Origin of the sequence: Saccharopolyspora sp. ASAGF58, assembly GCF_012277335.1 — a bacterium.
Taxonomy (GTDB): Bacteria; Actinomycetota; Actinomycetes; order Mycobacteriales; family Pseudonocardiaceae; genus Saccharopolyspora; species Saccharopolyspora hattusasensis.
This window is the reverse complement of sequence record NZ_CP040605.1, coordinates 3,492,268-3,606,631: the sequence shown is the minus strand read 5'-3', so window position 1 is coordinate 3,606,631 and position 114,364 is coordinate 3,492,268. Positions and strand designations below refer to the sequence as shown.

The window sequence follows — 114,364 nt, the reverse complement described above, 5'->3', positions numbered from 1 at the left end:
TTCTGGCGAGGACGGCCCCTCCGCCGCGTATTGGACATACATCAGGAGGGGCGCCCGCAGTCCAGGGAACCGCTCAGGTTCCGCTAAGCGACCACCCACCCAGACCATTCACCAACAGGCGCTAAATCTAAGGTCGGGTGCCGAGGTGGACCGTGTTGGCCGTGAGGTAGTACACGTCGTCGCGGTTCCCGGCGTAGTCCTCGCCCGACTCGTCGAGCAGCTGGTCGAGCGCAGCCAGATCCGCCGCTCCGACGCGGTTCTCGGCGTCCCGGCGGAGGAACTGCAACCGGCGCAGCACAGCCTGGCGGGCGGCTCCGGAGACCGGAGCCGGACGGTCCACGAGGTAGCTCCACGACCGCACCTCGGCCAGGCCGACCTCGGACAGGGCCTTCCCCCACCCGATCGGCAGCCGGACCGAGCCGGTCATCTCCGCCCGCATCTGCCGGAACCAGTCCTCGCGACCGGCGATCAACCGGGCCTCCAGACCGGGCTCGCCGAGGCCGACGTCCGGCGGCAGCACCCTCGTTTCGAGCCCGAACTCGACGACCGCCAGCCGCCCGCCCGGGCGCACCAGCTTCGCCAGGCGGCGCAGCCCGGTTAGCTGGTCGGGCAGGTGGTGCACCACGAACGCCGCGAAGACCAGGTCGGCTTGGACCGGAGCACCGGCCCGTTCGAGGGCTTCGACCAGCGAGTCCTCGGCGGCGTCCGCCTGGACGGCATGGACCGCCACCCGGTCGGAAACCCGCCTGACGCGGTCACCGGCCGCCGCGAGCAGGTGCGGTGCCGTGTCCACGACGGTCAGCTCGCCGCCCGAGTCCGCCAGCGCCGCCGCGAACGCCGCCGCCGTCCCGCCCGCCCCGGCACCGACCTCGATCACGGTGCGATCGGCCGGGCGCAGCAACTGGGCGACGAGTCCGGCGATCTCCGGCGCGTTCAGCTCGTCGCCGTCGCGGAGTCGCTGCAGGTGCTCGTCCCAGTCGATGTTGTCATGCGAATGTCCGGCCACGGGGCATCACGATACGGTCAATACCCCGGCAGGTGCTTGGAGTTTTCAAGGTGCGCGAACCGTCGAGCACGCAGCGAGGTTCGTTCGGCGGAGCTGATTCCCAGCCGCCGCCACGACCGTGGGGTTCCCGACCGGTGTGCCCGGCCGGGAACCGTCCGAATGAGACGGCGACTGGAAATCCGTTTGGTGCGGGATGGTTCAGCGTCGCGCGACTACCTTCGCCCGCCGAGCCGATCCCGGCTTCGGCGGGCTCAAGAACATCGGGCTGCGCGTTCCGCGCGCCGACCGGCGTAATCGGCGAGCCAACGCCACCAGCGGCCGGCGGATATCTGCCGCGCCAGCCGTTGTCGGTGCGCTTCGTCCATCAGCTCGTTACTTCGTATCCGTGACAAGTCCTCGGGCATCAACATTCGTACCTCGTCCTTCATCCGGGTGTCGGTGATGGGTTCGGGAATTCGGTTGTAGGTCATGCCGCCTGCTCCTGACGCCGTCGCTCGGCCGCGGCGGCGGCCGGTGCCTCGGTCGGCAGCGGGTGCTTGCGTGGGCGGCCGCGGGGGCGCTTGCGGGCGACCACCGCGCCCCGCTCGAAGATCTCGCCGCCCCAGACCCCCCACGGCTCGCCGCGCGACAGCGCACCGGCCAGGCATTTGGTCTTGATCGGGCAGTCGGCGCACAGCGACTTGGCCTGGTCCAGCTCCCTCGGGTTCTCGGCGAACCACAGGTCCGGGTCCTGACGGCAGGGCAGGTGGCTGTCCAGCGCCGTCGCGGGGCTGTCGAAGAGGCCGGCCACGGTGTCCCCGTCCGGCAGCAAGCCCTCGCCCGCGCTTGCTATCGGCACACTCGCGGTCAACATGAAACTTCCTCCTGTAGTCGGTCGGCAGCAGTTTGTGGTTGTGGATGGCGGAAAACCAGGAACAACAAGAAGGCCGCGGACCCGATGCGGGGTCCGCGGCCTTCGAGAAGCCTGGGGAGATTCCTAGATCAGTGGATCAAGGAATCGCCAAAAAGCGGACCGCCGTGGGTCGACCACGGTCAGCGGCAGCGCGCGGAACCAACGCGGGTTGAGCTTTCGGCCATAGCCGGCATCGTGTTCGGCAACAGCTGGGAACGGCGCGAAAGTAACGCGGAACAGCGCGATTGCCCCGGCCATGAGGCGGCTCGGGGTGCTCGACATCAGAATCGTGGACACCAAGGCCACCTCCCTTCGGGCTTCAGGCCGGGGTTTCTTCCAACCACGGCTCGCGCTCTTGCAGGTTATTGGCACACCCGTGCCGGTCGCAACGTATTTTTCGAAGAAACCGCTCGATCGTCTGAAAAACCTGCGTCACCAGGCATTTCAGGGCGTGTCGCGGCGCTCACCCTGGATCAGCGCGAGCACGTCGGAGCCGAACTTCTGCAACTTCGACGCCCCGATCCCGGAGATACCCACCAGTGCGGTCTCGTCCAACGGCCGCTGCTCCGCGATCGCGGTCAGCGTCGCGTCGGTGAACACCACGTAAGCGGGGACCTTCAGCTGCCGGGCGCGTTCGCTGCGCCACGCCTTCAGCTGCGACAGCAGGTCTTCGTCCACATCGGACGGACAGTCGGCGCAGCGGCCGAGCTTGATGTCCATCGTGCCCGCCAGCGTGGCGTTGCAAATGCGGCAACGCGGCTTCGCGGACTTCGCCGGTCGCGACAGCAGCTCGCGCTGCTTGACCTTGTTGGGCAGCGCCGCCGGGTGCTCGTCCGGCACCAGGCTGTACAGGAAGCGGCTGCGTCGCCGGTAACGGCGCCCACCCGCGCGCGCCAGCGCCCACGACAGGTAGAGGTGCTCGCGGGCGCGGGTGACCCCGACGTAGAGCAGGCGGCGTTCCTCCTCGACGCCGGCGTCGGTGTCGGCGTGCTGGATGGGCAACGTGCCTTCGACCAGCCCCACCAGGAAAACCGCGTCCCACTCGAGGCCCTTGGCGGCGTGCAGCGAGGCGAGGGTGACGCCTTCGACGGTCGGCGGGTGCTGGGACTCGGCTCGCGCGTCCAGCTCCGCGACATAGCGGGACAGGCCCGCGTCGGGCACCGTCGTGGCGAGCTCCTCCGCGAGCTCCACCAGCGCGATCAACAACTCCCACCGCTCGCGCGCGGCACCACCGGCAGGCGGCTCGTCGGTCAGCCCGACCTCGCGCAGCACCGAGCGGACCGTCGCGGGCAGGTCCTCCGCTTCGGCGCCGTGCGCGACTGCGGCGCGCAGCGTGACCATGGCCTGCCGCACCTCCGGGCGCGCGAAGAACCGCTCACCACCACGCACCTGGTAGGGGATCTCGGCGTCGGAGAGCGCCTTCTCGTAGACCTCCGACTGCGCGTTGACCCGGAACAGCACCGCGATCTCCGACAACGCAACACCGCGCTTGGCCAGCTGCGCGATCTTGCGGGCGATCGCCTCGGCCTCGTCGGTCTCGTCGTCGTACTCGGCGAAATCCGGGCGCGGCCCGTCCGGGCGCTGCCCGACCAGCTTCAGCCGCGTGCCGGCCGGCCGCTCCCGCGCGGCACCGATGACCTGGTTGGCCAGGCCCACCACCTGCGGTGTGGACCGGTAGTCCCGTTCCAGGCGCACCACGGTCGCTTCCGGGTACTTGCGCGGGAAGCCGATCAACCACTTCGGCGAGGCACCCGCGAACGAGTAGATCGTCTGGTTCGCGTCGCCCACCACCGTGAGGTCGTCGCGGTTGCCCACCCAGGATTCGAGCACCCGCTGCTGCAGCGGGTTGACGTCCTGGTACTCGTCCACGACGAACGACCGGTACCGGCTGCGGAACTCCTCGGTGATCTCCGGCTGGTCCTCCAGGATCGCCACGATGTGCAGCAGCAAGTCGTCGAAGTCCAGCACCTGCGCCCGGTTCTTCAGCTGCTCGTAGGCCGCGAACGCCTTGCTGAGCTGCTCCGGCAGCACCGGCACGTCCCGCCCGGCGGCGGCCGCGGCGGCCGGGTACTGCTCGGGGCCGACCAGCGACGACTTGGCCCATTCGATCTCGCCGGCCAGGTCACGGACGTCCTCCCGCTCGGTGGACAGGCCGAGCTTGTTCGCGGCCTGCATGACCAGCCGGAACTTGTTGTCGGTCAGCTGCCACATCTGGGTCTCGTGCACCCGCGGCCAGAAGTAGCGCAGCTGCCGGAAGGCCGCCGCGTGGAAGGTTTGCGCCTGCACCCCCGCCGCGCCGAGCGCGCCCAACCGGGTGCGCATCTCCCCCGCCGCCCGGGCCGTGAAGGTCACCGCCAGCACCTGGTTCGGGGCGACGAGCCCGCGCTGCACGAGGAAGGCGATGCGATGGGTGATCGTGCGGGTCTTGCCGGTGCCCGCACCCGCCAGCACGCACACGGGGCCGCGTGGTGCGATGACCGCCTGCCGCTGCTCCGGATCCAACCCTTCCAGAAGTCGCGGCTGCTCGGTCATGCCCGGCATCTTCGCAGACCGCCTCCCCCGACCGGGGGCACACCCCAGCACCCTGCGCCGCGTGTCGGAGGCCTCCAACGAGTGATTCGCACTCGTTCACCCGGGTGGCGGTCAATTTCTCGCGAAATTGACACCCCCGGGTGATCACAACATTCGAGCGATGATCGGGCTGCGGGTGCCCGAAACCGCGGCATAGAAATCCTCACCGCCGTGCCCGGATACCGTCGGAGGGCTGGCCGGGGAGGCGCCCCGACCAGCCCTTCCGCGTCAGTCGTTCCAGGTGGCCCAGCCCTTGATCATGCGGTAGGCGATGGACACCCCGGGCGGGAGCCGCAGCCCGTCGACCGCCGCGCCCGCCGACTCCAGGGCCGCCCGGACCGTGTCGCGGTGCACCCAGCGGGCGTCCTCGATCTCGCCGTCGGCCGGCGTAAGCGGCGCGGACCGGTCCGCGATCGCGGCGAAGCCCAGCATCAGCGACCGCGGGAACGGCCACGGCTGGCTGCCGAGGTAGCGGACGTCCGAGACCGCGACACCCACCTCCTCCGCGATTTCGCGCGAGACGCAGGCTTCCAGCGACTCGCCGGCCTCGACGAACCCGGCCAGCACCGAGTACCGCTCCGGCGGCCAGATCGGCTGGCGGGCCAGCAGCACATGGTCCGCACCGTCGTGCACCAGGCAGATCACGGCCGGATCGGTGCGCGGGTACTCCTCGCGGTCGCAACCCGTGCAACGCCGCGCCCAACCGGCGCGGACCCGCGTGGTCGCCGCCCCGCACACCGCGCAGTAGCGGGCGCTGTCGTGCCAGCCGAGGAGGCCGACCGCGGTGGTGAACAACCCGGCGTCGGTGTCGTTGAGCAGACCACCGCCGGCGCGCAGGTCCCGCCAGTCGTCCTGGGAACCGTCGTGCTCGCTGCGCAGCGCCCAGTAGCTGATCTCGCCCTCAGCGCCGAGCAGCACCGCATTCGGGGCCGGACGTTCGCCGAAGTCGCTCGCGGGGTGCACCACCAGCCGCGAATCCGGGCCGATCCGGGTTCGTCCCTTGGCGTCCACCAGCACGACCCGACCGGTCGACCACAGCTCCGCCCCGCCGTCTGGGGTCTCCCGCAGCGTCTCCCGGCGATCCACGGTGGACCTGGACAGCAGGGGCGCGGAGTCCAGCTGGAAACCCGCCCCGGCGACCACGTCGGAAATCATTTGCCCGCCTCACCGTCCAACCACGTCATGGCAACACCACACCCCCGAGCAGTCGAAGCTGGTCGGCGAGCTTGTCCGCGTTGCCGACGACAACGCCGGTGAACGCGGTCGGGCTGAAGCGCCGCGCCGCCTCGCCCACCTGCTCGACCGTGATCGCCCGCAACCGCTCGGGGTGCGCGAGCAGCCAGTCCTGCCCCAGGCCCGCCGCGGCCAGCGCGACGAGCGTGGACGCCATCCCGGACTGCGAAGCGGTCGAGGTGAGCAGGCTCCCGATGGCGTACTGCCGGGCCGACTCGACCTCCGATTCGGTCGGTGGCACTAGCGCCAACCTGGCCAGCTCGTACCGGGTCTCCAGCAACGCGGCCGCGGTTACCTCACTGGCGGTGTCGGCGTCGACGAGGACCGTGCCGTTGCCCCGGGTGAACTCGAACGACGAGTGCGCGCCGTAGGTGTAGCCCTTGTCCTCGCGGATGTTCTCCACCAGCCGTGAGGAGAAGTAGCCGCCGAAGACCAGGTTCGCGATCTGCAGAGCCGGGTACTGCGGGTCGGTGCGCGGCAACGCCTGGGCTGAGAACCGCAGCTGCGACTGCACCGCGCCGGCCCGGTGCACCAGCCGGACGTCGCCGCCGCGAACCGCCGGCAGCGACGGGAGTTCGCGCGCGGTGTCCTCGGACTGCCAGCCTGCCAGGTTGCGCTCGACGGCAGCCACCGCCTGGTCCGGGTCGATGTCGCCGACCAGCGCCAGCACCGAGCCCCGCGGCAGCACTGCTTCGCGGTGCAGCGTGCGGACCTCCTCGACGCTGACCTCGGCGACGTCCTCGGCCTGCGGCACCTCGCGGACGAACGGGTGGTCGCCGTAGCGGTGCCGCTGCAGCTCCTCCCGCGCGATCACCCGCGGCTGCGAGCGCGCGACGGTGATCCGCTCGACCAGCCGGGCGCGCTCCCCCTCGACCTCCGCATCGCGGTACACCGCGCCGGTCAGCGCATCCGCGAGCACGTCGAGCAGGGTGTCCAAGCCGGTGGCCAGCGCGTCGCCGGTGATGCTGAGCCGCTCCGGATCGACGGTCGCGTGCAGGTCGCCGCCCACCGCTGCCAGGTCCGTGTCCACCTGCACGCGGCTGCGGCGCTCGGTGCCGGTCAACAGCGCCTCGGCCAGCAGCTCGGCGCGGGCCGGGTGCTTCTGTTCCGCACCGGCGAACGGGATCCGCAGCCGCAGCTCGACCATCGGGACCACGCCGTGCCGGACGGCGATCACCCGCAGCCCGTTGTCCAGCACGGTGTCCACGGCGGCCGGTGCGCGGCCGATGCGGGGCTCGCCGAGCGGCGGCAGCGGCCGCGGGCCGAGCTCGGTGCGGCCGATCTCCTCGGCACTCCGGTGCGTTGCGCGGGTCATGCCGCACCTCCTGTCGCGTTCTCGTCGCCTGCGGGTTCGATCTCCAGCACCGCGCGCGCATCGGGCCGCAGCGCCTTCGCCGCCGACGCGACACCCTCCGCGCTGACCTTGCCGATCAGCTTCGGCAGCTCGGAGATCAGCTCGGCGCGACCGTGCAGCAGCTCGGCGCTGCCCAGGTCGAGGGTCCGCGTGACCACCCGGTCGTGCTCCCGGTACAGGCTGGCGGCCCAGCGTGCCGTGACGCGGGACAACTCGTCCGCGCTCGGGCCATCGGTGGCCAGCTTCTCCAGCTCCTCGTCGATCGCGCCGACCACCCGGTCGAGCTCGACCTCCGGGGTGTGGATGGCGGTGACGGTGAACGTATCCGGGTCGCGGGCGTCCAGCGGGGCTCCCATCAGGCCGCAGCCGGCGTGCACGTCCACCACGAGAGTGTCCTGGTAGACCAGGCGCTGCTGCAGGCGAGAGGCATCGCCGTCGGACAAGATCGCCGCGAGAACCACGTTCGCCAGGTAGGCATCGAGTTCGGAGACCGGGTCGGGCAGGCGGTGACCCAGCGCGACGGCGGGCAGTGGCGCGTGCGGGTCGGCGTGCTTGCCGCGCAGCTCGCCGGCGGGGAACGGCTCGCCGAAGGACGGCCGCGGCGGGAGGTCGCGCGCCGGCACGTCGCCGAAGTGCTTGTTGACCAGGTCGATGGTCTGCTCGACGTCGATGTCACCGACGATGGTCAGCACCGCGTTGCCCGGCGCGTAGAAGGTGTCGAAGAACGCGGCGCAGTCGTCGACGGTCGCCTGTTCCAGGTCGGTGAAGTCGCCGTAGCCGTTGTGCGCGTTGGCGAAGGTCGAGTAGAGCACCGGCGGCAGCAGGATCCACGGGAACCCGCCGTAGGGGCGGTTGAGGACGTTGAGGCGAATCTCCTCCTTCACCACGTCCACCTGGTTGCGCAGGTTCTCCTCGGTGATCTTCGGCGCCCGCATCCGGTCCGCTTCGAGGAACAACGCCCGCTCCAGCGCCGCCGACGGCAGCACCTGGTAGTAGTCGGTGTAGTCCTGGTGCGTCGAACCGTTGAACGTGCCACCGGAACCCTGCACGTGCCGGAAGTGCGCGAGTTTTTCCAGGCTCTCGCTGCCTTGGAACATCAAATGCTCGAAGAGGTGCGCGAAACCGGTGCGCCCCTCCGGTTCCGAGCGAAAGCCCACGTCGTAGTGCACGCTGACACCGACCACAGGGGCCTGCCCTGACGATGCTCGGCCCGCTGCCGAGTCCGGTGCCAACACCACGCGCAGCCCATTGGGCAAGGTAACGCGATGCAGCTGGGGTTCGACCATGCCATGCAGCCTACGTGCGGACTGTCAAGCCGTGCGTTCCCCCTTCGCCACTCTTCGTCGTTTCGTGATGACCCGGCGTAGGTGGCGAATTTCCTCCGCGCAGCATCCAGCGGCGGTAGAGCGTTCGGGCGCGGTCAGCGGACCTGGGCGATGAGGGATTCGATCTCGGCGCCGATCGTGCGCGCTTCGGCCGGCAGGATCGCGAAGACCTGCTCGCCGGAGCTGCCGCGCTCGACCCGGTTCAGGTAGCGGCCGTCCGGCTCGTTGTCGAACCAGGACACCACCTGGGAACGCTTCCGGCGGCCGTATTGGTCGCGGGTGCTCGCCGACATCTGGCCGATGCGCGCGTGCGGCGCCTTCCCGATCGCCTCGTAGAGCGCGACCTGCTGGTCGCCGCTGCTGCCGCGGCTCGGGGTGGCCGACTGCATCACGCTCATCTGGTCGTAGTCGTCCGGCTGCGGCTGCCGCACCAGCGAACTCTGCGGGACGCGCACCGGCCCCTGGCCGCCCGGCTTGGTGGGTGGCAACGTGGCCAGCAGGACCTGCGGCAGCGGGGCGTTCTCGTGGACCTCGACGGTCAGCATGCCGCCGCGCTGCGGATCCTCGCTCGGTGTCTGCACGCCGAGCACGACCCGGTTGCCTTCGGTGAACACCGCGAGCGCCCGCCAGCAGTGATCGGAGCCGACCTGCGGGAACCACAGCGAGTCGACCCACAGGTACGGGTTGGCCAGCGTCTTGAGCGCGGTGACCAACGGCGGCGCGACCTCGTCGTTGATCACGACTCCGGCGGCGTCCATCCGGTCCAGCTCACCGATCGCGATCTGGCTGAACTGATCGGCGGTGTACCCAAAAGAACGGCTGCTCAACGGCAAGGTCAAACCGTCGATCTTCAGGTACTTGAGCACGATGTCCAAGTGCACCGGCTGAAGCTGCCACCGCCCCAACACGCCCACTGTTGTTTCTCCCCTTGTGAGTTCGCCCGCTGCAAGCGTGACCGACCGGTGGTGCCGAAGCCGGCGCCACCGGTCAGCACCGGATCATTCGCCGAGCACCGGCGGGGCGGTCTTCGGCATGTCGTTCATCCAGATGTCGTCCTGCTCCTCGAGCCAGGACGGGCGCTCGTGCTCCTCGTCCTCGCCGCCCTTGCCGCGCTGACCAGCACCACCCATGCCGCCCATCGCGCCTCGTCCGGCACCGGCACCTCGAGCACCTGCACCGCCGACCGCACCCGCGCCGGCGCCGAGTCCACCGACACCGGCCCGGCCACCGGCGCCCAGGCCACCGGCTCCGGCGCCCAGCCCGCCGGCCATGCCACCGACCATCCCGGCACCACCGGCGCCGCCGCCGGGGAGACCACCACCGGCGCCACCGCCGGGGAGCCCGGTTCCGCCACCGCCGGGGAGCCCGGGCTGATCGGCCCACTGGCTACCGGTTCCGGAAGGCGTGGTGTAGCCGCCACCGGGGATACGGCTACCGAGATTGTTGGGGTCGTATGCACCGACGGGGAGCCCGCGGTCGGGAATGCCACTGCCGGGAATACCACCGACGGGAACACCGGTACCGATGCCACCGCCGGGAAGCTTCCCGGTCCCGCCGCCCGGCGTCCCGCCGCCGGTTCCACCACCGGGATCGCCGGGACCACCACCGCCCCATTCCGTGGGGGGCGGGGGCGGCACCGGCGGCGGCTCCTTGATGTTGCCGTCCGGCCCCTTGTACTGCGGCATCTTCGCGTCGACCTGGGTAAGCGTGGGGCTGTAGACGCGCGCCATCGTCTCCTGCGCGGCCTTCTCCGCCTGCTCCTGCTCCTCCATCTGGCTGAGCGCGTTGATGCCACCGCCGGCGATACCGAACGGAATCGAAGCGGAAGCGGCCTCACCCCAACTGAAGCCCTGGGGCTTCTCGACCATCTTGCTGGCCTGACCGGCGGCCTCACCCGCGGCGTGCAGGTTGTTCCCGGTCATCTCGAAGGCATCGGCGCTGGCCTTCATCCAGTCGGAAGCGGGCTTGCCGACCTCACGAGCGTTGCTCGCGGCCTCGCCTTCCCAGCCCCCATCGACGATCTTGGCGAGGTCCGTGGCGTAGTTGTTCCCGCGCTCGCGCAGTCCCGTGGCCAGCTTCTTCCACGCCTCGGCGACCTCACCGACCTTGCCCTGGTCGATCGACTCCTGGTTGGTCTGGTAAATCTGCGCGTGGCTGAAGCCAGACCAGTTGAGGCACTGCGTGATAGCCGGCGAGTCGTAACTCGTGACGTTGAGGCCGGAGTTCTGCTGCGCCAGCTGGTTCTGCTGCTGCTGGGCGACGCGGCTGGCCTCTTCGCCGTGCTTCTTGCGTTCCTCCTCGGCAGCGCTCTCCCAGCCGAAGACCCGGGAACCCGCGTTGTCGAGGGTTCTGAGAAGTCCCATCACTCCCCCTGTCTCGTCACTTCGGCAGCCGAGAAGCCGTTTGGTCGACGATCTTCTCCGCTTCGGCGCACGCATTCACGGAATCGGCCATGCGTCCAGAAACTCCGTAAATCACAACTCCACCGCCAGCGTCCACTAGCACGTTGCAACCACCTGTGCTTCCACCACCAGGAACAGTCGCGATCGCGGCAGAACGCCCGCCTATGGTCTTCTTGTCGAACCGCTCCCAGTTACCGCTCTGCTCATAGGACGCCACAGTCTCGTCCACGTTCTTCTGGAAGGTGAGCGACATCTTCTCACCCTGCCAGCGACACCCCGGCTCGAAGCTCACAGGTGAGAAATCCTTGCCCTGCTCCGGTAGCCCCCACGAAGTCAAGTCAGCAGACTGAAAGAAGGTGCACGGGTCGAACTTCTCCAGTGCAGCGCCGCCCGTCTTCGTGGTCGGCGCCTGCGTGGTATCGCCGTTGCCATTGCCACCAGTTCCACACGCGGACAGCCCGACGAGAGCAACGCCGGCAGTTGCAACGACAAGGGACCGGACAAGCTTGTTCACTGAATACCTCGCCTCAGATCATCAGCGTTCTGTTCGTCTGTGGCACGGTAGTCCTTGGCGGCGTCACGGAAGGCTTGCGCCTGCTTCGCCAGTTCCTTCTGCAGCTCACGAATCAACGGCAGAGCGCCCGCACTCCCGTCCGTAGCCTTGTCCTGGAACCGCTGCGCCAACTGCTTGCCGTCAGGCCAGTTACCGAGTCCGGTGACGCGCTGCAACGCAGCAGCATTGTCGTACAGCTCGTTCAGCGCATCGATCTCTTCGTCGCATCGCTTCGCAGCCTTCTCCGCGACCTCGGGATCGAGCATCAGCTTGCCCGCACCGACCTGCTGATTGATCCACTGCGTCTGGCCACCGATCGCCTTCAGCCCTTCCTTGGCTGCGGCGAAGCCACCTGTGTCTGCGCTTGTCATCCCAGACCCCTCTGGACTCTGCGATCTCCCCCGGAAACGATGAACACTTTAACCTGACGCAGAGGCGTCCGTAGCGGTTCCCAACAAACCTAAAGCAGCTCTGGCATCACCCGTTCAGCCGCAGGTCACGACCTTGTCACGATCTGGCTCGATACGGTTGCAGACAGCGATCGCGCGAGATGTGAGAGTCGAGCACATCTGGGACTAGTCAACTTCTCGGCCCTGAAGGGCCGAGCTTGCGGCTAGCTGAGGCTGCCGCATCTTGATCGGCTATGCGCCGACCGGGACGCGTGACTCACGCCCCGCGTTCCACACAGCATTGCCCCGCTGGGCGATGTTGCGGGAAGCGTTGCGGTCGGCGTGCTGAGCGTGGCCGCACGACCGGCAAGTGAAAGACCCCCGCGACACACGGTTCTTCTTGTCCGTGTACCCGCAATCCGCACACATCTGTGATGTGTACGCGGGATCGACGTAGACCACCGGCACCCCAGCCATGTTGGCCTTGTAGACGATGAACTGCCCAAGCTGGTCGAACGACCAGGAGTGCAGCGTGACCCGCTCAGGCTTACGGAGCCGTACCCGCTCGCGGATCCCCTGGAGTTCTTCCAGGGAAATACCGCGTCCGGTGCGCTTGGCCTCGGTCACGATCGTCTTCGAGATGCAGTGGTTGATGTTCTTGACGTGCCGCGCTTCCTTGCGGGCACGGGCCTTGAGCCGCCGCTTGGCGGCCTTGGTCTGCTTGGCTTGAAGCTTGGCGCGCAGGGCGATCTGGCGTTTGCGGTACCGGTTGAGGCCACGCCCCGCCGCTTGGTAACCGCTGCTGGCGGTGGCAATGTTGACGATGCCGAGATCCACACCGATGAACCCGGTCGGCTCGTACCGTTCGGCCTCGGGGATGTCCACAGTGACGGCAAGCAACCACATGCCGTCACGGCGCATCAGGTCACACTCGCCCCGCTTGAACCGGGCGAGCCTCGCAAGATCCTTTTCGGAGCCGGTGAAGGGGATGTTTTTCATCCGCCCTTCAACGGTCCACAGGGAGATGGTTTTTTTCTCCAGCGCGAAGGACAGATTCCGCGCGTCGTAGGGGTGCGCGCTGTCCAGGCGGAAGGAGATGGGCTTCGACTCCGCTTTGACGCGGCGCTCGGACCCTTGTTTGCCGAGGTTCCCGGCCTTGATGTTCGCCTTCAAGGTTACGTAGGCGTCGCACACCTTCTTGATGATGTGCTGCGCAGCCTGGGATCCGATCCCGGCTTCGCGGAGGTCGTTGTAGGTCAGTTTGCGCAGGTCGTAGTTGCGCTTCACGTCGCGGTCGAAAGCGACCTCGGAGACCTTGTTCGCTTGCTTGTTGAGTGCGCACAGGGTCGACTCCAGCACGGATACCTGCCTGGCATCCGGCTCAAGCTTCACCTGCACGACAATGTTCATACGACACACGCTACCACGTAGATCGTTTGAAAAATGCCGGTCGTGTTCCGCGATTCCTCCCCGCCCTGAAGGACCAGGGTTCCTCGCTTGAAGATGCTGAAAGGATCGACATGTGGTGGCTCGGGTGGGCAGCGCGCTGCGGCGAAGGTGGAATGCCATTCCGGAGCGGCGTTTTTCGTCGTCGGGCTGGTGCGCGACTGCTCCGGGCAGCATGCCGGGAGCGGTCGGGGCAGTCTCACCGTCGCGCAGGTCATGGTCGCCGTCGAGCGGGCGCGGTGTGCCGAGTACGTCGGTCGGCACCGGTTGCGCGAGTGGGTCAGCGCTTGACGGTCTCGTTCAGCTTTCCGACCAGCACCGGGAAACTCCGCCGGAAGTTCTGCAGGTTCGGGGTTTCGGCCGGGCTTCCGTACCAGTACAGGCCCGGCGTTCCGTCCGCTCCCGGGTCAAGTTCCGCGAACTCCTCCAGCCAGCGGTCCGTTTCGCCCAGCACCACCGCGTACGGCAATGAACGGGAGAACACCGTCTCGCGGTCCTGCGTCGGCAGGGAGCTCGCCGAGACGTCGTGCAGGTAGCCGCGCAAGCCGCGCACCTGCACCACGAGCGCGCTGCCGCGGCGCGTTCGGGCGGGCATCAGGCGTGCGCTGAACATCATCGCGATGCCGCCGATCACCACCCCGATCCCGAGCAGCGCGAGGGAGCTCGTCAGCGCCAGTACCGCCGTCAGCGCCGCGCCGCCGATGATCACGCCGAGCCCCGTCCACCAGAACCGGTTCCGGTCGGCGTCCGGCCGCCGCGCGAACCACTGCTTGTCAACGACCTCCACGTACAGCGCCGTTCGGACCGGGTTGGCGTCCAGGTCGCGGAGTTGGGACAGCTGCACCTCCGCGGCTTCGCCGACGAGCAGGTCGTAGACCGCTCGCTCGAACGGCCGCAGCGACTCGTCCGCCGGGTTGAGCCGCACGATTCGCCAGTCCTGCTCGGGAAGTTCCTCGATCCACAGGTAGTTGCGGACCGCCAGGTCGATGATCGTCGCGGTGATGTCGACCGGATCGACCCGCTCGTCGATGACCGTGCCGATCTGGCCGGGCAGCACGCCGTCCGGGGAAGCGAACGTGATCGCGCCCCGTGAGTCGGTCATCAGCAACTCGACCTGGCCCGCGTCCTCGGCGAACGCTTGCACGTCGCGGCCGCGGGCGTACCAGACGAGGCCGAGGCCGCCGATCAGCAGCAGGCCGATCCCGGCCAGGCCCGCGGCCGTCGCCGGCGTCAGCGAGAACGCCCGCGCCAGGCTGAAGTACTCCTCGGTCACCGCGTTCGCCGGCACGGTGCCGGCCGGGACCTTGAAGGCGATGTCCATCCGGTCGCCGGGCTTCAGCCCGTACGTCAGCGCGTGCATCGACTGGGTGTGGGTGATCTCGAACTGGGCGCAGCGGTCCGCGCTGCCCAGCGGGCCGGCCAGGCACATGATCTCCTGCGGCACCTTCGGCGACAGCAGCGACACCTCGACGCGGTCCACCGGCACGTTCCAGCCGCCGGACACCTGCCAGCGGACGGCTTGCAGATCACCGGCGTCGGCCACGGCGCCGCGGACCGAGTACTTCAGCGTCGAGACCCCCGGCTGCAGCGTCAGGTGCGCGTTGTCGGAGTCCACCTGAACCGCGCCGCCGCCGTCCACCACCGCATCGGAGACGGTGAACACGCGGTCCGCGCCGGGCCCTGCGGACTGCCGCAGCGGCATCGTGCGTTCCACGTGCTGACCTGGGGGAACGTTGATCTGCTCGGTGACCGATACCTGGCCGTCGCGCTCCAGCTTCAGGTGCACGCTGCTGGAAACCGCGCCGGGCAGCGCATCGACCGGCTGCTCCTGCGCCGCGGCTGTGCCGGGCGCGCCCAACAGCATTCCGGCCAGTGCGACGGCCAGTCCCCATTTGGTCAACACGGCACGAACGATAGCGGCCCATCGCTAAGCTCTGGTCCGCAACGGTGGGATTGATATGAGGAAGCCGGGGGGAAATGACTGCTCCGTGGCGGCCCGCTGAACCTGGACCGATCGTCCACACTCGACACTCCGCGAGGAAGACCGCATGACGCAGCCCAGGCCACCGCGCGGCCCGCAGCAGCCGCCCCGCCAGCCCTGGCCGCCGCAGCAACCTCGCGGCCCGCAACAACCGCCGAACCCACAGCAACCTCGTGGCCCGCAGCCGCCCCCGACCTCTCGGCCGCAGCCGCCGAGCCCCCAGCCGCCACGTGGCCCCCAGCCGCCGAACCCACAGCCGCAACGCGGCCCGCAGCCGCCCCCGCCCCTCCGACCGCACGCGCAGCAGCCGCCTCGGCCGCCGCAACGCGGTCCGTTACCGCCGCCCCACCCGCAACCGCCGCGACAGCAGCAGATGCCGCCGCTCGGTCCGGTTTCCCGGCCGCCGACGCGCCAGGTCGCGCCGCCCCCGGTCGCGCGCCCGCTACCGCCGTCGATGGTCGGGCGGACCATGCCGCTGCCCAGACCGCAACGGCCGATGCCGCCACCGATGCCGCACCTGGGCCCACCGAAGCGCAAAAGCAACACCGGTGTCGTCGTCGCGCTGGTGCTGGTCGGCGTGGGGTTGTTCGGCATCGGCACCATCGGCGCGATGGCCGCCTCGATCACCTCGAACCGCGCTTCGGACTACAGCTCCACGAGCAGCCGGACCACCACGACTGGTTCCAGCGAGACCTCCAGCAGCAATAGCACCAGCAGCGAGGACGCGACGACCACGGAGACCAGCAGCTACGACGACGGTGCCAAACCGGTGGCAGAGCTGGGCGACAACCCGGTCAACATCCCGGGCAACGGCGCGATGAACACCCCGTGCAACCTGCCCCGCTTCAACACCGATGTCGCTTCGCAGGACCGCTTCTACCAGGCCGCGCTGCCCTGCCTGATGGAGGCGTGGACCCCAGCCCTGGAGAACGCGAACCTGCCTGCCCGCACGCCAACCGTGATCACCACCGGAGAGAACATCGAAACCCCCTGCGGAACGCGGCGCTGGAACCAGACCGCGATGTACTGCCCGGGCAACCACACGATCTACATGACCGCGCGCTACTACGCCCAGATGGAGAAGCGCACCAAAGCCGGGGCGTACCTCGGCCAGTTCGCGCACGAGTTCGGCCACGCGCTGCAGGGCATGACCGGGATCAACAGCGCCTACGGCGATGCCTCTTACGACGCGGGCGGCAGCTCCACCGCGGCGGGGTTGGAGCTGACCCGCCGTTCGGAGCTGCAGGCGACCTGTTTCGAAGGGATGACGCTGGCCGCGCTGCAGAACGGCGGCGTCAGCAACGACTACATCTTCCCCGCGCTGGAGGACTCGTCCGGCCGCGGCGACGAGCACAGCGACGTGCCCGATCACGGCAGCATGGCGACCAACGCGGCCTGGGTCGAGCAGGGGTTCCGCAAGAACCGGATCACGGAGTGCAACACCTGGCTGGCGGCATCATCCGATGTCGACTGACGTTTCCGCTCAGCGACGGCGGAGCATCAGGCCGTAGCCCCCGCCGGCGACGGCGGCGAGGGTCAGCAGGACCCAATTGGCGCGCTGCGTCTGGGCTTTCAGGTCGGAGTCGGATCCCGCGGGGCGGACCACGAAGTCCTGGACCGGGTCGGCAGGCACCAGCACCGGCAGCTGTTGGCCGCGGGCGTGGCCGCAGCCGTCGAACGGTGCTTGCCGCGTCACGCCGTCGACCCGGACCTCGACGAGATCCCGCGCCGAGTCCGCGCCGCACGGCCGGGACTCGACGACGGTCGCCGTGGCCGCGCGCATCGCAGTCCGGTCCTCGCCGGCCGCAGTCACCAGTGGCCACAACGTCACGGCAGCCACCGCGATGCCCAGCAATCCCAGGACAAGCAGGATCGGCGCCACCGACGCCGAACCTCGTTGCCTTCCCACGACACCGATATTGGCAGAAGCCGGCCAGCGGCAGCAGGTCACTCCCCGCAGCATCCGAAACACCGTCGGTGATACGGCTTCCGTGCGTTCACAGGCGGTTTGCCGGCCTCAGGCGTCCGCGGGCGTGACCTTCTTGACGTAGAGCAGGCGGTCGCCTTCCTCGATCGCGTCGGCCTCCGGCGCGTCCACCCGGTACAGCTGACCGTCGCGCACCACGCCGAGCACGATGTCCGAGAGGTGCCGCGGCGAGCCGCCGATCTCCTGGGGCTCGACCTCCCGCTCGGCGATCGCCAGACCGGCGTCCGGGGTCAGCAGGTCCTCGAACATCTCCACCACGGACGGCGTCGAGGTCGCCATGCCCAGCAGGCGGCCCGCCGTCTCGCTGGACACCACCACCGAATCCGCGCCGGACTGGCGCAGCAGGTGGACGTTCTCGGCTTCCCGCACCGCCGCGACGATCTGCGCCTTCGGGGCGAGCTCCCGTGCGGTCAGGGTGACCAGCACGGCCGTGTCGTCGCGGGCAGGTGCCACCACGATCGCCCGCGCGCGCGGCACGCCCGCCACCCGCAGCACGTCCGAGCGGGTGCCGGAACCGTTGACGGTGACCAGGCCTTGCGCGGAGGCTGTTTCGAGCGCGCGCTGGTCGGTGTCGACGACCACGATGCGACCGGACTCGGCACCGTCGCCGAGCAGCGCGGTGACGGCCGAACGGCCCTTGGTTCCGTATCCGATGACGACCACGTGGTCGCGCACCTTGGACCTCCAGAGTTGGATCTTGAAAGCCTGCCGGGAGCGCTCGGTGAGCACTTCCAGTGTGGTACCAACCAGCACGATCAGGAACAGCACCCGCAGCGGGGTGATGACCAGCACGTTCACCAGTCGTGCCTGCGGGGTGACCGGGGTGATGTCGCCGTAGCCCGTGGTGGACAGCGAAACCGTGGCGTAGTAGACCGCGTCCAGCAGGTCCAGCTCGCCGCCCGCGGAGTCCCGGTAGCCGTGCCTGCCGATGAACACGATGAACACCGTGGCGGCCAGCGCGAGCATCGCGCCGATGATCCGGCGGATGATGGACCGTACCGGGCTGATCGTGCTGCCCGGCATCCGGATCACGCCCACGAGCGCGTGGTCGGGCCGCTTGGTCAGCTCCTCCTCGTCGGAGCGCCCGCGGATGAAGGGGTGCGCCAACTGCTTCGGACTGCGCCGCATCATGCCCCCGCCGGCCACGCCGCCGCGCAGGACGACACGCGCAAGTTCTTTCCACTCACGGCGGAGAACAGTAACCGTTGCCCGGGCGTCTGATGCGATGCGGCACCTGTGGTTTCGACGACGACATCTCCTGCAGGCCGGAAGACCTTGTCTGGACATCGCGGCGCGGCGGCATACCATGCAGCGGTGCAGCAACTTCAGCACGCGGCTCGTGCCCTGGGGTGGGACGGCCAGTTGATCCCGGACGTCGAGGTCCTCGGTGCGCGCTTCGCCGCCGTGGCCCGGATCCGGCGCGACGTCCACGAGTGGCGCAGCCACCACGGCTGGGGGCCGGAGCTCAACCCGACCTGGTTCCGCTCCTGGTCCGAGCCCTGCATGCACGATCACGTGCCAGTGGCCGCGGTCGACCTGCTCGGGATCCTGGTGCCGGTGTCGCGCGCCCGCCACGCCTTGCACGCGTGCGGGACGCTGCTGACGCTGGCCCCCTGCGCCGTCGTGCTGCCCCCGGACACCGCGTACAAGCCGTTGCGGATGCTGGAGCTGGACTACTACGGCGTCGGTGTGGTCAACGCCGGCTTCGAGGGGCCGGCCGAGCTGGTGGTCGCGCCGGAGGACCGGACCGCGGAGTTCGGGTCGTCCATGTTCGGCCGCTGGTTGCTCGAAGTCCTGTACTCGCGGATCCTCGAACTCCGCCAACTCACGGAGAACGCCTGACGCCCCGCAGCTCGGGACGTCAGGCAAGCGGCGTCAGCCACTTTCTCTTTCTCCATACACCGAAACAGCCACCGCGACACGCAACCTCGTACGTCGCGAGTCGCCGCAAGCGGCGCAGCCGCTTGGACCACCCTCTCAACCTGCACCGCTGCGGGTTCTCGGATGCCGTGCCCGCCCGAAGGGCTCTCGGCGAGGCCAGTCCCCGGCGTGGCGTATTGGACATACCTTGAGTCGGGGATCCCGGAGTCGAGGCGGCCTCTGAGGTTCCGCTACCCGCACCGCCACGCAAGACGGGCCTGGAAACAGTCCCTCAGGCGAGGACGTACTCGTGCCAGTTGAGGTTCTCCGGGTTCCAGCGCATGCCGCGGCTCTCCTTGAGCGCGCGCAGGGCCTGCATCGTGTGCGGCCAGCGGCGTATCACGTTCGCCAGCGCGACCGGGGTCATTAGGTCGGCGGTGCGCCGGTGACCACCGGGGCCGAGCAGCGCGATGCCGCCGGGCGTGGAGATGATGTCGGTCAGCGGGGCCTGGCCGGACAGCGCGGCCTGCTCGACGCTGAGGATGCTTTGCGGCTGCAGTTCGGTCGGCCAGCTGTTGCGGTCGATGTCGGCGGCGACCGGCTGTTCGCAGCTGCCGCACCGGCACTGAACCTCGCTTGCCCAGCCGTGCTGCTTCCACGACCACACCGCGGCACCGCCGGTGTCCAGATCGGACAGCGCGGCGACGTGCGGCCAGGCCCCGACGACGGCGCTGAGCGCCGTCCTCTTCGACGGTCTCGGGTTCCGGCCGGGCCCGTCGAAGGACCAGGTGCCTTCGTCGTCGCGGTGCACCCGCACCAGCGGGGCGCGCATCGCCAGGACGTCGGTGTCGACGTTCACTTCGGATTCCGGTGGCGTCTTTAGCTTCCAGTCCATGTTCATCGCGGGCATAGTCGGCCGCCGCGAACCGCGATCTCAAGCCCCGCCACCCGAACGTGTAGTCATGCCGGTGCGGCAGGTGATCCCGACGACGCTGCCAATTCCGCTGGTCAAGGTCCGTGAGTGTTTTTGGGTGCCAGAGCACCGAAAAGTACTCACGGGCCCTGACCAGGCCAAACCGTTACCGCGCGGCGGGGACCGAGGTGATGAGCTTCCGGAGGCCGTCGGCGTCGAGGAGGTCGGCCGGGCGGAGCGTGTAGTCGTGGCGGACGTAGTGGAACGCCGCGCGGACCTTCGACAGCGGCGTTCCGGACAGTTCCGCCCAGGCCAGCCGGTACGCGGCGAGCTGCACCGACAGCGCCGGGACCTGGTCGCCTCCCGGCACCGCGCCGGTCTTCCAGTCGAGGACCGTCCAGCCTCCGTCGGCGTCGGCGAACACCGCGTCCATCCGGCCGCGCAGCACCACGCCCTCGACCTGTGTCTCGAACGGCACCTCGACGCGGTGGGGCGTGCGGTCGGCCCAGGATCCGGCGAGGAACGCCCGCTGCAGCTCGGCCAGGTCCTCGTGCACCGGCGCGGATTCGTCGGCTGCGCCGGGCAGTTCGTCGAAGTCCAGCAGCGCGGTCGAGGTGAACCGGTGCTCCAGCCAGGCGTGGAACGCGGTGCCACGGCGGGTCATCGGGTTCGGCGGGAACGGCAGCGGTCGGCGCAGCCGCCGGGCGAGGCTGTCGGAATCACCGGCGAGTTCGACGAGTTGGCTCACCGACAGGTGGTCCGGCAGCCGCACCTGCTCCCGCCGCTGCGCCGCCGCCGCGCGCTCGGCCAGCAGCACGTCGACGTCCCGCGACCACCCGTCCTCGTCGTCCTCCGGCTCCGCATCATCCACAGTGGACATCGCGGCCCGCACGAGCCCCGCGCCTTCGGCCACCGCCGCGCGGCGCGGACCCAGCGGGTCCACCGGCCACTCCGCGCACCGCATGGCGTCGGCGAGCGGGTTCGTCGCGTCTTCGTCGGGTTCCGGCGTCCACAGGTCGATGTCCCCGGTCCCGGACCCGCGGAGCACCTCGGCCAGCTGCCGCAGGAAGCCCGACGGCCCCTTGGGCCGGTCGCCGTTCTCGCCCCACCAGTGCCCGGACAGCAGCAACGTCCGCTCCGAGCGCGTCACCGCGACGTAGAGCAGCCGCCGCTCCTCGGCGAGCCGGCGCTCCTCGAACTCCTCGTCGTGGATCCCGAGCGCCTCGGTGAGTTCCTTGCGGTCAAGCCCGGACAGCCGGTCGACGTCGAGCCGGGGCAGGTCTTCGGCGTCGCCGCGCAGTTCGGCGGGCAGTTCGGTGACCGAGCGCAGCCACGACGAGGACTTCCGCTTGCCGGGGAAGACGTCGTTGACGAGGTGCGGCACGGCGACGACCTGCCACTCCAGGCCCTTGGCCGCGTGCACGGTGAGCACTTGGACACGGTCATCGGCGACCTCGACCTCGCCTGGTTCCAGGCCGTCTTCGGCGCGTTCGGCCGCTTCCAGGTAGTCCAGCAGCGCGGGCAGCGTGGCCGACGGGCTGGCGGTGGCGAAGGCGGTGACCGCGTCGGCGAACGCGTCGAGGTGTATCCGCCCCGCGCCGACCGGCCGCGCCATGCTCTCGATGTCCAGCAGCAACGTCCGCTCGACGTCCGCGACGAGCTCCGGCAGCGGCTGGTCGAGACGGCGCCGCAAGGTGGCGAGCTCGCGTCCCAGGCGTCGGATGCGCCGGTAGCCGTCGCCGGAATAGCGCTGCGCATCGCCGGGATCGTCAAGCGCGTCCACCAGCCCGGCCTGCTCCGCGTTCTCGCCCGGCAGCGCCGCGGTGACCACAGCAGCGGGATCGGCGGTCTCCGGTGTCCCGAAGGCCTGCGCGCCGAGCTCCCGCGCGCGATCCCACAGCGCCGCGATGTCGGCCGCCCCGAGGCGCCAGCGCGAGCCGGTGAGCAGCCGCATCGCTGCCGTCCCGGCGAGCGGGTCCACCAGCATCCGCAGTGCGCTGACCAGGTCGCGCACCTCGGGCTCGTCGAGCAGCCCGCCGAGCCCGACGACCTCGACCGGCAGACCGCGTTCCCGCAGCGCCGCCGCGATGTCGGTCATGTCGGCGCGGCGGCGCACCAGCACCGCCGCGGTCGGCGGCCGTCCCGTCTCGTCCAGCGTCGCCTGCCACTGCGCGGTGACCTGGTCGGCGACCCAGTCGCGTTCGGCCCGCACGTGTTCGCTCAGCGCCAGCCGGATATCGCCGGCCTCGGCGCCGTCCCTGGCGCGCAGCTCGTCGACTTCCAGGCCGGTTTCGCGCAGCGGCCCCGAAACCGCGTTGGCGGCGTGCAGGACTTCCGCCGGGTTGCGGAAGCTCGTCAACAGCCCGTACCGGTGCGCCGGAGCCTTTCGGCCTTCCTCGATGCGCGGGAAGTCGGTGGTGAAGCGCGGGAGGTTCGCCGCGCTCGCGCCGCGCCAGCCGTAGATGGCCTGCGCCGGGTCGCCGACCGCGGTGACCGGCAGCGGACGCTCGCGCCCGAACAGCGAGCGCAGCAGAACCCGTTGCGCGTGGCCGGTGTCCTGGTACTCGTCCAGCAGCACCGCGCCGTACCGGGCGCGTTCGCCGTCGACGACTTCGGGGTGTTCGGCGGCCAGCAGCGCGGCCCGCGACATCTGGTCGGCGAAGTCCATCGCGCCTTCGCGCCGCTTGCGCTGCGCGTACTCCTCGACCAGCGGCATCAGCGCGACCCGCAAGCGTTGCGCGGCAACGACTTTCACCAGGTCCTGCGGAAGGTTCGCGCGCTGCCCCTTGGCCCGCGGCGCGTTCTCGACCGCGTGGCAGAGCTTTTCGGCGTGCGTACGCAGGTCGTCTGGGCTCACCAGGTGTTCGGCGAGCTCGCCGGCCAGCGACAGCAGGTAACCGGTCACAGTGGACGGAACCTTGTCGGTGTCGATGTCCTGGGTCCAGGTCGCGACCACGTTGTGCGCGAGCTGCCAGGACGCCGTCTCGCTCAGCAGTCGCGCGCCCGGCTCGACCGGTACCCGCAGCCCGTGCTCGCCGACGAGCCGCCCCGCGTAGGCATGGTAGGTCAGCACCGTGGGCTCCTCGGTGAGCACCGCGGAACGCAGCTGCCCGCTGGGATCGACCTCGTCGAGCAGCCCGGACCCGGCGAGCCGGCGCAGCCGGGCGCGTACCCGGTCGGCGAGCTGCCGCGCGGCCTTGCGGGTGAACGTCAGGCCGAGGATGCGCTCCGGCGTCACCAGCTGGTTGGCGACCAGCCAGACCACGCGGGCGGCCATCGTCTCCGTCTTCCCAGCGCCCGCACCCGCCACGACCAGCGCCGGTTCGGCGGGCGCGGCGATCACGGCTGCCTGCTCGGGGGTCGGCGGGTGCAGCCCGAGCGCCTGCGCGATCCGATGTGGACTGATTTCCGTTCCAGTCACTGCGCGACCTGTCTTCCGGCCGGGTGGACCGGGCAGCAGGTGCGGGCCGGACAACGAGCGCAGTCCGAGTTCTCGCTGGCCACATAGGCAGGTCCGAGGCTCGAAGCGGCGGCGGTGTGCACCACGCCAAGCCACACCTCGATCCGCTCGGCGTCCAGCGCCTGCTGGACGCGTTCGGTGGCCGCGCCCTTGCGGTCCGACTTCGCGACGTACAGCAGCCGCGCCCCGCCGGGTTCCTCGCCCGCGCCGAACGCGCCCAGCGCGGCAGCCAGCTGGTACACCGCCAGCTGCGGGTGCTCCTCCGCATCGCCCTTGCTGACCGGTGTCTTCCCGGTCTTGACGTCGACCACCACAGGGCGGCCGTCGGCATCGGTCTCCAGCCGGTCCACGCGTCCGCGCAGTCGCAGCCACGGACCGCCCGCCCGGCCCGGAACCGTGACGTCCAGGTCCTTCTCCACGCCGACCTGCGTGAGTTCGGCCCGGGACTGGACCAGCCAGGTCAGGAACGCGTCGAGCATGCCCTCCACGCGCTTGCGCTCCTTGCGGGAGAACCACGGCGCACCGGCGTCAACGGAATCCCAGGCCTCGTCCAGGGCCTTGTGCAGCTGGTCGGTGTCCGCGCCGTCGGCGGCGGCCTGCACGAGCGCGTGCACGAGGGTGCCGGTGACGGAGGCTAGTTCGGCCGTGTCCTGGCCGCCGTGCCGCTCGACCATCCAGCGCAGCGGGCACTTCGCCAAGATGTCCACAGTAGACGGCGACACCTTGACCGGATCATCACCGGTCACCAGCGGCGTCGAACTGGAGCTCTCCGGCAACCCGTACCAGGCCTCCGGGCTGGCTCCCGGAACCCCGGCGTTGGCCAGCCGCGCGAGCTGCGCCGCCGCCCGCTGCCGCCGCTGCGGCTCCGCCTCCGCATCGCACACCACCCGCCGCAGCTCGCCGACCAGATCCCCGAGCGCCAGGCCGCGTTCCGGGCGCGCGATCGGCCGCTCCACAGCATCGGGGTCGCTGACCACGCCCTCCAGCTCGTCCAAGAACCGCGAGGGCTGCTCGTCCTCCCCGCGCACCGCGCTGACCAGCAGGTTCCGCCGCGCCCGGCTCGCCGCGACGAGCAGCAGCCGCCGCTCCTCGGCCAGCAGCGGCGCGGTGGCCGACACCCGCTCGGCGTCCACCCCGGACAGCACGTCGACCAGCCGCTCCACGCCGAGCAGCGATCCGCGCAGCCGCAGGTCGGGCCAAATGCCTTCCTGCACACCGGGAATCGCCACGACTTCCCACTCCCGGCCGCTCGCGGCATGCGCCGTCAGCACCGACACGGAGTTGTCCCGGGGGGCGGTGGGCGCCAGCGAGCTACCCGCGATCTGCTGGCTGGTCAGGTAATCCGCGAAACTGGCGACGTCCGCACCCGGCAACCTGTCGACGTACTGGGCGGCCGCGTCGAACAGCGACACCACGGCGTCGAGATCGCGGTCGGCCTGCACCCCGACCGCGCCGTGCCGCTCCGACTGCGCCACCCACCGCTTCTCCAGACCGCTGGCCTTCCACGCCCGCCACAGCGTTTCTTCCACGGTGTGCCCGGCGGCGACGGAGTCGGCCGCGTTGCGCAGCAGCGCCGCGACGCGGCGAGCAGGCTCGGCGGCGGAATCTTCCAGAGCACCAAGGCGGTCGCCGTCCTGCAGCACCTCCACCAGCAGCTCGCCGCTGGCCCGGCTCCCGCCTGCGGCGAGCTCCAGGCGGCGCAGTCCCCGGCGAAGCCGCCGCAGCGCGAGCGGATCGGCGCCGCCGAGCGACGAGGCGAGCAGCTCAGCGGCAGCGTCCGCGTCGAGCGCCTGCGGGCGCGCAGCGCAGCGCAGCAGCGTCAGCAGCGGCCGGACGGCATTGCGCTGCGCTAGCGGAAGGTCGTCGACCGGCAGCGCGATGGGCACACCGGCGGCCAGCAATGCGCGGCGAAGCACCGGAAGCGACAGGCCGGTCGACCGGACCACGACGGCCATGTCCGACCAGGCGATCTCGTCGAGCAGGTGGGCTCGGCGGAGCTGATCCGCCACCCACGCGGCCTCCTGCGCCTGGGTGGCCAGCAGGCGCACCTGGATCGAACCACCTCGCTCGTTCTCGGGCTCGACCAGCTCGCGCTGGGGGCCCGCCCCCGGCAACCGCGAGGCCAGCCGCTGCACCGCCTCCCGGACCGCCTTGGACATGCGGTGGTCGACGGTAAGGACCTCGGTGTTCGTGCCGTCCGGGTCGGCGTCCAGCAGGCAGCGCGGGTCGGCGCCGCGGAAGGAGTACACGGCCTGGTCGGGGTCGCCGGCCAGCACGAACTCGGTGGCCGTATCCCCGAGCCGCCGGATCAGCCAGTACTGCTGGGGGTCCAGGTGCTGCGCGTCGTCAACGAGCACGTAGCGCACCCGGTCCTGCTCGGCCGCCAGCAGCCTGGGATCGGTGTCGAACGCCAGCAGCGCCGAGCCGACCAGCTCTGCGGCGTCCAGCGCGGGGGCTTGCGCGCCGCCCGCCCCGCGCAGCAGCGTGACCTGCTCGTACTGCCGCGCGAACCGACCGGCGGCGATCCATTCCGGACGGTTGTGCCGGCGGCCGAGGTTGACCAGCTGCTCGGGCCCGACGCCGCGCTCCGCAGCGCGCAGCAGCAGATCCCGCAGTTCCTCGGCGAAGCCGGGCACGGTCAACGCCGGTCGCAGCGTCTCCGGCCAGTCCTTCGCACCGGTCTCGACATCTCCGGCCAGCAGGTCTCGCACGAGCGCGTCCTGGTCCGGGCCGTTGAGCAGCTGCGGGGGCGGTAGCTGGTCACGCACCGCCTGCAACCGCAACACCGCAAAGGCGTACGAGTGGACGGTCCGGACCAGCGGTTCGGGCGCGGTGCGCAATTCTTCCGAAGAACCGGTGAGCAACCTGGTGATCTCGGTGCGCATCCAGGCAGCAGCGCGCCGGCTCCCGGTCAGGACCAGGACGTTCTCCGGCGACACCTCGTGGTTGCGGATGCGGTCGGCGGCCAGCTGCGCGATCAGCGTGCTCTTGCCGGTGCCTGGTCCACCGAGGAGCCGGAGGAGGCCGTAGCGATGCGCCAACGCCCGCTGCCCGGCTGCGTCCCAGTTCGTCCGCCGACGAGTGGTTTCAGCTCGGCGAACGAGGACGGGCGTGGTCGGGGATGGCACGCATCGATGGAATCACGCGCCGACGACAAGGTCGCGCAGGGCTCGCGGATAGCTGCCGCTCAACGGGAAATTAACTGAACCTTTTGGTGGTACAAACCAATTTCCGCCTCTGGCAATGTGATGATCGTCACATCGTTTTTCCGGCTGTGACCAGCGGAATCGTGCCCCGGGCGCGATCGAACCCCCGAATGGAGGAACCGTGAGCAAGGTCCGCAAAAGCCTGCTCGGCTGCGCCGCGGTCGCCGGTGCGTTGACCATCGGCGCGGTGCCCGCACTCAGCACGGAGACCCCGGCCCAGTCGACGTGTGGACGCAGATGCCGTTCAACTTCGGCGGTTCGGACATGGCGGCCGACACGATCAACGCCACTGAAGGCCTGAAGGCGGTGCTCAAGAGCACCTTCGGCTACCGCGACGCGGAGGCCTACTCGCACGCGGGGATCTCGTCGATGAACGGCAAGACCGACGCCGGCGAGACCGTCGACCAGGCCGCGTTCCAGAAGATGGCCGACTACGCCAAGGAGAAGGGCCTCGGCCGCTTCACCTTCTGGTCACTCAACCGGGACCGCCCGTGCGACGGGGGCGGCGCGGACTCCTGCAGCGGCGTCGACCAGCAGCCGTGGGAGTTCACCAAGATCGTGGCGGGGCTGGGGTGATGTCACCCTGCTTCCAGGGCTGATCGCCTCCGAGGACCGACGTTCCCACTGGTCAGGGCCGGGTCAGGGCCCGTGAGTGTTTCTGGGTGCTATAGCACCGCAAAGTGCTCACGGGCACCCACCTGCACAAACGCCGTCTTCGCAGGGCCAGTGCGGCTTGTCCCGCACCCCCGCCGCTGGAGTACCTTCGGGCTCGTGGACGAGGAGACGGTGGAGCAGGTGCGGGCCGTGGTGGCGTCGATTCCGCCCGGATCGGTGCTGTCCTACGGCGACGTGGCCGAGCTCTCGGGCCTGCGGTCGGCGCGACTGGTGGGCCGCATCCTCGCCGAGGACGGCGGCGATCTGCCATGGCACCGCGTCCTGCGCTCCAACGGCACGGTCGCCGACCACCTGCGCCGCCGCCAGCTGGAACTCCTGCGAGCCGAAGGCGTTCTCGCCGACGGAGCCCGCATCGACATGCGCCACTACCGCTGGGGCGCCTGACCCCGAACGACAAGCACAGAACTGTCCTGATTGGACGAACTACTTCCCCGTGTGCTTCGGCAATTCGTCGGCCACTAGCCGCACCAGGGACGCAGTGCGGGCGCGGTCCGGCATCGTGTACGGCAGGCCCGCGGCGTCGATCGGCGCCGCCGTGACCGGTCCGACGCAGGCGATGAACACCTTGTTGCGCAACGCTTCTCGGAACGGCTCGCCCCGCCCGGTGCGATCCGCACGTGCCAGCAGGTTCGTCGCGGCCGGAGCGCTGGTGAACGGCAGCGCGTCCACCTCGCCCCGCACCACCGCGTCGATCAACCGGTCCAGCGCGGGCAGATCCACCGGATCCGTCCACCGGTAGACGGTCACCGGCACCACCTCGGCACCGGCCGCCCGCAAGGCATCGCGGAACCGCAACATCGGATCGCCGTGCACCTGGAGCACAACCCGCTTCCCGCTGAGATCGCGTGCCAGCAAGTGCTCCAAGACCTCGGCCGACTCCTCCGACGGCGAGGTCCACGACTCCACCAAACCTGCGCCGCGAACCGCGCCCCGCGCCTTCGCACCACGCGCCAGGATCTCCGCCGAGCGCAGCTGAGCCAACAACCTGTCACCGACGCCGTTGGCCTGCGCCGCCTCGATCCAGCCCCGGAACCCGACCCCGGTGACCGCGACGACGTGATCGACCGGCGCGGCCATGACTTCCTCGGTCGCCGCGGCCAACTCGCCGTCCTCGGGCAACGGCACCGTGTGCATCGCCGCCCCGAAGAGCACGCGGGCACCGCGCCGGGTGAACAACGCCCCGATCTCAGCGGCCTTGCGCTCCGCCGTCACGCCGACGGTGAAGCCGCTCAACACTCCCTGCACGCCCTAATACTCACACGGCGCGAGAAGAGCCGGGGGTCAGAGAACTTCGAGAACCATCTGGGAAGCACGCTCGAGCCCGGTGAGGGTCTGCGAGGACGAGCGCGGGTGCAGGGCGTGCACCGCGAGCCGGAACAGCAGGGCGCGCAGCAACGCCTGCGGCCAATCGGAGAGGTGCGACCAGCGCTCCACTATGGCCGGGTCGGCACCACCCCACGCCAAGGCGTCGATCACCACCACCGCCGCGGCCCACTCGGCGGACCGCCAGTACGGGTTGAAGTCGATGATGCCGGGCGGCGCGTCCTCCGTGAACAGCACGTTGCCGAACAGGTCCCCGTGCACCACCTGCGGCCGTAGCTGGACCTCCCGCCGAGACCCGGCGAGCACGTCGTAGAGCCGGCCGCCCTTCTCCTGCGGCAGCGCGTATTCCTCTTCGCCCCAGGCCATCCGGTCGGCCAAGGAGTAGATGTCCTGCCGCGCCTGCAGGAACCGCGGCCGGGCCAGGAACCGGCTTGCCGAGTGCAGCCGCAGCGACATGGCCACCACGTCGTCGTGCCGGGGCTCCGCCTGCCCTGCGAGGTTCCGGCTGGCCGACCAGCCGGACACCACCCAGCGCCCGTCGGTGGACCGCACCGGGCGGGACACCCGCACCTCGTCGGGCTCCAGCAGGTCCAGCGTTTGCGCCACCCATGCGGCCTCGGCCGTGTTGGCGGCGGACTTGAGCACGATCTCGCCGCACCGCCAGGCGACCGCACCATCCAGCGGCTCGGGTTCTTCGACGCGCGCGCCGAATGCCGCGCGCACGTGCGGCGGTGGCGGCTCCGGCGTATGACTCACGAGCGAAACGCTACCTCGGTGATCGCGATTTCCGCAGCAGGCCACTCCGTGCGCCACGAACACGACATGCCGACATACCACGGGCCGGCGGGCGGAAACACCGCCCACCGGCCCGCGAAAACCCGATCAACGACCGGAGATCAGTACGTCGGCAGACTCGGGTCGACCTGGTTGGCCCAGCCCAGGACGCCGCCGCCGACGTGCACCGCGTCGGCGAAGCCCGCCCGGTGCAGCGCCGCCAGCGCCTCCGCGGAACGGCCACCGGACTTGCAGTGCAGGACGATCTTGCGGTCCTGCGGCAACTCGGCCAGCGCCTCGCCGGAGAGGATGCGGTCCTTCGGGATCAGCTTGGAGCCCTCGATCTTGACGATCTCGTACTCGTGCGGTTCCCGGACGTCGATGAGCTCGAACTTCTCGCCCCGGTCGAACATCTCCTTCAGCTCGCGCGGGGTGATCGTGCTGTTCACCGCCGCCTGCTGGGCTTCGTCGGAGACCACGCCGCAGAACGCCTCGTAGTCGATCAGCTCGGTGATCGGCGTCGGGTTCGGGTCCTTGCGGATCTTGACCGTGCGGTAGGTCATCTCCAGCGCGTCGTAGATCATCAGGCGGCCCAGCAGGGTCTCCCCGATGCCGGTGATCAGCTTGATGGCCTCGTTGACCATGATCGAACCGATCGACGCGCACAGCACGCCCAGGACGCCGCCCTCGGCGCAGGACGGCACCATGCCGGGCGGCGGCGGCTCCGGGTACAGGTCGCGGTAGTTCGGTCCGTGCTGGTCCCAGAAGACGCTGGCCTGGCCCTCGAAGCGGAAGATCGAGCCCCACACGTACGGCTTGCCGAGCAGCACCGCGGCGTCGTTCACCAGGTACCGGGTGGCGAAGTTGTCCGTGCCGTCCAGGATCAGGTCGTAGTCGCGGAAGATGTCGAGCGCGTTCTCCGAGGTCAGGTGCGTCTGGTGCAGGTTGACCTTGACGAACGGGTTGACCTCAGCGATGGAGTCGCGGGCCGATTCCGCCTTGGGCCGCCCAAGGTCGGACTGGCCGTGGATGACCTGGCGGTGCAGGTTGGACTCGTCGACCTCATCGAACTCCACGATGCCGAGCGTGCCCACCCCGGCCGCGGCCAGGTACAGCAGCGCCGGGCTGCCGAGCCCGCCCGCGCCGACCACCAGCACCTTGGCGTTCTTCAGCCGCTTCTGCCCCTCCATCCCGACATCCGGGATGATCAGGTGGCGGCTGTAGCGCGCGACCTCTTCCTTGGTCAGCTCCGACGCCGGTTCGACCAGCGGCGGCAGCGACGATGCGCCGGACATGCCCAGCTCCTCCTCAATGGTCGGTGCCGGCTGCGCTCGGAGCGTGGCAGCGGCACCTCAAGCGTCCCCGGAGGACACCCGAACGGGACCTCACGGAATCTGCAACGCAAGACTCCCCGATGGGCTTCCGCAACCCAAACTACTCCCACGATCCGGGACGGAGAGGCGCCTCGAAATCACGAGCCGCCAGCCCCGGCCGTGGGGAACGGCCAGGCGTTGTACTTGCAGACGAAGCCATCGGCCGGGATCTCGGTCCCCTGGTCGGCGATCTTGTTCAGCTCGTGCAGCTCGTTGTTCGACACGCTGAAGGACTGCTGCATCATCACCGGCGCCAGCCCGCCCTGCGAGGGGCAGCCGACGTGCTTGTTGCCGAAGACGTGCCCGACCTCGTGGTTGATCGCGTAGCGCTGGTAGTTGCCGATGTCACCTTGGAACGACACCGCGCCGCGAACCCAGCGGGCCCCGTTCAGGTAGACCATGTCGCCCTTGCGGCACGAGCTGTCGTAGGGCACGCCGTTGCGGTAGTCGCAGGCTTCGCGGGCGGTCTGCTGGCTGACCAGGATGACCCGGAAGTCCGGGCGCGGGCCGCTGGCGTCCACCCGCTGCAGCGAGATCCCGCCGGCCTGCGGGTTCGTCCAGCTGCGCGGATCGGACAGCGTGGCCTGCACGAGGTTGCCGAACTCGGTGTTCGGGTTTCCGATCTGGGCCTCGATCCCGACCTCGACCTCGACGGTGTACCGGTACAGCTGGCCGGAGCCGATCACCGGGGAGGTGCCGGGCAGCACTTGATAGGTGCGCGCGCCGGTCTCCGGGATCTGCCCACCGGGCGGCAGGTCGGCGGAGAAGAGCGCGGGCCCGAAGGTCTGCCCGGGCGGCGCCTCAGTGACGATCGGCTCCACCGGGGCATCCGAGGCGATCGGGTCGAGGAGTCCGCTGGCCGAGCTGCGTTCGGAGGGGCGAAAGGTCTGGAAGACGGCGAGAGCGCTGACCACGATCAGCAGCGGCACCGCGTAGATCCGCCAGCCGTAGCGGTAGTGCGCCCCCCGGCGCCGGCGCGGCCAGGGCTCGACCTCCTCGCCGGATTCCGCGGCATCGCCGACGTGCTCGGGCTCCGGCGACTCGGAAACCGGGTGCCACGACGCGGCCAGCGGCTCGCCTCGGCGGCGATCTCCGGAGCCTGCGCGGGCACTCGTCCGCCCCGCCGGTCGGCGGTCGGACGCAGACGCAGACGCAGACGCAGACGCAGACGCAGACGCAGACGCAGACGCAGACGCACGAGATCGCAACGGCGGGCGGTTCACGCCCTAAGCGTGCCATAGGGCCCACGGCACCCTAGGCCACCACTGGCCACTCCGGGTGACCGAAGCACCGAGGACCACACGAAGTGACGCAAACCAGCCACTACCAGGTGTCGGCCTGGACCAGTCCGAGCAGCGCCCGGGCGACCACCCGTGGCCTTTCCATCTGGGCAACATGCCCCGTTCGGGGCAGCACGAGCAGTCGGCCACGCGGCAGCAGCATCGCGGTGCGCGGCGCCTTGCGGACCGTCACCACCCGGTCTTCGCTGCCCCACACGACCAGGGACGGCGCGGCGATCTCGGGAAGCCGGCGCCAGAGCGAGCGCGCGGGCGGGACGAGCCAGGAACGCACCAACTCCGTCGTGGTCCGCCCCAGCGCCGGACCGGACCATGGCAGCCGGCTGCGTTCCTCGAACTCCGCGACCGCCGCGGCGAGCCGGTGCGACGGCACCGCGTCCGGCTCGGCGAAACACAACCGGAGCAGCTGCTCGGCCCGGGCGGCCGGCGGCACCGCCGCCAGCCCCCGCCGCGTGCGGGCCCCGAGGACCGGCACCATGGCCACCGCGATCCGCGGATCGGAAAGCCGCCGCGGGTTCAGCCGTAGGTCCGGCATGGCAGGCGAGATCAGCGTCAGCGACGCGATCAGGTCCGGGCGCAGCGCCGCCACCTCGATGGCCACCGCGGCGCCGAAGGAGTTCCCGGACAGGTGCACCGGCGCGGCGTCGAGCTGTTCCAGGACGGAGATCACCACGTCGGCGTTGGCCTGCCGGGTAAAGCCGAACCCGGGCGGCGGCTCGGAACGCCCGAAGCCCGGCAGGTCCAGGGCGATGCTGCGCAGGTGCCCGGCGAGCAGCCCGGCCAGATCGGTCCAGTTCGTCGACGACCCGGCCAGCCCGTGCAGGTGCACGGCGGTCGCGGCCGTCGGCGACGGCCCCGGCGTCTCGCGCAGGTGCACGCGCATCGGCCCCCAGCGAGTGCACAGTTCAACGTGCCGACCGGGTGGCGGCATCGCCGTTAGGTCGATCGGCGGGATGCCGTCCGCCACCAGCGGCACCCTCGTCAGGTCGTACCGGTCCGAAAGGGCTCGCCGGTGCGGCCAGGCGGCCGGTGTTGTCGTGGTCACACCTACAGCATGGCGGTCCGCCCGAGCCCGGATTGCGCTACCTACCTCTACCGGCGAGTAGAGTCAGGCCCCACTGGGTGGCCGGAAGGCCGCCTAGCGAGTGGAAGGAATCGGGTGGAGGCGAGGATGACCGAGACCGCGCAGCCGAGCCGAGGCGTCCGGTTGCCCCGTGACGCACGCCGGGCACAGCTGCTCGAAGCGGCTCAGTACGTTTTCGTGCACAACGGCTACCACGCGGCGGCGATGGACGACATCGCGGAGCGCGCGGGGGTCAGCAAGCCGGTCCTCTACCAGCACTTCCCGGGCAAGCTGGAGCTCTATCTCGCGCTATTGGAGACGCACGGCAACGAGCTGGTGCGCCGGGTCCGCGAGGCCATCGAGTCCACCCCGGACAACAAGCTGCGGGTGCGGGCCGCGATCGGTGCGCTGTACGAGTTCGTGGCCGGCGAGGGGCAGGCGTTCCGGCTGGTCTTCGAATCGGACCTGCGCGGCGAACCGGCCGTGGAGAAGGCCGTGGAGGGCGCCCTGTCCGGGTGCATTAACGCGATCACCGAGGCGGTCACGGCGGACGCGGGGCTGGACGCGGAGCGCGCGCGGCTGCTGGCGGTGGGCCTGGTCGGCCTCAGCCAGGTGACCGCGCGCTACTGGCTGGACGCGAGGGAGACGATCTCCCGCGACGAAGCGGTGAACCTGATGTCCACCCTCGCCTGGAAGGGCCTGGCGGGCTTCCCCCTGCAGAACCCCTGACCCCGGCGGACCGCAATTTCAATGGAAATCAGAGGTTCGATTTCCATTGAAATCGAAGAAGTTGTCCACAGCCACCGGCGTGTCGTGGCCCGACACGCGGGTCAGCGGAGGGCGCGGGTTGACGAGTTCTGCGAGGCCGTCTGGTAACCGTCGCGCGGCCGGATCCCGACCGAACTGGACTGAACGGCGAAGGGCATCTTCGAGCGACTACGCCGCCCGAAGATGCCCTCCACCGCCGGTCAGGTGAAGCGTGCGGGCACCCTCGGCCGAGGAACCCGCACGCGGAAAGAACCAGGTCAGCTGACGCCGAAGCCGACGCGCGGCAGCGCCGCCGGGCCGATCTCGACGTAGGCGACCTTGGTAGACGGGACGATGATGCGACGCCCCTTCTCATCGGTCAGCGCCAGCACGCCGTCAGCGTTCTTCAGCGCGTCGGCGACCAGCGACTCGATCTCTTCCTGGGACTGTCCGCTGGCGACCGTCAGCTCGCGCGGGCTGTCCACGACGCCGATCTTGACCTCCACGCCGAACCTCCGTTGAGCACTCGTATCCAATGGGATGCGGCAAGGCTATCCCAGGTCCCATCGCGATCGGGCAACGAAGCCCGGCGAGCAGATATTCCGCTGGCGGCGTCTGGCGAGGACAGCCCCGAAGCCGCGTACTGGTCCCGGGGATCCCGGAGAACAGACGGCGTCCGCAGTTCCGTCACCCGCACGCCACGCAAGGCGAGCCTGGAAGTGGGGTTCGTCAGCCCAGGCCGAGCCGAGCCATCCGCTTGGTGTGGTTGTTCTGCAACCGCCGGAACATCGCCGCTATGCCCGTGAGGTCCCCGGATCCCTTGATGATCAGCTCAGCCAGCGCGTCGCGCTCCGCGACCACCCGCTGCGCCTGCGTCATGGCCTCGCCCAGCAGCCGCCGCCCCCACAGGGTCAGCTTGTCCCGCAGCTTGCGGTCCTCCTCGCAGGCCGCCTGAACCTCGCGCTCGGCGAACGCCGAGTGACCGGTGTCGGCGAGCACCGTCAGCACCAGCCCCCGCGAGGTCGGGTCCAGCCACTCCGCGACCTCCCGGTAGAAATCGGCCGCCAAGCCGTCCCCGACGTAGGCCTTGACCAGTGATTCCAACCACGAATGCGGTGCGGTCGACTCGTTGAACGCCTCGAACGGCGCCGCGAACGGCTGCATCACCTCGTCGATCGCGACGCCGCGCCCGGCCAGGTGCTCTTCGAGCAGCCGGTAGTGGCCGATCTCCGCGGCGGCCATGCTGGCCAGCGCCGCGCGGCCGGTCAGCGTGGGCGCGGTGCGCGCGTCCTCGGCAAGGCGGTCGAAGGCCGACAGCTCTCCGTAGGCCAGCGCCGCGAGCAGATCCACGACGCCTTCCTCGTAACGCTCGTCACTTTCACCGTGCAACGTGGCGCGCTGGTCAGCCTCATTCATGGCTGCGAGCCTAACCGGCGGCACGCCCGAGTAATACGCACCACGGCGAGAACGGCCGGCGAACAGGTATCCTCGGGTCTCGGAGGAGCTTCGGCGTCCGGCGGCGCGGTCGACGATCTGGTCGTACACCGTGGGGCTGGCTCCCCGAACGTCACGATCTGGGCGACTCTCGCCCGAGCGGGACGGCCCCCGGACCACTGCCGGCGCGAACGCGGCCCGAGCGATCCGCTCGTCGGCTTTGGCGCGCATGCGACGCCGAGAGAAACGAACCAACAGCGGATCAACCGCTGAGCGAACAGGGGCGCGCACCATCACGTCGGTGACCACGAGCACGAAGAGCGGCCGCGACCAGCGAGCCGCCGTGCCGGGAGGACGTCGCCACGGATCGGCCCGGACCGGGACGCGTGCGCGCAGGTACCGAGAGAGGCGATCATTCTGACGTTCACCAACAGCCAGGCCCCCGACGGCCTCGAAGATCACAGCGGGGGCGGCAGCCCCGACATCACGGACCTCGAGCACCGCGAGTCCGGGGCTCCCGAAACCGGAGATGCCGCACCCCTGAAGGCCGGGACCGCCGGCGACCCTGACGCCCCGACCTTCGCCGAGCTGGACGTGCACCCGGACATCGTCCGCGCGCTGCGCGAAGCCGGCATCGAGCGAACCTTCGCCATCCAGGAGCTGACCCTGCCGCTGGCGATGCAGGGCGAAGACCTGATCGGCCAGGCTCGCACGGGCACCGGCAAGACCCTGGGCTTCGGCGTCCCGCTGCTGCACCGCCTGCAGCTGCCCGGCGACGGCACCCCGCAGGCGCTCATCGTGGTGCCGACCCGCGAGCTTTGCCTGCAGGTCACCCGCGACCTCACCGACGCTGGCAAGCACCTGGGCGTGCGCACCGTCGCCGTCTACGGCGGCCGCCCCTACGAGGAGCAGATCTCCGCGCTGCGCGACGGCGTCGACGTGGTCGTTGGCACCCCGGGCCGCCTGCTCGACCTGGCCGAACAGCGCCACCTGGTGCTCGGCAAGGTCCGCGGACTGGTGCTCGACGAGGCCGACGAGATGCTCGACCTCGGGTTCCTGCCGGACATCGAGCGCATCCTGCGCATGGTCCCCGATCAGCGGCAGACGATGCTGTTCTCGGCCACCATGCCGGGCCCGATCCTGACCCTGGCCCGCACGTTCATGACGCAGCCCACGCACATCCGGGCCGAGCAGGCCGACGAGAGCGCGGTGCACGAGCGCACCCGGCAGTTCATCTACCGGGCGCACGCCATGGACAAGACCGAGCTGATCGCGAAGGCCCTGCAGGCCACCGATCGCGGCCTGGCGATGATCTTCAGCCGGACCAAGCGGACCGCCCAAAAGCTCGCCGACGAACTCACCGAGCGCGGCTTCGCTGCCGGCGCGGTGCACGGCGACCTCGGGCAGGGCGCGCGCGAGAAGGCACTGCGCGCGTTCCGCTCCGGCAAGGTCGACATCCTGGTGGCCACCGACGTCGCGGCCCGCGGCATCGACGTCGCCGGCGTGACCCACGTGATCAACCTGCAGTGCCCGGACGACGAGAAGACCTACGTGCACCGCATCGGCCGCACCGGCCGCGCCGGGCGCGAAGGCGTCGCGATCACGCTGGTCGACTGGGACGACGAGCCCCGCTGGAAGCTGATCAGCGACACGCTCGGCCTCGACAAGCCCGAGCCCGTCGAGACCTACTCGACCTCGCCGCACCTGTTCAGCGACCTCGACATCCCGGCGGACGTCACCGGCCGACTGCCGCTGGCCAAGCGCACCCGCGCGGGCCTGGACGCCGAACCCGAAACGCAGGGCGAAGCCAAGCGGCCCCGCCGCACCCGGCGCCGCACCCGCGGCGGAGCGGACCAGCGCACCGGCGACGCCGAAACGGGTGCCCGCCAGGACAGCGACGCCGAAACCCGGCCCGCCCGGCGGCGGCAGCGACGCCGCACCCGCAGCGGTGCCGACCCGCAGCCGGCGGAAGCGCCCGCCCCAGGAGGCGAAGCCGACGCCGGCGAACGCCCCCGCCGCAGGCGCCGCAGGCGCCGCCCGGGCGAGCCGACCGGAGAAGCCGGCAACGCCGCGCGCAGTGGAAACACCGAGGGCGGCGCCGCGTAGCGCGAATCGAGACCCGTGAGCCGGATGAGGCGCGAAGCGCTCCGACGGCTCGCGGGTCGAGCTTTGAGCGGAAGCCCTCGAAGCGGCGCGGAACCAGCGACGTCTGAGCTTCCGCCACCCGCACCGCCACGCAAGACGAGTTTGGGAACAGCCTCTAGGCTCGGCGCAGTAACAGCCAGGCGATCGAGGAGTGCTTTTGGTCCGGCCGGAGCGGCGCACGAGAACCGACCTCGCCGTGGTGGCGTTGATCGCCGTGGCCGTGCTCACCGGAAGTGCCGTGCTCTGGTTCAACAGCGATGCGCGCGCCACCGTTTCCGAAACGGCTGCCCAGCCGATCCCGGAACCTCCCGCGGCCCCCGGGGTTCCGCCGACGCTGACCGAGGCTTGGCGCGCTACCAGCCCCGCCACACCGATCCCGGTGGTCGCCGGGCCCGCCGTGGTCACCGGATCCGGCAACGAGGTGCTCGGCCACGACCCGCTGACCGGCCAGGTCGCCTGGCGCTACGCCCGCGACATTCCGCTGTGCACGGTCGGCGCCGAGTGGGGCCGCGCGATCGCGGTCTTCCGCAAGCCGGAGAACTGCAGCGAGGTCACCTCGCTGCGCGGGCCGACCGGAGTCCGCGGGCCGCAGCGCAATTCGGACGCCGAGTTCGGCACGCAGCTGCTCGCCGACGGCACCTACGTGACGGCCACCGGAGGGCGCTCCTTCGAGTCCTGGCGCTCGGACCTGGTGCGCACCCAGCAGTTCGGCATGCCGCCCGCGGTGAAGAACCCGGGCAACAACCTGACCCGCCCGGAATGCACCTACTCCTCGATCGGGGTCGGCGACGAGCGAATCGGGGCCGTCGAGTCCTGCCCTGGCGAGCAGGGCCGGATCACCGTCCTGAAGACCCACCCCGAGGACGACGAGAAGCCCGAGGAGGTCTTCAGCGTGATCCTCGGCAGCACGTCCGCCGGGATCGTCGCGGTCAACGACAAGCACGTCGCCGTGGTTCTCCGAGACCGCTCACAGGTCGTGGTCTACAACAACAACGGCTCGGTGGTGACCACCTTCCCGGTGCGCGTCGGCACCCCCGACCTCCGAGCGAACGTGCAGGTCGAGTCGACCGCGAAGGGCCGCCGCACCTACTGGCACACCGGCGTCGACACGATCGCGCTGGACCCGGGCACCCTCACTCCACTGTGGACCGCACCGGACACGCTCGGCCCGGGCGTCGGTTTCGACGGGAAGCTGCTGGTGCCGGTGCCGGGGGGCCTCGCGGTCCTGGATGCCGTCACCGGGAGCCCCGAGCGGGTGATCCCGGTGGACCGCGGCGGCTACACCGGCCCGATCCAGCTCGCGACGGTCGGCCCGATGCTCCTGGAGCAACGCGGCGACACCCTGGTCGCCCTCCGCTGAAACCCCGGGGCCAGCAGGTCTCGATGCGAATTCCCGGTTCCAGCCGAGAACTCGTGGATCAGGCCCACCACCAGAACCACAGCGAGCCGATCACGACCACGAACGCACCCAAGGCCGCCAGGCCTCCCCGCGCGTCGCGGCGGCGGTCCGCGACCGACTGTAGTGCCAGGGCCACCAGCGACGCCACCAGCTGAGCGATCACCGCCGCCAGCCCGGGGCCTTGCTGCCCCTGGCCCGTCGCCCAGAACTGCACGGCCACCAGCCCGAGCGCGAGCAGCAGCAAGCCGACCGCCAAAGCGCCGGTGAGGCCCCGGAAAGCGGATCCGGCCTGGCTGGCCGGCTTCGGCCGGCTCAGCGCGTGACGGCGGCTCCGCTGCCGCGGAAGATCACCCGCTGCCGGCAGCCGCCGCGTGCGGGGTGGCCGCGCTCGTTGCGAAGCGGGCGTGCGCATCGGCGTGTCCTCCGGTCGCATGTCGTCACTCTCCCAGCAAGGCCCAAGGCGGCAGGCTCGGCGCGGCCTGCCGGCCTTCTTCGCAGTGAGCCCGGAAGTCGCACCACGAGCAGTGCCGCCCGGTCCTCGTCGGGAACGTCGCCTGCGGGTCGGCCCCGAGATCGAACGCGTCCGTCGCGGCCTGGAGGTCCCCGGCGAGCTGCTCGGCGCGATCCTGCAGCTCCGCAAGCGATTCCGCGGTGTGGTCCCAGCCCGCGACCGTCCCGGTCGGCAGGTGGTGCAGCTCGACCCGACGACACGGCCGACGCAGGTGCTTGCGCACTGCCAACGCGTACAGCCCGAGCGCCAGGGACTGCCGCGCATCGTCCACGCGCAGTCCGTGCCGCCCGGTCTTGTAGTCGACGACGATGAGTTCGCCGTGCCGTTCGTCGATCCGGTCCACCCGCCCTTCGGCGATGATCGATCCCATCGGCGCCGACACCCACCGCTCGACGGCGAGCGGCACGACGCCGGGCGCCAACTGCTCGACGTAAGAGCCCACCCACTCCTGCGCCCGGCGCCGGTAGTCACCGGCCTGCTCCGGACTCGCGAAACCGTCGGCCTTCCAGTACTCCCGCACCAACGCGGCAGCGCGTTCCGGGGTGCGCTGACCGGCTCGCAACTCGAAGTACGCGCGCAGCGCGTTGTGCACCACGGCGCCCAAGGTGGCGTTCGCCCAGGCACCACCGCGCGTCGGTGCCGGCCGGTCCAGGTACGTCATGCGGTACTTCCGGGGGCACTGCGCCCAGGTGGCGAGTCTGGCCGGCGTGACCCTCACCAGCTTGCTGGGAATACCTTCTAGACCGAGCTGCCCCTGCACGCCCCTACAGTACGCAGTTTTCCCGTTGCCAAGATGATCCGCCCCGTCAGCCGATGACCTTGCTGCCGCTGCACCGCGCCATCAGGCGATCCAGCGAATCGGGAGGGGTGGTTTCCTGGCCGATCCGGATCGTCTTGTTGGTGCCGTGGTAGTCGCTGCTGCCGGTGGGGATCAGGTCCAGTTCCGCGGCTAGCCCGCGCAACCGCACCCGTGTCGCCGGGTCGTGGTCGGGGTGGTCGATCTCGATCCCGGCCAGCCCGTGCCCGGTGAGCTCGGCGACGTCGTCGGCGGTGACCACCGGGCCGCGCGCGGTCGCGAAGGGGTGCGCCAGCACGGTCGCACCGCCGGCCTCGGTGATCATTTCGATCGCACGGCGGACGGGAGTGTCGGTGCGCGGCAGGTAGTAGCGACCGCTGCCACCGAGGTACCTGGCGAACGCCTCGTCGACGCTGACCACCGTGCCGGCGTTGACGAGCGCGCGGGCCAGGTGCGGACGACCGCCGGGCGAATCCGGCGGCAGTCCCGCCATGATCTGGTCCGGGTCGACCGGGAACCCGTCCGCGGCCATGTGTCGCGCCATCTCGTAGAGCCGCTCCCGCCGCTCCGCGCGCAGCCGTGACTGCTCCTGCGCGAGGGCGGCGGAGTTGGGGTCGAAGAGGTACGCCAGCAGGTGCACGGTGATGTTCCGGCCGTTGCCGTCCGGGCACGCGCAGGACAGCTCCGCGCCCGGCACCAGCCGGAACCGACCAGGCTCCGCGAGATCGTGCACGGCCCGCTCGGCCGCCGCCCATCCAGCGGTGGTGTCGTGATCCGTGATCGCTATCGCGTCCAGGCCGGCCGCGACCGCGGTCGCCACCAGCTCGGCCGGTGTGTCAGTCCCGTCGGACTCGGTGGAATGCGTGTGCAGGTCGATTCGCACACCCACCAGTGTGACCGATGGTCCGGAACCGGGCCGAAGCAACACCCGACCGGTCTGCCCGGGTACGCCTGCACACCCGGGCCGACCAGCCCGGTCAGAGCTTGGCGGCCTTCCTCTTGCCCACCGCGGCACGCCGCGCCTTGAGCATCGAGAAGCGGTCCTGCTGCTGCCCCTTCTTGTCCCCGAAGACGAGCGCCGAGATCGCGTCCTCGACCTCGGTCGGGTTCGGCACGTACTCGATGCGGTTGAGCGCCTGGATCTGTCCAGCCGACTCGACCACGAGCGTGCCGTACCCGAAGATGCGGCCCATCATCGTGCGGGCGAACGTCAGGTCCGTGACCTTGGTAATCGGCATCATCGCCACGTTGGTGGTGAAGATGCCGGAGGTGATCAGGAACCGCTTGTCGGTCACGACGACGCGTTCCACGTACCAGTCCAGGACCTGGTAGGCGAAGCGGATCAGGATGATCAGCCCCGCGTACCAGAGGATGTTCTGGACCAGCCCACCGGCGCCCTCGGGCACCAGGTAGGACACCATCACCAGACCCACGAGCAAGCCGGTCGCCTCGAAGAGGTCCCACACCAGGGTCGCCCAGTGCCGCCGAACGCGGATCACCCGGCGTTCGGTGTCCAGCAAGTACTCATCGGGATCCCTCGGAGCAAACAAGGCACCCGCCTCCCGCGGCTCGCGCTTTACTGGAAGAGGTTCTGCATGAAGGTGATGACGGCCTCGGCTGCTCCCCGCAGACTCTCCAGGATGCCATTGATGACACCGCTGGCTTCCACTGGCGCGGAAAACAGGAAGAACAGGAGGAACGCAACCCCGGCCCACGTGAGGATTTTCTTCATGTTCACTGTGACGCACCCCGTCCAAATGCCCTTGAGTAGCGCAGGCGCCTGCTGATCCGTTGTACCGCACTCCGCCGCTTTACGGCAGCTTTGTACCGCACTTGGGTCAGTCGTTTCCGGGCAGCCCCGGATCAACTACCCTCCGTGTCGATGATCGTATCGGAGAATCCCGTGATCCGCTGCGTCGGCGCGATAATTCACGACCCCAGTGGCCGGTTGCTACTGGTCAAACGCGCACATGAACCCGGAAAGGGGAAGTGGTCCCTACCGGGTGGCCGGGTCGAGCCCGGCGAGACCGACCATTCGGCGGTACAACGCGAAGTGCGCGAAGAAACGGGACTCTCCGTCACCGTCGGCGCCCTCGTCGGCCGCCTCTTCCGCCCCGCACCGCTCGGTACCTACGAGATCCTGGATTACTCCTGTCGGAGTACTGAACAGAATCTTTCCGCTGGTGACGACGCCGCGGACGCAATCTGGGCCGATCATGCGACTTTCGCCACACTTGAGCGAAATGGCGCGCTAACCGAAGGCTTGGCGGAGACCTTGCGCTCCTGGGGTAGTTTACCCCGCAACGAGTGACGGCGAAAAAAGCGCTCGGGACAATCCGTCAAGACCCGGTCGACGGCTCGGACCGGGCCCCGTTCGGATGCCCGGTCCGAGCCGAACGCGAATCCCGACTCGATTCGGCCAATCCGCCCAATTCGCCCATTTCATGCAGCATGTTCCGTCGGGTTGTGACGTCGAATGCGAGCCGTTGCCAACGATCCACTCGGACGGAGTATCGTTTCGGGTTGGCTGACTCAAGGACCACCACATCGGTGGATGACCTTCGGGAGGTGAGGGATCGTGGACAGCAGTGCCGATAGCGCGCTTCCGTGCAGTACCACCCGCATCCCCGCCGGAAGGGCCAGCCGCTAGGCACCGTCCGCCAGGCCCGGCCGGGATGCGCGAGCAGCGAGCAAAGTCCGCTCAGCACGCCATCCGCGCGGCGTTCACCCGGATCTTCCACCCCCGGGGTGCTGCGCCCAGGACCTTGGAGGTCGCCGTGCCCAACCTGCCCTCGCTCGGCCTGCGCAACCGGAACGGTCGCGGGCCGCGATCGGTCAGCCACACCCCGGCACCGGTTTCAACGTACGTCGTCGACTGCGCCATCTACGTCGACGGGCACCGCGTCGAAGGCTCGTGGAACCACGTCGACGCCATCGAAGAGGTGCGGCGGCGCGGCTCCGGCTTCGTCTGGATCGGGCTGCACGAACCCACCGAGGAGCAGATCAACGGCATCGCCGACACCTTCGGTCTGCACGAGCTGGCCGTCGAGGACGCCGTGCACGCGCACCAGCGCCCGAAGCTGGAGCGCTACGACAACACGCTGTTCATGGTGCTGAAGACGGTCCGCTACACCGATACCGAGACGCGGTCGGCGACCAGCGAGATCGTCGACACCGGCGAGCTGATGGTGTTCCTCGGGCGCGACTTCGTCATCACGGTGCGGCACGGGAAGCACGCGGGACTGGGAGATGTGCGCAGCCAGCTGGAGACCGACCCGGAGCAGCTCGCGCTGGGACCGTCGGCGGTGCTGCACGGCGTCGCCGACCACGTGGTGGACACCTACCTGGAGGTCACCGAGGCCATCCAGGACGACATCGACGAGATCGAGGCCGAGGTCTTCGAGCCGCGCACCAAGATCGACGCCGAGCAGATCTACCTGATGAAGCGCGAGGTCATGGAGCTGCGGCGGGCGGTGCTGCCGCTGCACAAGCCGATGCAGCGGCTCGCGGAGGGCTACACGCCGATGGTGGCCGACGAGGTTCGGTCCTACTTCCGCAACGTCGAGGACCACCTGGCAAAGGTCGCCGAAATGGTCGGTTCCTTCGACGAGCTGCTGACCACGCTGGTGGACGCCACGCTGGCCAAGATCACGCTCCAGCAGAACACCGACATGCGAAAGATCTCGGCGTGGGTCGCGATCGTCTCGACGCCGACCATGATCGCCGGGATCTACGGCATGAACTTCAAGCACATGCCCGAGTTGGATTGGACATTCGGGTATCCCCTGGCCCTCATGGTGATGCTCGGTGCCTGCATCGTCCTGTTCAAGATCTTCCGGCGGAACAAATGGCTGTGATCGCGCGCTGTAACGATTCCCGCGCAGTCGGCGATATGCCGTCCGGGGTTGCTTCGCACCCGGCCGTCAGCCGGGCGCCATTCCACTTGTCATCGACCACCGCCCTTTCCCTTCGGGCGGCGCGAGCGTGTGAGGAGGTTGTCATGCACCGTCTTCCGCAGCACCAGGGGCGGATCCGGCATCGGCTCCTCACCGGTCCGGCCTTCCCGCGGCAAAGTCCCGTGACGCGCCGGGAGATCGCCGAGCAGTTGTTCCGGCACACTGCGTGGGTGCAGCGAAAACCCGGCGCGATGTGGGACGCGGTTCCCGCCGCGCCGCGCGCCGTCGCGCGCTGACGCCTGCCGGGAAGCACCGCGGGCCACGTCGTGAAAGCGAATCTCTCTTAGATCTTCGTTTCTTTCACGTTGGGAGGCACCGCCATGACTCGCTTGGCCGCCAACAAGCACGCCCTGCTCGTCGCGCTGATCATGGGGTGGATCGTCACCCTGTTCGTGCTCATCGCGAACCAGATCTGACTCGGAACGCCGCCGTTTCCGAACCGTCCACTTCGGCTGAATCCGGTACGCCTGGCCGGTAACCGGTTCCGGCGACGCCGCCGTGTGTCGCCGCCGCGACGCCGTTACAAACTCCCCAGCCAATCGTCACGATGCTGGGAAGTGATCACAGATGTCGCTTGCCGAACGGATGATGTTGTGCGGGATGGCCGTCCCGCTGGCGCTGCTCTGCGCTGGGTCGCCGCTCCTGGCGGCCCAGAAGCCTTCGCCGGAGCAGCGGATACTCGAACTGACCAATGCCGAACGCGCCCGCGCGGGATGCCCGGCGTTGCGCCTCAACCGTGACCTGAGCGAGGCGGCCGCCGGGCACAGCGCGGACATGGCGCACCAAGACTTCTTCGAGCACAGCGGAAGCGATGGTCGCACCCCCGCGGAGCGCGCCCGGTCTGCGGGATTCCCGAGCGACTACGTCGGCGAGAACATCGCTGCGGGCGGCGAAACCGCCGACGAAACGTTCCGTCAGTGGATGGCAGCGGAGCCGCACCGGGACAACATCCTCGACTGCGCCTTCACCGACCTCGGCGTCGGGCACGCGGCCACCCCGTACAGCCACTACCGCCACTACTGGACCCAGGAGCTCGGCCGCCCCTGATCCCCTTCACCTCGGCTCGATCGGTCGGTCAGGTGAGGGTTCGGCCGGTGGTGGGGTCGAAGAGGTGGATCTTGTCCGGGTCGAACCAGACCGTGAGGGACTGGTTCTCGCGGGCCGCCGATTCGACCGAGAGGCGGGTGACGACCTGGCCCTCGTCGGTCGGGACCTCCGCGCTGCCGCTGTCGGCCGCGAGCTCGTCGAGTTCCGCCGTGCTCGCCCGTCCACCGTGGAGGGTGAAGTACACGTACTTGTCCGAGCCCATCTCCTCCACCACGTCAACCTCGCCGGTGAACGTCGCGCCCGCCGCGCGGGCGGTGTCGTCGAGCAGCGCCGCGTCCTCGAAGTGCTCCGGGCGGATGCCGAGCACCAGTTCGCGCGGTGCATCCGCAGACTCCAGCGCGGTGCGGATCCGGTCGCCCAGCGGCACGTCGCCCAGCGCGCTGCGCAGGGCGCCGTCGGCGAGCTCGACCGGGACGAAGTTCATCGCCGGCGAACCGATGAAGCCCGCGACGAACAGGTTCGCCGGGTGCTCGTAGAGGTGCTGCGGGGCGCCGACCTGCTGTACCACCCCGCCGCGCAGGACCACCACGCGGTCGCCGAGGGTCATCGCCTCGGTCTGGTCGTGCGTGACGTAGACCGTCGTGGTGCCCAGCCGCTTCTGCAGCTTCGACACCGAGGTCCGCATCTGCACCCGCAGTTTTGCGTCCAAATTGGACAGCGGCTCGTCCATCAGGAACGCCTTGGGACTGCGGACGATCGCCCGCCCCATCGCCACCCGCTGCCGCTGGCCGCCGGAGAGGTTGGCGGGCTTGCGGTCCAGGTGCTGCGAGAGGTCGAGGATCTTCGCCGCCTCCTCGACCTTCGACTTCACCGCCGCCGGATCGACCTTGGCCAGCCGCAGCGGGAAAGCCACGTTCTCGAACACCGTCATATGCGGGTACAGCGCGTAGGACTGGAACACCATCGCGATGTCGCGGTCCTTGGGCGCGCGCTCGTTCATCCGCTCCCCGCCGATGCGCAGCTCGCCGCCGCTGATGTCCTCCAGCCCCGCGATCATGTTCAGCGTGGTGGACTTCCCGCAGCCGGAAGGGCCGACCAGGATCACGAACTCGCCGTCCGCGATCTCCAGGTTCACCTCGTTGACCGCCAGCGCCCCGTCCGGGTATCGCTTGGTCACCTTGTCCAGCACGATCTCGGCCACTTCGGTTACCCCTTCACTGCGCCGGAGGTCAGCCCGGACACGATGCGTCGCTGGAAGAACAGCACGAACAGGATGATCGGAATGGTGATCAACACTGCGGCCGCGGAGATCGATCCCGTCGGATCCTCGAACTGCGAATCGCCGGTGAAGAACTGCAGCGCCACCGGCACGGTGCGGGAGTTCTCCGTCGAGGTCAGCGATATCGCGAAGAGGAAGTCGTTCCAGCAGAAGATGAACACCAGGATGGCGGTGGTGAACACGCCCGGCGCGGCCAGCGGCGCGATCACCTTCGCGAAGGCCTGCCCGGGCGTGGCGCCGTCCATCTTGGCCGCCTTCTCCAGTTCCCACGGGATCTCCCGGAAGAACGCCGACAGCGTGTAGATCGCCAGCGGCAGCGAGAAGGTGATGTACGGCAGGATCAGCCCGGGCCAGGTGTCGAACAGGCCCAGTGTCCGCTCGATCTCGAACAGCGGGGACACCAGCGACACCTGCGGGAACATGGCGATCAGCAGCGATGCGCCGACCAGCAGCCGCTTGCCGGGGAAGTCCAACCGGGCGATCGCGTAGGCGGCCATGGTGCCCAGTACCACGGCGATCGCGGTGGCGATCAGCGCGATGCCGATCGAGTTCAGCAGCGCGCGGGTGAACTCGGTGGTGCGGAAGATCGCCGCGTAGTTCTCCAGGGTCCATTCGCGCGGGATCAGGTTGCCGTCCGAGAGCGTCGCCGGGCTCTTGAACGACAGCGACAGGATCCACAGCACGGGCACCAGCGCGTACACCATCACGATGATGTTGAGCAGCGCCCACTTGGTCTTCCGCGCGGGGGTCTCCGCCCCGCCGACGCCGGCCATCAGCGCCTCCCCTTGTCATCGCTACCGGGTGCGGCCGCGCCGAAGAGCTTGACGAAAATCCACGCGATGAGCGCGACCGCGATGAAGATCAGCACCGACATGGTCGAGCCGATGCCGAGGTTCAGCCCCTTGATCAGGTTGTTGTAGGCGAGCACGGACACCGACGAGGTGTCCTGCGCGCCGGAGGTGAGCACCACGATGTTGTCGAAGACGCGGAACGCGTCGAGGGTGCGGAACAGCAGCGCGACGAGGATGGCCGGCTTCATCATCGGCAGCATCACCTTCACGAACCGCTGCCACGGTCCGGCGCCGTCCATCGCCGCCGCCTTGAGCAGGTCGTCGGGCACCAGCGCCAGGCCCGCCATCAGCAGCAGCGCCATGAACGGCGTCGTCTTCCAGATCTCGGCCACGATCACGATGGCCAGCGCGCTGGCGTGCTCGGTCAGCGGCGCGCCGTCCGGGGTGATCGCGTTGGCCAGGTAGCCGGTGTCCGGCGTCCAGGCGTAGCGCCAGCTGAAAGCCGCGACGACGGTGACGATGCCGTACGGGATCAGGCTGACGGTGCGCACGAGGCCGCGGCCGACCAGCGCCCGGTGCATGATCAGCGCCAGCCCCATGCCGAGTGCGAACTCGATCGCCACGGAGACCACGGTGACCAGCACCGTCACCCAGAACGCGCTCCACCAGTAGCCGTTGCCCAGGACGGTGAGGTAGTTGTCCAGCCCGACGAACTCGCGCTGGTCCGGGTACTTCAGGTCGAAACGCTGGAACGACAGCCACAGCGCGTAGAGGATCGGCCAGCCGGTGACGGCGATCATCACCAGCGCGGCCGGGGCGCACAGCAGCCAGCCGAGCTTGCGTTCGGCCTTCTTGCCCTCGCTGATCGCCCCCTTGCCGTCGGACACCGCTACCGGTTCCGCTTGGCTCGTCTGCACCATCACGGCATCACTCCCTTGGAGTCCAAGGCGTTCTGCACCTCGGTGCGCATCCGATCCGCAGTTGTCTGCGGGTCGATCTCCGCGATCGGGGACAGCATGTTGGACAGCACCGTGGAGACGTTTTGCGCGGCCGGCGTCACCGATCGCACGCCCGGGTCCTTGAGCGCTTCCAGGATGGTGTCCCGCATCGGGTACTCGGCGGCGACCTCGGGATCCGAGTAGACGGACTCGATCGTGGGCGGCACGCCGTCCTTGATGGCGGAGAACTTCTGGTTCTCCGGGCTGCGCAGGCATTTGGCCGCGTCGAAGGCCAGGTCCGGCTTGGTCGAATAACTGCTGATCGCGTAGTTGGCGCCGCCGATGGTGGACTTGCTCGGCACCCCCGGCAGCAGGCCGGGCAACCGCGCCCAGCCGACGTTGCGGGCGAGGTCGGGCTTCTTCTCCTGCATCGACGGGTAGACGAACGGCCAGTTCAGCTCGAACGCGGACTGCCCGGTCTCGAACTCCTGCCGGGCGTCGTCCTCCTTGGCGTTGTTCATCGACGCGCTGGTGACGCCCGCCGTGCCGAGGTCACGCAACGCCTGCAGCGCCCGCACCGCGCTGGCGTCGACCACCGCGCGCTTGCCGTCATCGGAGATGAGCTGCCCGCCCGCCGACTGCACGAGCGTGTTGAAGTGCACGTACAGGCCCTCGTACTGCGCGCCGGTGAACGAGATCCAGTGCGGCTTGCCTTCCTGCTTGAGCCGCTGGGCGGTCGAGATCATCTCGGCCCAGGTCTTCGGCGGCTCGGGCACCAGGTCCTTGCGGTACCACAGCAGCTGCACGTTGGTGTTCTTCGGCGCGGCGTAGAGCTTGCCCTGCCAGGTGGCCGTTTCGAGCGGCCCCTGCAGGGTGCCCCGCTCCGCCTCGGCCTTGTTCTCCCCCGTCCACTCCCGGATCCAGTTCGCCTCGGCGAACTCGCCCGTCCAGGTGACGTCCAGGTAGAGGATGTCCATGCCGGTGTCCCCGGCGGCCAGTCTGCGCACCATCTGCTCCCGCTGGCCGTCGGCGTCGCGGGGCAGCTTGTGGTAGACGATCTGGTATTGCCCACCTGCCTGGGCGTTGCAGCGGTCCACGTTCTGCTGCAGATTCTCCTCGGGCGCGCTGTAGAGGTTCACGGTGTTCGCGCCGGAGGCCGGTGCGCAGGCGGTCAGCACGGACGCGCACATCAGCGACGCGCCCAGCACTGCCGCTCTACGAGTGCGGCGAACTCTCACGGTCGGTCCTCCCAATTGCTGGTCACAGCCACGACCAAGCATTGGGGTGCCCACGCTTCGTCGCCTGCCACCACCGGCGGTGAGCCGGTGGTGGAAAGCTAGGCCTCTTGATCAGTCAAGGCAAGGCCGGTGCGCCCCTTGTTGCAAACACGTGAATGTGGGTCAAACCGGACGTCCGCGAGCTCCGCCGAAGGCCCCACCGCGCTGCGCCGATCGCCGCATATCGCCTGGTCGACGCGTCCTTCCGACTGGTCGACGCGTCCTTCCGACGCGCGGACCCCGGCAGCGCGAATTCCGGCAGCGCGAATTCCGGCAGCGCGAATTCCGGGAAACGCGAAGCGGACCCGGGCTCCTGCTGGTTCCCGGGTCCGCATCTCGGTCGTCGGCTCACTGCGCCGGCGGCGGGCGCATGGCTAGTTTGGCGAGCAGGTCCCTGCCCTGTTCGGCGTGGCGGGGTTGGGCCAGCACGTCGTAGCGGCCCGCGACCAGCTGGCTGGCCGAGGAGAAGTCCCGGCGACCGCGGGTGGAGGCGTAGCCGACCGCCGCGAAGACCAGGCCGAACACGATGCCAGCGCCCAGGCCCACCAGCACCGGGCCGAACCAGTTGCCCTGCGGAGTGAACAGCCCCAGGATCAGGCCCACGAACAGGCCGAACCAGGCCCCGGACGCCGCGCCGCCACCTAGCACCCTGCTCCAGGTGAGCCGTCCGGTCACCCGTTCGACGAGCATCAGGTCGACGCCGACGATGGTCACCTCCTGGACCGGGAAGTCGCTGTCCGCCAGGTGGTCGACCGCGCGCTGCGCCTCTTCGTAGGTGCCGTAGGAGCCGATCGGCCAGCCGCTCGGCGGGGTGGGCAGGTTGGGTGTACCCGGCGCCTGCCGGCCGGAGCCGGTGAACGGATTGGACACCGCTGACACCTCCGTTGATTGCTGTCATGGCGGGGACCGTGGGGAGGCGGGCGAGCCCGATTCCGGCATATTGTCCCCTGCCCCATCAGGCTACCCCGTGGGTTCGCCCGGAGATCATGTCCGTCCGCGCGATCGCGCGCATCCGAAGTCCGGGAAGTCACTCGGCCGCTTCCCGGCGGACGACTGCGAACGTCAGCGCCGCGCAGCGGACCGGCGGCTTTTCGCGGATCCGCCCAGCCCAACGCCCGTGAGCGTTTTCCGGTGCTATGGCACCCAAAATCACTCACGGCCAGGTGGCGACCTTCGCCGCGGCGCCGCCGTGGGGTCGGTAGCGGAAAGTCCGGCCGCGAGCGTCCACGACGGCGCCCGGCCGCTGCTGGACCGGTCGGAGGCTGCCGCAGGCCGTCCTGGGCGGATGCTCGATGGGCGGCTCCGTCGCGATGGCGGTGCTGCGGGCCGCGCCGCAACGGGTCGCGGGTCTGCTTCTCGTCGACACCAAGGCTGTCGCCGACAACGACGAGCAGCGTGCCAACCGCCTCACACATTGATCTTGAACACCTAGAGCCCGTTTTCGCGTCCTGCGGCAACGGAGCCCGGAAACAGGCACTCAGGCGAGATCGGAAAGCTCCGCTTTGGGCGTAATCGTCCGTGGCGGCGCCTTCGGCGCGAAATCGGCACGTCGCCTGGGCCTCGGCGCGAGGACGTCGACGGTGCCTACCAAGACCATGTGGGCGTAGGCAGTGAAGCCCGTCGCCAGGACGATCCAGCCCCCGCCACTGAAGGCGTTCGGCTCGCACAGCCACAGGACGCCGACGAACACCAGCAGCGTCAGCACCGATGCACCGACGCGCGCGGCGCTGCGGTAGGCCACCGCTGCGGGCCAGGTCAGCAGCGCTGCGACCAGCGCCAGCCCGAGGGGGCCGAGCCGGAATCCGGTGGTGAACAGCCAGAACTCGGCCACCAGCAGCGCCACCGCGATGAACGCCGAGGGCAGCCAGCGCGCCAAGCCGCGGCCGAAGCGGTGCGCCAGGCGCCACCCCGACCACACGGCGAAGACCACGGTGAACAGCATCGCCAGCAGTGCGCCGGCGCCGAAGGATGTACCGGAGAAGTCGGCCACGACGAGCCAGTTCCCGGGCACTCCGCCGAACCAACCGAAGCTGTCCGCGCACGCGACATCCGAGCCGGTACCGGATTCCGGACAGGCGACGGCCGGGGCGAGCATCGGCGCTTCCGCCGCACCTGGCGCGAACGGACCGGCTGATACGACGAACGAGCTCTGGAACGCCGACTCGTGCTGCTCGGCGGAAAGGATCTGCGTCCCGGGCAGCGACCCCAGCCCGATGCCGGTGAACGTCACGGCGCTCGCCGCCAGGAAGCCCAGCAGCGCCGCGCGGCGCGGGGCGGCGAAGGCGTACAAGATCGCCATCAGCAGCGGCTTGATCAGCGTCATCGCCCGACGCCCGAACCACGGCAGCACGCCGCGCCCGGAGGGGCGGGCGGCGCGGTAGGCGAGCAGTCCGAAGCGCGTCGCCATCGACAGCGCCCGCGGCTCGCCGAGGTCGGCGAACCGCTGGCGGCCGACGTCGTAGCGCTCCACCTGGCTGGACAGCTGCGCAGGCGCGGGCAACGGCGGCTTGCGACCGCCGTCCGGGTCGGCACCGGGCGAAACACTTGCCACGAAAGGGACTTCCGCTGCGGCGATCGTCCACTGCAGACGCTCGGTGAGCAGCCGCCGGGTCTCGGTCAGCCCGTGCTCGTCGTCCGGGTTGGCGAACAGCGCGTCGAGTTCGGCGCGCACCTCCTCCGCGTGCCTCGCCCACACCTCGGCCAGGAACCCGCGCCACTGCTTGGCCTGCTCCTCACCAAGCTCCCCGAGTTCCGCCACCGTCGGGCGGGAGACGATCGCCTGCAGCGCGTCGCCGAGCTCCTCCGAGCCGCCGTGGCGCTGCGCCAACCGCGTCGGGTCGGCGAGCAACCGGACCAGCGCGGCGGCGGAGTCCATCCGCCCCCACATCCAGTCGTTCGCCCGCCACTTCGCGGACAGGAACGCGCCGAAGTTGCCCACGTCCAGGCCGCGGATCTTGTCCGCGATCCGCAGCGGCGCAGCTTCGTCGCGCCGGAGCGCGGTGAACGGCAGCGGGCTCTGCTCGTCGCTGACCACGCGCAGCAGGTTGATCCGCGTTCCCGGGACCCGGCCGACGTCCAGCGGAGCGGTGAGGACCACCAGCTGCCGCAACGTCGCCGGTCGCCGGTCGCTGCGCTCCAGCAGCGAGTAGCCGATCTGCTGGGGTTCGTCGACGTGCTCGCGCGGCGGTGCCGCGGCGGCCAGCCGGTCCGCGACCCGGTGCAGCACCGCTCGAGCCTGGGCGACCGCGTCCACCCCGGCGTCATCCGGCACCGCGTCCGCGCCCGAAGATTCGACGATGGACATCAGCTCGCCCGCGAACTCCGCGAGTTCCCGCTGGAAGTCCTCGCCTTCCTCGACGGCGCGCAGGAGCGCGCCCAGCAGCGGCTGGATCGGGGACGGCAACCGGTGCTGCAGCCTGGCCCGGCGGAGCAGCACGCGCTGCACCCACTCGTCGAGTTCGGCGGTCTCGACGAGTGGTTCCAGCTTCGCGCCGTTGATCCAGTACCGGTCGGCGTGCGCCTCCAGCACCTCGCCGAAGCTCCGCAGCCGGTACAGCACGGACTTACAGCGCCCGATCTCGCGGCTTTCCGGCGCCCAGCGTTCGATGTCCCACGCCCAGCCGAGGCATTCCTGGACCGCGGTGAGCAGGCCGCGCGCGTCGTCGAAGACGCGCGCGGTGGCACCGCTGCCGAGCCCGGCCGAAAGGCGTCGCGCGAGCTGCGTCCTCGCCTGCGCCGACCACTCCGCGAGCGGATCGCCGACCACCGGCGGGAGCAGCTTGCCGTCCTCGGTGCCCGCGGGCTCGGTGAGCAGCCGGTACACCGCCTGGGCGTCCAGTTCCGCGCGCACCACCGCGTTGTCCGGCGCAACCGCGTCGACGTGCTGCGCCAGCACCGACGCCCGCTCGTCGTCCGGCGCGGCGCGCAACGGGGCGAACAACGCCTTGCGACGCAGGGCTGTTCGCTCGACTACGCGGTTGTGCTCGTCCAGCGCGTCGAGGTCGGCGAGCAACGATTCCTGGGACAGCCGGGCCTTCAGGGCCGCCGCGGTCACCGGCACGGCCAGCCCGGGCTCGCGGCGTTGGCCGTGCGAGGCGACGGGGTCCGGGTTCAGGTAGAGCAGCCACCGGTGCGTCGGCCGGTCCGCGGGCGCGGCCGTGATCGCATCGATCGCCGCCGTCACCGGGATGTTGTCCAGCACGCCGCCGTCGATGACCCGGAACGGCGGGAGCATCGGATCGGCGACGGTTTCGGAGAACAGCCCGACCATGTTCGGCTCACCGTCCGGCGGCTCGCCGAGCGACGAGCGCACCTGCGCGGGCTCGAAGGCGAACGGGAACGACGACGTCGAGCGGGCGGCGTGGGCGAGCCGCAGCACCGTGGCCGCGAAGTCGTCGCCCGCGCCGAAATCCGACAGCGGATCGCCGGCTTTCCCCCGATGGTGGAACCGGAACGACGCCGTGCGCCGCTCCTGCAGCATCGGCCCGGAGCGGCCGTCGAAGCGCTGCTCCAGCAGCGGGTCCAGCAGCGTGGCGGTCAGCAGCAGATCGGCTTGGTTGCCGGGGCGCTCCGCCGCCACCGGCACGTTGTCGGTGATGACGTCGGCGAGCTCGGCGCGGAAGTAGCGATCGCCCTCCAGCAGCGACGGCGGGCGGCGCTGCCAGAACTTCGGGACCGGCCGGGACATGGCCTCCACGTCACCCAGCCGCACCCACACCTCGCGCATCCGGTCGAAGGGCATGCCGTAGACCAGCGTCGCCGACAGCAGCGTCGCGTTGAGGCCACCGGCCGAGGCCCCGGCCAGCACGTCGACCGCGACGGAGTCGTAGCCGGATAGCTTCGCCAGCGCCGCCCACGGATGGGTACCAGTCGAACCGCCGTCCGCCGGTGCCCGGGAGTCCGCCACCGCCTCGCGCACCCGGTTGATCTCGGCGACCGCGCCGCCGATCCACACTGCCATGCTCGCGCCGCCGCGCATCGCCAGCGCCAAGCGCAGTTCCTGCTCGTTCTCCGCTCCTGCCGCGGTGGCCACCTCGGAGCCCGCCCTCTCGATCGACGTCTGAGGATCATCCGAAACCTACCGCGCGGATCGGCGGTACCGAGCCGCAACAGGGTGAACTCAACCCTTCCGCCACCGAACCGAACCCCGACGGTGCAACGCCACCACGCGAACGGCCGCACCGGGAACTCTGTTTCCACAGGCACAAGGCCGTGAGTGTTTGCCGGCGCGGTAGAAGCTGGTTGGGAGGGTGCTGCAGGTGTGGAGCGAACGGACCATTCGCGCCGCCTACCGACGCGAACAGGCCATTCGCCCCACACCGGTTGGCGAGGCGGAACCAGGCGACTCCCGTTGGGGGAAGCCACCAGAACCGCCGTGCAGAACGAGCCTGGAAACCGGCTCAGGATTCCGGTGGGGTCCAGCGGTCCGTTCTGGTCATGCCCGCCGCGCGGCCCTTGCCCGCGATCACCAGCGCCATCTTGCGGGACGCCTCGTCGATCATCTCGTCGCCGAGCATCGCCGCACCCCGCTTGCCACCGGCTGCCGAGGTGTGCCACTCGTAGGCGTCCAGGATGTTCTCCGCGTGGTCGTAATCCTCCTGGCGCGGCGAGAAGAGCTCGTTGACCGCGTCCACCTGCGCCGGGTGCAGCACCCACTTGCCGTCGAAGCCCAGCGCCGCCGACCGGCCACCCACCCGGCGCAGTCCCTCGACGTCCTTGATCTGCAGGTACGGCCCGTCGATCGCCTGCACCCCGGCCGCGCGGGCCGCGGTCAGGATGCGCATCAGGATGTAGTGGTAGGCGTCGCCAACGTCGTAGCCCGGCGGCTGGTGCCCGACGACCAGCGACCGCATGTTGATCGAGGCCATGAAGTCGGCGGGCCCGTAGACCAGTGCCGCCACCCGCGGCGAAGCGGCGGCGATGGCGTCCGCCTCGACCAGGCCGCGGGCGTCCTCGATCTGCGGCTCGATGCCGATCCCGCCGGCCTCCAGCCCGATGGCCCGCTCGATCTGGGTCAGCGTCAGGTCCAGCCAGCGCACGTGCTCGGGGGTACTCACCTTCGGCAGGATGACCGTGTCGAGCTCGGCGCCCGCACCCTCCACGACGGTCACCACGTCCCGGTAGGTCCACTCGGTGTCCAGCGCGTTGACCCGAACCGAGCGGATCTTCTCGCCCCAGCCGCCCTCGTTGAGGGCGCCGACGATCCGATCACGCGCCTCGGCCTTCGCCAGCGGCGCCACCGCGTCCTCCAGGTCCAGGAAGAACTGGTCGACGGCCAGCCCGCGCGCCTTGTCGATCATCTTCGCGCTGGAACCCGGCACCGCCAGGCAGCTCCGCCGGGCACGTCGACCGTCCACGTTGTCCTCCTCTGGCATCGCGAGTCGCTGCGTGTGTACCACGCACGCCGCCGCTTGGGCCGGACAAGTGCCCGGCGGCACAGTCCCGTTCCCGAGCGGCGGCGCCGCGCCGTTCCCGAGCGGCGGCGCCGCGCCGTTCCCGAGCGGCGGCGCCGCGCCGTTCCGCCCGGGCAGCGGATGGCACGGAGAGTGCATAGCCTGATCCACGTGGCAGCCGCGACCAGGGTTTTCGCGGCCCGGATGGCCGGCCTGTCGGTGTTCGGGCCGGACGGCGAATCGATCGGTCGGGTGCGCGACGTCGTCGCCGGGCTCAGCGTCCGGCGGCAGCCGCCGCGCGTCCTCGGCCTGGTCGTCGAGCTGCCAACCCGGCGCCGGATCTTCGTGCCGATGCTGCGGGTCACCCGAATCGAATCCAGCGCCGTGACGCTGGCGACCGGCACGGTGAACCTCCGCCATTTCCACCAGCGCCCCAACGAACTGCTGGTGCTCGGCCAACTGCTCGACGCCCGGGTCGTCATCGACTCCACCGGGGCGCCCGCGGTCCTGGTCGACGTCGCAATGGAGCAGATCCGCACCCGCGACTGGCAGCTGGCCAAGCTCGCGGTTCGGGAGCGCACCGGGCGGCTCGGCCGCCGCGGCCCGACCCAGGTGCTGGACTGGGACCAGGTCACCGGGCTGGCGGTCGCGGAGCTGACCGGTCAGCCGCAGGGCGTGCAGCAGCTGCTCGCCATGTTCGACACGATGCGCGCGGTCGACGTCGCGAGCACCCTGCACGAGCTGCCGACCAAGCGCCGCTACGAAGTCGCGGAGGCGCTGGACGACGAGCGGCTCGCCGACGTCGTCGAGGAACTGCCCGACGAGGACCAGAAGGACCTGCTGGCGTACCTGGACGACGAGCGAGCGGCGGACGTGCTGGAGGCGATGAACCCCGACGACGCGGCCGACCTGCTCGCCGAGCTGTCCGAAGTGGACAAGGAACGGCTGCTCGGGCTGATGGCGCCGGAGGAATCGGCACCGGTCAAGCGGCTGATGGCGTACTCCTTCGACACCGCAGGCGGCCTGATGACACCGGAACCGATCGTGGTCGGACCGGACGCGACCATCGCCGAGGCGCTGGCGATGGTGCGCAACCCGGACCTGCCGGTGGCGCTCGCCAGCCTGGTGTTCGTCTGCCGCCCGCCATCGGCCACCCCGACCGGCCGCTACCTGGGTTGCGTACACATCCAGCGGCTGCTCCGCGAACCACCGTCCACTTTGGTCGCCGGCGCGCTGGACACCGATCTCGCGAGCCTCCCGGCCGGGGCGTCGCTGGCCGACGTCACCCGCTACTTCGCCGCCTACAACCTGGTGTGCGGGCCGGTGCTCGACGACGAGGAGCACCTCATCGGCGCGGTCACCGTCGACGACGTGCTCGACCACCTGCTGCCGGAGAACTGGCGGGAGAGCGGACTTCCCGAACCGGAGACCGGCCCGACGGACCAGGAGGCGCTTTGATGCCCGAACTGCTGACCCACCGCCGACTCGACCAACCCCGCCCGCCGCACCGGTTCACCGTCTCGTTCGACCCGGAGCTGTTCGGGCAGATCTCGGAGCGGATCGCCAGGTTCCTCGGCACCGGCAAGTTCCTGTTCTGGATGACGGTGTTCGTGATCGTCTGGATCGCGGTCAACCTGTTCGCGGTCAGCCTGCAGTGGGACCCCTACCCGTTCATCTTGCTCAACCTTGCCTTCTCCACCCAGGCCTCCTACGCCGCCCCGCTGATCCTGCTCGCGCAGAACCGGCAGGACGACCGGGACCGGGTATCGCTGGAAGAGGACCGAGTGCGGGCGGCGCAGACCAAGGCGGACACGGACTACCTCGCCCGCGAACTCGCCGCGCTGCGGCTGGCGATCGGCGAGGTCACCACCCGCGACTACCTGCGCACCGAGTTGGATCGGCTGCGCGAGGAAGTCCCCGGCCTGCGGAGCGAAGTGGAGAAACGGCGAATCCGCACCAGCTTCCGAGACGCCGACGACATCTGAACCCAGTGCGATTTCGAACCCAGTGCGACTCTGAACCCAGTGCGATTCCGATTGAGCGTTTTTCGTCCTGGCCGGTCGCAGCCGCGACGCTGGAAGTCGCACCAGGCTGCCGCAAGCGGCATAGCCGCCTTGGCCCACCGTCGCAGCGTGCACCGTCGATTGGTACCCGGAGTCGAGAAGGCCGCTGAGGTTTCCCCGCACCGCAACGCAAGAAGAGGTTGGAAAACGCTCAATGGGAACCAGCGCGATGTTCTCCATTGGAACCGCCGTCGAGGTCGGCGAAGAGCGCAACGATCGCCGGGGCCGTGACCTCGTGGGCCACGTACTCCTCGCGGGTGCACCAGGCGAGTTCGGCGATCTCGGCGGCCGGCTCGGGGGCCCCGTCGAGTTCGCCCGTGTAGCAGCTGAGCTCGACCTGCACGCCGTCTCCCTGACCGACGGCGTCGGTGACGTAGCGGCCGAAGAAGTCCGCCCCCACCAGCCCGACGCCGAGCTCCTCCCGCACTTCCCGGTGCAGGGCCTGCACCTCGGTCTCGCCGGCGTCGATCTTTCCGCCGGGCAGGTAGAACGCGGCCTGGTAGCCGGCGCGGACCAGCAGCAATCGCCGGTCCACGAACCGGACCAGGCCGACTGCCCGGATCAGCTGTTCGGGAGCGGTGGAGTTCGCATCGTGCACGACCTCATGCTTGCGCACGCTGCCCCGGCGGCGACGGCACACCCCCGTCGGCCAGCCGCTCGCAGGTGCGCATCAGCGCCTCCAGCTCGCCCGCGGTCGCGGACAGGAAGTACCGCGCCACCCCGGTGCGGTGCGTCGACGCCGCGAGCTGCAACCGCGCTTCGCCACGTTCGGTGATCACGGCCTGCACACCGCGCCCGTCCGAATCGACCCGGACCCGGCGCACCAGCCCGAGCCTTTCGAGACGGTCGACCAACCGGGTCACCCCCGAGCGGGACAGCAGCACGACGTCCGCGAGTTCGGTCATCCGCAGCCGCTGTTCGGGGGCTTCTGCCAGCGCCTCGAGGACGTCGTAGGCGGCGAGCGTGAGCCGTTGCTCGGCGATCAGGTCGCCTTCCAGGCAGCGCGTGACCCTGGCGTGCGCGCGGAGGAAACTGCGGTACGCCAGCAATTCACTTCGAGTCGGTAATCGATCAAAAGCCGTCTCGGCCACGAAGATTGATATTACGGAACGCGTTCACTCGACTGCGCAGCGCCCCCGAACAAGAATCGCGTTCGGCTCGGCGAGTCCCGCCGACCAGCGCGGGCGACCCTGTTCCCGGCGGGCTACCGGTCCGTAGCATTGGGATTGCCCACCGCGCGGTGTGAGAGCCTTCGAGGTCGGCGCATGGCGTCGTCCGAAGCGACCACCGACCACGTCCGCAACTCCAGCTTGCCGAGGTAACCGTGACCAGTACGCAGTCCGCGCCCACCGAGGACGCCGTCCGGAAGGCTCTCAGCCAGGTCGAGGACCCGGAGATCCGCCGGCCGATCACCGACCTGGGCATGGTGAAAAGCGTGTCCATCGGCGCCGTCGGCGCCGTGACGGTCGAGGTGTACCTGACGGTCCAGGGCTGCCCGATGCGGGAGACGATCACGCAGCGGGTCACCAGCGCCGTGTCCGCCGTCGAGGGCGTCAGCTCGGTCCAGGTCGAGCTCGACGTGATGAGCGACGAGCAGCGCACTGAGCTGCGCAAGATGCTGCGCGGCAGCGCCGAGGAACCGCGCATCCCGTTCGCCGAGCCCGGCTCGATGACCCGGGTGTACTGCGTGGCCTCGGGCAAGGGCGGGGTCGGCAAGTCCAGCGTGACGGTCAACCTCGCGGCCGCGATGGCCAAGCGCGGCCTGTCGGTCGGCGTGGTCGACGCCGACATCTACGGCCACTCGGTGCCGCGAATGCTGGGTGCGGGCGGCAAGCCCACCCAGGTGGAGAAGATGATCATGCCGCCGCAGGCGCACGGCGTGAAGGTCATCTCCATCGGCATGTTCACCCCCGGCAACACGCCGGTGGTCTGGCGCGGGCCGATGCTGCACCGGGCGCTGCAGCAGTTCCTGTCCGACGTCTTCTGGGGCGACCTCGACGTCCTGCTGCTCGACCTGCCGCCCGGCACCGGCGACGTGGCGCTGTCCACCGCCCAGCTCATCCCGAACGCGGAGATCCTGGTGGTCACGACCCCGCAACAGGCGGCGGCCGAGGTCGCGGAGCGGGCTGGGGCAATCGCCATGCAGACCCGGCAGCGGCTGGCCGGCGTGGTGGAGAACATGTCCTGGATGGAGTTGCCGGACGGCCAGCGGATGGAGGTCTTCGGCTCGGGCGGCGGCCAGCGGGTGGCGGAGTCTCTGAGCCGCTCGATGGGCTCGGACGTGCCGCTGCTCGGCCAGGTGCCGCTGGACCCGCGGCTGCGCGAAGCTGGCGACAACGGCACCCCGCTGGTACTGGAGGCCCCGGACTCGCCGGCGGCGGTGGTCCTCAACGACATCGCAAAGCGCCTGTCCACCCGAGCGCGCGGCCTCGCGGGCAAGCTCCTCAGCGTCTCCCCCGCCTGATCACCACGCTTCCGGGTGAGAGGTGGGGGGCACCATTTTGTTGGCACAGCCGTTGGCACAGCCGCTCAAGGGTGCCCCTCACCTCGAAAAAATCACGTGTGCTTCGCGACTGCGAGGAGGCCCGGGCCGGTCGGGAGGGTGACGGGCACCAGGTTTTCGTCCTCCTGGATGGCCCGGACCAGGTCTCGCAGGGCCAGGGCCAGGGCGCTCCGGGTGTCCGGGCTGGCCAGCTGAACGCCCGCGAACACGATCACCCCGCCCGGGCGCAGCAGCCGGACGCCGAGCTCCAGGTACCTCGGGTAGTCCGTGGTCGCGATGCCCACCGACACCAGGTCGTAGCCGCCTTCGGTCAGCCGCGGCATCAGATCGACCGCCCGGCCGGCGATCAGCCGGGTCCGGCCCGTCGGCACGCCTGCCTCCCGTAGCGTGCTGCGGGCCGCTCGCTGGGCGGCCCCGTCGGCGTCGATCGAGGTCAGCACGCCGTCCGGGAGCATGCCCTGGAGCAGCCACAACGCGCTCTCGCCCGACCCGGTGCCGACCTCCACCACGGCCTTGGCCCGCAACGCCGCCGCCAGGAACCGCAGCACGTGCAGCGGCGACGCCCCGACCGAGGTGTCCGTCGGACCGCCGGTCGGCGCGCCGGACAAGCGGTATCGCGCCTGCTCGCGGCCCACGGGCCCGGCACCCACCGGCGTCTCGGGTATCACAACGCGAAAGGTTATCGGCGTTGCCCACGTCGGTGTTCCGCGCGCCCGAATTCGTTAGTGGGCCGTTTTCCTGCGGGCCGGAATGAGATCCGGATCACATCAGGTTCTCAGCCAGTTCTCAGGCGCCTTTAATCGCTACCTCACCAGGGCATACGAGAGTAAGCACGTCATAACCGACCCCATCGGCGTCTCCTAGACGACAACGCCGGGAACAACGGAGGCGACATGTCCGTTCTTGGAGATGAAACCGCACAGGAGGTGGCTTTTCGCCCGATGGCAACACAGCCGATGAGTGTGGCCCCCAGTGTCCAACACAGCACCGTCTCACCCGCCGCGGAAGAGGTCGCCTGGGCCCCGCCGACGTGGGACGAGGTGGTCCGGCAGCACGCCGACCGGGTCTACCGGCTGGCGTACCGCCTGACCGGCAACCAGCACGACGCCGAAGACCTGACCCAGGAGACCTTCATCCGGGTGTTCCGGTCGCTCGCGTCGTACAAGCCGGGAACGTTCGAGGGGTGGCTGCACCGGATCACCACGAACCTGTTCCTGGACATGGCCCGCCGCAGGTCCCGCCTGCGCATGGAGGGCCTGCCCGAGGACACCGACCGGCTGCCCGGCGGTGGCCCGAGTCCGGAGCAGGTCTTCAACGACACCCACCTCGACCCCGACCTGCAGGCGGCGCTGGACGAGCTGCCGCCGGAGTTCCGGGCGGCGGTCGTGCTCTGCGACGTCGAGGGGCTCTCCTACGAGGAGATCGGCGCCACCTTGGGCGTGAAGCTGGGTACTGTGCGAAGCAGGATCCACCGCGGGCGCCAGATGTTGAAGGCCACCTTGGAAGCTCGCCGCGAGCATCCCCGGGAGGTTTGACGAATGACGGTTTTGCGTGGGTGGGGGCTGCCGGAGCAGCACCTCGCGCTGGACGCGATCGTCGCATTGGTAGATGGGGAGCTCAGCCCGAGCGCCCAGGATCGCGCCGTAGCCCACTTGGCCCACTGCCCCGCGTGCACCGCGGACGCCGCCGCCCAGCGGCAGGCCCGCGCCGCGGTCCAGGCGGCCCAGACGCCGTCGATCTCACCGAAGCTCCTGCGGGCCTTGCAGGCCATTCCCGCGCACGCGGACCTGCCGAGCCAGCCGGACGGCTTGGCGCTGACCGCCGACGGCCAACTGGTCGCCGTGGCCCGCCCGGACCGGGCGAAGCGATTCGGCGACGGGGCCACGCTCGGGTCCAGCAGGCCGTTGGGCGGCACCCAGCAGCCCTTTGGCAGCGTGTCCCCTTTTGCACGTGACGCCGACGCCGCCCCGTCGCGGCGGGTCAGCCGCCGCACCCGGCAGGGCGCCGGCGTGGTGTTCTCCGGCCTGGTGCTGGGCGCCCTCGCCTTCATGAACCTGCCGACCGACGAAGAGGGGCGGCCGGTCCCGAGCGCACCGGATCCCGGCGAGGCGTTCACGAATGCCGTCGTACCGGCTTCGTCGCGCGAATCGCTGCCCGCCGAGCCGAGCGTCGGCCATCCGACATCTCCGCACGTCGCCGCGGGCCAGCCGCCCTCGTCCGCACCCCCGGCACCGACGACCTCGGCTTCCGCCCCATCGGGAAACTGAGCGTTCCTCCCGGCGAGGACCGCGAGACTTCGCCCGCTCCCACACGAACTTCACCGGTCGCCCGGCAAAATGGGCGTGCTGGCAGTGCGCCCACATGCCGGTGGCATGGGCACACCGCCCGTGTGATCCACTCGAACGGACGAGTCCCGACCGCATGCCCGGGGAGCGATGAGCGACCAGCCAGGAAGGCCCGCGCAGGGCCCCGACGCCGACCAGGGACGTCGGGACCAACCCCACGCAGGCCAGCAGGAGCCCAACGGGCGACCCGCCCAACCCGTGCATCCGTGGCAGGGCGCGGCGAACCCCACCCGGGGAGTGCCCGCCGGACCGGTCACCCCGCCCCCAGCCGCGCAGAACGGGCAGGCCGAACCACCCCACGCCGCTCACGGCGAGCAAGCCGACCCGGACAGCACCGCCGTGCACGGCAGGCCGGCCGAACCACCGCATCGAGCGCAGCACGCCTCCCCGCCCCGCCTCGCCCCGCGCCCGCTGCGTCGACCCCCGGTCGACCCGTCGCAGAGCTCGGTGTTCGGCCGTCCGAAGGGCGTGACCGGCAGCTTCGACTCGAACCGGCGCGACCTGCCGGTGCGCGGCATCGAGCAGACCCCGCCCCCGCCGGAAGCCCTGGCCCAGGCGTTCAGCCGCCCGCCGCGCAGCGGCGAACGCCTCCAGCGGGCGCCGGGCGAGGAGCCGATGACACCCGAGCCGGCCGACGAGCCGGCGCTGTGGAACTCCGGCGAGCGCGATCCGTGGCGTGACCCGGCCGCGGCCGCGATGATCGGCCCGCCCGCCCTCGTCGAAGAACCCGAGGAGAAGCCTGACCGCACCGAAACCGGTCCGCTGCTGAGCGCCCGCGAGATCCTGTTCGGTCGCCGGGTTCACCCACGCGGCCTTGCGATCCTCGCCGCGGTCGCCCTGCTCGTCGGCGTGGCCGGCGGGCTCCTCGGCCGGATCACCGCCGAGGAGGGCAACCCGCTCACCAACCCCGACGTCACCCTCGCCGAGGTGGAGCAGGGCAAGGACCGGCCGAAGGGCACCGTCGCCGCGGTCGCGCAACGCGTCGTCCCGGCCGTCGTGTCGATCGAGGTACGCGTCGGCGCGCAGGGCGGCAGCGGATCCGGGGTGGTCATCGACGGCAACGGCTACGTGGTCACCAACAACCACGTCATCTCGATGGCCGCCGACACCCCGAACGCGCAGGTCTCCACGGTCTTCCACGACGGCACCCGGGCCCCGGCGCGGATCGTCGGACGGGACGTGAAGACCGACCTGGCGGTGATCAAGGTAGAGGTGTCCAACCCGACGGTCGCCCAGCTCGGCAGCTCCGACGGGCTGGCGGTCGGCGACGAGGTAATCGCCATCGGCTCGCCGCTGGGCCTGGCAGGCACCGTGACCACCGGCATCGTCAGCTCGGTGCACCGCCCGATGCGGCTGGCCGGTGAGGGCACCGACACCAACGCGGTCATCGACGCGATCCAGACCGATGCCGCGATCAACCCCGGCAACTCCGGCGGTGCCCTGGTCGACGGCAACGGCGCGGTGGTCGGCATCAACAGCGCGATCCGCACCCTCGGTGCCGGCGGTGCGGGCGGTTCGATCGGGCTGGGCTTCGCGATCCCGATCGACGACGTCCGGCGCATCGCCCAGGAGCTGATCCGCACCGGCAACGTGCAGCACGCCAACCTCGGCGTCAACGCCAAGTCGGTCAGCGACGGGCTGGCCGACGGCGCCCAGGTGCAGAACGTGCAGGACGGCAGCGCCGCGGCGGCGGCCGGGATCGCCGAAGGCGACGTGATCATCAAGATCGGCGAGCGCAAAGTAGCCAGCGCCGACGACCTGATCGTGGCCGTCGACCGGCACCCAGTCGGCGAGCGCGTGCCGGTGACCGTGGTCCGGCAGGGCCGCGAACTGGTCCTGGCCGTGACCCTGAAGTGAGCGCACGGGTCGCCCGGTTCCCGGATGGGCGCCCGGCGCGCGGGACCCGCGCGCAAGTTGGGCGCCAGGGGGCGATTTCGCGCGAAATCGCCACCCGCCAGGCGTGGAAAACGGCGATTTCGCGCGAAATCGCCACACCCGCGCCCCTGCCACCGCCCCGCGGGTCCCGGACGGTGGCCACCCTCGAGGCGAATACCGCAGGCTGGACGACCTCCGAGGTGCCGGCCTCCGGCGCTGGTTTCCCGCCGAACGTGCAGCTAACAGTTCGTGAAGGCCACGTGCTGGGTTAATTCCCCCTCCTGCGGCTATCACCCGGTCGGTACTCTGGGGGCGTTGCCAGCTCATGCGGTGCTGGTCCGCGAGCCGCGAAGCCCCGGAGGTAGTCGAGAGGTGTTCGATAGCATCGGCTGGCCCGAACTCCTGGTTCTCGTCGTGGTCGGGCTGTTCATCCTCGGCCCGGAGCGCCTGCCGCAGGGCGCGGCGTGGCTGGGCAAGACGGTTCGCCAGGTCAAGGAGTACGCGACCGGCGCACGCGAGCAGATCAAGTCCGAGCTCGGCCCGGAGTTCGACGAGCTGCGCAAGCCGCTGGAGGACCTGCGCGGCATCCGCAATTTCAACCCGCGCACGGCGGTGACCAAGCACCTCTTCGACGGGGAGAACCCGCTCGACGGCATCACCAACACCAACGGCAGCACGAACGGCAACAGCTACCAGCCGAAGCCGGCGGACCCGCCGAAGCCCGAGCAGCGACCGCTCGCCCCAGGCGAACGCCCCCCGTACGACTCCGACGCGACCTGACCGGGCAGCCCTTCGCGTTTCGCCGGTCGTGTCGCGTTTCGCCGGTCGTGGCGTCACGAAGCCTGCGCGACGGCGACGCGCCCGCGCGCGGGAACCGCGAGGCCGACGGCGAGCGCGGCCACCGCCAGCCAGCAGCACAGCAAGACCGTCATGCCGGACCAGCCCCACGCGCCGTAGGCGGCGCCGCCCACCACGCCTCCCACGCTGCTGCCGCCGTAGTAGGCGAACTGGTACAGCGCGGACACCTGGCCCCGGGCCGACGCCGATGCCCGCGCCCCGACCCAGCCGCTGGCCACCGAGTGCGCGGCGAAGAACCCGCCGGTGAACACGACGAGGCCCACCACGATCACGAGCAGGTTGCCGGCGAGCATCAGCAGCAATCCGACCGCAGTCACCGCCAAGCTGGTGAACAGCGCCTGCATGCGTCCCCAGCGATCCGCGGCGCGACCGGTGATCGTCGAGGTGACCGTTCCGGCCGCATAGGAGAGGAACGCGAGCGCAGCGAGCGCCGGAGGCACTAGCAGCGGCGGAGCGGTGAGGCGGAAGCCGAGCACGTTGTAGACGGTGACGAAGGCGCCCATGCCGAGCGCAGCGACCAGGTACGGCACGTAGAGCACCGGGTCGCTGAGCGCGGCGCGCAAGCCGCCGAGCAGCGGTCGCCAGCGCAACGGCTGCCGGTGGTGGTTGCGTTCGGCGGGGAGCAGCACCACGAACAGCACCGTGCCCACCCCGGCGAGCAGCGCCACCGCGAACATCCCGCCGTGCCAGCCGGCGAAGTCGCCGACCACTCCGCCCAACAGGCGACCGGACATGCCGCCGACGGTGGTGCCAGCGACGTAGAGGCCCATCGTCGTGCCCAGGTGCTGGCCGCCGGTCTCGTCGGCCAGGTAGGCGACCGCTACCGCGGCCAGGCCCGCGATCGCCGCGCCCTGGACCAGCCGGACGGCCACCAGCACCGGGAAGAACGGCACCCATGGCAGCAGCAGGCCCAGGACTTCGGCGATCAGCAGCGCCACGATCATGGTGCGGCGGCGGCCGACCGCTTCCGACAGCGTGCCGAGCGGGATCGCCGCGACCGCCAGCCCGAGCGTGCTCGCCGAAACCAGCAGGGCCGCCGTGCCCGGGTCCAGCGCGAAGACGTCGGCCAGCTGCGGGAGCACCGGTTGCGGCGCGTAGAGCAGGGCGAACATCGCCAGTGCGCCGAGCAGCAGGGCGATGCGGATCTTGCGGATTCGGGCCGGATCGACGGGGTTCACGAGCTCGAACGTAAGCAGGCCTAATTAATGCGTCCAATTCAGCTTTGCAGCATCATTGATGCGATGATGAATCAATCAGCCGTGCCGGACGACGCGCCGCAGCTCGCGGCCCATCTCGCCCCGGCGCTCGCCCTGCTGCGGGCGGTCGCCACCGAGGGCCATCTCACACGAGCGGCCGAGTCCCTGGGCGTCCCGCAGCCGACGGTCAGCCGCATGCTGGCGAAGCTGGGAGATCGACTCGGCACCCCGGTGATCGTGCGGCAGGGTCGCGGCATCCACCTGACCCGCGCTGGCGCGCTACTCGCGGAGGCCGCCGAAGACGCGATGCGCGGGCTGGAGGCGGGCTGCCGCGCCGTGATCGAAGAGGTCGACCCCGATCGCGGGCACGTCACCTTCGGGTTCCAGCACACGATGGGGAGCACCCTGGTGCCGCCGCTGCTGCGCGGCTTCCGCGACGAGCACCCGCACGTGCGGTTCGGGCTCGTGCAGGGGCCGCGGGACGCCATGCTCACGCGGGCCTGGTCGGGCGAGGTCGACCTCTGCCTCATTTCTCCGCTACCGGATCGCGATCCGCGCTGGGAAACCGCACCGCTGTGGGAGGAACCGCTGGTCTCGGTGCTGTTCACGCGGCACCGGCTGGCCCGGCGGAGCAAGCTGCGGCTGGCCGAACTCGCCGGTGACGACTTCGTCGCGACCCGCCCGGGCTACGGCTTGCGGCAGATCTTCGCGGGCCTCGCCGAGCGCGCCGGCTTCGAGCCGCGGCTCGCCTTCGAGAGCGAAGAGGTCGACACGGTGCGGGGCTTGGTCGCCGCCGGGCTCGGCGTGGCGCTGCTGCCGCCGGGCGACAACGGCCCGGCACCGGGCACCGTCGAGGTGCCGCTGGAACCGCCGGCGCACCGCACGATCGGGCTCGCCTGGCCGGCCGGCCGAACCCTGCCCCCAGCGGTCCGCACGTTCCGCGACTTCACCCTGTCCCGACGCAATTTCAATGGAAATCGAAGATCCGATTTCCATTGAAATTGAAGAAGTTGTCCACAGCCGTCGGCGTGTCACGACTCGACACGCCGACGTTCCCGCAATTTCCATTGAAATTGCGCCTCAACTCGCCGGGGTCACTCCGAGAGGTTCGCGGCCAGCTCGACGAGGCTGCGGGCCGCGAAACCGGTCCCGCCCGACACCACCTCGGCGTAGTCCTTGTCGGCCCGGGCCGGGCCCGCGATGTCCAGGTGCGCCCACCGCAGACCACCGGTGAACTCGCGCAGGAACAGCGCAGCGGTGATTCCGCCGGGCCCAGGCGGGGTCTGCTTCACGTCGGCCAGCTGGCCCTTCACGTCCTCGGCGTGGTCCTCCAGCAGCGGCATCCGCCACCAGGCCTCCCCGACCCGCTCCCCGGCCTCGCGGATGCGGTCGGCCAGCTCGTCGTCCGTGGCGAACAGCCCTCCGGTGCGCAGCCCCAGGGCGACCTTCATCGCCCCGGTCAGCGTCGCGACGTCCACCAACAGGTCGGGTTCGAGCCGGTCCACGGCGTAGGCCATCGCGTCGGCGAGCACCATCCGGCCTTCGGCATCGGTGTTGCTGACCTCCGTGGTGGTGCCGCCGTAGTGCCGGACGACGTCGCCGGGCCGGTAGGCGCTGCCGGACACGTGGTTCTCCGCCGATGGCACCAGGCCGGTCACCCGGACCGGCAACCCCAGCCGCGCGATGGTCAGCAGCGCGCTGATCACCGCGGCGCCGCCGGACATGTCGGTACGCATCAGGTGCATGCCCTCGGCGGGCTTGATCGAGATGCCGCCGGTGTCGAAGGTGATGCCCTTGCCCACCAGCACCAGGTGCGGGCCTCGGGCGTCCTGGGGCCGGTAGGTCAGCTCCAGCAGCCTGGGCGGCCGCGACGAGCCGCCGCCGACCGCGAGGATTCCGCCGAAACCGTTGTCGGCGAGCCACTTCTCGTCGTGCACCGCGGCGGTCAGGTTCTCGACGTCGGCGACCAGTTCGGCGGCGACCCCGGTGAACCAGGCCGGGTCCTTGATGTTCGAGGGCGCGTTGGCGAGGTCGCGGGCCAGCGCGGTGGCCGCCGCCAGCTCGCGGGTCCGCCGGACCTGCTCGCCCAGCGCAGCCTGGTCGGCATCCTCTGGCGCCACGAGCAAGATCTTCCGCAGGCGCGGCGGCGTCGGCTTGGCGGTTACCCGGAACCGGTATCCGCCCAGCGCCAGCCCCAGCGTCAGCGCCGACACCACGTCGCCGTCGACGTTGTCGGGCAGCCGGATCTGGAGGTAGTCCGCGTCGGAGGCGTCCCCGAAGTCGCCGATCTCGTCCTCGGACTCCGCTGCCTCGCCCAGCCTCTCGCGCAACGCGCGCGCCAGCGCCGCCCCGGCGCTGCGCCACTTCACGGGCTCCCCGGAGCCGACGCCCACGACCCAGCCGACGCCGCCCGTCGGCAGCGGAAGCGCGCGGACATCACCGGCGGCGGCCGTCGCATTGACGGCCTGCAGCACCGCGATGTCCACATCGAACGGTTCGGCCGCGGCGGCCAGGTCCGGCCCCGCCTCGCCGTCGAAGACGGGAACCGCGCCGGGCACGCCGTCCTGCCACCGCTGCACGACGTCCACTTCGACCAGTGACGTCGGGATCACGGGCAGTGCCGGGTCCGCGTCGCGGGCCGGCTGGGCGGAACGGAACACTGAAGCACCGGACACGAGAAGACCTTCCTGCACGGCTCGCCGCGCGCACTCGACTGTCTGTCCTTAAAACGGCGGGGCGGCTCGGGCGGCCCGCAGAACGGGTTCAACGACAGCTCCGAAGCTACCGTTCTTTCTCGCAGGCCCGGGCACGATGCGCACCCGGTCCGGGCCGCAGGGGCGGCATGCCGGGTGATCACGGGCGGTCCAAGGACTTACCTATTGCCGACGACGGCCCCGGCGCCACCACGGCACCGGGGCCCGACCGCGGCGAAGAACGCTCGCCACTCGCCGTCGACTTGATTGCGTTGTCGCCTCGGGCGCTGGGTGCACCGGCTCGCGGCGCTTCCCCGATCGCCAGCCGGCGGCCTCAGCCGGTGGCCGACTCCAGGGCGTCGCCCAGGTTCTTGGCCTCCTCGACCGACATCTCGACGACGAGCCGCCCACCACCCTCAAGCGGGACGCGCATCACGATGCCGCGTCCCTCCTTAGTCACCTCGAGGGGACCGTCACCGGTCCGGGGCTTCATGGCCGCCATAGCGTGCTCCCTCCGTGAACTCATCCCCCGCTGATCGCCACAACCAGCTCGGGTCCTCCCCATTCTCCCCTATCCCGAGGCATGGACGAAACCGAGCCGATCAACTCGTGTCGCCCGTGCGCTGGTCGAATGCCCGCGAGGGCTGGCAGACTCACCGCCCGTACGGGCTGTTTCGGTGCGTTCCGGCGCGAGCGCCGACGACCCGGCAGCGGCCCCGCGGCGGGCCGGGATCGGCGGGCCCTCCGTGGTCGCCGACCGGTCCCGGTGGCGCTCGACCACAACCCGGACGACCAGCCAGAACACTGTCTACTCGGGACTTCGCGAGATCCGCGGCGTCCACTTTGGAAACATCGAGTAGCGGTCCGGCGGCCCGCCACAACGGACCCCAAGGCAAGGAGTGCGAAGTGACCGACGTACTGCTGACCCAGGACACCAATGGTGTGCGCCTGCTCACGCTGAACCGGCCGGAGTCGTTCAACTCGCTCGACGTCGCCCTCAAGCAGGCGCTGATCGCCGCGCTGCGGGAGGCTGCCGCCGACGACTCGGTGCGGGCGGTGGTGATCACCGGTGCGGGGAAGGCGTTCTGCGCGGGGCAGGACCTCAAGGAGCACGTCGCGCTGCTGAACTCCGGCGACCCGGCGCCGCTGAACACGGTCGAGGAGCACTACAACCCGATCATCCGCGCCGTGACGAGCATGCCGAAGCCGGTGATCGCCGCGGTCAACGGCACGGCTGCCGGGGCGGGCGCATCGCTGGCCTACGCGTGCGACCTGCGGGTGGCCGCGACGAACGCGAAGTTCCTGATGGCCTTCGCCAACGTCGGGCTGTCCACCGACTCAGGCGCGTCCTGGACGCTGCCGCGGTTGATCGGCTACGGCCGGGCGATGGAGATGCTGCTCCTGGCCGAGCCGGTGGCCGCCGAGGACGCGCTGCGGATCGGCATGGTGAACCGGGTCGTCGACGCCGGCGAAACCGTTGCGGCGGCCACCGAGCTGGCCACCCGGATGGCAGCCGGGCCGACCAGCGCCTACGCCCGCATCAAGGAGGCGATGCTGGCGGCGGCGGCCGAAGGCCTGGCCGAGGCGCTGGCGGTGGAGGCCGGCGCGCAGGCGGAGGCTGGGGCGACGGCCGACCACCGGGAGGCGGTCGCGGCCTTCGTCGAGAAGCGCACCCCTCACTTCACCGGCCGCTGATCCAGCCATTTCCGCAGGCCAGGGCTCGTGAGTACGTTGGGTGGGTTAAGTGACTGTTGGCGAAGGTACTTTGTCTTCATCTTTGAAGCGGCGCCGCCGCTTAGCCCACTCAAGCAACCGGCACCGCCGCGGGTTCTCAATAGTGCTATGCGGGGACACCCCACACCCCGAGCTATCTCGCGAGGACAGCCCCGACGTGGTGAATTGGCAGTCATGATGTCGGGGATCCCACAGCGAGAAGGCCCCTGAGGTTCCGCCACCCGCACCGCCACGCAAAAAGACCACGGACACTAATTGCAGTTCGCGCGCCAGCAGTCGGCCAAGTGGTCGTCGACCATGCCCGTGGCCTGCATCAGCGCATAGCACGTGGTGGGGCCTACGAAGGCGAAGCCGCGGCGCTTGAGCTCCTTCGCCATCGCCCTCGACTCCGAAGTGGTGGCCGGGATGTCGCCGACCGTAGCCGGGCGCCGCTCGCGGCGTTCGGGGGCGAACGACCAGAGCAGCTCGTCCAGCGAACGGTCCAAGCGGAGCACCGCGCCGGCGTTGCGGATCGCCGCGTCGATCTTCGCCCGGTTCCGGACGATGCCCGCGTCGGCCAGCAACCGCTGCCGGTCGGCTTCGCCGAAGGCCGCCACCCGCTCCGGGTCGAACCCGGCGAACGCCAGCCGGAACGCCGCCCGCTTGCGCAGGATCGTCAGCCAGGAAAGCCCGGACTGGAACGCCTCCAGCGTGATCCGCTCGAACAGCTCCGGAACGCCCCGCAGCGGGACTCCCCACTCGCGGTCGTGGTACTCGGTGTAGTCCGCGGGCCCCGCGCCCCACGGGCAGCGCGCCCGGCCGTCCGCGCCGACGACCGCACCAGACTCAGCCACGCTCCCCACCTCCCGCGTAGTCGCGGCAGAACTCCGCGAAGGCGCTCAGCGAACGGCGCATGCCCCAGACGAAGAGCGGTCGCACCACCGGCCAGACCAGCGCGCCCCCGAGCGGCAGGGTCAGCCGTTCCCACCACAGGAACTCCGATGCCTCGTTCCCGCAGCGGACCACGTCGAACCCGCCATCCCCGACGATCAGCTGCCCGTGGTGACGCACCCGGCAGCTCTCCGGCGGCCGCCATTCAACGATCTCCATCCGGTCCACGACGCCGGCCCCGCGGAACCCGGTCACCGCCACCAGCTGCGCCCCTGGCCCGTCGGGGCCGCCGAGCGCGTGCACCTCGGTGCCCAGCATCCACTCGCCCTGCCGCGCCCAGTCCGTCGCCGCAGCCCACACCACCTCGGGCGGCGCCTCGACCGGCACGCTCAACCGCAGCTCGACCGGGCGCACCGGTCAGTCCTCCGGCTCGCCGGGACGCCCGGCGCGGGCTTCCCGCAGCTGCTCGCCGGCCGCGTCGAGCTGCCGCTCCAGCACCGCGATCCGGCCGTGCAGTTCGTCGAGCTCCCCGGCGAGGCGCTCCAACGCCCAGTCCACCTCCGACGCCTTGTAGCCGCGGAGGACCTGCTGGAAGCGCAGCGCGCGCACGTCGGAGCCCTCGACGTCGGCCGGGGGCAGGCGGGTCGGGGTCGAGCCCGGCGGCAGCGGCGCGAGCTGCTCGCCGCGTCCGAAGACCAGCGAGGCCAGCAGGTAGATCACCGCAGCGATCGCGAGCACCACGAACAGGTAGATGAGCGCACTAGCCACGGTCGTCAATCGTGGCACGAACGGCGAACCGCCGCGGCCACGGTCACGTCTTGGCGGGCGCCGCTTCGAGCACGCCCTCGATGGCGGACGTGAACTCGCGCCACGCGCGGCGCTCGGCGTGCAGCGTCTGCACACCCGTCTGGGTCAAGCGGTAGGTGCGGCGCTGCCGGCCGCCGACGGTGCTCCACGTGCTCTGCACGTACCCGGCGCGCTCCAATCTGCGCAGCGCCGGATACACGGTCCCGGTGGGGAGATCAAGGGCGCCGCCACTGCGTTCCTGCAGCGCCTCGATGATCGCGTAACCATGCAGGGCCCTGCCGTCGAGCGTGGCCAGCAGCAGGGCGTCCAGGTGGCCGCGGAGCGCATCAGCCTTCACAACTAGCGACTCTACGGTCATTTACGACCACTGTCACCGACCTTGCACAAGAGGACCTAAGTCCTTTCGCGATCCGGACCACCAATGATGTCCATCACACCTCCGGAGAGTGCACCGTTCGGGTGGCGCAAAGCCGAAAGCCCGTTGACATCGCCGGGATCCGTCACACTGCGGAGTCGGACGTGCCGGGCCAGTGATCAGGAGTCGTCTGCCGTGCCCAAAGACAGTTCCCAGGCCGCGACCACCGGTTCCTCGAGACTCGACGCCGCGACGACCTTCACTCCGCGGCAGGAGGCTCTCGACCAGCTGCGCTCCTACCTCGTGGTGCTCATCGACGTGATCGAGCAGCACCCGGAGGCGACCTTGGAGCGCGACGAGGCGCAGTGGCGTCTGGAGGAGCTCGTCGAGGAGCTGGCCCGAACGCCCCCGAGCGCGCCGCGGGTCCAGTCCCGGTGGCTGCGCCTGGCACCGGTGCTCAGCGAGGTGCGACCAGACGTGCCGGTAGCGATCCTCACCCAGCTCGTGAAGCAGTCCATCGGGCACCTCTGACAGTTTCAATTAAAACTGCGGTCAGCACCCGGTGGTGAAAAGTCAATCGAAACTGCGCGGTGGCTCAGGCCAGGGCTCGCAGGACCCGTTCCGGCGGATGGGTGCCAGCTATGGCCGCGACCATCTCCACCGTCCGGCGGGTTTCCACCACGTGGTGCGCGCGGAAGACCCGGGCGCCGCCCCAGGCCGCGATCGCGGTGGCCGCCAGCGTGCCCTCCAGCCGCTCCGTGACCTCCGCGCCCAGGGTCTCGCCGATGAAGTCCTTGTTCGACAACGCCATCAGCACCGGCCAACCGGTCGCCACCAGCTCGCCGACCCGCCGCAGCAGCGCCAGGCCGTGCCAGGTGTTCTTGCCGAAGTCGTGGGTCGGGTCGATCAGCACGCCGTGCGCGGGCACTCCGAGGCGAACCATCCGCTCGGCCCGCTCGACGAGTTCGGCGGTCACCTCGGTGACCACGTCGGCGAAGCGGGGCCGGTACGGATCGGTACGCGGCGGCAGGCCGCCGGTGTGCGAGCACACGACGCCGACGCCGAACTCGGCGGCCACCTCGGCGAGCTTCGGGTCGGCGCCCGCCCAGGTGTCGTTGAGCAGATCCGCCCCCGCCTCGCACACCTGGCGAGCCACGTCGTGGCGCCAGGTGTCGACGCTGATCACCAGGTTCGGGTGGCGTTCCCGGACCGCGGCGACGAACGGCGCCACCCGCCGGACCTCCTCGCCGGCGTCCACCACCTCGCCCTGGGCCCCGGCGCGGACCCCGCCGATGTCGACGATGTCCGCGCCGTCGGCGACGGCCCGGTCCACGGCGGCGGTGGCCGCGTCGGTCTCGAAGGTGCGACCCCGGTCGAAGAACGAGTCGCGGGTGCGGTTGACGATCGCCATCACCAGCGGTCGGTCCTGGGGCATGTCCTTGTCGCGGAACCGGAGTGGCTGCACAACTGCAGATCCTGGCACGTGGCCAGGACCGAGCGGTATGTGGATCGGCTTGCGCAGCGGTGCAGGTAGCGGAACACCAGCGGCCGCCTCGACCCGACTCGTGCATGACCGATACGCGGCATCGGGGCTGTCCTCGCGAGAAGCTCGGGGTGCGGGTGTCCCCGCAAAGCACCGCTGAGAGCCTGTCGGCGAATGCCGTCCGCGCCTTTGGAAGCGGCGTAGCCGCTTGCATTCACCTTGCCAAGACGACCATCGGCGGGTTCTGAGAGGTTTTCTGGCGAGGACGGCCCCTCCGCCGCGTATTGGACATACATCAGGAGGGGCACCCGCAGTCCAGGGAACCTCTCAGGTTCCGCTAAGCGACCACCCACCCAGACCATCCACCAACAGGCTCTGAGAAGCCGCGGCGGCGCAAGTTGCTTACATGGCGAAAGAAAAAGCGGCTAACGCCGCTTGCCTGACGCCCACGGGCAGTTCCGTGCGCCGCGCCGCCCCTGGCTTTGGTCCGGGAGGGTCATGGGGCGCAGGCGTCCAAGGCTTCGTCGACGTTGGTGGCCACCGTGAGCACGTCCAGCGAGTGCTGGGTCGCGAAACCGGTGTCCACCAGGTCGTGCAGCCAGTCCATCAGCCCGCGGTAGTGCCCGTCGGGGTCCAGCAGCACGACCGGCTTGGCGTGCATGCCGATGTAGCGGGCTGTCCAGATCTCGAACAGCTCCTCGCAGGTGCCGATGCCGCCGGGCAGCGCCAGAAACGCCGTCGAGTGCGCGTCCATCAGGCCCTTGCGCTCCCGCATCGTGTCCACGACCAGCAGCTCGTCGGCCTCGGTGTCGGCTACCTCGCGGTCCACCAGGGCGCGCGGGATGACTCCGACGGTCCGGCCGCCTCCGGCCCGCGTCGCCCGGGCGACCTCGCCCATCATCGACACCCGGCCGCCGCCGGAGACCAGCGTCCAGCCGCGCTTGGCGATCTTGGTGCCCACCTCGGCGGCCAGGTCCAGGTGGTGCTGCGGCACCGGGCGCGACGCGCAGTAGACGCAGACCGCAACGTCCACAGTGGCCTCCCCGGCGATTTCCCCCAGTCCGGGTTCAGCGCTGCTCAATGAGTGGCCTCCCACGCCTCGTACGCCTCCTGCACGATGCCGACCGCGTCGTCGATGTCGTCGGTGAGGTGCAGCAGCGCGAGATCCTTGTCGCCGATCTTGCCCGCGCCGTGCATGCTGTCCCGGATCCAGTCGTACAAGCCCTGCCAGTAGGACTTGCCGAACAGCACCACCGGGAACTTCGTGACCTTCTTCGTCTGCACCAGGGTCAGCGACTCGAACAGCTCGTCCATGGTGCCGAAGCCGCCGGGCAGGCAGACGAAGGCTTGCGCGTACTTGATGAACATCGTCTTGCGGACGAAGAAGTAGCGGAAGTTGACGCCGAGGTCCACCCACGGGTTGAGCCCCTGCTCGAACGGCAGCTCGATGCCGAGCCCGATGGACAGCCCGCCGGCCTCCGACGCGCCGCGGTTGACGGCCTCCATCGCCCCCGGTCCGCCGCCGGTGATCACCGCGCAACCGGTCCTGGCCAGCGCAGCGCCGAGCTCGACGCCGACGGCGTACTCCGGGTGTTCCCGGGGGGTCCGCGCCGAACCGAACACGGTCACCGCGCGCGGCACCTCGGCGAGCGCGCCGAAGCCCTCCACGAACTCGGACTGGATACGCATCACCCGCCACGGATCGGTGTGCACCCAGTCCGACGGGCCGCGCGAGTCCAGCAGCCGCTGGTCGGTGGTGGTGGGCTCGCTCAACCTCGCCCGGCGCAGCACCACGGGTCCGCGTTGCTTCTCCTGGGGGCGTTCCGAGCCGTTCGGCTCGCCCCACACGCCTTCGATTGTCATGCGGTCGAGAGTACGCACGGGCGATCGTCGGCCGACGCCTGCCTGCCCCGAGAAATCCCTGTTCACGAGGGATTCACACGAGCGTGCAGCGGCGTACGATACGAAGAAAAGATCTAGTGGCGCCGGCGACGCCGGCCGCGCACACCACGCAGATCCGCCTCGATCTACGCAGGCGCCGGAGCGGGTCGCCGGGCACGACCGGAATCGAGCCCGGGAGCCAGCCATGCTCATCGAACTGCTGATCCTCATCATCGCCCTCGGTGTTATCTACGTAGCCGCCAGCATCAAGGTCATCAAGCAGTACGAGCGCGGCGTGGTGTTCCGCTTCGGTCGCCTGCAGGAGCTCACCCGCGGACCAGGGCTGACGACGATCGTCCCGGTGATGGACCGGATGCGGAAGGTCAACCTGCAGATCGTCACCATGCCGGTGCCGGCCCAGGAGGGCATCACCCGCGACAACGTGACCGTCCGGGTGGACGCGGTCGTGTACTTCAAGGTCGAGGACCCGGCGCGCGCGATCGTCAACGTCGAGGACTACCTGTTCGCCGTCGGCCAGGTCGCGCAGACTTCGCTGCGCTCGATCATCGGCAAGAGCGACCTGGACGACCTGCTGTCCAACCGCGAACGGCTCAACCAGGGTCTGGAGCTGATGATCGACAACCCGGCGCTGGGCTGGGGCGTGCACATCGACCGGGTGGAGATCAAGGACGTCTCGCTGCCGGAGTCCATGAAGCGCTCGATCGCCCGCCAGGCCGAAGCGGAACGCGAAAGGCGTTCGCGAGTCATCTCGGCGGACGGCGAGTTCCAGGCCTCCCGCAGGCTCGCCGACGCGGCGCACGTCATGGCCGACACCCCGGCCGCGCTCCAACTGCGCCTACTGGAAACGGTCGTCGAAGTGGCCGCGGAGAAGAACTCCACGCTGGTGCTGCCCTTCCCGGTCGAGCTCCTGCAGTTCGTCGACACCGCGAAGCACGCCGGCGCCGCGATGAGCGGCGGCGCAGCCGCGAGCGAGAAGCCCGCGGAGCAGCCGATGGAGCTCACCGACGCGGAGCGGGAGGTGGCGGAGCTGCCCACGGCGGGGCCGGAGGCAGCGGAGCTGCCGCAGCAACGCGAAGAAACCGACGGCCGGAGCGCGAGCACGGCGAAGCCGGCAGAGCGCGCGGAGAGCTCGGGGAGCGCGGGGAGCGCGGGGAGCGGCGAGGAGTCGATGCTCGGCATCGCCTGATCCCGCGCGTTGGGCGGAGTGGGGGCACCCGTGAATTAATCACGGGCACCCCTCAGCATCACGAGAGGAAGCGGTGGAGGACCTCGGCGCAGTGGCGGATCTCCGCCGTGGCCACGTGCTCCTGCTTGGTATGGGCCAGGGTCGGCGAGCCCGGGCCGAAGTTCACCGCAGGGAGGCCGCGGGCCGCGAAGCGGGCCACGTCGGTCCAGCCGAGCTTCGCGACCGGCTGCGCGCCGGAGGCCTCGACTAGCTGCGCCGCCGCCGGGGCGGTCAGGCCAGGCAGCGCGCCCGGGGCCCCGTCGACCACCGCGACCTCGAAGCCGTCGAAGACCTCGCGCAGGTGCGTTTCGGCTTCGGCCGGCGACTTGTCCGGGGCGAACCGGTGGTTGACCGACACCACGCACTCGTCCGGCACCACGTTCCCCGCGACACCGCCGTCGATCCGCACCGCCTGCAGGCCCTCCCGGAATTGCAGGCCGTCGATCACCGGGTTGCGCGGCGTGTAGTCGACCAGCCGCTGCAGCACCGGGTGCGCCGCGTGGATCGCGTTGACCCCCATCCACGCGCGAGCCGTGTGTGCGCGGGTGCCCGTGGTACGGACCTCCACCCGCATGGTGCCCTGACAGCCTGCCTCGATCGCGGCGTTCGACGGCTCGCACACCACCGCGAGGTCGCCGGCCAGCCAGTCCGGCAGCTCCCCCTCGAGGCGGTTCAGGCCGTTGCGCTCGGCTTCCACTTCCTCGCAGTCGTAGAACACGAAAGTCAGGTCGTGGCGCGGTTCGGTTAGGGTCGCGGCAAGGTGCAGCATGACCGCGTCGCCGCCCTTCATGTCGACCGTGCCGCAGCCGTGCAGTACCTCGTCGGCGCCCGACCCGGTGCGCCGCAGCGGGAGGTTGTCGTTGATCGGCACGGTGTCCAGGTGTCCGGCCAGCACCACCCGCGAGTCCCGGCCGAGGTTCGTCCGCGCCAGCACCGCGTCGCCGTTGCGCACCACTTCGAGGTGCGGCGCTTGGGCGCGCAACGCCTGCTCCACCGCATCGGCGATGGCTTTCTCCCCGCCGGAAACGCTGGGGATGTCCACCAGCGCGGCGGTGAGCTCGACGGGGTCAGCGGTGATATCGAACGACGCAGTCACGCCCCGGAGGCTACCCGGGAGGGCTCCGTTTGCGCTGGTAGCGGCCCGTGAGCGCTTTTGGGCGCTATCGCACCGGAAAGCACTCACGGGACCTCACCAGCAGAAACGGAGTTCGCCAGGAGTCGGGAACGGATGGGAACCGGATCCGCGCAACCACCGTCCAACGCGTGATCATCACGCTAGGCAGCCGCCGCTGGAGGTGGGCATGGATTACACCGCAAATCCCGACGCGCTCAGGAAGGCTGGGGCGAGCGCGAAATCGGCCGGCGAGCAGGCCGGGCAGGTCAAGCTCGGACCCCCGACCGAGGACATCGCCGAGGCGATGCCCGGCGGCAAGTCCGAGGGCGCGGCGAAACAGGTCGCGCAGAGCTGGGAGAAGGCGATCAAGTCCTGGAGCGAGGCCGCCATCCAGCACGGCGATTCGCTGAACGCGACCGCCGACGAGTACCAGAACTCCGACGAGTCCAGCGCGGCCGGCATAGGCCGCCTCGAAGCACCGGCCGGAAGGTAGGCAGCGAGATGGTGTCCTTCGCCGATGTGCGTCGCTGGAAACCGGAGGGCCTCGACGCCGTCCACAACGACCTCGGCAAGCGCCGCGACGACCTGATCAACCTGCAGGACGAGCTGGACGGCGCCAAGATCCCCGAGGGCTGGACCGGAAAAGCCGCCGACGGCTCGGCCAAGCAGCACGAGAAGCTGATGTCGGACATGCGCTCGCTGGTGGCCGAGGTCGCCACCGTGCGGGTCGCGGTCGCCGCGGCGGCCGACGACGTCGCCAGGATCAAGCAGCAGATCCAGCAGGCCGACCACGAGGCACAGGCCAACGGCTTCGAGATCACCGAAGAGGGCGGCGTCAAGGACGTCAAGCCGCCGCAGGACGTGCCGGAAGACCAGCTGGAGCAGGTCAAGCAGCAGCGGATCCAGGTCCGCGACAAGCTGGTCGAGACGATCGAGAAGATCCTCGACGAGGCCGAACGCACCGACGCCGAACTCGTCAAGGCGCTGACCTCGGCGGAGAAGGACGAGATCACGCCCGGCAAGGGCAATTCCCTGGCCGACGCCGCGAACACCGACGACATCAAGGCCCTCGCGGAGTCCGCCGGGAAACCGGAGGGCAACTCGCCGAAGGCCGCGGCGGAGTGGTGGAAGTCGCTGTCCGACGAGCAGCGCGCGGCGCTGCGCGAGAACCCGCCCGAATGGCTGGGCAACCGCGACGGCCTCCCCGCGGAGGTCCGCGACGAGGCCAACCGCGGCCGGATCGACGACATGCGCGGCGACCTGCAGGCGGAGAAGGCGCGGCTGGAGCAGGGCGGCGTTTCCGAGGACGAGAAGGAAAAGCTCCAGCAGGTCAACGACAAGCTCAAGTCCCTCGATGAGGTCGAGAAGACCATCGCCAAGGAGAACCCGCCGCGCCAGTTGCTGGTGCTCGACAGCAGCGGCGAGCGGATGAAGGCAGCCGTGGCGGTGGGCGATGTGGACACCGCCGACCACGTCTCGGTGTTCACCCCCGGCTACACGACGACGGTCCAGGGCAGCCTCGGCGACTACGACTCGAAGATGCAGGAACTGGTCAATGAATCGAAGGCCGAGCTCAACCGGAACGGCAAGGACGACAGCGTCGCCGCGGTGGCCTGGCTGGGCTACGAGGCCCCGCAGAAGTCCGAGGACACGGACGTTTTCGGCGATTCGGTGGTGAGCTCCAACTCCGCGCAGGAAGGCGGGGAGAAGCTGAACAACTTCTACAAAGGCATCAACGAGTCCCGCGACACCGACCCGCACCTGACCGCGATCGGGCACTCCTACGGCTCCACCACCACCGGCTACGCCCTGCAGGGCGGCGGCCACGGCGTCGATGACGCGATCATCTTCGGCTCCCCCGGCGTCGGCACCAACGACATCGAGGACCTGCACGTCCCGGACGGGCACGCCTACCGGCTGGAAGCCAAGGACGACCCGGTCGCGGACTTCGCCCGGTTCGGCGGCGACCCGTCCCACATGGATGGGTTCAAGGACCTGTCCACCGAGAAATCGGCCGAGGGCAAGGGCGTCGAGGGCCACAGCGATTACCTGGATCCCGACACCACCAGCCAGCACAACATGGCTTCAGTGGTCGCGGGCTTGCCGGACAACACCGTGGAGGGCAAGACCGACGGCGTCGGCGATGTGATCTCCTACGTACCGCACCAGGCCCAGGAAGCAGGCTCCGCGGTCTACGACTTCGGCGAGAAGACGGTATCCGGCGCCAAGGACCTGGGCGAGAAGACGGTATCCGGCATCAAGGACTTCTTCTCATGAGAAAACTCATCCTGTTCGTCCTCTGCGGTCTGCTCGCCACCGGGTGTGCGAGCGGGCCCGAACCGTCCGACGGGGGAAACGTGTCAGACGCACTCAGCATGTTGCGGCAGCGACCATCCATGGAAGAGATCACCGCGCGCTACGAGGAGATGCAGCAGAAGCTGCGGGATCGGCTGTCCGCCGATCCCGGCCTCGCGGCGCCGTGGATCAACAAGGGCGACCCCGGTCAGGCTGCCTGCCAGGGCGAAGAGCTCTCGCACGTCGACGGCGCCGAAGAGCACAGCCTGGACACCTGGGTCTACGAGGGCAACATCCCGGACGGCCAGTGGGACCGGGCTCAGCAGATCGCCATCGACGTCACCAAGGAGTACGGCTTCAAGGAGCTGGAGATCGTGGTGAACCGGCCTGGTGACCACAAGGTCGAGATGCGGGACGACTTCGGCGCGAAGCTGCAGTTCGGCACCAAGGTGAACACGATCTTGAGCCTCCGCACCGGCTGTCACCTGCTCCAGTCCGCCAAGGGCTGACGCTGGTAGCGGCCGCCGGCCGTGAGTCCTTCGGGTTGCTGCGGCCAGTACAACATGAGCGCAGTGGTGGCCAGAGTGCCGGATCGGGCGGTCAAGGACAATGGCCGCGACATCGGCGACATGATCTCCGGCATCATCTCCTGAGGCGACCGCCGCCAGCACCGGACCCGACGGGGGAATCGTGAAAGACCCGCGCAGCCTGCTCCGCCAGCGCCCCAGCATCGAGGAGATCAGCGAGCGCTACGAACAGATGCAGCAGCGACTGCTGGACCGCCTCAACACCGAGGTCGGGCCGCTGTCGTGGGCGGTGTCGGACCCGGTCAGCCGGGCCGTCTGCACCGAGTTCCCGGACGTCTTCGACGCGGAGAGCCGGGTGCTGGAGTCGTGGCGGGCGCCCGGCAACCTGCCGGACGCGGATTGGCCACTGGCCGTGGAGATCGTCCAGGAGATCACCATCGAGTACGGCTTCGGCGAGCCCGAGATCATCATCAACCGCAGCGGCGACCACGAAATCATCGGCAACGATCAGTTCGGCGCGGTCTACCAGTTCGGCACCGCCGCAAACACGGTGCTGATGATCACCACCGGCTGTCACTTGCTCACCGCAGCGAAGGGCTGAACGCCTTCGGCCCGCCCGGTGGGGCCCACCCCTGCGGGCCGCCGCCACCTGCGCCGATTACCGTTTCCGGTATGAGTGCACAGTCTCCCGACCCGCAGACCACGGGTGCCCACGGCGTGGGCCTGGCCACCGTGACCGACGACGGCACGGTGCTGGACACCTGGTTCCCCACCGTCAAGCTCGGCGAGCCGGGGCAGTCCGGAACCACGCGGCTGACCGCCGTGCAGGCGGCCGAGTCCCTCGGCGAGGCCGGGGCGGCCCTGATCGGGCGGGACGAGGCCCGCGGGGTCGAGGTCGTCGCGGTGCGCACCGAGATCGGTCGGCTCTCCGACGAGCCGGTCGACGCGCACGACATCTACCTGCGCCTGCACCTGCTGTCGCACCGCCTGGTCCGCCCGCACGGGCAGAACCTCGACGGGATGTTCGGCCTGCTTGCCAACGTTGTGTGGACCAACCACGGCCCGTGCCCGGTGGAGGGCTTCGAGGCGACCAGGCTGCGGCTGCGGGCGCGCGGCGCGGTCACCGTCTACAGCGTCGACAAGTTCCCGCGCATGGTCGACTACGTCGTGCCGTCCGGGGTCCGCATCGGCGACGCAGACCGGGTCCGGCTGGGTGCGCACCTCGCCAGCGGCACCACCGTGATGCACGAGGGCTTCGTCAACTTCAACGCTGGCACGCTGGGCGCGTCGATGGTGGAGGGCCGGATCTCGGCCGGGGTCGTCGTCGGCGACGGCTCCGACGTCGGGGGCGGCGGCTCGATCATGGGCACCCTCTCCGGCGGCGGCAAGGAGGTCATCTCCATCGGCGAGCGCTGCCTGATCGGCGCCAACGGCGGCGTGGGCATCTCGCTGGGCGACGACTGCGTCGTGGAAGCGGGCCTGTACATCACGGCAGGCACGAAGGTGACACTGCCGGACGGCACCATCACCAAGGCCCTGGAGCTGTCCGGCTCAGACGGCCTGCTGTACCGCCGCAACTCCACCACCGGAACGATCGAGGTCACCGCCCGCACCGGCGGCAAAGTGGAGCTGAACGCGGCGCTCCACGCCAACGACTGATCCGAACGGGCTTCCGACACCGCGAAGGGCCACTTCGACCGACCTTGGGTTATAGCCGGTCGAAGGGGCCCTTCACCCATAATCCGGGCGGTTTTCACTGGATGGACGAGGCATCGCGCGGGGCAGTCGGTTTTATCATTGGCAATGGCCACCAGCTGGCAGCAACGAGACCTGACGAGCGTCGTCGAACTGCCCGCCGAGCCCTTGGCGGCCGATCGGCGGGCACCCCTCGCCGAGCACATCCGGGCGGGGTTGGACGCCCGCCTGCGCGCCCTGATCGCGCACGATCCGGGCACCAGGCGAGGCGAGGATCCCGAAGAACTGCACCAGATGCGGGTATCGGTGCGCCGGATGCGCGCGATGCTGCTGTCCGGCCGACCGTTCCTCGATCAGGACTGGTCGGAGCCGCTGCGCGCGGAGCTGGGCTGGCTGGGCAAGGCGCTGGGCCCGGTCCGCGATCTCGACGTTCTGCTGGAGCGGCTCCGCGAAGAGAGCGCCGACCTCCCGGCCGACGAGCGCGCCGCGGCGGACCGGCTGATTTCCGGGCTGGAGGCCGAGCACGGCCTCGCGCGGGTCGCGATGCTCAGCGCGCTGGACAGCGACCGGTACCTGGCCTTGCTCCGTTCGGTCGCCGACGCGCTCCGCTCCGGACTGCCGACTCCGGAGTCCGATGTGGACGCAGAGCGCGAGTTGCGCAGGCTGGTGGTCGGCCAGTTCCGCAAACTCCGGAAATCCGTTGCACAGCTACCGGAAGTGCCCGCCGACGACGAGCTGCACGCGCTGCGCATCCGGGGCAAGCGGGTGCGCTACACCGCGGAGCTGGCGCAGCCGGCGTTCGGGAAACCAATGCAGCAGCTGATCAAGGCGGCGCGGCAGTTCCAGGACGTGCTCGGGGAACACCAGGACGCCTGCGTCGCGGAGGAACGCGTCCGCGGGCTGCTCAGCGACCTGGGCGAGGACGTCGACGCCGCGGTCGCCTTCGTGGCGGGGCGCCTGGTCGAGCGCGAACAGACGCGCAAGGCAGCCCGCCGTACCCAGTGGAAATCGGCTTGGGAAGCCCTGGACACCGCAGCCGCGGCGATCTGACAGGCGCCCGTGAGTGCTTTTAGGCGCTACAGCACCCAAAAGCACTCACGGTCCTGCGCGACTCAGGTCATTCGCCCAGGCGCTTGGCGACTGCGGCGATGCGCTCATCCGTCGCCGTCAGGGCGATGCGGACGTGTCGGTCGCCCGCCGGACCGTAGAAGGTGCCCGGCGCGACGAGAATTCCCCGCTGCGCCAACCAATCCACCGTCTGCCAAGCATCGTCACCGCGAGTCGCCCACAGGTACAGGCCCGCCTGCGAGTGCTCGATGCGGAACCCCGCCGCCTCCAGCGCGGGCCGCAGCACCGCTCGCCGCGCCGCGTAGAGCTCGCGCTGCGCGCTCACATGCGCGTCGTCGCTCAGCGCCGCGCTGATCGCCTCCTGCACCGGGCGCGGGACGATCATGCCCGCGTGCTTGCGCAGCTCCAGCACGCGCGCCACCAGATCCGGATCGCCGGCGATGAACCCGGCGCGATATCCCGCCAGGTTGGAGGACTTCGACAGCGAATGCACGGCGAGCACGCCGCGGAAGTCGGAGCTGACCGAGGGGTGCAGCACCGACACCGGTTCGGCTTCCCACCCGAGCGCGAGGTAGCACTCGTCGGAGGCCACCACCGCGCCGAGCTCCCGCGCCGCCCGCACCGAGTCGGCGAGCTGCTGCGCGCCCAGCACCCGCCCGGTCGGGTTGGCCGGGGAATTCAGCCACAGCAAAGCGGTTCCGGCCGGGGGCAGCTCGCCGGGCGCGAGCCGGACCACCTCGGCGCCGACGATCTTCGCGCCCACCTCGTAGGTCGGGTAGGCCAGGTCCGGGATCGCGACGATGTCACCGGGCCGGACGCCGAGCAGCGTCGGCAGCCAGGCCACCAGCTCCTTCGAGCCGATGGTCGGCATCACCGCGTCCGGCACCAGGCCGGATACCCCGTGGCGCCGGTGCAGCGCGGCGACGGCGGCCTCGCGGAGCTCTGGGGTGCCGTGCGTGGCCGGGTAGCCCGGCTGGTCGGCCACCGCCGACAACGCCCGCTGCAGGTTCTCCGGCACCGGGTCGACCGGCGTGCCGACCGAGAGGTTGACGATGCCGTCCGGGTGCGACCGGGCCGTGGCTGTCTGGGCCGCCAGCGAGTCCCATGGGAAGTCCGGCAGCCACGGGCCCCGGGGTCCGGGCGCTGTCGCGCCCGGACCGGTTTCGGAGCTCATTCGCCCTGCGGGGGCAGGCTCTTGATGGGCTCGACGTCCTTGTCGACCTTGCCCACCTTCGCGGCACCGCCCGGCGAGCCCAGCTCGTCGAAGAAGTCCACGTTCGCCTTGGTGTAGGCGGCCCACTCCTCTGGCACGTCGTCCTCGTAGTAGATGGCCTCCACCGGGCAGACCGGTTCGCAGGCACCGCAGTCGACGCACTCATCGGGGTGGATGTAGAGCATCCGCCCGCCCTCGTAGATGCAATCGACAGGGCATTCCTCGATGCATGCCTTGTCGAGCACGTCGACGCAGGGCTCGGCGATCACGTAGGTCACGGTTGCTCTCCTGCTCGAAGCGTTGTACTGCTCGCGCTCAGGAACCTCCTGAGGCGACTGCTGACAGTATCTCTCGTACCCATCCTGGACACGTAACTGGTCCCACAGCGCGGGAGCCGGACCGACTCTACGACCCCGGGTTAACGGCGTAAACCATTGCGCCCCGAGCCGCCCGACCTTGCGCAGAGCCGATCTTTCGCCCAGGTAGCCACCCACGACGCCGACGACCGGGACGCTGCCGAGCAACTCGTGGGAGAAGCGGCCCTGCGGTCGCTTATCGAGTTCCGAATCGATCTCCCACAGCGCACGTGCCATTCGCCACACCGTGCGCGCGACCGCCTTCGGCGTCGCCCGGCCGTGCTCGCGGCGCGAAGCCTCGATGTCCTCGGTGAGTTCCGAGACCCGTTCGTCCTGCTCCGCGTGCCCCGCCGCCAGCTCGGCCGATCTTCGGTCCGGCCGCGCAGCCGCAGCGGATCCGGCTCGCGCAAGGCATCAAGCACCGGCGCGGTCGCTCGCACGAACGGCCCCAGCACGGCCGCGATCCGCTCGTCGGTCAACACCTCGGTCATCGCCGCTCCCAGACCTCACGTCCCGGGGTTCTTCCCCATCACGATTCCGAGCATCAGCGCGCTCGGCAATGCGCCACCGCCGATCAGCAGCAAGGCACGCCAATCGTTGAGCAGCACAATGTCGCCGCCCGACCCAAAGACTCCGAACACGAACACCGTCGCGAACCACACCAGCAGGGGCGCACCGGCCACCCGGCGCCTCGGCGAGAGCCTCGCGGCCTCGGCCACCAGCAACGGCGTGGTCACCACCGCCAGCGCGGCCGTGATCGGGAACTGGACGGAGCCGATGTACGACGGGAGGAACAGCAGCTCGATCAGGGCCAGCAGGACGGCATCGAGCAGCAGGAAGCCGAGCAGCACGCGGTCACCTGCGGTCAACGGTCGCCCACCGGCTCGGTTCCGCTCACCCCAAGCCCGCCGAACACATCCGTATGGCAGCCCTGCGGATCACCCGTCGCCAACACGTAGTGCTCGGTCGTCACGATCGGCTGCGCGACGCCGTTGGACAACGCGTAGGCCGCGACGCCTTCGCCGTTGTGCCACTGGTCCAGCCACACCTTGACCTGGGTGCCGTGCGCGCGCAGGGCGCTGATCTTGGCTGGCAGGTGCTCGGACACGTCGACGACCGTGGTGATGGACTCGTCGTCGACGCTGGCCAACTCGTGCGGCTGGGGCAGCTCGAACGGCAGGTCCTCGGCCTGCGCCAACGCTGCGAGCCCCTTCGCTACCACGTCGCGGGACGGAACCGCGTAGAACACCCGCTGCACGTCGGAGACCTTCGCAGCCGCCGCGACCGTCACCTCGTGGGCCCGGATGTGGTCCGGGTGGCCGTAGCCGCCGTCGGCCGCGTAGCTGACGACCACCTGCGGTTTCACCTCGCGCAGCACGGCTTCCAACGCATCGGTCTGCTCCTGCGGGTCACCGGTGGCGAAGGCCCGCGGATGCGCGTTCGGCAGCGCGGCCGCCTGACCCGGCTGCTCCCAGCGCATCCCGGAATCGCGCCAGCGCCCCACGCCGCCGAGGAACCGGTGGTCGGCCACGCGCAGCGCGGCACAGGCCGAGCGCAGCTCGCCGACCCGGTAACCGCCGAGCTGGTCGGCCTGGTCCGAGGCCAAGCCCCGCAGGCTCTCGGGGATGACCTCGCCTTCCTCGCCGAGAGTGCAGGTCACCACCACCACCTGCACGCCGCGGGCAGCGTAGCGGGCGATCGTCCCGCCGGTCCAGAGGGTTTCGTCGTCTGGGTGCGCGTGTACCAGCAGCAACCTCGGTGGGACCGTCAGCGTCACCGGACCAGATTAATCTGCGGCGCACACCACACAGCGCACGGTAGCCGCATTCCCCCGAATGTCCGTGTCAGCATGTCGCGAACAGCCCACCGGGTCACGTCACCCGCGGCGGAAACGATACGCCCCACAAGCCGAAGGCATCGGCGTCTCCGCAGTTCGCAGGCTTCGAGTCCGCTGAGTAGCCGCGCGAGCCGGTCACGGGCGCTGAAGGGCACCCCTGGCGAGACGGGAGAGGCGGCGATTTCGCGCGAAATCGCCACCCGCCAGGCGTGGGGAACGGCGATTTCGCGCGAAATCGCCACCCGCCAGGCGTGGGGAACGGCGATTTCGCGCGAAATCGCCGCCCCGCGGCCTGCTCCGTGCGGGCTTAGTAACCGTCGCTGTCGGCGTGCGTCCCGACCCATCGGGCAGCGGTGGAGAACGGCCCGGCCAAACCGTTGCCCGCCTCGACGCCGGTGACTTCCCGGCGCAGCGCCATCACCTGGGCCTGCTGGTACAGCGGCAGCGCCACCGCGTCGCGCCACAGCACGGGCTCGACGGCCGCCGACGCCCCGGAGAACGGCACCTGACCGGTCAACGCCGCGTCGATCGTCGGCTGCAGCAGCTGGTCGCAGAATCCGGCGTCGTTGTACGGGAACGGCTTCTCGCTGTCCTTTGCCACGCCCGGGCAGCCGTACGAAGACGCCAACATCGCAGCCGGGTCGCCCCCCGCCGGACGCGGCGCGATGGCCATGTCCACCGAGCCCGACCCACCGGACTCGCCGGACTGCGGATTGGCCGACAGCATCTCGCCGAACAGCTGATCACCGGTAGGCGTCACCACGGTCGCCTGGAACCCCTGGTCCCGAAGCCGCCGCGCGGCCGCCTCGGCGATCCTGATGTACGACTCGTGCTCGAACGGAGCCGCGATGACCAGGTTCAACGGCCGCCCGTCCCGCAACCAGGCTCCACCGCTGCGGTGGTACCCGGCCTCGTTGAGCAGTCGCTCGACCTGCGCGGGGTCCGGCCGGTTCGGCAGCCCCGGTTCGGTCGGCGTGTAGCCGCGCTCGGACGGCGCGAGCACCTGGGCGTGCGCCTGGAGCTGCTCAGCAGGCCCGCCACCGGTGCCGGCCTCGATCAACGCGGGCCGGTCGAGCGCGGCGAGGACCGCTCGGCGCACCTTGACGTCCGCCAGCGCCCGGCTGTCGTGCCGCAGCAGCACCTCCATGGTGGCCGGGCGGGGCACGGTGATCAGTTGCACCGCATCGCCGAGGTCCTGCAGCGCCTGCATGGTGCCCCGGTCCGCGCCGAACACCGCCAGGTGGCTGTCGCCGCTGCGCAGTGCCTCGACCTGGCGGGCCCTGTCGGTCGCGCGCAGCACGATCCGGTCCGACTGCGCGGGCGGGCCCCAGTACCGGTCGTTGCGCTCCAGGATGATCTCGCCGCGGTCGAGGTCGATCTGCCGGATCGCGAACGGCCCACCGGAAGCCGGGTAGCCGTCGTCGAGCACCGTCGCCCAACCGCGCGGCGCGTCCCGCAGCAAGTGCGCGGGCAGCAGGTTGTTGAAGAGCGTCTGCCAGCCGGGGAACGGCTTGGCGAAGGTGACGTCGACGGTCTTGCCGCCCTGCCGCGACGCCACGTCGTCGATCAACTGGTAACCGGCCGGGTCGGCCACCCCGGGCTGGGAGCGCAGCTGTTCCCACAGGTAGACGAAGTCCTCGGCGGCGATCGGTGCGCCGTCGGACCAGTTGGCCTCGCGCCGGATCCGGTAGCGCACGGTGAACTTCTCTGCGTCCGGCACCACCTCGGCCGATTCCATCAGCGTGCCGTCCAGCTGCAGGTTGCCGTCCGGCGCCGGGCGGAACACCGACGGCAGCATCAGGCTGGCCAGCGCCGAACTCGTCGACGACAGGTCGGCGAGCGTGTGCGGGTTGAACCCACCTTCGAGCTCGTCGACACCGACGACGACCTCCACCGGCATCGGCTGCGTCGGCGGAGCGCTGGTCGTCGGCGACTGCGTCGGGGGTTGCGGTGGCACCAGCGGCGGCGGGGGGGCATTCGTGCAGGCAGCCACCACGCTGACGGTTGTCACCACCAGGCAGACAGCGGCCAGTGGGCGGCGTCGACCCAAGGACACGCCGAACCTCCCCTCACGTCTGCTCCCCCGAACACCCCGGCCCACCCGGGGCGGCTCGCACGTGCGGAAGACGCGCGAGAGCCCTCCATGGTTCCTGCCGCCGACGAAATGATCGACACCGGGGGTCGAAGCCCAGTGTCCTCGCCGCCCGCCCACGCCGCGTGCGGATCGGCGAAATCCCGGCGGCCTCGACGACGTAGGAGCTCAGCAGGCAAGGAACGGCGATTTCGCGCGAAACCGGCGCTCCCAGCGCGTGCTCGGTGGCGATTTCGCGCGAAATCGCCACCGAGCACACCTCAGTTGGCGTTGTTGTCGCGGGCCTTGGCGCGGGAACGCTCGCGGGCGCGGGTCGTGCCGTCCAGGACCAATTTGCGCACCCGGATCGCCGCCGGGCCGACCTCGACGCACTCGTCACCGGAGCAGAACTCCAGCGCCTCCTCCAGCGCGAGCGTCCGCGGCTTGGCCAGCCGCTCCAGCTCGTCCGCGGTGGAGGACCGCATGTTGGTGAGCTTCTTCTCCTTGGTGATGTTGACGTCGAGGTCCTCGGCGCGCGGGTTCTCCCCGACCACCATGCCCTCGTAAACCTCGTTGCCCGGCTCCACGAAGAAGCTGCCGCGGTCGGCCAACTGCAGCAGCGCGTAGGTGGTCGCCGAGCCGGCCCGGTCGGCCACCAGCGAACCGGTGTGCCGGGTGCGCAGCTCGCCCACCCACGGGAAGTAGCCCTCGAAGACGTGGTTGGCAATGCCGGTGCCGCGGGTCTCGGTGAGGAACTCGGTGCGGAAGCCGATCAGGCCGCGGGCGGGCACCACATACTCCAGCTTGATGCGGCCGGTGCCGTGCCCGTCCATGGTCTCCATCCGGCCCTTGCGCCCGGCCAGCAGCTGGGTGACCGCGCCGAGGTGCTCCTCGGGGGCGTCGATGGTCAGCCGCTCGAACGGCTCGCACAGCTGGCCGTCGATGGTCCGGGTGACCACCTGCGGCTTGCCGACGGTGAGCTCGAAGCCCTCCCGGCGCATGGTCTCCACCAGGATGGCCAGCGCCAGCTCGCCGCGGCCCTGCACCTCCCAGGCGTCCGGCCGCTCGGTGGGCAGCACCTTCATGCTGACGTTGCCGATCAGCTCGGCGTCCAACCGGTTCTTCACCAGCCGCGCGGTGACCTTGGTGCCGCCGTTGCGGCCGGTCAGCGGAGAGGTGTTAACGCCGATGGTCATCGAGATCGCCGGGTCGTCGACGGTGATCCGGGGCAGCGGCTCGGGGGCGTCGGGGTCGGCGAGGGTGTCGCCGATGGTGATGTCCGGGATACCAGCGATGGCCACCAGGTCGCCCGCGGACGCCTCGTTGCACGGCACCCGGTCGAGGTTCTCGGTGATCAGCAGCTCGGTGAGCCGGACCTTCGCGACGGTGCCATCGGCGCGGCACCAGCCCACCGTCTGGCCCTTGCGCAAGGTGCCGGAGTGGATCCGGCACAGCGCGATGCGGCCGAGGAAGGAGGACGCGTCGAGGTTCGTCACCAGCGCGCGCAGCGGCGCCTCGGTGTCCGCGGTCGGCGCGGGCACATGCTTGAGCAGCACGTCGAACAGCGCGGTGAGGTCCTCTTCGGCGGGCAGCTCGCCGTCCACCGGCTGGGCCAGCGAGGCCCGGCCGGCGCGGGCGGAGGCGTAGACGACCGGCAGGTCCAGGATCGCCTCCATGTCGAGCTCGACCTCGCCGTCGAGCTCGCTGGCCAGCTCCAGCAGCAGGTCATGGGTCTCCTCGACGACCTCGGCGCAGCGGGCGTCCGGGCGGTCGACCTTGTTCACCACGAGGATCACCGGCAGTCCGGCAGCCAGCGTCTTGCGCAGCACGAACCGGGTCTGCGGCAGCGGGCCTTCGCTGGCATCCACCAGCAGCAGCACGCCGTCCACCATCGACAGGGCGCGCTCGACCTCACCGCCGAAGTCGGCGTGGCCGGGGGTGTCCACCACGTTGATGGTCACCGGGCCGGCGTCGGTCTCCCGCCGGACCGCGGTGTTCTTGGCGAGGATCGTGATGCCCTTCTCCCGCTCCAGGTCGTTGGAGTCCATCACGCGGTCGACGAGCTCCGCGCGTTCGGAGAAGGCCCCGGACTGCCGCAACATGGCATCCACCAGGGTGGTCTTGCCGTGATCGACGTGGGCAACGATGGCGACGTTGCGCAGATCACTGCGAATGAGGGCGGCGACGCTGGTGGCGGACACGCGGGTACTCCTGGATCGGCGCGGGTGGGCGGCGGGGTTGGTCGACTTCGTCCGGGTGCGGGATGATCCGCAAGGCACCGAGCCGCGGCTCCACTGCGCCGCTGCTGCGGAGCTGATGGGCGCCACCCCCGCCGAGCGGAGGCGCACGCACGTCGACGCGCGGCTCTCCCCAGGGTAGTGCAACCTGATGCGGGACCGGCCGTCGCGTGCCCAGCGCAACACCCGACGCCCGGCTCCCAACATCAAGTTCGCCAACCGAGGTTAGGTTCGCCTAGCCTGTGCCCAACCCCGTCTCGGCATCGAAAGAACAAACCGTGGGCAAAGGCACCATCAAGGTCAAGAAAAAATGTTGTCGATCTCGACCACCCTGCAAGAGCTGCCCGGTCGTGGTACTGCGCGACTTGCTGCGCGAGGCCAAGGCGGACGAGGTCAAGAAAGCGCAAAAGAAGGTCAAGAAAGAGGCAAAGAAAAAGGGGACGAAATGATCTGACCGCGGCACCTGCCGTGGTTCGCGGATAGCTCTGGGACTACTTGCGGGCGGCCGGGGACAGCGGGTCGGCGTACTTTGCCAGCTCGGGGATCGTCCGCAACGCGGTGAACTCGATGACCTCGTAGCGTGCGAGTTTGTGCAGCGCGAACGGGTCGGTCGCGAGGATCGCGTCGAGCCGGCCGCGGGACATCGCCCGGGCGATGATCACCCCGCCGCTGCGCGGATGGCGGTGGCCGGCGGCGATGAAGTCGCCGGCGTCGTAATGCTGGGTAACCCATTCGTAGTGATCTACCAGTTGACCGTCGATATCCGATTCTGGCGCGGTGTATTGCAGCAGCACTACAAACATTCTTTCACGGTAGCCCTTCTCCTTGACCGCTGCCGATCACCAAGCGGTAACATTGCGGCGTGCGCGCAATGTCGAACATGTGGTGGGCCGTCCGAGGGCGGCCCAGCGACGTCGTGCACTGACACGCAGATCATCGGCCGCTCCGCCGGGCGGCCGAGCGGCATGAGGTCGATCCTGGCGGGCAGCGGCCCAAGACCCGGGAGAGACCAATGACCCGCCTGTCCGGCATCACCCCGTCCGGCCACGTCCAGCTGGGCAACTACCTCGGCGCCGTGCGGCGGTGGGCCACCGAGCGCGAACCCGCAGACCTGTTCTTCGTCTCCGACCTGCACGCCATGACCATGCCGCACCGTCCGCAGCGGCTGCGCTCGCTGACCCGGGAGCAGTTCGCGGTGCTGATCGCGGCGGGCATCGACCCCGATTCGCTGTTCGTGCAGTCGGATCTGGTCGGCGAGCTGGGGACGCTGAACTGGATCCTGGAATGCACCTGCTCCTACGGCGAGGCCGCCCGGATGGTCCAGTTCAAGGAGCGGGGTGCCGGGCAGGAGTCGGTCCGGGTCGGCCTGCTGACGTATCCGGTGCTGATGGCCGCCGACATCCTGCTGCAGGGTGCCACCCAGGTGCCGGTCGGCAGCGACCAGGACCAGCACGTGGAGCTGGCCCGCACGCTGGCCCGCCGGTTCAACGCCAATTACGGCGACGTCTTCGCCGTCCCGGAGGCCGTGGTGCCCAAGACCGCGGCGCGAATCCGGGATCTCGCCGACCCGACGCGCAAGATGGAGAAATCCAACCAGCAGAGCCCCGGCGTGGTCTTCGTACTCGACGAGCCGGACGCCATCCGGCGCAAGTTCCGCCGCGCGGTCACCGACGGCCTCGACGAGGTGCGGTACGACCCGGACGGTCGGCCGGGCGTGGCGAACCTCCTGGAGATCCTCGCCGCCTGCAACGACACGAGCCCTTACGCCGCAACGGAATCTGCGAGCACCTACGCGGAGCTCAAGGAGGCGGTGGCCGAGGCGGTGATCGAGGAGCTGCGACCGGTGCGCGAACGCGCCCGGGAGCTGCTGGACGCTCCGATGGAACTGGACCGCATCCGGGCACACGGGGCGAAGCGAGCGAGCGAGCGGGCGCAGCCCCGCCTGCAAGCCGCCCTCCGCGTCACCGGCCTCCGCTGATCCGCTCCAGCGGGGGGCGCCCGCGACCCGGCTACGGGCCACGGGCGCCCCCGCCCAGCACCACCTGCGCATTCGTTCACTAGTTCGAGTGGATCACCTGGCGAACACCTGATCAGTATCGGCAGCCTGGGCTCATGGGTACCGTGAAGAAAGGCAACACCGCGTTCTTGGTCGAGAGGAGTGCCGCCGTGGCTGCACCATCGTTCGACCCACACGCCCCGTTCGATCCGCTCGTTGACCTGGACGGCCTGTGGACGCCCGAGCTTGCCGAAAGGTACCTACCGATCCCGGGGATGCCCCCGGCCAAGTACGAGTGCCTGGGCGGGAAGCTGATAGTGAGCCCCTACGAAGGTTCGGCGAATGTCTACGCAGCGGACGAGCTCTACCTCCGGATGCGCGCGCCTGCACGTCGTCTCGGCGGCAATGCCTACACCACGCTGAACGTCGAGATGCCAAAGATCTCGTCGATGCGATGGGCACAACCCGACTTCGCGGTGCTCCGCGAGCCAGCGCGCGGACGTGTCTGGATCTCAGCCGAAGCCGTCCTGCTCATCGGCGAGTGCGTGTCGAAGTCGAGTCGCCGGAACGACTTCGTGGACAAACCCGCTGAATACGCCAAAGCCGGGATTCCGTATTGCATGCGGGTTGACATCGCCAGGGAACGCGAGCGCGTTTCGGTGGAGCTCCTGCGCTTGGAAGATGGCACCTACCGCGATCATGCCAAAGCGCTGGACGGCCAGACCTTCGAGACCGAACTGCCGTTCCCGCTGTCATTCGACCCAGCCGAGCTGCTGGAGCTCTAGGCCTCGGCCAGCAGGTCGCGGAGGGAGTGGACCAGGACCCGATCGGCGTCGAGCCAGTCGAGTTCGGCCAGTTCGTCCGCCGACACCCAGCGGACTTCGTTGTGCTCCACCGCTTTCGGTGTGGCCGTGGGGTCCGCGAGTTCGGCCGCGTGGATGCGCAGGAGCATTCCGTTGCTGAGCGGAACGTCGGTGCCGACGCGGCCGGTCGGGCGGACCTCGACGGCGAGTTCCTCCTGACATTCCCGGATGACGGCGGCGGGTTCGTCCTCGTATGGCTCGACCCGGCCGCCGGGCAGTTCCCAGCGACCCGCGTCCGGCGCCGGGTAGCGGCGTTGCTGCGCCAGCAATTGTCCCTTGTGGACGATAGCGGTGCCGACGACGATCGGCCGGGACGCCCAGGATTCGGCGAGCTCGCGCACGGCGGCGATGCGCGCGGCGAGCACGTCCAGCACGAACCGGCGGACGACGGTGATGTCGGCGAGCCGGCCCAGCGGGCCGAACGGCGTCGTCCAGTGCAACGAGTCGGTGAGCAGCGTCCGGGGTCCGGCCTCGGCGAGCACCGACTCGTGGCGCAACTCCGGCAGCGGGCCGGAGATCAGCACGGAACTCATCGCGTCGGCATCGGCGCGCACGATCCGAGTGGTCAGATCCGCAGGGAGGCGGGCGATTCTGGTGTGGAAGACGATCTCGTCACCGGGGACGAGCAGCGCGGCCGGACGGGTCGCGGCGCGGCCGTTGACGCCGAGGGCGGCGAGTCCGACCTCGGCGGTGCGGGTGTGCCGCAGCGCGGCCCCCACCGTGGCCCGGGGTGCCTCGATCAGTCCGGTGCTCCGCAAAACCGACACGTGCAGACATTTTGCCCCACCCGACCGGGTCACCCGCCACCGCCTGCTCGGAGGCCACGCTGCTTGGGCGCGCCTCGCGCTCGACCGCGCCTCGCCGCCAGGCGAGCGGCAGCCGTTCCCGCAACCGGCACCGCCGCAGGACGCGGGCACTCAGCTGCCTGCCGCGTGCCGGGGCCAGCGAACCTCGACGCGGGCGCCACCGTCCGGCGATGTCGAGGCCCGGACCGCGCCTCCTCGACGGCGCACCGCCTCGGCCGAAAGGGCGAGCCCGAGCCCGGCACCGCCGGTGCTGCGCGCCCGGTCCGGTTCCACCCGGTGGAACCGGTCGAAGACCCGCTCGCGGTGCGCCATCGGAATCCCGGGCCCGTCGTCGTCGACCACCAACCGCACCCAATACGCTCCGGAGGAGCCTATGCCATCAGCGAAAACGGAGACCCGCACCAGCGTCCGGGTGTAGCGCAACGCGTTGCCGACGAGGTTGTCGAGCACCGTCGACACCTCCGCCGGGTCGGCCAGCACCAGCACCGGCCTGGCCGGGACCTCCACCTCGATCCGGGGGCCGGTCCCGGGCGCGCCCGGCGGTTCGAGCCGATCGGCGGCGGCCCGCACCGCCGTCACGAGGTCGACCGGCTGCCCGGGGGCGGCCGTGTCGCGCTCGGCCCGCGCCAACGCGAGCAGGCTCTCCACCAGGGCCGACAGGCGCTGCGCTTCATGCGCGATGTCCTGCAGGGTCTCGTGGGCGAGCTCCGGGTCCGGATGCATCACGGCGACCTCGGCCTGGGCGCGGATGGACGCGACGGGGTTGCGCAGTTCGTGCGCGGCATCGCCGGTGAACCGCCGTAACCGCTCGGTATCGGCGTCGCGCCGGGCGAGCATGATGTTGAGCTCTTCGGCGAGCGCACGGATCTCGTCGGCGGCCTCGGGCACCGGCAGCCGCTGGCCTTCGGGGAGCCCGGCGGCGGCCACCCGCATCCGTTCCACCGGTCGCAGCGAACGGCGCACCACCAGCCAGGTGGCCAGCCCCACCAGCGCGGCGGCGAGGATCGACCCGAAGCTGAGCAAGCGGCCGGTCTTGCCTGCGGTGTCGGTGAACCCGACCAGCCTCGCGCCGGTGGCGACGAGCAGCGGTCGGCCGGTCGGGTCGGGCACGACGACGCCGCGCCACCGGTGCACTTCGGCGGGCGGCTCGAAGTCGATCACGCCGTCGCCGGAGCGCAGCTCGTCGATCTGCCAGTGGTGCAGGCTCGTCTCGGGCAGCCCGTCCAGCGGCGCGCCAGAGGTGTCCAGCACCCGGATCTCGGGCGTGGCCACGGCGGAGGGCGCGGTCCCGCCGGCGAGGCGGCTCGCGGTCATGGTGGCGGTGCGCTGCAGGTCGGCGTCGACCGAGTCGATCAGCAGCCAGCTGACGACCCCGGTGCTCACGTGCGCGATCACGCCGAGTCCGATCAGCGCGACGGCGGCGGCCACGATGCTGGTCCGGAACTGGATGGTGCGTCGGTGCCACCACCGGCGCAGGCTCGCGGTCATGCCGTTTCGACGCAGACCCGGTAGCCCTGGCCGCGCACGGTCTGCACCAGTTCCCCGGCGCCAGCCGCGGCAAGCTTGCGGCGCAGGTAACCGACGTAGACCTCGACGACGTTGCGGGTGACGAACTGCTCCTCGCCCCACACCATGCGCAGCAGGTCGTCCTTGGGCACCACCGCCTCCGGGTGGCTGGCCAGCGCGACCAGCAGCCCGTACTCGCGCGGCGAGAGCGCGATCACCTCGCCAGCCCAGCGCACCTCGCGGGTGGCCCGGTCGATCTCCAGCTCGCCGACCCGCAGGCTCGCCTGCCGCCCGGCGGTGTCGCGGCGCCGCAGCAACGCGCGCACCTGCGCGACCAGCACCAGGAAGGAGAAGGGTTTGACCAGGTAACCGTCCGCGCCGAGATCCAACCCGTCGGCCTGATCGACCTCGCCGTTCTTCGCCGAGATCAACAACACCGGGGTGTTCACGTCGCCGGCGCGCATCCGCTCCAGCACCCGGTAGCCGGACAGGCCGGGCAGCATGACGTCCAGCACGACGACGTCGAAGGCGCCGGTCAAGGCCAGGCGCAGGGCATCGGTGCCGTCGGCCGCGACGGTCACGTCCATGCTCTCGGCGGACAACCCGCGGCGCAGCGCAGCGCGAACTCCCGGCTCGTCGTCCACCACCAACACCCGCGGAACCATGGCCCAAGCATGCCGATCCGGCAACCCCGGCGGCAGGGAAATCTCAGCATGATCTCAGCTCCGAGCCCCATTCTCAGGCTGATCTCAGCCTTGGCAACCGCTCCGGGTTCGCACGCGCCGCAGTACCGGTGGGGCACACGACCAGCGGCTGCGCCGCTTCGACGCCGGACATCGAGGCCGGTGCCCGGCATCGACCTGGCCGAAATGCGCGGAAAACCCGTTCCCTGCGGTTACCGTCCGAAGTGGATCAGCGCCATGCGGTGACACCTGCGATCCGGCCCGCTGTGATGCGCCTCGCCATCGGATCGGGCGGTTAACGCCGGACGAACCAGCTACCGAAACGCATGGCCAAGCACGGTTCGAAGAGGCGATCAAGCGTTGCGAAAGTAGCAAGAGAAGACAGCGGTTGAGCCGTTGCTCCAAGGCGTGGCTTGACATATCTACCCTGCACATGGCGGCTTGACAGCTTCCATCGCGTCCGCGAAAGTCGATGCGATCGATTGACTGATCAATCAGTCGCAGGTCGAAAACGCAACGCCAGCGGGGTGCTGTCGAAACGTTCCGGCACCGCTTGAAAGACCACGTCACCGGCGCTCGTCCGAAGCGACGGGTGCGGCACCCCGCAAGACACAGGAGGTTCCGCCGGATGCCGAGCAGAGGCCGTCGAACGCCGGCCCCAGTCGTCGCGCCGTCCTCCAGTACGTCGCGGTGGGCGCCGGCGCGGTGGGCGCGGGTGCCGTGATCAGCGGATGCGCGGGCGGCGCGGTGCGCAAGGCGCCGATCCCGTCCCGGCCACCGCAGTACGGCGGCCGGCTGCGGGTCGGCATAGTCGGCGGGTCCAGCAAGGACACCCTGGACGCCCACGCCGCCGTGACCCACCCGGACCAGGCCCGCAACTTCCAGCTCTACGACACGCTGCTCAAGTTCAACTCCGACTACCAGATCGACGGCAGCTGGAGTCGCAGACCGGTTCGTGGGTGCCGTTCACCATGCGGGTGGACCGGCCGCCGTTCGACGACGTCCGGGTGCGGCAGGCGTTCCGGCTCGTCGTGGACCGGGAGCAGATGATCAAGCAGGTGCTCGGCGGGCACGGCACCGCCAGCAACGACATCTACACGATTCCTCCACAGTGGACAGACGTTGGAGTCGCTGAACCCGCGCCGCCGGGTTCGCGACCTGGTGGCCCAGCCGATCTCGGCGCTCGGTGGGGATTCCGGCCGCAAGAGCACCTCGGAGCGGGTGGCCGAAGCGCTGCGGCTCGCCGCGCTCCGGCCGGACATCGCCGAGCGCTACCCGGACCAGCTCAGCGGCGGCGAGCGGCTGCGCGTGGCGATCACGCGTGCCCTGGTCACCCGGCCCGAGGTGCTGATCTGCGACGAGATCACCTCCGCGCTGGCCGAGAGGACGCCATCGCACTGCGGCGGTGTATTCGGCGCTGGTGACGGGGAAGCTCGTCAGCGGCCGGACGATCGACCGGATTCGCCGGGAGGAGAGCCGGGGCACCGACCCCGGCACGGGCCGGCCGCTGGCCTTCGGCCTGGGCTACGAGCTACAGGATTCGATCGAGACGTACGGCCCGGAGGCCACCGGTTTCGGCCCCAGCGGAGCGGGTGGTTCGCTGTTCGGCTGCTGGCCCCGCCTGGGCGTGGCGTTCGCCTTCAGCCCGTGCCTGATGCGTACCGAAGGCCTCGACAACCGCTCCCACCTCCTCCTCACGGCCCTCCACACCTGCCTGTAGATCCTGCTCAGGAGCGTTTTGCGTGCCGGTGCGGGTAGCGGAACCTCAGCTCTGCGTACCCCGTTCCTGCTGCGCGGTTTCGCCGGCGAAATCCGGTCGCGTGGGCCGTTAGGCTCGGTGCATGGACTTCGAAGTGGACGACTCGCGGGCTCGGACCGATCGCGACGTGGTGTGGGAATTCCTTTCCACGCAGGCGTATTGGGGTCAGTGGCGCAAGCGGGAGGACTTCGAACGGCAGATCGACCTCGCTTGGCGGGTGGTCGGCGCCTACCGGAAGCCGGACGGTCGGCTGATCGGCTTCGCCCGGGCGTTCTCCGACGGGGTAGGCACGGCGTACCTGGCCGACGTGTTCGTCGCCCCGGAGGCGCGCGGCCACGGCATCGGCAAGGCGCTGGTCCAGGGCATGATCGACGACGGCCCCGGCCGGGACTTCCGCTGGATGCTGCACACCGACGACGCGCACGACCTCTACCGCGCGTACGGCTTCGTCAACCCCGACCACACCTACCTGGAACGCCCCAGCCGCCTCTCGTGATCGGGGTGCTCGCCGGGTGGAGATCGGCGCGCCGAACCTCCACCATGTTGGTATGACCGAACTGCTCACCGACACCCAGGTCTCCGACGCGCTCCAGCACCTGCCGGAGTGGCGCCAGGACGGCGTCAATCTGACCCGCACGGTCGAATTCGGCGGCTTCCCGCAAGCCATCCAGGCGGTGACCCGGATCGCCGAGATCGCCGAGAACGAGAACCACCACCCGGACATCGACATCCGCTGGCGCACCGTGACGTTCTACTGCACCACCCATTCCAAGGGCGGCATCACGGCCAACGACACCTCGCTAGCGCAAGAGATCGACAGCGTCGTAGAGCAATTCCAACAATGACAGGCCGACTGCCCCCACCCGTGAGTGTTTTTGGGTGCCATAGCACCCGGAAGCGCTCACGGGGCTGACCAGGCGAAACCCAGGGGTTCAGGCGATCCCTTCGACGAGGTCCACGGCTTCGAAGGCGCATCCCCAGGACAGCGCCACGCCGCAGCCACCGTGCCCGTAGTTGTGGATGATGCGCCCGCCTTCGTACTCCTCGACCTCCACCCGCACGGCCTCCCGGCCGGGCCTCAGCCCGACCAGTTCCGCGAGCACTTCGGCGTCGGCCAGCCGCGGTTCCACCTCGGCGCAGCGACGCCGGATGCCTTCGCTGACCTCGCGGCGCGGCACCACGTTCCAGTCGTGCTCGACCGCCACGCCGCCGAGCACCACCCGGTCGCCGTGCGGCATGTACGCGGCGAACTCGCCGGAGTCGGACAGCTCGATGAAGTACTCGTCGATCCCCGGGTTGCGCACCACGACGTGCTGGCCGCGCACCGGGTGGACGCCAGGGTCGCCGACCAGCTCACGCGCTCCGACGCCGGTGCAGTTGACCACCGTCGGGGATTCGGCGACCGCGTCGGCCAGCGACGGCACGGGGCTGAGCTGCAGTTCGCCGCCAGCGGCCTGGAACCTGGCGACCAGGTAGTCGAGGTAGCGCGGCATGTCGATCAGCGGCACGGTCGCGTGGTAGCCGCTGACGAACCCTTCCGGCAGTTGCTCCGGCGTGCAGGGACGCAGGTCGGGGATCAGCTTGGCCTCGGACGGGACCGCATCGCCGAGGTCGAACCGGGCCGCCATCCGCCCGGCGGCGAGGTGCACCCCTGAATTCTCGTCGCGGGCCAGCGCGGTGAACTCGGCGTGCGAGCGGGTCACCCAGTACAACACTCGTTCGGCGGGTCGCAGCATCGCCGGACCCCACATCGCGCCCGCGACCGCGGAAGTCGTGTCCTGCGGCCGATCGGCGGTCCGGATGCGCACGCGTTGGCCTGCTTCGGCGAGGACGACCCCGGTTGTGAGGCCTTGCACGCCCGCGCCGATCACGAGCACCGGGGCTGCGGATGCGGTCATCTTCGACACGCTAGCAGTGAACCGGCGATGGAGTTCAGCGCAAGCGGCCCGAAGCAGTTCAGCAGCACGAACCGCGCGAGCGCCTCCCGGTCCGGGCCGTCGAGCAGGTGCTGCCAGAGGTCCAGGGTGAGCCGGAAGTGCCGGTCTGCGCGGGCGAACCCGGTAGTGATCATCAGCGAGGTGACGCGCTCCGGATACCGCGCGGCAGCCCGGACGGCGACCGTCGTGCCCACCGAATGGCCCAGCACCGCGAAAGGTTTCCACCCCGAAGCCGACCGCCGTGGCGGCGACGTCGTCGACGAGCCGGTCCAGTTTCGAGCGGCTGCTCGGCATTCGGCGTCTTACCCGCGCCGGGTAGTACGGCGCGACCACCGTGTGCTTCTCGGCGAGCTCGTCGATGAACGGGGAAGTTCGCGGCCGCCGAGCCACCCTCGCCGTAAGCCAGCGGCAGACCGGGCCCGGACCCGCGCACGTCGAACGACAGGGACATCAGGATTTCCTAATGACGACAAGACATTCCCGAGCACCAACCGCAGCGCCCAAGCACTCCGCTGACCTCTCGTGCCGAAGACGCTAAAGGCTGACAGTGATGTCAGAGTCAACGATGCGTGAGCCGGATCGCATGAAGATCCGTGAGCTGTCCCACCGAACCGGGGTCAGCCAACGCCTGCAGCGCTACTACGAACAGCAGGGCCTGCTCACTTCCGAACGGGCGCGGAGCGGGTACCGGGTACTACCGGGACGAAGCGGCTGATCAGAGGCGATCTCAACCAAACATCCACGCCTGGTCCAGCCGCCGAACAAACCTCAACGGATTTCGTCACCAGGTACGCGAAGGGGTCGTGGTCCAGGCTCACTTCCCGCCCCCAGAGGTCAGACGTTGAACCTGAACTCCACGACGTCGCCGTCGGCCATGATGTAGTCCTTGCCTTCCATCCGGACCTTGCCCGCCGCCTTGGCCTCCGCCATCGAGCCGGCCGCGATCAGGTCTTCGAAGGAGACGATTTCCGCCTTGATGAAGCCCCGCTCGAAGTCGGTGTGGATCACCCCGGCCGCCTGCGGCGCCGTCCAGCCCTGGCGGATCGTCCAGGCCCGCGCCTCCTTCGGCCCGGCCGTCAAGTAGGTCTGCAGGCCCAGCGTGTGGAAGCCCGCTCGGGCCAGCGCGTTCAGGCCCGGCTCCGCCTGGCCGATCGACTCCAGCAGCTCGCGCTGGGACTCCTCGTCCAGCTCCTTGAGCTCCGCCTCGACCTTGGCGTCCAGGAATACCGCGTCGCCGGGCGCGACCAGGTCGCGCAGCTCCTTCTGCTTCGCCTCGTCGGCCAGCACGCCCTCGTCGGCGTTGAACACGTAGAGGAACGGCTTGGTGGTGAGCAGGTTGAGTTCGCGCAGGTCCGGGGTGTCCTTGCCGAGTCCCGCCGCGAACAGGGTCTTGCCGGAGTCGAGGATCTCCTTGGCCTGCTGCGCGATCTCCAGCGCCGGGCGCTTGTCCTTGTGGGTGCGCGCTTCCTTCTCCAGCCGCGGCAGCGCCTTCTCCAGCGTCTGCAAGTCGGCCAGGATCAGCTCGGTGTTGATCGTCTCGATGTCGCTGGAGGGGTCCACCCGGCCGTCGACGTGCACCACGTCGGGGTCGTCGAAGACCCGGATGACCTGGCAGATCGCGTCCGCCTCGCGGATGTTGGCGAGGAACTTGTTGCCCAGTCCCTGCCCCTCGGAGGCGCCCTTGACCAGGCCCGCGATGTCGACGAACGACACCGTGGCGGGCATCGTCTTCGCCGAGTTGAAGACCTCGGCGAGCTTGTCCAGCCGCTCGTCCGGCAGCGGCACCACGCCCACGTTCGGCTCGATGGTGGCGAACGGATAGTTCGCCGCGAGAGCGTCGTTGCTGGTCAGCGCGTTGAACAGGGTGGACTTGCCGACGTTGGGCAGCCCGACGATTCCGAGGGTGAGACTCACACCCCGAAGTCTAGGTGCTCGCTCACCAAGGCATCGGGGCCGGTCGCGCGGGGGGTGCGCGGATGCACAGCCGAACCCGCCCGGATACGTACCCGCGCCCCGCGAGGTCAGCCGCCGTCCAGGTCACCGCCCTCCAGGTCACCGTCCTCCTGCTCCTGCTCCTGCTCCTGCTCCTGCTCCGGAGCGGGTGCCGGGTCGTTGCACCCCGCCGCGACCACCAGGGCGAACGCCGCGCCGGACGCGGCGCCGAGGATCCGGAAGCCGCGCCTAGTACTGATCTTCGATCGGGTCATGCCGCGACGATAGGGATGAAACGCGCAAAATGCACCCACCTCGATCGAATTCCCCCGCGGGAGGGAGGCGGTCCCCGCCGCAGCGGGAGGTCCGCGGGCAGCGAGATCCCGAGCATTACCGGTGAGTTCAGCCGAACCACCAGGAGTTCCATGCTCAACCTGAGTCGGATGGCGTTGATCGCGTCGGCCCTCACCTTCCTCGCCTTCGAATCGCGACACGTCCTGCCGCGCGGGGTCGTCCTCTTCGAGCTCCCGGGGTGGACGACACCCCTGGCCGCAGCGACCGGCGTGCTCGGCGCCACGCTGCTGACGTCGTCGTTGCGAGCTCGCCGCATACTCCTCGCGATCAACGGCGCGGCCGTATTGCTGCTGTTCTTGGCCGCAAGCGGCATCCTTTTCGACCTGTTGCGGGTGTTCGGTCTGATGGGCTTTCCCCCGGACTGGCCGATGTTCACCACCCGCTCCTTCGCGTTTATGAGCGCGATCCTGCTAGTCCGGGCGACGGTCCTGCGGGTCCGGGAGATCACCGGGGCCTGCGAACTCTGCGGCGGGCCGGCCGCGCCACCGCCGCGCTGGCTCGGATACCTCGGTGTCCTGTTCGCGCTGCCCTATCCCGTGATCAAGACCAACTGGGCGCTGGGCGGCACCCTCGGGCTGGACTACCCGGATCCGGCGCGGGACGGCTTCACCAGCGGTTGGCTGGTCGTGCCCGCCGCGCTGATCGGCATCGTGCTGTCGCTGGCCCTCGTCCACCGGTGGGGGCGGATCTGGCCGCGTTGGGTTCCCGGTCTGGCGGGCCGTCCGACGCCACGCGGGCTGCTGCTCTTCGGCGGCTGGTTCGGCACCGCGCTGCTGTTCACCATGGGCCCGGCCGGCGCCGCCACGGTGGTCTCCGACCTTGTATCCGGCACGCCGTTGAGCACGATCGCCGGGATGCACTACTGGCCCGGGGCGCTGTTCTACCTGAGCTGGATGTGCTGGGCGCCGGTGTTCGGGCCGTCGGTCTACCTGTACCAGCGGGCGACGCGCCGCAAGCCGTGCGGAACCTGCGATCGCGTGCCGGTCCCGCAGGGATGATGTGGCCATGCCGTCCCGCCTGATCAGACCGTTCACCGCGCGCGCCACTTACCGGCAGTGGGTGCACTTGATCCTCGGGGCCGTGCTGGCGGTGCCGTACCTCGCGGTAGCCGGGCTCGTGCTTGGGCCATTGCTGGGCCTCGGATTCGGGCTCCGCCTGCCGCCTGTCGCGGTCGGCCTCGTTCAAGGCGCGTTCGTCGTGCTCGCCGTGGTGGCCACTGGGTTGCTGCCGGCGACCCGGTCGCTGTCGGGCGCTGCGGCGAAATCCCTGCTCGGACTGCCGGAATCCGGCGACGCCGATACCTGGCCGGATCGGTGGCGGACCGTCTGCTGGCTCGTCGTGCACCTCGCGCTCGGCTCCGGCATCGGCCTGCTGACGCTGATCGTGCCGCCATTCATCCTGCTGCTGTTCGCCGATCCGCTGCTGGCGTTGTCGCCCGAGCTGGCCGGAATCTCGCTGTACCGGGCTTTCGACATCGGGCAGTGGTGGGCGCCGCTGGTCGGCCTGGGCTTGATCGTCGCGGGTTTCCACCTGGTCGCGGTTGTTGGCGCGTTGTTGGCGCGGCTCGCCCCGACGCTGCTGGGACCGTCCGAGCACGAGCGGCTGCGGCGGCAGGTCGAGGAGCTGTCCGAGCGGAACCGGCTCGCCTCCGAACTGCACGACTCGGTCGGGCATGTGCTGAATGTCGCTGCACTGCAAGCAAGTGCAGCGAACCGAGTGCTGGACAGCGACCCCACATTCGCGCGGGAGGCGCTCGCCGCGATCGCGGATTCGACCCGGGCCGCCCTGGCCGACCTGGACAACGCACTGGGCGCTCTGCGGTCCTCCACTTTGGACGAATCGTCCCTGGCCGATCTCGACGACCTGATCCGCTCCACCGAGCTGGCCGGACTCGAGGTGCGGCTCGACCTCCAGGGCAACCCGGGTTCGGTCCCGCCCCAGGTGAGCCGCGAGGGATACCGCGTGGTGCGCGAGGGCCTGACCAACACCCTGCGCCATGCGGGCCGGGTGAGGGTCGCGGTGCGGATCGCCATCAGCCCGCGCACGTTGGACATGGACATGACAAATCCCCTGGGCTCGTCGACTTCCCGCCGAGGGTTGGGCCTGGACGGCATCAAGCGCCGCGCACAAGCTCTGGGCGGCCACGCCGAGGGCGCCGCGAAGGGCGACAACTGGCAGCTGCAGGTGCATCTCCCCTGGTAGAGACGGGCACGGGTCGTGAGTCTTTTGGGTTGCCATGACGAACCGCTATTTGTGTCCCTATCGTTACCCTCGGTTTTGCGCTGTGTCGTTGGCGGGTGGATGTCTCCACCTACAAGGGAAGGGCTTGTGTCCTATTCCCGCCGACCTGGCATAGCCCAGTCAGATAGTGTCAAAAGGCACCCTACGGCCTTCGGTGAGGGTTGATGGAATTCTGCCCCTTGATGCTGTCTGATAGCCCTTGTGGAGGTCGCTGGGCTTCCGCCGTACTGCTGTGATCTCTCGGGGCGGTTAGCTAGTCCACGGGTACGTAGCGGAGGAGGACCTGGCCGGAGGGAAAGGTGCGGTTCTCCACCAGTTCGAGCTTGACCCACTTCTCCAGCGCGGGGAAGAACGGTGTGCCGCCGCCGACCGCGACTGTAGTGACCACCACCAGGAACTCGTCCACCAGGCCGGCCCTGACCAGCGGCGCGGCCAGCGTGGCACCGGCAACGTCCATCATGCCGTCGGTCTCGGCCTTGAGCTTCTTCGCGACCTCGACCACGTCACCTCGTTCCAGGCGTGAATTCCAGTCGACCGACTCGAGGGTCTTCGAGAAGACTACTTTCGGCATCGCCCGCCACAATCGGGCGAACTCCGCTGCCACCGGAGAGATGTCGGGGGCCTGGTCGGCCGTTGGCCAGTACGCCGACATCAGCTCGTACAAGTTGCGCCCGTACAGCGACACTGCGGTGTCGCGGACCCGGTCGTTCCAGAACTGGTGCACCTCGTCGTCCGGGCCAGCCCACGGGAGCTCGCCCTTCCCGTCGACCGTGTAGCCGTCCACCGAGATGTTCATGCCGTATGTCAGTTTGCCCATGGCAGTACAGACTGCCGGGCTTGCCGAAACTCATCACGACCCGGTGACCTCTCTTATCTCCACGTCAGCGCGGGGCACCCGCCGACCCCACTCGGCGGCCTCCGCGCGGGAGTCGACCTCCAGCAGCCAGAAGCCGGCAGCCAGGTCACCGGCGAGTAGCACGCCCGCCTGGACCAGTTCGTCGTGGTAGTGGGACAGGTCGAGGTCGTCTCCGGCTGTCACCGCCGAGACTGGTATGCCCGGGACCCTCAATACGGAACGGGCCATCACCGCCGAAAACCATCACAACCACTTCTCCGGATAGCTCTTCGGATTCGAACGATGCGATGAAGTGCGTTTCTAGGTTTTCCGCCCTGATGCTAAGAATTGTTGTGCATTCGCGTACGAAGTGCCAGAGGACTTCGTCTTCTTGACGCCAGACAAACTGGACTGACCGCTGTATAGCGTCGTAGCTCGGTTCGATCGAACCGTTTCTGTGGCGATCCGAACACCTTGAATCCAAGTTCATCGAGAACTTCGGGGGCTTCTCCGAATTGGTCGAGGAACTCTTGCCCCTTGGGGATGGTCATCGTTTCGGTCATTTTTCCCCTTCTTTGGGATCATTGTTACAGCAGCTGACCAGCGGAAACGTCGACCCTCGCGCCTCGCCTAGCGTGGGCGCAATAGGCTCGGCTGGGTGAGCGAAGCCATGAGCGTGCTGGTCGTCGATGACGAGCCGCTGATCCGGTCCGGGCTGCGCGCCCTCATCGATGCCGAACCCGACCTGACCGTCGTCGGGGAGGCCGCCGACGGCGCCGAGGTCGTCCCCCTGGTGCGGCGGCTGCGGCCGGACGTCGTGCTGATGGACGTCCGGATGCCCGGCGTGGACGGCATCCAGGCGACCACCGCGATCCTGGATTCGGTGCCCCGGCCGCCGCGCATCGTCGTGATCACCACCTTCGAACACGACGACCACGTCTACGGCGCGCTGCGCGCCGGCGCCACCGGCTTCCTGCTGAAGCGCTGCCAACCGGAGGAACTCGCCCAGGCCATCAGGATTGCGGCGCGCGGCGAATCGCTGCTGTTCCCGGCCGCGATCCGCCGGTTGGCCGCGCCGCAACGCGCGAGCCGCCCGCAGGTCGAACTCACCGAGCGGGAAGCCGACGTCCTCCGCCTGGTGGCGCGCGGGATGTCCAACAGCGAGATCGCCGCCGAGCTGTTCATCGGCGTGCAGACCGTCAAGACCCACGTCGGTAACGTGCTGGCCAAGCTCCAGGCCCGGGACCGCACGCAGGCCGTCGTGTTCGCCTACGAATCGGGTTTCATCAGCGTGTCCGATTCCCGCTAGTGGGTGCCTCCGGGTGCTGGCACCATCGGGGGCATGTTGGTGGGAACCGAGGAAGCGCTCCGGGCCGTCGCCTCGCGCGACGCGCGTTTCGACGGATGCTTCATCCACGCCGTGCGCACCACTGGTATCTACTGCCGCCCGTCGTGCCCGGCGCGCACGCCCAAGCCGGACAACAGCCTGTTCTTCCCGACCGCTGCGGCGGCGCAGGCCGCCGGGTTCCGCGCGTGCCGCCGGTGCCTGCCGGACGCCGTTCCGGGGTCGCCGGAGTGGGACCTGCGCGCCGATCTCGCCGGTCGCGCCATGCGGCTGATCGCCGACGGGGTCGTGGACCGCTGCGGGGTGCGCGGGCTGGCCGACCAGCTCGGCTACTCGGAACGCCACCTGACCAGGGTGCTCACCGCGGAACTCGGTGCCGGGCCCCTCGGGCTGGCGCGGGCGCACCGGGCGCACTCGGCGCGGACCCTGATCGAAACGACCGCGATCCCGTTCGGCGACGTCGCATTCGCGGCCGGGTTCTCCAGCCTGCGCCAGTTCAACGACACGCTGCGCGAGGTCTTCGGGGTGACCCCGACGGCGATGCGCAGCCGCGCGCAGCGCAGCGCCAAGGTTCCCGGCGGCAGCGCCGGGGCCGTCCAGCTCCGCCTACCGTTCCGTGCTCCCTGCGATGTGGCCGGCGTACTGCGGTTCCTCGGCGAGCGGGCGCTGGCCGGGCTCGAAGACGCCGGACCTGACCACTACACGCGCGCCCTGCGCCTGCCGTACGGCACCGGGATCGCCACGCTCCGCCCGCACGAGAAGTACGTCGCCTGCACGCTGCGGCTCACCGACCTGCGCGATCTCGGTAGCGCAGTATCGCGGCTGCGCCGCCTGCTCGACCTCGATGCCGATCCGGTCGCGATCAACGAGGCGCTCGGCGCGGACCCCGCGCTGCGGTCGGCGGTCGCGCAAACGCCCGGGGTGCGGGTGCCGGGCAGCGTCGATGGCGCGGAGATCCTGATCCGCGCCGTGATCGGCCAGCAGATCTCGGTGGCGGCAGCCCGCAAGACGACCGAACGGCTCGTCACCGCGCTGGGCGAACCGCTGGCCCACCCAGACGGTGCGGTGACCACGCTGTTCCCGACCCCGGAAGTGCTTGCGGAGCGGGCGCTGGAGGCCCTGCCGGGGCCGCGTCGGCGGGTGGAAACCGTGCGCGCGGTTGCGGAGGCCGTCGCCGGCGAACGCCTGGCGCTGCACACCGGGAGGGACGAAGCCGAACTGCGGCAGGATCTGGAGAGCATCAGCGGCATCGGCCCGTGGACGTCGAGTTACGTCGCCATGCGGGTGCTGGGTGCGCCGGACGTGCTGCTGACCGGTGATCTCGCGTTGCGGCGCGGCGCCGGGATGCTCGGGCTGTCCGAAGACCCGGCCAAGATCCAGGCGCACGCGCGGCGCTGGAGCCCGTGGCGCTCCTACGCCGGGGTGCTCCTGTGGGAAGCAGCCGCCAGCGGCACGCCGCAACTGCGACTCGCCTCGTGACCCTGCCGCGCGTCACAACGATCTCCACGCAGCGCACTGAAGCGACCCGCCGGGAGCGGGAACACGGCGATTTCGCGCGAAATCGCCGCTCCCCCCGCGTGCGGGTTGGCGATTTCGCGCGAAATCGCCAACCCGGGACGCCTCGAAAAAATCGTCCACTGTGGATCATCAGGTTCGGATTTCGAGGGTGGAACCGTCGCGGGACTTGCGGACTCGGAGGCGGACCGAGATCCGTTGGCGCATCTCCTCGACGTGGGAGACGAGGCCGACGACCCGGCCGCCAGCGCGCAGGTCGTCGAGGGTGTCCATCACGAGGTCCAGGGTGTCGGCGTCGAGCGTGCCGAAGCCCTCGTCGATGAACAGCGTGTCCAGCAGCGCGCCGCCGGTCTCGGCGGCCACGACATCGGCCAGTCCGAGAGCCAGCGAAAGCGAAGCGAGGAACGACTCGCCGCCGGAGAGCGTCTTGGCGGGGCGAACCTTGCCGGAGTAGTCGTCGAGCACGTCCAACCCGAGGCCACCGCGCGTGCCCCGCGCCCCGGCCGCGTCGGAATGCACGAACGAGTACCGCCCGCCGCTCATCCGCTGCAGTCGCCGAGTGGCCGCGATCGCGACCTCCTCCAACCGGGCGGCCAACACGTACGCGCGCAACGACATCTTTCGCGCGTTCTGCCCGCGCCCGTTGACCACGTCCGCCAAGGCCTCCAGTTCGGCGTGCTCCGCCAACGCCGGCCCGAGCTTCGCCCACGCTGCGCGCAGCCGCTCCGCGAGCTGCGCGATGTCGCGCTGCCGCTGCTCGGCGCGATGCGCCAGCGCAGCTGTGCGCTCCGCCGCTTCGCGCGCGACGACTGCCTCCTCGGTGGCCCTTTCGAGGCCGACCTCGGCGTCGGCGTCGACGCCGGACAGCTCCGCGCTGGCCAGCGCTGCGCGCGCGCCCGCGGCGCGTTCTTCGACCTCGGCGAGCGCCTCGGTGAGCTGCGTGAGCCGTTCCTCGCTTCGCTCGGCGGCGAGCGAAGCGGCCACGTCGTCGAAGCCTGCCGTGGTGGCGGCTTCGGCCAGGGCGGTTTCGTGTTCGGCGAGGCGCTTTTCGGCGTCGTCCCGGGTTGTCCGGGCGGCGGCGAGTTGTTCGAGGCGAGTTGCGATGTCGAGCAGGTGCTTCCGGCGATCGGCGATGCTCGGGAAGTCGGCCCGTCCGTCGCGGAGCCTCGCCTCGCGTTCGTCCACTGTGGTCACGAGGGTGGCGTGTTCGCTGCGGGTCGCCGCGATTCGAGTGCGAACCTCGGACAGCTGCTCGCCCAGGCGCTCGGTGGATTCCTCGAGCTCGGCGAGCTGCTTGGTGCGTTGCGGCAGCTGTGCTGCGGTGTTCTGCAGCGCGTCGCGTTCGGCCCTGAGTTCGGCGAGATCGGCGGCGAGGTCCGTCTCGGTGTGTTCGCCCAGTCGTTCCGCCAGGTTCTCGACGTGCTGCTGGGCTCGTTGTGCTTCCGCGGCGGCCTTTTCGCGACGGGTTGCCGCGCGCTGCTCGGCGGTTTGGGCCTTGTCCTCGTCCTCGGCGCGCACCGGGTCGTCGATCGGTTTGCCGGGCTCGGGGTGTTCCGGCGAGCCGCAGACCGGGCACGGCTGGCCGGGCGAGAGCCGGGCCGCGAGTTCGGCGGCCATCCCGGCGAGCCTGCGGGCGCGGAGGTCTTGCAGCAGGTCGCGGGCTTGCTGGTGGGCGTCGATCGCCTGTTGCGCTCGGGCTGTGGCCGCCGCGAGTTCCTTCTGGGCATCGGGGAGTTCCCGTGCGGTCCGCAGCAGCGCCGCCACCTCGGTGCCGCGTGCTTGCACGGTTTCCAACCGCAGCTCGGCGTGTTTCGCCTCGTCGACCTGCTGCCGCGCGGTGCCGATGCGGTCGGGCAACGTGGCCTGTTGCCCGACGAGCTCCGTTTCCAGGCCCTCGTCCGCGGAAATCCGCCCGGCGAGTGACGTCAGCTTCTTCCGGTCGGTTTCCTGTTGCCGCGCCTCGGGAATCAGGTGTGCGAGGCCGCCTGCTTCCTCCCGCTTGGCACCTGCGAGCGAACGAAGTCCGGTCAGCGGCGTTTCGGCGTCCAACTCGCAGCTAGCTGCCGCGGCGACGACCTCGGCTCGTGCTTTGTCGCGTTCTTGCTCCGCCCGCAACGCGGCACTGCTGGCAGCGAGCACCGGAACCGCGCGTTGCGCGGCTTCCCTTTCCGCCCGCCAGGTGTCGTGCTGGTCCTGCTGTTCGCCGATCTCGGCGAGGGTCGCGTTGGCCTGCCGGACGCGGCGAACCTTCTGGGCCAGCTCGCGGCGCTCGGTCAGCTTCGTCTCGGCGGCCTCCCGCTCGCGCCGCAGGCGGGAGTGCTCCGCCTGCGCGCTCTCCATCTCGCGGACGGACCGCTTTTCGATGTCCTCCAACCAGTTCTGCTCGTCCGCGCCGGCCTCCGGCTCCGTGCCCGAGACCTGCGAAACGCGCGCGAGCAGCTCGCGGACCTGCTGGGTCTGCTCCTCGACGTCCCGGGCGCGCTCGCGGCGGCGGTCGACGAACCAGCGCTCGACCTCGCCGAACCGCTGGGTGCCGAACAGCTTCTCCAGCAGCTTCTCGCGTTCCGCGGTGTCCGAACGCAGGAACTTGGCGAACTCGCCCTGTGGCAGCATCACGACCTGGAAGAACTGGTCGACCGTCATGCCCAGCAGGCGTTGCACCGTGCGGCCGACCTCGTCGATGCGCGTCAGGCCATCCGGCGGCTGCTCGGTGGGCGCGCCATCGACCCAGGTCAGCGAGGCCTTCGCCGGCTGCGTGGTGTAGCCGTCGCCGCGCTTCTTCGGCCGCTGATACTCGGGGCTGCGCTCCAGCCGGAGCCGCTGCCCCTGCACCGTCAGCTCCAGCACGACCTTGGTGACGGTGTCGGGCTCGGCCGTGTCGCAGCGCAGCCGCTTGACCTCACCGCGAGCGCCGGGGACCGTGCCGTAGAGGGCGAAGGCGACCGCGTCCAGCAGCGTCGTCTTGCCCGCGCCTGTGTCGCCGTGCAGGAGGAAGAGGCCGTCGGCGCCGAGCCGGTCGAAGTCCACCCGCTGGTGGTCGCGGTACGGGCCGAACGCGGTGATTTCCAGGCTGTGCAGCCTCATTTCGCACCCTCCGCCGAGGCTACGGCGCGCAGCGCCTCGTCGAGCAGCGCGCGTTCGGATTCGTTGGGTTCCGCGCCCCGGCAGTCGGCGACGAACCGGGCGGCCAGGTCGTGGTCGTCGCGACCGCGCACGATCTCGGCGTAGCGCAGCGGCGCCGTCGCGCGACCGATCGCGGGCCTCCACTCCAGGTGCACGGCGTACGGGAAGCGCTGCTGCAGCCGCCGCATCGCCTCCAGCGGGCGCACCTCATCGGTGAGGGTCGCCGAGACGTAGCACTCCGCCAGCTCGGCGTGCTCCGGCTCGTTGAGCAGGTCCTCCAGCAGCCCCTGGACCGTCGCGAGCCGCCGCGGCACCGGCAGCTCGCGCCGTTCGACACCGGCCAGGCCGGCGGCGTCCAGTTCGACCAGCCACACCGACTTGCGGTGCGCCGCTTCGGAGAACGAATACGCCAGCGGGCTGCCGGAATAGCGCAGGTGCTCGGCAAGCCGCTGCGGGCCGTGCAGGTGGCCCAACGCGACGTAGTCGACGCCGTCGAACACCGAGCCCGGCACCTGCTCGACGCCGCCGACCGCGATGGTTCGCTCCGAATCGCTGCTGTCACCTCCCGTGACGAAGGCGTGCGCCAGCACCACCGAACGAGTCCCTAGTGGACGTTCGGCCAGTTCGGCGCGCACCCGGTTCATCGCCTCGGTGAGCACCGCCGTGTGGCCGCGCGATTCGATCCCGGCGCTGGCCCCGGGCACGTCGGCGCTGGCCTGCAGGGTGTGCCGAGCCGGGTCCGGTTCGAGGTACGGGATGCCGTAGAAGGCGACCGGGCCGTGCCGGTCGTCGATCACCACCGGCTCATGCAGCCGCGCGATCTGGGTGCGCAGGTGCAGTCCCCCGGCCGCGGCGAACTCGGCGAAAGCACCGACGCGGGCGGCGGAGTCGTGGTTGCCCGAGGTGACCACCAGCTGGGCGCCCGCCTCGCGGATCCGGCCGAGCACCCGCACGCAGGTCTGCACCGCCTCTCCCGAGGGCACCGCGCGATCGTAGAGATCGCCGGCGATCACCACGACGTCGATCTGCTCCTCGACGACCAGGTCGGCCAGCCCACCCAGGACGGCTTCCTGATCTCCAAGCAGGTCCCGGCCGTGGAACGTCCGCCCCACGTGCCAGTCGGAGGTGTGCAGCACTCGCATGGGCCCAAAACTATCGGCGCCCCCGCCGGACATCACGGACCCCCCGCACCACTTCGGCGTGTCGCCCACCAGGAGCCCGTTTCCGCAGGTCGTCACCCGCGACCGCGTTGGACTGCCGCAACAACCCAACGGACCCACACCCACACCCACACCCACATCCCCGACCAGCGGAAACACCCGAACTAGCCGCAATTTCCATTGAAATCGAA

General features: G+C 70.0%; 108 protein-coding genes and 5 pseudogenes. 43 read left to right on the top strand and 70 right to left on the bottom strand.

Annotated elements, in window-relative coordinates:
* Nucleotides 1-127 precede the first annotated feature (127 nt).
* The 14 genes from FDZ84_RS17170 to FDZ84_RS17105 form a co-directional block, all read right to left on the bottom strand.
* Complete coding sequence (locus FDZ84_RS17170) at nt 128-1,006, bottom strand: class I SAM-dependent methyltransferase (RefSeq protein ID WP_168586733.1); 879 nt, start codon at nt 1,004-1,006, stop codon at nt 128-130.
* 251 nt (nt 1,007-1,257) lie between these two features.
* Nucleotides 1,258-1,476: a hypothetical protein gene (locus FDZ84_RS17165; protein WP_168586732.1), complete on the bottom strand. Its 219-nt coding sequence runs from the start codon at nt 1,474-1,476 to the stop codon at nt 1,258-1,260.
* Nucleotides 1,473-1,859 (bottom strand): WhiB family transcriptional regulator, encoded by a 387-nt coding sequence (locus FDZ84_RS17160; RefSeq protein WP_168586731.1) that lies wholly within the window; start codon nt 1,857-1,859, stop codon nt 1,473-1,475. The genes FDZ84_RS17165 and FDZ84_RS17160 overlap by 4 nt, the downstream gene beginning before the upstream one ends.
* Before the next feature lie 123 nt (nt 1,860-1,982).
* Entirely contained in the window at nt 1,983-2,195 is a 213-nt protein-coding gene (locus tag FDZ84_RS17155; RefSeq protein WP_168586730.1) for a hypothetical protein, read from the bottom strand.
* Nucleotides 2,196-2,342: 147 nt separating this feature from the next.
* Complete coding sequence (locus FDZ84_RS17150) at nt 2,343-4,430, bottom strand: ATP-dependent DNA helicase UvrD2 (RefSeq protein WP_168586729.1); 2,088 nt, start codon at nt 4,428-4,430, stop codon at nt 2,343-2,345.
* 267 nt (nt 4,431-4,697) lie between these two features.
* The gene (nudC, locus tag FDZ84_RS17145; protein ID WP_210435598.1) at nt 4,698-5,624 is read right to left on the bottom strand and encodes an NAD(+) diphosphatase; all 927 of its coding nucleotides are present in this window, start codon (nt 5,622-5,624) and stop codon (nt 4,698-4,700) included.
* Nucleotides 5,625-5,649: 25 nt separating this feature from the next.
* Entirely contained in the window at nt 5,650-7,017 is a 1,368-nt protein-coding gene (locus tag FDZ84_RS17140) for a pitrilysin family protein (protein WP_168586728.1), read from the bottom strand.
* Entirely contained in the window at nt 7,014-8,342 is a 1,329-nt protein-coding gene (locus FDZ84_RS17135) for a pitrilysin family protein (RefSeq protein WP_168586727.1), read from the bottom strand. Before FDZ84_RS17135 ends, FDZ84_RS17140 begins: the two co-directional genes overlap by 4 nt.
* Nucleotides 8,343-8,476: 134 nt before the next feature.
* Entirely contained in the window at nt 8,477-9,262 is a 786-nt protein-coding gene (locus tag FDZ84_RS17130; RefSeq protein ID WP_246869063.1) for an ESX secretion-associated protein EspG, read from the bottom strand.
* 117 nt (nt 9,263-9,379) lie between these two features.
* Nucleotides 9,380-10,744, bottom strand: a complete 1,365-nt coding sequence (locus FDZ84_RS17125) for a hypothetical protein (RefSeq protein WP_168586725.1) — start codon at nt 10,742-10,744, stop codon at nt 9,380-9,382.
* Between the two features lie 16 nt (nt 10,745-10,760).
* Nucleotides 10,761-11,297, bottom strand: coding sequence for a DUF3558 family protein (locus FDZ84_RS17120; protein ID WP_168586724.1), 537 nt, complete (start codon nt 11,295-11,297; stop codon nt 10,761-10,763).
* Nucleotides 11,294-11,707, bottom strand: coding sequence for a hypothetical protein (locus FDZ84_RS17115; RefSeq protein ID WP_168586723.1), 414 nt, complete (start codon nt 11,705-11,707; stop codon nt 11,294-11,296). The genes FDZ84_RS17120 and FDZ84_RS17115 overlap by 4 nt, the downstream gene beginning before the upstream one ends.
* Before the next feature lie 270 nt (nt 11,708-11,977).
* Nucleotides 11,978-13,435: an RNA-guided endonuclease TnpB family protein gene (locus tag FDZ84_RS17110; protein WP_210435597.1), complete on the bottom strand. Its 1,458-nt coding sequence runs from the start codon at nt 13,433-13,435 to the stop codon at nt 11,978-11,980.
* A gap of 16 nt (nt 13,436-13,451) precedes the next feature.
* The gene (locus tag FDZ84_RS17105; protein ID WP_210435596.1) at nt 13,452-15,074 is read right to left on the bottom strand and encodes a DUF2207 domain-containing protein; all 1,623 of its coding nucleotides are present in this window, start codon (nt 15,072-15,074) and stop codon (nt 13,452-13,454) included.
* Between the two features lie 451 nt (nt 15,075-15,525).
* Here FDZ84_RS17105 and FDZ84_RS17100 point away from each other — a divergent pair, with 451 nt between their 5' ends.
* Nucleotides 15,526-16,626, top strand: a complete 1,101-nt coding sequence (locus FDZ84_RS17100; RefSeq protein ID WP_246869062.1) for a neutral zinc metallopeptidase — start codon at nt 15,526-15,528, stop codon at nt 16,624-16,626.
* Between the two features lie 9 nt (nt 16,627-16,635).
* Here FDZ84_RS17100 and FDZ84_RS17095 read toward each other — a convergent pair whose 3' ends face one another.
* Complete coding sequence (locus FDZ84_RS17095; RefSeq protein WP_246869061.1) at nt 16,636-17,034, bottom strand: hypothetical protein; 399 nt, start codon at nt 17,032-17,034, stop codon at nt 16,636-16,638.
* A 135-nt stretch (nt 17,035-17,169) separates the two neighbouring features.
* Nucleotides 17,170-18,162, bottom strand: coding sequence for a TrkA family potassium uptake protein (locus tag FDZ84_RS17090; protein WP_246869182.1), 993 nt, complete (start codon nt 18,160-18,162; stop codon nt 17,170-17,172).
* Nucleotides 18,163-18,453: 291 nt separating this feature from the next.
* Between FDZ84_RS17090 and FDZ84_RS17085 the strand changes: the two genes are divergently transcribed.
* Complete coding sequence (locus FDZ84_RS17085) at nt 18,454-18,981, top strand: hypothetical protein (RefSeq protein WP_168586721.1); 528 nt, start codon at nt 18,454-18,456, stop codon at nt 18,979-18,981.
* 310 nt (nt 18,982-19,291) lie between these two features.
* Here the strand turns inward: FDZ84_RS17085 and FDZ84_RS17080 are convergent, their stop codons facing one another.
* The 3 genes from FDZ84_RS17080 to FDZ84_RS17070 all read right to left on the bottom strand — a co-directional run bounded on the left by FDZ84_RS17080 (nt 19,292) and on the right by FDZ84_RS17070 (nt 26,500).
* Nucleotides 19,292-19,894, bottom strand: a complete 603-nt coding sequence (locus FDZ84_RS17080) for a hypothetical protein (protein WP_246869060.1) — start codon at nt 19,892-19,894, stop codon at nt 19,292-19,294.
* Between the two features lie 184 nt (nt 19,895-20,078).
* Nucleotides 20,079-23,333: an ATP-dependent helicase gene (locus FDZ84_RS17075; RefSeq protein WP_168586719.1), complete on the bottom strand. Its 3,255-nt coding sequence runs from the start codon at nt 23,331-23,333 to the stop codon at nt 20,079-20,081.
* On the bottom strand, nt 23,330-26,500 hold the full coding sequence (locus tag FDZ84_RS17070; RefSeq protein WP_168586718.1) for an ATP-dependent DNA helicase: 3,171 nt from the start codon (nt 26,498-26,500) through the stop codon (nt 23,330-23,332). The genes FDZ84_RS17075 and FDZ84_RS17070 overlap by 4 nt, the downstream gene beginning before the upstream one ends.
* 297 nt (nt 26,501-26,797) lie before the next feature.
* Here FDZ84_RS17070 and FDZ84_RS17065 point away from each other — a divergent pair.
* Nucleotides 26,798-27,154, top strand: a pseudogene (locus FDZ84_RS17065) (chitinase); the annotation flags it as partial.
* A gap of 195 nt (nt 27,155-27,349) precedes the next feature.
* The gene (locus FDZ84_RS17060) at nt 27,350-27,637 is read left to right on the top strand and encodes an MGMT family protein (RefSeq protein ID WP_168590132.1); all 288 of its coding nucleotides are present in this window, start codon (nt 27,350-27,352) and stop codon (nt 27,635-27,637) included.
* A 39-nt stretch (nt 27,638-27,676) separates the two neighbouring features.
* On the opposite strand, the gene FDZ84_RS17055 is transcribed toward FDZ84_RS17060, so the two are convergent.
* From FDZ84_RS17055 to FDZ84_RS17035, 5 genes are all read right to left on the bottom strand, one after another.
* Complete coding sequence (locus FDZ84_RS17055) at nt 27,677-28,498, bottom strand: uroporphyrinogen-III synthase (RefSeq protein ID WP_168586717.1); 822 nt, start codon at nt 28,496-28,498, stop codon at nt 27,677-27,679.
* Nucleotides 28,499-28,534: 36 nt separating this feature from the next.
* Entirely contained in the window at nt 28,535-29,332 is a 798-nt protein-coding gene (locus FDZ84_RS17050) for a TIGR02569 family protein (RefSeq protein ID WP_168586716.1), read from the bottom strand.
* Nucleotides 29,333-29,472: 140 nt separating this feature from the next.
* Nucleotides 29,473-30,645, bottom strand: coding sequence for an adenylyltransferase/sulfurtransferase MoeZ (moeZ, locus tag FDZ84_RS17045; RefSeq protein WP_168586715.1), 1,173 nt, complete (start codon nt 30,643-30,645; stop codon nt 29,473-29,475).
* Between the two features lie 176 nt (nt 30,646-30,821).
* The gene (locus tag FDZ84_RS17040) at nt 30,822-31,652 is read right to left on the bottom strand and encodes a DUF3152 domain-containing protein (protein ID WP_246869059.1); all 831 of its coding nucleotides are present in this window, start codon (nt 31,650-31,652) and stop codon (nt 30,822-30,824) included.
* 394 nt (nt 31,653-32,046) lie between these two features.
* Nucleotides 32,047-32,997: an alpha/beta fold hydrolase gene (locus FDZ84_RS17035; protein ID WP_168590130.1), complete on the bottom strand. Its 951-nt coding sequence runs from the start codon at nt 32,995-32,997 to the stop codon at nt 32,047-32,049.
* Nucleotides 32,998-33,192: 195 nt separating this feature from the next.
* Between FDZ84_RS17035 and FDZ84_RS17030 the strand changes: the two genes are divergently transcribed.
* Entirely contained in the window at nt 33,193-33,813 is a 621-nt protein-coding gene (locus tag FDZ84_RS17030; protein WP_168586714.1) for a TetR/AcrR family transcriptional regulator, read from the top strand.
* Nucleotides 33,814-34,109: 296 nt separating this feature from the next.
* Here FDZ84_RS17030 and FDZ84_RS17025 read toward each other — a convergent pair whose 3' ends face one another.
* Both FDZ84_RS17025 and FDZ84_RS17020 read right to left on the bottom strand, forming a co-directional pair.
* Complete coding sequence (locus tag FDZ84_RS17025; protein WP_168586713.1) at nt 34,110-34,337, bottom strand: DUF3107 domain-containing protein; 228 nt, start codon at nt 34,335-34,337, stop codon at nt 34,110-34,112.
* Between the two features lie 223 nt (nt 34,338-34,560).
* Nucleotides 34,561-35,247 (bottom strand): ferritin-like fold-containing protein, encoded by a 687-nt coding sequence (locus FDZ84_RS17020; RefSeq protein ID WP_168586712.1) that lies wholly within the window; start codon nt 35,245-35,247, stop codon nt 34,561-34,563.
* A gap of 384 nt (nt 35,248-35,631) precedes the next feature.
* Here FDZ84_RS17020 and FDZ84_RS17015 point away from each other — a divergent pair, with 384 nt between their 5' ends.
* Complete coding sequence (locus FDZ84_RS17015; protein WP_371812899.1) at nt 35,632-37,371, top strand: DEAD/DEAH box helicase; 1,740 nt, start codon at nt 35,632-35,634, stop codon at nt 37,369-37,371.
* A 190-nt stretch (nt 37,372-37,561) separates the two neighbouring features.
* Entirely contained in the window at nt 37,562-38,770 is a 1,209-nt protein-coding gene (locus tag FDZ84_RS17010; protein WP_246869057.1) for a hypothetical protein, read from the top strand.
* Between the two features lie 58 nt (nt 38,771-38,828).
* Here the strand turns inward: FDZ84_RS17010 and FDZ84_RS17005 are convergent, their stop codons facing one another.
* The 5 genes from FDZ84_RS17005 to FDZ84_RS16985 form a co-directional block, all read right to left on the bottom strand.
* Nucleotides 38,829-39,242: a hypothetical protein gene (locus FDZ84_RS17005; RefSeq protein WP_246869056.1), complete on the bottom strand. Its 414-nt coding sequence runs from the start codon at nt 39,240-39,242 to the stop codon at nt 38,829-38,831.
* 4 nt (nt 39,243-39,246) lie between these two features.
* Nucleotides 39,247-40,080, bottom strand: coding sequence for a PD-(D/E)XK nuclease family protein (locus tag FDZ84_RS17000; protein ID WP_168586710.1), 834 nt, complete (start codon nt 40,078-40,080; stop codon nt 39,247-39,249).
* Between the two features lie 46 nt (nt 40,081-40,126).
* A complete protein-coding gene (locus FDZ84_RS16995) occupies nt 40,127-41,008 on the bottom strand; it encodes a PHP domain-containing protein (protein ID WP_168590127.1) in 882 nt (293 codons plus the stop codon).
* 85 nt (nt 41,009-41,093) lie between these two features.
* The gene (locus FDZ84_RS16990) at nt 41,094-41,666 is read right to left on the bottom strand and encodes a PH domain-containing protein (RefSeq protein WP_168586709.1); all 573 of its coding nucleotides are present in this window, start codon (nt 41,664-41,666) and stop codon (nt 41,094-41,096) included.
* 26 nt (nt 41,667-41,692) lie between these two features.
* Nucleotides 41,693-41,854, bottom strand: a complete 162-nt coding sequence (locus FDZ84_RS16985; RefSeq protein ID WP_010694016.1) for a hypothetical protein — start codon at nt 41,852-41,854, stop codon at nt 41,693-41,695.
* Nucleotides 41,855-41,998: 144 nt separating this feature from the next.
* Between FDZ84_RS16985 and FDZ84_RS16980 the strand changes: the two genes are divergently transcribed.
* From FDZ84_RS16980 to FDZ84_RS16965, 4 genes are all read left to right on the top strand, one after another.
* A complete protein-coding gene (locus tag FDZ84_RS16980) occupies nt 41,999-42,427 on the top strand; it encodes an NUDIX hydrolase (protein ID WP_210435712.1) in 429 nt (142 codons plus the stop codon).
* Nucleotides 42,428-42,893: 466 nt separating this feature from the next.
* Nucleotides 42,894-43,973, top strand: coding sequence for a magnesium/cobalt transporter CorA (gene corA, locus FDZ84_RS16975; RefSeq protein ID WP_168590125.1), 1,080 nt, complete (start codon nt 42,894-42,896; stop codon nt 43,971-43,973).
* Between the two features lie 143 nt (nt 43,974-44,116).
* On the top strand, nt 44,117-44,308 hold the full coding sequence (locus FDZ84_RS16970; protein WP_168586708.1) for a hypothetical protein: 192 nt from the start codon (nt 44,117-44,119) through the stop codon (nt 44,306-44,308).
* 331 nt (nt 44,309-44,639) lie between these two features.
* Nucleotides 44,640-45,119 carry a CAP domain-containing protein gene (locus FDZ84_RS16965; protein WP_246869054.1) on the top strand — a complete coding sequence of 160 codons (480 nt, stop codon included), beginning with the start codon at nt 44,640-44,642 and terminating at the stop codon, nt 45,117-45,119.
* Nucleotides 45,120-45,147: 28 nt separating this feature from the next.
* Here the strand turns inward: FDZ84_RS16965 and FDZ84_RS16960 are convergent, their stop codons facing one another.
* The 5 genes from FDZ84_RS16960 to FDZ84_RS16940 all read right to left on the bottom strand — a co-directional run bounded on the left by FDZ84_RS16960 (nt 45,148) and on the right by FDZ84_RS16940 (nt 50,274).
* The gene (locus FDZ84_RS16960; protein ID WP_168586707.1) at nt 45,148-46,320 is read right to left on the bottom strand and encodes an ABC transporter ATP-binding protein; all 1,173 of its coding nucleotides are present in this window, start codon (nt 46,318-46,320) and stop codon (nt 45,148-45,150) included.
* Nucleotides 46,321-46,325: 5 nt separating this feature from the next.
* Nucleotides 46,326-47,171, bottom strand: coding sequence for a carbohydrate ABC transporter permease (locus tag FDZ84_RS16955; protein ID WP_168586706.1), 846 nt, complete (start codon nt 47,169-47,171; stop codon nt 46,326-46,328).
* On the bottom strand, nt 47,171-48,109 hold the full coding sequence (locus FDZ84_RS16950; RefSeq protein WP_246869179.1) for a carbohydrate ABC transporter permease: 939 nt from the start codon (nt 48,107-48,109) through the stop codon (nt 47,171-47,173). Before FDZ84_RS16950 ends, FDZ84_RS16955 begins: the two co-directional genes overlap by 1 nt.
* On the bottom strand, nt 48,109-49,407 hold the full coding sequence (locus FDZ84_RS16945; protein WP_210435711.1) for an ABC transporter substrate-binding protein: 1,299 nt from the start codon (nt 49,405-49,407) through the stop codon (nt 48,109-48,111). The genes FDZ84_RS16950 and FDZ84_RS16945 overlap by 1 nt, the downstream gene beginning before the upstream one ends.
* A gap of 345 nt (nt 49,408-49,752) precedes the next feature.
* Nucleotides 49,753-50,274 carry a general stress protein gene (locus FDZ84_RS16940; RefSeq protein WP_010694064.1) on the bottom strand — a complete coding sequence of 174 codons (522 nt, stop codon included), beginning with the start codon at nt 50,272-50,274 and terminating at the stop codon, nt 49,753-49,755.
* Between the two features lie 392 nt (nt 50,275-50,666).
* Here FDZ84_RS16940 and FDZ84_RS16935 point away from each other — a divergent pair.
* A pseudogene (locus FDZ84_RS16935) lies at nt 50,667-50,813 on the top strand (alpha/beta fold hydrolase); the annotation flags it as partial.
* Nucleotides 50,814-50,881: 68 nt separating this feature from the next.
* Here the strand turns inward: FDZ84_RS16935 and FDZ84_RS16930 are convergent.
* On the bottom strand, nt 50,882-54,436 hold the full coding sequence (locus FDZ84_RS16930) for a patatin-like protein (protein WP_168586705.1): 3,555 nt from the start codon (nt 54,434-54,436) through the stop codon (nt 50,882-50,884).
* 367 nt (nt 54,437-54,803) lie between these two features.
* Nucleotides 54,804-55,778 (bottom strand): CoA ester lyase, encoded by a 975-nt coding sequence (locus tag FDZ84_RS16925; protein ID WP_210435595.1) that lies wholly within the window; start codon nt 55,776-55,778, stop codon nt 54,804-54,806.
* Between the two features lie 189 nt (nt 55,779-55,967).
* On the opposite strand from FDZ84_RS16925, the gene FDZ84_RS16920 reads away from it, so the two are divergent.
* Both FDZ84_RS16920 and FDZ84_RS16915 read left to right on the top strand, forming a co-directional pair.
* Nucleotides 55,968-57,254 carry a magnesium transporter MgtE N-terminal domain-containing protein gene (locus FDZ84_RS16920; RefSeq protein ID WP_168590121.1) on the top strand — a complete coding sequence of 429 codons (1,287 nt, stop codon included), beginning with the start codon at nt 55,968-55,970 and terminating at the stop codon, nt 57,252-57,254.
* On the top strand, nt 57,254-57,781 hold the full coding sequence (locus FDZ84_RS16915; protein WP_168586703.1) for a DUF1003 domain-containing protein: 528 nt from the start codon (nt 57,254-57,256) through the stop codon (nt 57,779-57,781). The genes FDZ84_RS16920 and FDZ84_RS16915 overlap by 1 nt, the downstream gene beginning before the upstream one ends.
* Before the next feature lie 229 nt (nt 57,782-58,010).
* Here FDZ84_RS16915 and FDZ84_RS16910 read toward each other — a convergent pair whose 3' ends face one another.
* Entirely contained in the window at nt 58,011-58,457 is a 447-nt protein-coding gene (locus tag FDZ84_RS16910) for an NUDIX domain-containing protein (protein WP_246869053.1), read from the bottom strand.
* Nucleotides 58,458-58,461: 4 nt separating this feature from the next.
* Nucleotides 58,462-58,908: a MarR family winged helix-turn-helix transcriptional regulator gene (locus FDZ84_RS16905; protein WP_223839536.1), complete on the bottom strand. Its 447-nt coding sequence runs from the start codon at nt 58,906-58,908 to the stop codon at nt 58,462-58,464.
* A gap of 275 nt (nt 58,909-59,183) precedes the next feature.
* Between FDZ84_RS16905 and FDZ84_RS16900 the strand changes: the two genes are divergently transcribed.
* A complete protein-coding gene (locus FDZ84_RS16900; RefSeq protein WP_168586700.1) occupies nt 59,184-60,323 on the top strand; it encodes an Mrp/NBP35 family ATP-binding protein in 1,140 nt (379 codons plus the stop codon).
* Nucleotides 60,324-60,415: 92 nt separating this feature from the next.
* Here FDZ84_RS16900 and FDZ84_RS16895 read toward each other — a convergent pair whose 3' ends face one another.
* Complete coding sequence (locus tag FDZ84_RS16895) at nt 60,416-60,970, bottom strand: O-methyltransferase (RefSeq protein ID WP_371812898.1); 555 nt, start codon at nt 60,968-60,970, stop codon at nt 60,416-60,418.
* Between the two features lie 348 nt (nt 60,971-61,318).
* Between FDZ84_RS16895 and sigE the strand changes: the two genes are divergently transcribed.
* The 4 genes from sigE (at nt 61,319) to tatB (ending at nt 65,362) form a co-directional block, all read left to right on the top strand.
* Nucleotides 61,319-61,897 carry an RNA polymerase sigma factor SigE gene (gene sigE / locus FDZ84_RS16890; protein WP_168590120.1) on the top strand — a complete coding sequence of 193 codons (579 nt, stop codon included), beginning with the start codon at nt 61,319-61,321 and terminating at the stop codon, nt 61,895-61,897.
* A gap of 3 nt (nt 61,898-61,900) precedes the next feature.
* Nucleotides 61,901-62,629, top strand: a complete 729-nt coding sequence (locus tag FDZ84_RS16885; RefSeq protein ID WP_168586698.1) for a zf-HC2 domain-containing protein — start codon at nt 61,901-61,903, stop codon at nt 62,627-62,629.
* 168 nt (nt 62,630-62,797) lie between these two features.
* Complete coding sequence (locus FDZ84_RS16880) at nt 62,798-64,564, top strand: trypsin-like peptidase domain-containing protein (RefSeq protein ID WP_246869052.1); 1,767 nt, start codon at nt 62,798-62,800, stop codon at nt 64,562-64,564.
* Between the two features lie 390 nt (nt 64,565-64,954).
* Entirely contained in the window at nt 64,955-65,362 is a 408-nt protein-coding gene (gene tatB, locus FDZ84_RS16875; protein ID WP_168586697.1) for a Sec-independent protein translocase protein TatB, read from the top strand.
* A 53-nt stretch (nt 65,363-65,415) separates the two neighbouring features.
* Here the strand turns inward: tatB and FDZ84_RS16870 are convergent, their stop codons facing one another.
* Nucleotides 65,416-66,618, bottom strand: a complete 1,203-nt coding sequence (locus FDZ84_RS16870; protein ID WP_168586696.1) for an MFS transporter — start codon at nt 66,616-66,618, stop codon at nt 65,416-65,418.
* A 63-nt stretch (nt 66,619-66,681) separates the two neighbouring features.
* On the opposite strand from FDZ84_RS16870, the gene FDZ84_RS16865 reads away from it, so the two are divergent.
* Nucleotides 66,682-67,635 (top strand): LysR family transcriptional regulator, encoded by a 954-nt coding sequence (locus tag FDZ84_RS16865; RefSeq protein ID WP_168586695.1) that lies wholly within the window; start codon nt 66,682-66,684, stop codon nt 67,633-67,635.
* Nucleotides 67,636-67,730: 95 nt separating this feature from the next.
* On the opposite strand, the gene FDZ84_RS16860 is transcribed toward FDZ84_RS16865, so the two are convergent.
* Both FDZ84_RS16860 and FDZ84_RS16855 read right to left on the bottom strand, forming a co-directional pair.
* The gene (locus FDZ84_RS16860; RefSeq protein ID WP_246869051.1) at nt 67,731-69,311 is read right to left on the bottom strand and encodes a leucyl aminopeptidase; all 1,581 of its coding nucleotides are present in this window, start codon (nt 69,309-69,311) and stop codon (nt 67,731-67,733) included.
* A gap of 352 nt (nt 69,312-69,663) precedes the next feature.
* On the bottom strand, nt 69,664-69,831 hold the full coding sequence (locus FDZ84_RS16855; RefSeq protein ID WP_009949794.1) for a DUF3117 domain-containing protein: 168 nt from the start codon (nt 69,829-69,831) through the stop codon (nt 69,664-69,666).
* A gap of 404 nt (nt 69,832-70,235) precedes the next feature.
* Between FDZ84_RS16855 and FDZ84_RS16850 the strand changes: the two genes are divergently transcribed.
* Nucleotides 70,236-71,024 (top strand): enoyl-CoA hydratase-related protein, encoded by a 789-nt coding sequence (locus FDZ84_RS16850; protein ID WP_168586694.1) that lies wholly within the window; start codon nt 70,236-70,238, stop codon nt 71,022-71,024.
* A 290-nt stretch (nt 71,025-71,314) separates the two neighbouring features.
* On the opposite strand, the gene FDZ84_RS16845 is transcribed toward FDZ84_RS16850, so the two are convergent.
* Genes FDZ84_RS16845 through FDZ84_RS16830 form a run of 4 tightly spaced genes read right to left on the bottom strand, consistent with a single transcriptional unit; the run spans nt 71,315 to nt 73,077 of the window.
* Nucleotides 71,315-71,896 carry a DNA-3-methyladenine glycosylase I gene (locus FDZ84_RS16845; protein WP_168586693.1) on the bottom strand — a complete coding sequence of 194 codons (582 nt, stop codon included), beginning with the start codon at nt 71,894-71,896 and terminating at the stop codon, nt 71,315-71,317.
* The gene (locus tag FDZ84_RS16840; RefSeq protein WP_168586692.1) at nt 71,889-72,347 is read right to left on the bottom strand and encodes an SRPBCC family protein; all 459 of its coding nucleotides are present in this window, start codon (nt 72,345-72,347) and stop codon (nt 71,889-71,891) included. The genes FDZ84_RS16845 and FDZ84_RS16840 overlap by 8 nt, the downstream gene beginning before the upstream one ends.
* Before the next feature lie 3 nt (nt 72,348-72,350).
* The gene (locus FDZ84_RS16835; protein WP_168586691.1) at nt 72,351-72,701 is read right to left on the bottom strand and encodes a DivIVA domain-containing protein; all 351 of its coding nucleotides are present in this window, start codon (nt 72,699-72,701) and stop codon (nt 72,351-72,353) included.
* 43 nt (nt 72,702-72,744) lie between these two features.
* Entirely contained in the window at nt 72,745-73,077 is a 333-nt protein-coding gene (locus FDZ84_RS16830; protein ID WP_168590117.1) for a PadR family transcriptional regulator, read from the bottom strand.
* A gap of 213 nt (nt 73,078-73,290) precedes the next feature.
* Between FDZ84_RS16830 and FDZ84_RS16825 the strand changes: the two genes are divergently transcribed.
* Complete coding sequence (locus tag FDZ84_RS16825) at nt 73,291-73,626, top strand: hypothetical protein (protein ID WP_168586690.1); 336 nt, start codon at nt 73,291-73,293, stop codon at nt 73,624-73,626.
* A 64-nt stretch (nt 73,627-73,690) separates the two neighbouring features.
* On the opposite strand, the gene folP is transcribed toward FDZ84_RS16825, so the two are convergent.
* From folP to FDZ84_RS16810, 3 genes are all read right to left on the bottom strand, one after another.
* Nucleotides 73,691-74,530: a dihydropteroate synthase gene (gene folP, locus FDZ84_RS16820; protein ID WP_371812897.1), complete on the bottom strand. Its 840-nt coding sequence runs from the start codon at nt 74,528-74,530 to the stop codon at nt 73,691-73,693.
* A gap of 544 nt (nt 74,531-75,074) precedes the next feature.
* Entirely contained in the window at nt 75,075-75,659 is a 585-nt protein-coding gene (locus tag FDZ84_RS16815) for a TIGR00730 family Rossman fold protein (protein ID WP_210435594.1), read from the bottom strand.
* Nucleotides 75,656-76,441, bottom strand: coding sequence for a TIGR00730 family Rossman fold protein (locus FDZ84_RS16810; protein ID WP_168590115.1), 786 nt, complete (start codon nt 76,439-76,441; stop codon nt 75,656-75,658). The genes FDZ84_RS16815 and FDZ84_RS16810 overlap by 4 nt, the downstream gene beginning before the upstream one ends.
* 223 nt (nt 76,442-76,664) lie before the next feature.
* Between FDZ84_RS16810 and FDZ84_RS16805 the strand changes: the two genes are divergently transcribed.
* Nucleotides 76,665-77,666 carry a slipin family protein gene (locus FDZ84_RS16805; protein WP_168586688.1) on the top strand — a complete coding sequence of 334 codons (1,002 nt, stop codon included), beginning with the start codon at nt 76,665-76,667 and terminating at the stop codon, nt 77,664-77,666.
* A gap of 58 nt (nt 77,667-77,724) precedes the next feature.
* Here FDZ84_RS16805 and dapE read toward each other — a convergent pair whose 3' ends face one another.
* On the bottom strand, nt 77,725-78,801 hold the full coding sequence (gene dapE / locus FDZ84_RS16800) for a succinyl-diaminopimelate desuccinylase (RefSeq protein ID WP_168586687.1): 1,077 nt from the start codon (nt 78,799-78,801) through the stop codon (nt 77,725-77,727).
* A gap of 205 nt (nt 78,802-79,006) precedes the next feature.
* Between dapE and FDZ84_RS16795 the strand changes: the two genes are divergently transcribed.
* From FDZ84_RS16795 to FDZ84_RS16770, 6 genes are all read left to right on the top strand, one after another.
* Complete coding sequence (locus FDZ84_RS16795) at nt 79,007-79,312, top strand: hypothetical protein (RefSeq protein ID WP_168586686.1); 306 nt, start codon at nt 79,007-79,009, stop codon at nt 79,310-79,312.
* A gap of 8 nt (nt 79,313-79,320) precedes the next feature.
* On the top strand, nt 79,321-81,096 hold the full coding sequence (locus tag FDZ84_RS16790; RefSeq protein ID WP_168586685.1) for an alpha/beta hydrolase: 1,776 nt from the start codon (nt 79,321-79,323) through the stop codon (nt 81,094-81,096).
* Nucleotides 81,093-81,623: an LppA family lipoprotein gene (locus FDZ84_RS16785; protein ID WP_168586684.1), complete on the top strand. Its 531-nt coding sequence runs from the start codon at nt 81,093-81,095 to the stop codon at nt 81,621-81,623. Before FDZ84_RS16790 ends, FDZ84_RS16785 begins: the two co-directional genes overlap by 4 nt.
* Nucleotides 81,624-81,804: 181 nt before the next feature.
* Complete coding sequence (locus FDZ84_RS16780) at nt 81,805-82,242, top strand: LppA family lipoprotein (protein WP_168586683.1); 438 nt, start codon at nt 81,805-81,807, stop codon at nt 82,240-82,242.
* Nucleotides 82,243-82,313: 71 nt separating this feature from the next.
* Nucleotides 82,314-83,300 (top strand): 2,3,4,5-tetrahydropyridine-2,6-dicarboxylate N-succinyltransferase, encoded by a 987-nt coding sequence (dapD, locus tag FDZ84_RS16775; RefSeq protein WP_168586682.1) that lies wholly within the window; start codon nt 82,314-82,316, stop codon nt 83,298-83,300.
* A 144-nt stretch (nt 83,301-83,444) separates the two neighbouring features.
* Nucleotides 83,445-84,386: a CHAD domain-containing protein gene (locus tag FDZ84_RS16770; protein WP_168586681.1), complete on the top strand. Its 942-nt coding sequence runs from the start codon at nt 83,445-83,447 to the stop codon at nt 84,384-84,386.
* 67 nt (nt 84,387-84,453) lie between these two features.
* Here the strand turns inward: FDZ84_RS16770 and dapC are convergent, their stop codons facing one another.
* The 6 genes from dapC to typA all read right to left on the bottom strand — a co-directional run bounded on the left by dapC (nt 84,454) and on the right by typA (nt 92,082).
* On the bottom strand, nt 84,454-85,578 hold the full coding sequence (gene dapC, locus FDZ84_RS16765; RefSeq protein ID WP_168586680.1) for a succinyldiaminopimelate transaminase: 1,125 nt from the start codon (nt 85,576-85,578) through the stop codon (nt 84,454-84,456).
* On the bottom strand, nt 85,575-85,895 hold the full coding sequence (gene fdxA, locus FDZ84_RS16760) for a ferredoxin (protein WP_010694171.1): 321 nt from the start codon (nt 85,893-85,895) through the stop codon (nt 85,575-85,577). The genes dapC and fdxA overlap by 4 nt, the downstream gene beginning before the upstream one ends.
* Nucleotides 85,896-86,479: 584 nt before the next feature.
* Complete coding sequence (locus tag FDZ84_RS16750) at nt 86,480-86,842, bottom strand: hypothetical protein (RefSeq protein WP_168586679.1); 363 nt, start codon at nt 86,840-86,842, stop codon at nt 86,480-86,482.
* Complete coding sequence (gene mshB / locus FDZ84_RS16745) at nt 86,839-87,750, bottom strand: N-acetyl-1-D-myo-inositol-2-amino-2-deoxy-alpha-D-glucopyranoside deacetylase (RefSeq protein WP_168586678.1); 912 nt, start codon at nt 87,748-87,750, stop codon at nt 86,839-86,841. The genes FDZ84_RS16750 and mshB overlap by 4 nt, the downstream gene beginning before the upstream one ends.
* Before the next feature lie 367 nt (nt 87,751-88,117).
* A complete protein-coding gene (locus tag FDZ84_RS16740) occupies nt 88,118-89,866 on the bottom strand; it encodes an ABC transporter family substrate-binding protein (protein ID WP_168586677.1) in 1,749 nt (582 codons plus the stop codon).
* A 296-nt stretch (nt 89,867-90,162) separates the two neighbouring features.
* Nucleotides 90,163-92,082, bottom strand: a complete 1,920-nt coding sequence (gene typA, locus FDZ84_RS16735) for a translational GTPase TypA (protein ID WP_168586676.1) — start codon at nt 92,080-92,082, stop codon at nt 90,163-90,165.
* Between typA and FDZ84_RS16730 the strand changes: the two genes are divergently transcribed.
* Both FDZ84_RS16730 and FDZ84_RS16725 read left to right on the top strand, forming a co-directional pair.
* Complete coding sequence (locus FDZ84_RS16730) at nt 92,072-92,260, top strand: hypothetical protein (RefSeq protein ID WP_168586675.1); 189 nt, start codon at nt 92,072-92,074, stop codon at nt 92,258-92,260. The two genes, typA and FDZ84_RS16730, sit on opposite strands and share 11 nt — an antisense overlap.
* Before the next feature lie 100 nt (nt 92,261-92,360).
* Nucleotides 92,361-92,567 (top strand): hypothetical protein, encoded by a 207-nt coding sequence (locus tag FDZ84_RS16725; protein ID WP_168584102.1) that lies wholly within the window; start codon nt 92,361-92,363, stop codon nt 92,565-92,567.
* Between the two features lie 42 nt (nt 92,568-92,609).
* Here the strand turns inward: FDZ84_RS16725 and FDZ84_RS16720 are convergent, their stop codons facing one another.
* Nucleotides 92,610-92,921: a YciI family protein gene (locus tag FDZ84_RS16720; protein WP_029535177.1), complete on the bottom strand. Its 312-nt coding sequence runs from the start codon at nt 92,919-92,921 to the stop codon at nt 92,610-92,612.
* A 209-nt stretch (nt 92,922-93,130) separates the two neighbouring features.
* Between FDZ84_RS16720 and trpS the strand changes: the two genes are divergently transcribed.
* The gene (gene trpS / locus FDZ84_RS16715; protein ID WP_168586674.1) at nt 93,131-94,096 is read left to right on the top strand and encodes a tryptophan--tRNA ligase; all 966 of its coding nucleotides are present in this window, start codon (nt 93,131-93,133) and stop codon (nt 94,094-94,096) included.
* 188 nt (nt 94,097-94,284) lie between these two features.
* Entirely contained in the window at nt 94,285-94,899 is a 615-nt protein-coding gene (locus tag FDZ84_RS16710; protein WP_168586673.1) for a Uma2 family endonuclease, read from the top strand.
* Here FDZ84_RS16710 and FDZ84_RS16705 read toward each other — a convergent pair.
* The 3 genes from FDZ84_RS16705 to FDZ84_RS16695 all read right to left on the bottom strand — a co-directional run bounded on the left by FDZ84_RS16705 (nt 94,896) and on the right by FDZ84_RS16695 (nt 97,954).
* Nucleotides 94,896-95,744 carry an NUDIX domain-containing protein gene (locus FDZ84_RS16705; RefSeq protein WP_246869050.1) on the bottom strand — a complete coding sequence of 283 codons (849 nt, stop codon included), beginning with the start codon at nt 95,742-95,744 and terminating at the stop codon, nt 94,896-94,898. The genes FDZ84_RS16710 and FDZ84_RS16705 overlap by 4 nt on opposite strands.
* A 150-nt stretch (nt 95,745-95,894) precedes the next feature.
* A complete protein-coding gene (locus FDZ84_RS16700; RefSeq protein WP_168586671.1) occupies nt 95,895-97,271 on the bottom strand; it encodes a cell wall metabolism sensor histidine kinase WalK in 1,377 nt (458 codons plus the stop codon).
* Nucleotides 97,268-97,954, bottom strand: coding sequence for a response regulator transcription factor (locus tag FDZ84_RS16695; protein ID WP_168586670.1), 687 nt, complete (start codon nt 97,952-97,954; stop codon nt 97,268-97,270). Before FDZ84_RS16695 ends, FDZ84_RS16700 begins: the two co-directional genes overlap by 4 nt.
* A gap of 749 nt (nt 97,955-98,703) precedes the next feature.
* On the opposite strand from FDZ84_RS16695, the pseudogene FDZ84_RS40690 reads away from it, so the two are divergent.
* From FDZ84_RS40690 to FDZ84_RS16670, 5 genes and pseudogenes are all read left to right on the top strand, one after another.
* A pseudogene (locus tag FDZ84_RS40690) lies at nt 98,704-99,030 on the top strand (ABC transporter substrate-binding protein); the annotation flags it as partial.
* A 64-nt stretch (nt 99,031-99,094) separates the two neighbouring features.
* Nucleotides 99,095-99,331, top strand: a pseudogene (locus tag FDZ84_RS16685) (ATP-binding cassette domain-containing protein); the annotation flags it as partial.
* Between the two features lie 61 nt (nt 99,332-99,392).
* The gene (locus FDZ84_RS16680) at nt 99,393-99,692 is read left to right on the top strand and encodes a hypothetical protein (protein ID WP_168584101.1); all 300 of its coding nucleotides are present in this window, start codon (nt 99,393-99,395) and stop codon (nt 99,690-99,692) included.
* Nucleotides 99,693-99,813: 121 nt separating this feature from the next.
* Nucleotides 99,814-100,227 (top strand): GNAT family N-acetyltransferase, encoded by a 414-nt coding sequence (locus FDZ84_RS16675; RefSeq protein WP_168586669.1) that lies wholly within the window; start codon nt 99,814-99,816, stop codon nt 100,225-100,227.
* 52 nt (nt 100,228-100,279) lie between these two features.
* Nucleotides 100,280-100,576 (top strand): 4a-hydroxytetrahydrobiopterin dehydratase, encoded by a 297-nt coding sequence (locus tag FDZ84_RS16670; RefSeq protein ID WP_168590114.1) that lies wholly within the window; start codon nt 100,280-100,282, stop codon nt 100,574-100,576.
* Nucleotides 100,577-100,663: 87 nt separating this feature from the next.
* On the opposite strand, the gene FDZ84_RS16665 is transcribed toward FDZ84_RS16670, so the two are convergent.
* Entirely contained in the window at nt 100,664-101,629 is a 966-nt protein-coding gene (locus FDZ84_RS16665) for an FAD-dependent oxidoreductase (protein ID WP_246869049.1), read from the bottom strand.
* A pseudogene (locus FDZ84_RS16660) lies at nt 101,626-101,892 on the bottom strand (alpha/beta fold hydrolase); the annotation flags it as partial. The pseudogene FDZ84_RS16660 and the gene FDZ84_RS16665, both read right to left, overlap by 4 nt.
* 341 nt (nt 101,893-102,233) lie before the next feature.
* Between FDZ84_RS16660 and FDZ84_RS16655 the strand changes: the two are divergent.
* Nucleotides 102,234-102,383, top strand: a complete 150-nt coding sequence (locus FDZ84_RS16655; RefSeq protein WP_371812862.1) for a MerR family DNA-binding transcriptional regulator — start codon at nt 102,234-102,236, stop codon at nt 102,381-102,383.
* A gap of 119 nt (nt 102,384-102,502) precedes the next feature.
* Here the strand turns inward: FDZ84_RS16655 and ychF are convergent, their stop codons facing one another.
* Together ychF and FDZ84_RS16645 are read right to left on the bottom strand one after the other, a co-directional pair.
* On the bottom strand, nt 102,503-103,582 hold the full coding sequence (gene ychF, locus FDZ84_RS16650; RefSeq protein WP_168586667.1) for a redox-regulated ATPase YchF: 1,080 nt from the start codon (nt 103,580-103,582) through the stop codon (nt 102,503-102,505).
* A gap of 107 nt (nt 103,583-103,689) precedes the next feature.
* The gene (locus FDZ84_RS16645; RefSeq protein ID WP_168586666.1) at nt 103,690-103,875 is read right to left on the bottom strand and encodes a hypothetical protein; all 186 of its coding nucleotides are present in this window, start codon (nt 103,873-103,875) and stop codon (nt 103,690-103,692) included.
* Between the two features lie 150 nt (nt 103,876-104,025).
* On the opposite strand from FDZ84_RS16645, the gene FDZ84_RS16640 reads away from it, so the two are divergent.
* Together FDZ84_RS16640 and FDZ84_RS16635 are read left to right on the top strand one after the other, a co-directional pair.
* Nucleotides 104,026-104,952 carry a hypothetical protein gene (locus FDZ84_RS16640; RefSeq protein ID WP_168586665.1) on the top strand — a complete coding sequence of 309 codons (927 nt, stop codon included), beginning with the start codon at nt 104,026-104,028 and terminating at the stop codon, nt 104,950-104,952.
* Nucleotides 104,953-104,959: 7 nt separating this feature from the next.
* Entirely contained in the window at nt 104,960-106,156 is a 1,197-nt protein-coding gene (locus tag FDZ84_RS16635) for a sensor histidine kinase (protein WP_168586664.1), read from the top strand.
* A gap of 292 nt (nt 106,157-106,448) precedes the next feature.
* Here the strand turns inward: FDZ84_RS16635 and FDZ84_RS16630 are convergent, their stop codons facing one another.
* Both FDZ84_RS16630 and FDZ84_RS16625 read right to left on the bottom strand, forming a co-directional pair.
* On the bottom strand, nt 106,449-107,012 hold the full coding sequence (locus FDZ84_RS16630; RefSeq protein WP_168586663.1) for a dihydrofolate reductase family protein: 564 nt from the start codon (nt 107,010-107,012) through the stop codon (nt 106,449-106,451).
* Nucleotides 107,013-107,045: 33 nt separating this feature from the next.
* A complete protein-coding gene (locus FDZ84_RS16625; RefSeq protein ID WP_246869048.1) occupies nt 107,046-107,234 on the bottom strand; it encodes a YciI family protein in 189 nt (62 codons plus the stop codon).
* Between the two features lie 466 nt (nt 107,235-107,700).
* Between FDZ84_RS16625 and FDZ84_RS16620 the strand changes: the two genes are divergently transcribed.
* Complete coding sequence (locus FDZ84_RS16620; protein ID WP_168590110.1) at nt 107,701-108,339, top strand: response regulator transcription factor; 639 nt, start codon at nt 107,701-107,703, stop codon at nt 108,337-108,339.
* A gap of 33 nt (nt 108,340-108,372) precedes the next feature.
* On the top strand, nt 108,373-109,854 hold the full coding sequence (locus FDZ84_RS16615) for a DNA-3-methyladenine glycosylase 2 (RefSeq protein ID WP_168586662.1): 1,482 nt from the start codon (nt 108,373-108,375) through the stop codon (nt 109,852-109,854).
* Between the two features lie 168 nt (nt 109,855-110,022).
* On the opposite strand, the gene FDZ84_RS16610 is transcribed toward FDZ84_RS16615, so the two are convergent.
* Both FDZ84_RS16610 and FDZ84_RS16605 read right to left on the bottom strand, forming a co-directional pair.
* Nucleotides 110,023-112,974, bottom strand: a complete 2,952-nt coding sequence (locus tag FDZ84_RS16610) for an AAA family ATPase (protein WP_168586661.1) — start codon at nt 112,972-112,974, stop codon at nt 110,023-110,025.
* Nucleotides 112,971-114,155, bottom strand: a complete 1,185-nt coding sequence (locus FDZ84_RS16605; RefSeq protein ID WP_168586660.1) for an exonuclease SbcCD subunit D — start codon at nt 114,153-114,155, stop codon at nt 112,971-112,973. Before FDZ84_RS16605 ends, FDZ84_RS16610 begins: the two co-directional genes overlap by 4 nt.
* Between the last annotated feature and the right edge of the window lie 209 nt (nt 114,156-114,364).

Coding starts and splice junctions, on each gene's coding strand:
- FDZ84_RS17165 (WP_168586732.1), bottom strand. CDS start 1,476: ATGACCTACAACCGAATTCCCGAACCCATCACCGACACCCGGATGAAG.
- FDZ84_RS17160 (WP_168586731.1), bottom strand. CDS start 1,859: ATGTTGACCGCGAGTGTGCCGATAGCAAGCGCGGGCGAGGGCTTGCTG.
- FDZ84_RS17150 (WP_168586729.1), bottom strand. CDS start 4,430: ATGACCGAGCAGCCGCGACTTCTGGAAGGGTTGGATCCGGAGCAGCGG.
- nudC (WP_210435598.1), bottom strand. CDS start 5,624: ATGATTTCCGACGTGGTCGCCGGGGCGGGTTTCCAGCTGGACTCCGCG.
- FDZ84_RS17140 (WP_168586728.1), bottom strand. CDS start 7,017: ATGACCCGCGCAACGCACCGGAGTGCCGAGGAGATCGGCCGCACCGAG.
- FDZ84_RS17135 (WP_168586727.1), bottom strand. CDS start 8,342: ATGGTCGAACCCCAGCTGCATCGCGTTACCTTGCCCAATGGGCTGCGC.
- FDZ84_RS17125 (WP_168586725.1), bottom strand. CDS start 10,744: ATGGGACTTCTCAGAACCCTCGACAACGCGGGTTCCCGGGTCTTCGGC.
- FDZ84_RS17115 (WP_168586723.1), bottom strand. CDS start 11,707: ATGACAAGCGCAGACACAGGTGGCTTCGCCGCAGCCAAGGAAGGGCTG.
- FDZ84_RS17100 (WP_246869062.1), top strand. CDS start 15,526: ATGCCGCCGCTCGGTCCGGTTTCCCGGCCGCCGACGCGCCAGGTCGCG.
- FDZ84_RS17090 (WP_246869182.1), bottom strand. CDS start 18,162: ATGCCGGGCAGCACGATCAGCCCGGTACGGTCCATCATCCGCCGGATC.
- FDZ84_RS17080 (WP_246869060.1), bottom strand. CDS start 19,894: ATGGACTGGAAGCTAAAGACGCCACCGGAATCCGAAGTGAACGTCGAC.
- moeZ (WP_168586715.1), bottom strand. CDS start 30,645: ATGTCCGGCGCATCGTCGCTGCCGCCGCTGGTCGAACCGGCGTCGGAG.
- FDZ84_RS17030 (WP_168586714.1), top strand. CDS start 33,193: ATGACCGAGACCGCGCAGCCGAGCCGAGGCGTCCGGTTGCCCCGTGAC.
- FDZ84_RS17020 (WP_168586712.1), bottom strand. CDS start 35,247: ATGAATGAGGCTGACCAGCGCGCCACGTTGCACGGTGAAAGTGACGAG.
- FDZ84_RS17005 (WP_246869056.1), bottom strand. CDS start 39,242: ATGCGACCGGAGGACACGCCGATGCGCACGCCCGCTTCGCAACGAGCG.
- FDZ84_RS16980 (WP_210435712.1), top strand. CDS start 41,999: ATGATCGTATCGGAGAATCCCGTGATCCGCTGCGTCGGCGCGATAATT.
- FDZ84_RS16970 (WP_168586708.1), top strand. CDS start 44,117: ATGCACCGTCTTCCGCAGCACCAGGGGCGGATCCGGCATCGGCTCCTC.
- FDZ84_RS16965 (WP_246869054.1), top strand. CDS start 44,640: ATGTCGCTTGCCGAACGGATGATGTTGTGCGGGATGGCCGTCCCGCTG.
- FDZ84_RS16955 (WP_168586706.1), bottom strand. CDS start 47,171: ATGGCCGGCGTCGGCGGGGCGGAGACCCCCGCGCGGAAGACCAAGTGG.
- FDZ84_RS16950 (WP_246869179.1), bottom strand. CDS start 48,109: ATGGTGCAGACGAGCCAAGCGGAACCGGTAGCGGTGTCCGACGGCAAG.
- FDZ84_RS16945 (WP_210435711.1), bottom strand. CDS start 49,407: ATGCTTGGTCGTGGCTGTGACCAGCAATTGGGAGGACCGACCGTGAGA.
- FDZ84_RS16925 (WP_210435595.1), bottom strand. CDS start 55,778: ATGCCAGAGGAGGACAACGTGGACGGTCGACGTGCCCGGCGGAGCTGC.
- FDZ84_RS16915 (WP_168586703.1), top strand. CDS start 57,254: ATGCCCGAACTGCTGACCCACCGCCGACTCGACCAACCCCGCCCGCCG.
- sigE (WP_168590120.1), top strand. CDS start 61,319: ATGAGTGTGGCCCCCAGTGTCCAACACAGCACCGTCTCACCCGCCGCG.
- FDZ84_RS16885 (WP_168586698.1), top strand. CDS start 61,901: ATGACGGTTTTGCGTGGGTGGGGGCTGCCGGAGCAGCACCTCGCGCTG.
- FDZ84_RS16880 (WP_246869052.1), top strand. CDS start 62,798: ATGAGCGACCAGCCAGGAAGGCCCGCGCAGGGCCCCGACGCCGACCAG.
- FDZ84_RS16865 (WP_168586695.1), top strand. CDS start 66,682: ATGATGAATCAATCAGCCGTGCCGGACGACGCGCCGCAGCTCGCGGCC.
- FDZ84_RS16855 (WP_009949794.1), bottom strand. CDS start 69,831: ATGGCGGCCATGAAGCCCCGGACCGGTGACGGTCCCCTCGAGGTGACT.
- folP (WP_371812897.1), bottom strand. CDS start 74,530: ATGCCCCAGGACCGACCGCTGGTGATGGCGATCGTCAACCGCACCCGC.
- FDZ84_RS16810 (WP_168590115.1), bottom strand. CDS start 76,441: ATGACAATCGAAGGCGTGTGGGGCGAGCCGAACGGCTCGGAACGCCCC.
- FDZ84_RS16805 (WP_168586688.1), top strand. CDS start 76,665: ATGCTCATCGAACTGCTGATCCTCATCATCGCCCTCGGTGTTATCTAC.
- FDZ84_RS16795 (WP_168586686.1), top strand. CDS start 79,007: ATGGATTACACCGCAAATCCCGACGCGCTCAGGAAGGCTGGGGCGAGC.
- FDZ84_RS16790 (WP_168586685.1), top strand. CDS start 79,321: ATGGTGTCCTTCGCCGATGTGCGTCGCTGGAAACCGGAGGGCCTCGAC.
- FDZ84_RS16785 (WP_168586684.1), top strand. CDS start 81,093: ATGAGAAAACTCATCCTGTTCGTCCTCTGCGGTCTGCTCGCCACCGGG.
- dapD (WP_168586682.1), top strand. CDS start 82,314: ATGAGTGCACAGTCTCCCGACCCGCAGACCACGGGTGCCCACGGCGTG.
- FDZ84_RS16770 (WP_168586681.1), top strand. CDS start 83,445: ATGGCCACCAGCTGGCAGCAACGAGACCTGACGAGCGTCGTCGAACTG.
- dapC (WP_168586680.1), bottom strand. CDS start 85,578: ATGAGCTCCGAAACCGGTCCGGGCGCGACAGCGCCCGGACCCCGGGGC.
- FDZ84_RS16720 (WP_029535177.1), bottom strand. CDS start 92,921: ATGTTTGTAGTGCTGCTGCAATACACCGCGCCAGAATCGGATATCGAC.
- trpS (WP_168586674.1), top strand. CDS start 93,131: ATGACCCGCCTGTCCGGCATCACCCCGTCCGGCCACGTCCAGCTGGGC.
- FDZ84_RS16700 (WP_168586671.1), bottom strand. CDS start 97,271: ATGACCGCGAGCCTGCGCCGGTGGTGGCACCGACGCACCATCCAGTTC.
- FDZ84_RS16695 (WP_168586670.1), bottom strand. CDS start 97,954: ATGGTTCCGCGGGTGTTGGTGGTGGACGACGAGCCGGGAGTTCGCGCT.
- FDZ84_RS16675 (WP_168586669.1), top strand. CDS start 99,814: ATGGACTTCGAAGTGGACGACTCGCGGGCTCGGACCGATCGCGACGTG.
- FDZ84_RS16670 (WP_168590114.1), top strand. CDS start 100,280: ATGACCGAACTGCTCACCGACACCCAGGTCTCCGACGCGCTCCAGCAC.
- FDZ84_RS16665 (WP_246869049.1), bottom strand. CDS start 101,629: ATGACCGCATCCGCAGCCCCGGTGCTCGTGATCGGCGCGGGCGTGCAA.
- FDZ84_RS16655 (WP_371812862.1), top strand. CDS start 102,234: ATGCGTGAGCCGGATCGCATGAAGATCCGTGAGCTGTCCCACCGAACC.
- FDZ84_RS16645 (WP_168586666.1), bottom strand. CDS start 103,875: ATGACCCGATCGAAGATCAGTACTAGGCGCGGCTTCCGGATCCTCGGC.
- FDZ84_RS16640 (WP_168586665.1), top strand. CDS start 104,026: ATGCTCAACCTGAGTCGGATGGCGTTGATCGCGTCGGCCCTCACCTTC.
- FDZ84_RS16635 (WP_168586664.1), top strand. CDS start 104,960: ATGCCGTCCCGCCTGATCAGACCGTTCACCGCGCGCGCCACTTACCGG.
- FDZ84_RS16630 (WP_168586663.1), bottom strand. CDS start 107,012: ATGGGCAAACTGACATACGGCATGAACATCTCGGTGGACGGCTACACG.
- FDZ84_RS16620 (WP_168590110.1), top strand. CDS start 107,701: ATGAGCGTGCTGGTCGTCGATGACGAGCCGCTGATCCGGTCCGGGCTG.
- FDZ84_RS16615 (WP_168586662.1), top strand. CDS start 108,373: ATGTTGGTGGGAACCGAGGAAGCGCTCCGGGCCGTCGCCTCGCGCGAC.
- FDZ84_RS16610 (WP_168586661.1), bottom strand. CDS start 112,974: ATGAGGCTGCACAGCCTGGAAATCACCGCGTTCGGCCCGTACCGCGAC.
- FDZ84_RS16605 (WP_168586660.1), bottom strand. CDS start 114,155: ATGCGAGTGCTGCACACCTCCGACTGGCACGTGGGGCGGACGTTCCAC.